This window comes from Actinoplanes siamensis, from assembly GCF_016862395.1.
GTDB lineage: Bacteria > Actinomycetota > Actinomycetes > Mycobacteriales > Micromonosporaceae > Actinoplanes > Actinoplanes siamensis.
In genome coordinates, this window is sequence record NZ_BOMW01000056.1 from 1 (window position 1) to 89,870 (window position 89,870).

Below are 89,870 nucleotides of genomic sequence, written 5' to 3' on the forward strand. Positions count from 1 at the left end.
CCGGCTCCGCTCGACCCGCCGGCTCCGCTCGACCCGCCGGCTCCGCTCGACCCGCCGGCTCCGCTCGACCCGCCGGCTCCGCTCGACCCGCCGGCCGCGGGCGCCGCCGACGCCGTGGGACCCCCTGACGTCGCCGGTCCGGCCGGCTCCGGCACTTGCACCGGCCCCGCGAGCCCCGCCGGCCCGGCTTCTCCGGCCGCGCCGCCTCCCGGGGACGAGATCTCTCCGGGCGGGCCGGTGGCGGAGGCCGTCGTCCGCACGTTCCGCTCGCCGGCCGCGGAGACCGCCTTCATCGCGCACGCCCTGCGCGAGGCGCACCTGCTCTACGGCGTCCCGTGGTCCCGGATGGCAGTGGTGATGCGCTCGGCCACCCTCCAGCAGCCCTCGGTGCAGCGCGCCCTCACCGCCTCCGGTGTGCCCACCGTGATCCACGCCGAGGACCTGCCGCTGCACCTGCAGCCGGCGGTCGCGCCGTTCCTGCTGTTGCTGCGCTGCGCGCTGGACCCGGGGCTGCTCGACGAGGAGGCCGCGGTCGCGCTCCTGCACTCGCCGCTGGGCGGGGCCGACCCGCTGGCCGAGCGGCGGTTGCGCCAGGGCCTGCGGGCGCTCGCCGTGGCCGCCGGCGACCGGCGCCCGTCGGGGGAGCTGCTGGTCGACGCGGTCCGCGACCCGGCCGGGCTGGATCTGGTGGAGCGCCGCTGGGCCCGCCCGGCGCAGACCATCGCCCGCCTGCTCACCGTGGCCCGCGCCGCCGCGGCCGAGCCCGGCGTCTCGGCCGAGGAGGTGCTGTGGACGGTCTGGCGGGCCAGCGGCCTGGCCGACCGGTGGTACGCGTTGAGCACCGGCAACCTCCGGGTCACCGACCCGGCGCAGGCCGGCCGGGCCCGGCAGTGGCGTGCCGAGGCCGCCGACCGGGACCTGGACGCCATGGTGGTACTCTTCGACGCGGCCGCCCGCTTCGTCGACCGCCTGCCCGGCGCGGGCGTCGGTGTGTTCCTCGACCACGTGCTGGGTCAGGACCTGCCGGCCGACACGATCGCTCCGAGCGCCGATCGGGGCGAGGCGGTCCGCCTGCTCACCGCGCACGCCGCGAAGGGCCTGGAGTGGGACGTGGTGATCCTGGCCGGCGTGCAGGAGGGCCTCTGGCCCGACCTGCGCCTGCGCGGCAGCCTGCTCGGGTCGGAACGCCTGGTGGACGCGGTCGCCGGCCGCCCGGCCTCGGGCTCCGAGGCGGTGGTGGCCGAGACGTCCGCGCTGCTCGACGAGGAGCGCAGGCTCTTCTACGTCGCCGCCACCCGGGCCCGCCGCCGGCTGGTGGTGACCGCTGTCGCTTCGGCCGGTGCCGGCGGCGCGGCCGTCGAGGAGCAGCCCAGCCGCTTCCTCGCCGAGCTGGCCGCCGCCGGTCCGCGCCGGGATCCGGGCGCGGGCGACGATCCGTATGCGGATGTTCCGCCCCCGGACGAACCACCGGACCCGGACCCCTGGGATCCCGGCCCGCCCGGCGACGGCCCGGTCCCGCCGGATCCGGGTGCCGCGGGCGGTGCGTCCTTTCCGCCCGGCGACGCCCCGCTCCCGCCGGAGCCGGGTGCTTTTGGCGGTGTGGACGCGCTGCCCGGGGATGCCGTGGGCCGGTCCGGGACCGACGCTCTCGGCGGCGCGGAGTCCGCTGATCCGACCGAGGGCGACATTCTCGGAACGTCCGAACCGCGGCGTGGTGCTGCGCGCGAAGACGGCGAGGGGGACGGGGAGGAGGAGCACGACGTCGAGCTGGAGGTCGGCCGCGCGCCCCGGGCGTTGACGCTCACCTCACTGGTGGCCGAACTCCGTACCGTCGTGGTGTCCGCGGGCGAGACGCCCAGCCGCAGGCGCGCGGCGGCCGCCGAACTCGCCCGCCTCGCGGCCGCCGGAGTCCCCGGCGCCCATCCCGACGAGTGGTGGGGGCTGCGCCCGCTCTCCGACGACCGCCCGTTGGTCGACGACGGCGACCCGGTCAAGGTCACCCCCTCGGCGATGGAGAGCGCCCTCCGCTGCAGCCTCCGCTGGCTGCTGGAACGCCACGGCGGCGCGGCCCCGTCCGGCCCCGCCCAGGGCATCGGCAACCTGGTGCACGCCGCCGCGATGCTGGCCGAGGACGCGCACGCCGATCGGGAGAAGCTGGTGGAGTACGTCTCGGCCCGGTTCGACTCGATCGAGCTGGCCGCCCGCTGGATGGCCGGTCCGGAGCAGGAGCGTGCCCAGGCCATGGTCGACAAGCTGCTGCGCTGGCTGGCCGCGAACCCGCGGCGGCTGCTGGCGATCGAGCACGAGTTCACCGTCCGGCTGGAGGACGAGAACCGGCCGATCCAGCTCACCGGCCGGGTGGACCGGTTGGAGATCGACGAGGACGGCCGGCTCGTGGTGATCGACCTGAAGACCGGCAAGTCCACCGCCCTCTCCGCCGACGTGGCGGAGAACCCGCAGCTCGCCGGCTATCAGGCGGCTGTCGACGCGGGTGCCTTCGCGGACTACGGCACGGACAGCGGCGGCGCGGCCCTGGTGCAGCTCGGGCCGGGCAAGGAGGCCCGCGAGCAGATGCAGGTGCCGCTCACCGAGGCTACCGACCCGCAGTGGGCGTACGCCATGGTCCGCCGCACCGCCGAGACGATGGCCGCCGCCACGTTCTCCGCGGTGGCGAACAGCCGGTGCCGGGTCTGCCCGGTGCGCACCAGCTGCCCGGTCTCCGGAAAGGGCCGCCAGGTCGTGGAACCCCCGAAAGATCAGCGATGAGAGCCGACGCCGGTCCCCGTTACACCCCGGCCGAGCTGGCCCGGCTGCTCCGCCTCCCGCCGCCCACCGACGAGCAGGCGGCGATCGTCGCGCACCCGGTGAAACCGCTGCTCGTGGTCGCCGGCGCCGGCTCCGGCAAGACCGAGACGATGGCGTCCCGGGTGGTCTGGCTGGTCGCCAACGGGTACGCGCATCCGGGCGAGATCCTCGGCCTCACGTTCACCCGCAAGGCCGCCGGCGAGCTGGCCCACCGGGTCCGCACCCGGCTCGGCCAGTTGGCCCGGCGCCTGGGCGGCCGGGACGACGCGCTGACCGGCGAGGCGACCATCTCGACCTACCACTCCTACGCGGCCCGGGTGGTCACCGAGCACGGCCTGCGTGGCGGTTTCGAGCCCTCCGCCCGGCTGCTCACCGAGGCGGCTCGCTGGCAGATCGTGGATTCCCTGGTCCGGGCGTACACCGGGGAGATGACCGGCCTGAACCGCGCGCCGGGCACGGTCACCGACGACGTGCTGGCGCTCTCCGCCGAGCTCGCCGAGCACCTGAAGACCCCGGACGACCTGGCCGCCTGGACCGGCCGGTTCTTCGCCGACGTGCAGTCGTTTCCCGGCCGGATGTACTCCGACGTGGCCGAGATGCTGCGCCGGCAGCAGCACCGGCTCACCCTGCTGCCCCTGGTCCGCCTCTACGAGCGGCGCAAGCTCGACCTGGAGGCGATGGACTTCGGTGACCAGATGGCCCGCGCCGCGCTGGTCGCCCGGGACCACCCGGCGGTCGGCGCGATCGAGCGCGGACGGTACAAGGTGGTCCTGCTCGACGAATACCAGGACACCAGCCACGCCCAGGTGACGATGCTGAACAACCTGTTCGGCGGCGGCCACCCGGTCACCGCGGTGGGCGACCCGTGCCAGTCGATCTACGGCTGGCGGGGCGCGTCGGCCGGCACCCTGGAGCGTTTCCCCACCGAGTTCCCGGACGCCGAGGGCCGCCCGGCCTGGGTACACAGCCTCACCCGGAGCTGGCGCAACCGCCCGGAGATCCTGCAGGTGGCGAACGTGATCTCGGCGCCGCTGCGGGCCCGGGTGGGCGTGCTGCGGCCGGCCGAGCGGGTGGCCGAGGCGGTGGGCGGGCGGACCGTGGCGTGCGCGTTGCTGCCGACGTACGCCGACGAGGCGGGCTGGATCGCGGACTCGATGCTCACCACCTGGCGGATCGCCGCCGGGATGCCGCGGGCACTGCCCGAGGAGATCCCGCTCGACCGCCGCCCGACCAGCGCGGTGCTGGTCCGGGTGCGTAGCCAGATCCCGGTGATCGAGGAGGCGCTGCGGGCCCGCGGCCTGCCGGTCGAGGTGGTCGGCCTGGGCGGTCTGCTGGACACGCCCGAGGTCCGGGACGTGGTGTGCACGCTGCGGGTGCTCGCCGACCCGACCGATGGCGCGTCGCTGCTGCGGCTGCTCACCGGGGCGCGCTGGCGGATCGGCCCGCGGGACCTGGTCGCCCTGCACCGGCGTTCCCGGGCGATCGCGGCGACGCGGGTGACCGACAAGGAGGATCCGCTCGACGACGCCACCCTGATCGAGGCGATGGCCGACCTGGGCGCCCCGCACCAGTACTCGGTCGAGGGGTTCGCCCGGCTGTCCGCGTACAGCCGGGAGCTCGGCGCCCTCCGGCAGCGCCTGGACCAGCCGCTGCCCGACCTGCTCGCGGACATCGAGCGGACCATCGGCCTGGACGTCGAGGTGGCCGTCCGCGGCTGGGCGGCCGGTGACGCCGGGCTGGCCCGCGCCCACCTGGACGCGCTCGGCGAGGCCGCCACCCGCTACGTCAACGAGAACGAGACCGGCACGATCAGCGGCTTCCTGGCCTTCCTGGCCGCCGCCGAGGAGGAGGAGCGCGGGCTGGAGCCGGGCCAGGTGGACGTGGTGGAGGGGGCGGTGCAGATCCTCACCGCGCACGCCGCGAAGGGCCTGGAGTGGGACGTGGTCTCGGTGGCCGGCCTGTGCCGGGGCGTCTGGCCCGGCCTGGTCCGCGGCTCGGACCACTACCTGGGCGGCATCGGCGTGCTGCCGTTCCCGCTGCGCGGCGACGCGTCCGGCCTGCCCGCGCTGAACCTGGACGACGCGGTCGAGCAGAAGGACGTGAACGCCGCGCTGTCGGATTTCACCCGCGCCTGGCGGGAGCACGACGAGCGCGAGGAGCGCCGCCTGGCGTACGTCGCGATGACCCGCCCGCGCCGGCTGCTGCTCTGCTCCGGCTACTGGTGGGGCGACGGCGTGAAGCGCCCGCGCGGGCCGTCGGTCTTCCTCGAGGAGGCGCGCGCGACCTGCGCGGAGGGCGCCGGCGTGGTGACCGTCTGGACGCCGGAGCCGGCGCCCGGCGAGACCAACCCGAGCGACGAGGTGGTGTCTGTCGCCGAGTGGCCGGCCGACCCGCTCGGCCTGCGCCGCCCGGCGATGGCCGCGGCCGCCGACCTGATCCGCCGCATGATCGCCGACCCCGACGCGTCCGCGGCGGAGGCCTTCGCGGACCTCGCGGCCGCCGATCCGGAGATCGCGGCGCGCGCCGGGCTCGCCGCCGATCTCGCGGGCCTGGCCGCTTCCCCCGAGGATCCGGGTTCGCCCGATCCGGTCGCGCCCGGGTTGGCGTCGCTCGACCGGGCCTCTCTGGTGGCCGCGGCTTCCGCCGCCGACCGGGTCTCCGCGCGGGTCGACCCGGACGTCACCCGCTGGCGCCAGGAGGCGAAGCTGCTGCTCGCCGAGCGCCGGGAACGCACCCGCCGGGACGGCCCGATCGAGGTCGCCCTGCCCCCGCACCTCTCGGTCTCCCAACTGGTGGTCCTCCGCCGCGACCCGCAGGCCCTGGCCCGTTCGCTGCGTCGTCCGCTCCCGCAGCGCCCGGCCCCGCACGCCCGCCGCGGCACCGCCTTCCACGTCTGGCTGGAGCAGCGCTTCGGCGCGGCCCGGCTGATCGACATCGACGAGCTGCCCGGCGCGGCCGACGACAGCGCGGTCGCCGACGAGGAGCTGGCCGAGTTGCAGCAGGCGTTCCTGACCGGGGAGTGGGCCGACCGCACCCCGATCGACGTCGAGGTCCCGTTCGCCACCACGGTCGGCGGTGTGGTGCTCCGCGGCCGGATGGACGCGGTCTTCGCCGACCCGGGCGGCCGGTTCGACGTGATCGACTGGAAGACCGGCCGCCGGCCGTCCGGCGCCGAGGCCGAGGCGGCAGCGGTTCAGCTCTCCGCGTACCGGATCGCCTGGGCCACGCTGGCCGGAGTCCCGGTCACCCGGGTCCGGGCCGGCTTCCACTATGTCCGCGAACAGGTCACCGTCCGCCCGGCCGACCTGATGGACGTCGCCGCGCTGGCCGAGCTGATCACGGAGATCCCGAAGGAGGCCCGGTAGTGGCCGGCTGGTCCGCGCCGGCCGCGGCCAGCAGGTGGAGCAGGGCCGCGGCGTACGCCTCCTCCGCGGTCGCCGCCGGAAAGTCCACGATCTCCCCGAGCAGGTCGATCCGCACGCGACAGCCCGTCGCGTCCTGGCTCAGTGACCGGAAAGTCCCACCCAGCAACTCGCGCAGCTGATCCTCCCGCGGCAGCCAGATCGTCTCGTCGATCTCCACGTCGTCGAGCGCCCACTCGACCGTCCCGTTGAAACCGATGATCCGCCCCTCCGGCCGCTCGTGCACCTGTATCGACATGTTGCTGAGCACGAACAACTCGTCGTCGAGATCCCGGTCGGGGATCGCGAACCGGTCGCCGAGCCGCGGCTTCCAGACCAGCCCGGCGGCCTTGAGCTGCCATGCCATTTGCACGCCAAGCACTTTGCGGCCTCCCTGCCCGTGCTACGCTCGACCCGTTGTCAGTTTGGTTCCCAAGTACTCAGGAGCGCCTGTGGGGAAGTCTGCCCCAGGCGCTCTTTGTCGTAACCCGGGTTTCTCCGGTACGGGCGATCAGTACGGCGACACGAGACCCACAGAATGCGGGTCTTACCACCTCGTTTCCGTCCATGATGGGCGGGAACGATCGACCGTCGAGGAGACGAGCATGGTTACCGGCGTTGTGAAGTGGTTCAACGCGGACAAGGGCTTCGGGTTCATCACCCCGGACGACGGCGGCGCCGACGTCTTCGCCCACTTCTCCGCGATCCAGATGTCCGGCTACCGGGCCCTGGAGGAGAACCAGCGGGTTGAGTTCGAGGTGACCCAGGGCCAGAAGGGCCCGCAGGCCGCGAACATCCGCGCTCTCTGATCCAGGCCTGATCAGCGGCCGCCGTCCGGCGGCCGCGGACAGCGTGGAAAAAAAATCGGCGCCGTACCCGCACGGGTGCGGCGCCGATGTCGTTCCGGGCTTGCGTGCGGCGCTGACGCCGTTCCGGACCGGCGTGCGGCGCTGACGCCGTTCCGCGTTCGCTCGCGTGCGACGCGGATGCCGCTCGGGACCGTCACGCTCACGGGTGATCTCCACTGCGCCCGCCACGCCTGATGTGGGCCCTTCCCGATCCGGATGCTCCGCGCGGCCGGTCCGCGGCTGGCGGGTCCGGGCGGCTCCGGCCATACCAGAGCAATCTCGTGAAACGACCGCGATCAGCGGTGGGCCGTGAGGCAACGGCGGCCGGGAGTAGCGAGCCCGACCAGCGGTGGGCCGTGAGGCAACGGCGGCCGGGACAAAACGAACAGGCTCCGGGATTTCCCGGAGCCTGATCAGGATCGGTCAGACAGCGGCGGCGGGCTGGGGGAGCGGCGCCGTCCCGCCGAGGTGCGCCGGGAGCCACCAGCGGTCCTGGTCGTTCGCCGGCTTCTCCGGGTATGCCCGCTGGACCGCGTCGAGCAGCGAGCTCAACCGCTGCTTCAGCGCCGCGGTGACGGCCTCGGCCGACGCGCCCTCGGGCAGGTGCACGGCCTCGCCGATCTTGATGAGGACCGGCACGTGCCGCTTGGTGAGCTCCTTCCTCCGCCCCTTGGTCCACAGGCGGTGCGGGCCCCAGACGGCCATCGGGATCAGCGGGACCCGGGCCTCCTGCGCCATCCGCGCGGCGCCGGTTTTCAGCGCCTTGACGGTGAACGACTCGCTGATCGTCGCCTCCGGGAAGACGCCGACGATCTCACCACGCTCCAGGGCATCGGTGGCCTCGCGGAACGCCGCGGTGCCGGCCTTGCGGTCGACCGGGATGTGCCGCATGCCGCGCATCAGCGGGCCGCTCACCTTGTGGTCGAAGACCTGCTTCTTCGCCATGAAGCGGACCAGCCGTCTGGCCGGCTGGGCGCCGAGGCCGCAGAAGATGAAGTCGAGGTAACTCGAATGGTTGCTGGCCAGGACCGCGCCGCCAGTGCTCGGGATGTGCTCGCCGCCCTCGACCTCGATCTTGAGGTCGAGGGCGCGGAACATCGTCTTGGCCAGGGCGACGACCGGGGGATACACGAGTTCCATGGCAGCACGGTAGCGGACATTTCTGGGAATCGACTGGGTCGGGCGGCTTTTCCACAGGTGCGTTTCGGTGGTTGACGGGCTGGTGGTGTTCACTGGTGGGCATGTCCGAGTCGCACCCGTACGAGCGCGTCCGGTCGCGGCCGGGCGGGGCGTGGTCGTCGGGCACGGTGACCGGCCCGCCCCCGCCGCCCCCGCCCCCGCCCCCGCCGCCGCCCGCCGGGCCGACCGGGCCGGAGCAGCGCCGCCGGCAGCTGATGATCTTTGGTGGCGTCGCCGGGTTGATCCTGGCCGGTGGCCTGATCGTGCTGCTGGTCGTGCTCTTCGGCAGTGAGGGCAACCCGTTCCGGGACCGGGAGTCCGCGCCGTCCGACGTCCGGCCGCCGCTGGCCCAGGCCTGCCCGGCGCCGAGCGAGTCGCCCGGCGCCGCGGCCACGAAGACGCCGCCGTCCCCGCCCGCCGTCACCGGCGACCGGACCGTTGACGAGAAGGCAGGCATCTCCTACAAGAAGTACGGCGCGCCCTGGCTCACCTGGGACACGATCTGGCGGGCCGGCACGCTGAAGGTGCCGTACCAGGTCGGCCAGCACTTCGTGACCGAGACCTACAGCGGCGGGGAGTACCACGCCTCGATCCTGTCCGCGGCGGTCCCGGCGGCCGACAACGACGCGGTCACGCTGGATCTGGAGTGTGTCGGGCGGCAGGTCTCGGCGGACGTCCGCGCCGGCTACTACCCGCAGCCCAACACGCTGGACCCGATCCGCGACGAGCTGACCACGCTGGGCGGGCGGCCGGCCTGGGTGAGCGAGTTCCGGCTGCACTTCCGAGCGGCCGGCCTGTCCGCCACCGACGAGCTTTCGGCGGTGGCGGTCATCGACGTCGGCAAGCCTGCGGCGGCCGTTCTCTACGTGTCCATCCCGGGCACGCACAAGCAGTTGGACTACGTGATCGACGACGTGCTGCGGTCGGTCCGGGCGCTCTAGGCCCCGGTCCAGCCGTCCGCGCCGGGGGCCGGCGCGCTGCCGGATGCCGGGCCGGGGGCCGGACTGGGCCGAGGGGCGGCCGGTGGCCTCGGACGAGGTGGCCGCGGGCTGCCCGGCCAGTCCGTCCGACCACGGCCCCGGACGCTCGGAACCGGCCGGGGCCACCACGCCCCCGATCAGGTGCCGGTCAGGCCCCAGCGCTTGCGCAGCGCGTTGTCCGCCGCGTTGAACAGCTGGTCGATCAGGATGCCGATGACCAGCACGACCAGGATGTAGCTGATCACCAGCGGGGTGTCCGAGAGATCCCTGGCGTTCTGCATCCGGACGCCCACGGAGACCGTGCCGGGCACGATGACCAGCAGTTCACCGGCCATCAGGCTGCGCCAGGAGAACGCCCAGCCCTGCTTGAGCCCGGAGACGAAGGACGGCAGCGAGGCCGGCAGGATCAGATGCCGGTACCGGTCCAGCCCCTTCATGCCCATCACCTGGCCCACCCGCAGCCAGGTCCGGGGCACGTAGTCGATGCCGCTGATCAGGCCGTTCGCCACGGACGGCGCGGCACCGATGACGACCACGAACATGATCGCCTGCTCGCCGAGCTGGAACAGCAGGATGGCCAGCGGGAACCACATGATCGACGGCATCGTCTGCAGGCCGGTGATCAGCGAGCCGATCGCGGCCCGCAGCGGCGCGAAGCGGGACACCGCCGCGCCGACGACCGTGCCGATCGCCACGGCCAGCGCGAAACCGGTGATCGCCCGGGTCATGGTCAGCCGTACGCCGTCCCAGAAGTCCGGTGTGGTGACCAGGTCCTTGAGCGTGGTGAAGACATCGAGAGGGGAGGGGAAGACGTACGCCGGCTTCCACTCGGCCAGGTAGACCAGCTCCCACAGGGCCACCACGATGGCGATCGCCAGCAGTTTCGGCCAGGCGCTGTGCCAGATGCGCAGGCCGAGCTGCCCCTTCTCCCTCTTCGGGGCGAGCTCGAGAGCGTCCAGGCCGCTGACCTCGTCCGGGTTCAGCGTCTTGATCTTCTGTGGCTCCGGGCCCAGGCCCGCCGTCTCGGGGGCGAATGCGCCCTCGAGACCGGCGCGGGCGCCCGCGTACTTCATCGGTGCGGGAGGTTCAGTTGGCATGGCGGGCGACCTCCGCGCGGAGCCGGTCGGTGATCTCGCCCGCCTGGGCGGAGACCTCGGGGGAATCGATGCGCCGCGGGCGCTCGTGGCCGATCGTGAAGTCCTCGATCACCCGGCCGGGCCGGCTGCTCAGCAGGACGACCCGGTCGCCGAGGCGGACCGCCTCGCGCACGTTGTGGGTCACGAACAGGACGGTCAGGTTCTGCTCGCGCCAGATCCGCTCCAGCTCGTCGTGCAGGATGTCCCGGGTCATCGCGTCGAGCGCGCCGAACGGCTCGTCCATCAGCAGCACGTCGGCGTTCTGGGCGAGCGCCCGGGCCAGCGCGACGCGCTGCCGCATGCCGCCGGAGAGCTCGTGCGGCCGCTTGTCGGCGAAGCCGCCGAGCCGGACCACCTCCAGCAGCTCGGCGGCGCGCTTGGGGCGCTCCGCCTTGCCGATGCCCTGCAGCCGCAGCGGCAGCTCGACGTTGCCGGAGACGGAGAGCCAGGGGAAGAGGGCGGCCTCCTGGAACATCAGCGCGACCTTGCGGCCGCCGGTGTCCAGAGTGCCGCCGCTGATCCGGTCCAGCCCGGCGACCAGCGAGAGCAGCGTGCTCTTGCCGCAGCCGGAGGCGCCCAGCAGGCAGACGAACTCGCCCCGCTGGACGTCGAGGGAGACCCGGTCGAGGGCGAGCAGAGCGTTGCTCCCCGACCCGTACGTCTTGGAGACGTTCTCGATGTGTACGACCGATTCGGTACGGACGCCGGTGGTTTCGAGGATGCTCATGTTCTGACTCGCCCTCCTGTCGATTCCGTCAGGATGCCGCCGCGGCGTCGCTGACCGTCGGCTGACCGTCGGCCTTGAGCAGCTCGTTCAGCGGACCGAGGTGGTAGATGCCCTTGAGGTCCACCTTCTTGAGCAGGCCGACCTCCTCCGCGTGCTGCGCGCTGGTGTACAGCGACGACGCGATCGGATCGTTGGTGAACTTCAGGTTCTTGAACGCGGCCGTCAGGATGTCCTCCTTGAGGGCCTTGCCGGTCAGCGCCTCGATCTGGGCGTTGGCCGCCTTCTGCGCGTCGGCGTTGTTGTCGTTGATGTACTTGACCGCCGCGATGTGGCCCTTGAGGAGCTTCTTCACCGTCCCCGGGTACTCCTTCAGGAACTTCTGGCTGACGATCAGGTGGGTGGTGACGAACTGCTGGTTCGGCCACAGGGTCGCCTCGTCGACCAGCAGCTTGCCCTTGGACTCCAGCAGCATCTTGCTCAGGCTGGGCTCGGGCACCCAGGCGCCGTCGATCGCGCCCTGGGCGAACGCCTGCACCGCTGTCGCGTTCTCCTGCGGCAGGATGGAGACGTCGCCGCCGCCGTTGGTGTCGGCGTTCAGGCCGTTCTGCTTGAGCCAGGCGCGCAGCGCGACGTCCTGGGTGTTGCCCAGCTGCGGGGTGGCGATCTTCTTGCCCTTGAGGTCCGCCGGGCCGGCGATGGTGTCCTTGACGACCAGGCCGGCGCCGCCGGAGGTGCTGCCGGCGATGACCTTCAGCGCCTGGCCGTTGGACTTGACCCAGCCGTTGATCGCCGGGTTCGGGCCGATGTAGGTGGCGTCGATCGCGCCGGAGAGCAGCGCCTCCAGCGCGGCCGGGCCGGCGTTGAAGGTCTGGGTCTGCAGCTCGGTGCCGGTGAGGGCGTCCTTGAAGAGGTTCTTGCTCACGCCGACCAGGGCCGGGGCGTGGGTGATGTTCGGGAAGTAGCCGAGCTTGAGGGTCGTCGCCTCGGCGTCCGCGCCGGCGGTGGTGCCGGCCTTCTTGTTGCCGTCGTCGTCGGATCCGCAGGCGGCCAGAGCAGTCGTGGCCGCGACGGCGGCCGTGGCAAGGGCGAGCGCACGAAGGGCGCGGGAGCTCATGCTCACAACTCCTAGTTCGTCTTTATTGAGGTGGTGGAGAGTTCGGCCAGGGTCCGGTGGTCGACCACGCCCTCGATGGCCGCTTCGACGGCGATCCACACGTCGTGCAGCGCGATCGCGGCTCCGTGATAGGTCGCGGTGGCGGTCGGCAGCCCGCGGACCGTGGTGAGCGCCCCGCCGACGGCGCGCACGACGTCGCCGACGGTGATCTCCTCGGCCGGGCGGGCCAGGGCGTACCCGCCGTCCACCCCGCGGTGGCTGTGCAGCAGCCCGGCGCGGCGCAGATCGAGCAGGATGCCCTGCAGGAAGCTGAGCGGGATGTCCTGCGCGGCCGCCAGCCCGGCGGCCTTGACCAGACGTGGGTGGGCCGCGGTGACGGCGAGCATGGCGCGGACGGCGTAGTCCGTGCGTGCCGAGACGTACACGGCGGAGCCCCCTCCCGGTGGATCAATCTTCGCTTAATCTATCTGTTGCATGGGAATAGTGGAGCAGATGGGTTTCATGCGTCAAGCGCCCGGCCGCATGACGGGACTCCGGCCGGGCCGCCACACGTAGTCCCGCGGGTGGTCACGCAGCGCGCTAATGTCACCTGGTGGCGTCCAGAATCCAGATTCCCGCGACGAAATATCCGGTCGAGCGGTTCACCCTCGCCAACGGTCTGCGCGTGGTCCTCTCCCCGGACCGCAGCGCCCCGGTCGTCGGGGTGTCCGTCGTCTACGACGTCGGCATCCGCAGCGAGCCCGAGGGCCGCACCGGCTTCGCCCACCTCTTCGAGCACCTGATGTTCCAGGGCTCGGCCAACCTGGAGAAGCTGGCTCACTTCCGGCACGTGCAGGGCGCCGGCGGCAGCTTCAACGGGTCGACCCACCTGGACTACACCGACTACTTCGAGGCGCTCCCGTCCGGCGCTCTGGAACGGGCGCTCTTCCTCGAGGCCGACCGGATGTGCGGCCCCCGCCTGACCGAGGAGAACCTGCGCAACCAGGTCGACGTGGTCAAGGAGGAGATCCGGGTGAACGTGCTGAACCGGCCGTACGGCGGGTTCCCCTGGCTGAAGCTGCCACCGGTGATGTTCGAGACGTTCCCCAACGCGCACGACGGCTACGGCTCCTTCGCCGACCTGGAGAGCGCCACCGTCGCCGACGCGCAGGGCTTCTTCGACAAGTACTACGCCTGCGGCAACGCGGTCCTCTCGGTCGCCGGCGACTTCGACGTGGCACAGGCCACCGCGATGATCGAGCGCCACTTCGGCGACGTGCCGGCCCGGCCCGCCCCGGTGCTGCCCGCCTTCGACGAGCCGGACCTCGACGGTGAGCGCCGCGAGTCGTACACGGATCGCATCGCCCCGCTGCCGGCGGTCGCCGCCGGTTACCGCGTGCCCGACCCGATCGCGGCCTTCGACGCCTACCTGCCGTTCTCGGTGCTCGCCGAGGTGCTCACCGACGGCGACGCGTCCCGCTTGGTCGAGCGCCTGGTGCAGCGCGACCGCACGGTCACCAACGTCGGCGGCTACCTCGGTTTCATGGGCGACGAGTACCAGGTGCGCAACCCGACCGCCCTGCTGCTGCAGGCGCACATGCCGCCCGGCGGCGACGCCACCAAGGTGCTGCGCACCGTCGACGAGGAGCTGGACCGCTTGGCCGCCGACGGCCTGCGGCCCGGCGAACTGGAGCGCACCCAGGCCCGCATGGCCGCCCGCCTGCTGCAGGGCACCGACGAGGTGCTCGGGCGGGCGCTGCCGATGGCCGTGCTGGAGCTGCAGCGCGGCCGTCCGGAACTGCTCAACGACCTGCCACGGCTGATCAGTGAGGTCACCGCGGAGCAGATCGTCACCGCCGCCGCCACCCTGCGGCCCGAGCGCCGGGCCGCCGTCGAAGTTCTTCCTGGAGCCGGAGCATGACCGCGACCCTTCCGGACCTGATTCCGGACACCGAGCTGACCCTGCCGCCGCAGGCCGAGCGCAAGCTGCCGAACGGGCTGACCGTGATCGCGATCCGCCGCGCCGCGGTGCCGCTGGTCGAGGTGCGGCTGCGCATCCCGTTCGGCCGCGCCCCACTGGCCCCGGCGACCCTGCTGTCCCAGGCGCTGTTCACCGGCACCGGTTCGATGACGATGCTGGACATCGCCGCCGAGCTGCAGGCGGTCGGCGGCGGCCTGGCCGCCGGGCTGGACCCGGACCGGCTGCAGATCAGCGGCAACGCGCTGGCCGCCGGGCTGGGCCGCACGCTGGAGATCCTGGCCGGCGTGCTGACCGGCGCGGCCTATCCCGGCGAGGAGGTGGCCACCGAGCGGGAGCGCCTGGTCGACAACATCCAGGTAGCCCTCAGCCAGCCCGCCCACCTGGCCCGGGTCGCGCTGCTCCGGCGGATGTTCGCGGACCACCCCTACGCGGTGCAGACCCCCTCGCCCGAGCAGGTCCGCGCGGTCGAGCCGGAGGCGCTGCGCGAGCTGCACGCCGAACGGGTCCGCCCGGACGGCTCGATCCTGGTCCTGGTCGGCGACATCGACCCGGAGCAGGCCATCGACGTCGCGGAGAAGATGCTCGGCGGCTGGAGCGGCACCGCCCGGGACGGCGAGATCCCGCCCGCCCCGGCGCTGCGGCCCGGCCCGCTGCTGCTGGTCGACCGGCCCGGCTCGGTGCAGTCCTCGCTGCGGATCGCGCTGCCCGCGCTGCCCCGCACCGATCCCGGCTACGCCGCGCTCACCCTGGCCAACCTGGTCTTCGGCGGTTACTTCTCGTCCCGCTGGGTGGAGAACATCCGCGAGGACAAGGGCTACACCTACGGCTCGCACTCGGTGGTCGAGCACTTCGTGGCCGGGTCCTCGCTGCTCGCCGCGGCTGACGTGGCCACCGAGGTGACCGGGCCGTCGCTGCTCGAGACAACGTACGAGCTGGGCCGCATCGCCAGCCTCCCGCCCGGCGAGGAGGAACTGGAGCAGGCCCGGCGGTACGCGCTGGGCACGCTGCGCCTGGGCATGTCCACCCAGTCCGGGCTGGCCGGACTGGCCACCGTCTACGCCGGCTTCGGCCTGCGCCTCGGCCACCTGCGCGATCATTCGGCCGCCCTCGCCTCGGCCACCCGCGAGCAGGTCGCCGCCGTCGCGGCGACGCATCTCGCGCCGTCCCGCGCGGTGACCGTGGTCCTCGGCGACGCCGAGAAGATCGAGGCCCAACTCGCCGCCCTTACCGTGGTGGAGCGTAGCGAGCAGTGACCGAGCAACTTCCTCCGGCTGAGCGGCCGTCGCCGGCCGCGCGGCCTTCCCAGGGTGAGCGGTCTTCGCCGGGTGAGGGGTCTTCGCCGGGAGTGCAGCCTTCGCCTGGTGAACAGCCTGAGCAGCCCGACCTGGGTGAGCAGCCCGGGACGCCGCCGCTCGCCCGGACCACCCTGGACCGCGCCGCGGAACACCGCAAGGACGAGGCCTGGCTGGCCGAGGCCTGGACCCGCGGCCGGGTCCTGGTGGTGGACCTGTCCAAGGGCGGCCGCGCCCTGGTCACCGACCGCCCCGACGGCGGTGTCGCGCTGCTGCTGATCCCCGCCGCCGACGCGCCGGACGCGGAACGCTGGTTCCTCGGCATCGACACCGACGGCACTCCGCTCTGGACCATGGACACCACCCCGCCGGCCGCCGTGGACGCGCGGGCGGTCACCCTGCGGGAAATCGGGCACCTGCTCGACGACCGCGACGCGGGGCTGTTCACGGCCGCCGCCGCGCTGGCCAACTGGCACGCCAGCCACAAGTTCTCGCCGCGCTCCGGCAAGCCGACGGTCGCCGTGGAGGCGGGCTGGGCGCGCGCGGATCCCGATGGCGAGCTGATGTGGCCGCGTACCGACCCGGCGATGATCGTGGTGGTGCACGACGGCGTGGCCGGCCCGGCCGGTCGCTGCCTGCTCGGCCACAATTCGGGATGGGGCCGCGGCGCCGACGGGCTGACCCGCTTCTCCTGCCTGGCCGGTTACGTGGAGCCGGGCGAGTCCGCCGAGGCCGCGGTGATCCGCGAGGTGCGCGAGGAGGTGGGGATCAAGATCCAGAGCTTGCGGTACGAGGGCAGCCAGTCCTGGCCGTACCCGGGCTCCCTCATGCTCGGCTTCCTGGCCACCGCCGACCCGTCGCAACCGTTGCGCCTGGATCCCGAGGAGATCGACGAGGCGCACTGGTTCTCCCGGGAGGACATCGCCAAGATGATCGCCGGCGGCTTCGTGCACCCCGGCTCGGGTGTCCCGATGAGCCTGCCGATGCGTTCCTCGATCGCGTTCTACCTGATCGAGAAATGGCTCAACGCGAGTGCCGGAGATCACGTTTAGACGTCTGATCAGAGAATTCCTCAACGAGGAGGCAACCTGGGCACGGTCCTGGTGCGTCATTCTTACAAAGACGAGAGGGGATCCGATGACCCAGGTGGAAGCGCCGGCGTGGACGCCGATGTCCGCGGAGGAGCGGGAGGCGTTCGACCGCGATGGTTACATCGTCGTGCCGTCGGTGCTGAGTGAGGGCGAGATCGAGGCCGGCCGCGCCGCGATTCTGGGGTATTACGAGAAGGCCAAGGCCGAGGGCAAGCTGAGCGCGACCGGCGCCCTGCACCAGCTCTCGCCGATCGCCTACGTGCCCGAGCTGGCCTTCCTGCTCGACCACCCCAAGGCTTTCAAGTACATCTGGTCGCTGCTCGGGTGGAACATCCATGTGTACCACTCGCACATCGACGTGCACCCCCAGCTGCACGAGAAGCAGAAGGAATGGTGGCACTGGCACCAGGACGGCGGCCGGCAGAACCGGGAGATCGAGACCGACCCGCGGCCGATGCTGTCGGTGAAGCTGGCGTACTGGTTCTCCGACGTCAGCGAGACCGGCCGGGGCAACTTCACCGTCCTGCCGGGCAGCCACAAGACCAACTGGCTGCCCGGCCCGCCGAGCCGTGGCGTCCCGTGGCCGCAGCCCGAGGGCGCCGTCCAGATCACCGCGAACGCGGGTGACCTGGTCGTGTTCGACCGCCGTATCTGGCACGCCCGGTCGGACAACTACTCCGACATCACCCGTGTCGGCGCCTTCTTCGGCTACACCCCGCGCTGGATCGCCATCCGCGACGAGAACGCCGGGCTGCCGAACCGGCCGGAGTGGGCGAACCTGAACGAGGTGCAGAAGCAGCTGCTCGGCGCGTTCGGCAACGGCGACGGGGACCACCAGTGGGGCCACTACCCGGAGAGCACGCCGCTCTACGGCGCGCTCAAGGAGCGGGGCCTGCTGGACTCCAGCATCCCGGCGCTCATCCCGTGACGTTCTGAAGACGAGAAAAGGGCCGCCCGTGAGGACGGCCCTTTCTCGTCGCGCGGCTCGCGGATCAGGCGGCGAGCTCCGCCAGGTGCTGCTTCACCTGCACGATCGACGGGTTGGTCAGCGCCGAACCATCGTCGAACCTGAGAGTGGGCACGGTCTGATTTCCGCCGTTCACGCTGCGCACGAAGGCGGCCGAGGCCTCGTCCTGCTCGATGTCGATCACGTCGTAGGCGATGCCCTCCCGGTCGAGCTGCGACTTGAGGCGGTGGCAGTACCCACACCAGGACGTCGAATACATGGTCAGCATCGGGCAGGCTCCTTCGGATCCGGGTCACACGGCACTACGCCGTCCCGCACAACGCCCGGCGGGGGTGTCATGATTCCCTACCGTGCGGACTGAAGCGGTGCTGGCCGGGCTCGACCCCGAGCAGCGGACGGCGGTGACGGCGCCGGCCGGTCCGGTCTGCATCCTGGCCGGCGCCGGCACCGGCAAGACCCGGGCGATCACCCATCGGATCGCGCACCGGACGCTCTCCGGCGAGATCAACCCGCGGCACGTGCTCGCGGTCACGTTCACCGCCCGGGCCGCCGCCGAGATGCGCGCCCGGCTCACCGCGCTCGGCGCCGGCGGCGTGCAGGCCCGGACGTTCCACGCGGCGGCTCTGCGCCAGGTGCGCTACTTCGCCGCCCGCCTGCTCGACGGCCGTGGCATGCCGGAACTGATGGAGAGCAAGGTCCGGGTGGTCGGCCTGGCCGCCGCCCGCGCCGGGGTGCGCGCCGACCGTGCCGTGGCCCGCGACCTGGCCGGCGAGATCGAGTGGGCCAAATCCTCCCTCGTCGAGCCCGGTGAGTACGCCGTCGCCGCCGCCAAGGCGCTGCGTGAGCCCCCGTTCGAGCCGGCCCGGGTGGCTGAGGTGTTCGCGGCGTACGAGTCGCTCAAACGCCGCCAGGGCGTGATCGACTTCGAGGACCTGCTGCGCGCCGCGGTCTGGGGCATCGAGGAGCACCCGGACGTCGCCGATCAGATCAGGGCGCAGTACCGGCACTTCGTCGTCGACGAGTACCAGGACGTCAACCCGCTGCAGCAGCGGTTGCTGGAGGCCTGGCTGGGCGGCCGCGACGACCTCACCGTGGTCGGCGACGCCAGCCAGACGATCTACTCGTTCACCGGCGCCACCTCGTCGTACCTGATCGACTTCCCGCGCCGGTGGCGGGGCGCCACTGTGGTCCGGCTGGTCCGCGACTACCGCTCCACCCCACAGGTGGTCGGGCTGGCCAACGCGGTGATCCGGCAGGCCCGCGGGACCGAGGCGAGACTGCGCCTGGAGCTGGTGGGCCAGCGGCCACCCGGTCCGGAGCCGGAGCTGAAGATCTTCCCGGACGAGCCGGGGGAGGCCAACGCGGTGGCGCGGCGGTGCCGGGAGCTCATCGCGGCCGGCACGCCGGCCAGCGAGATCGCGATCCTGTTCCGTACGAACGCGCAGTCCGAGGCGTACGAGGAGGCGCTGGCCGAGGCGCAGGTGCCGTACGTGGTCCGCGGCGCCGAACGGTTCTTCGAGCGCGCCGAGGTACGGCAGGCCATGGTCGCCCTGCGCGCCGCGGTGCGGTCCATCCCGGGCGAGACCCCGCTGCGCCAGGCGGTCGTCGAGGGTCTCGCGGCTACCGGCTGGAACCCGCACCAGCCCCCGCCCGGCGGCGCCGCCCGGGAACAGTGGGAGGCGCTCGCCGCGCTGGTCGCACTCGCCGAGGAGTACGCCGCGGAGCCGGAGATCCTGCCCATCGGGGAGGCCGGTCGGGTGCAGCGGGAGGTCACGCTGGCGGCGTTCAACGACGAGCTCGCCCGCCGCGCCGAGCAGCAGCACGCGCCGACCATGGCGGGCGTCACGCTGGCCTCGCTGCATTCGGCCAAGGGCCTGGAGTGGGACGCCGTGTTCCTGGTCGGGCTCGCCGACGGCACGCTGCCCACGACGTACGCCAAGACCGCCGAGCAGTTGGAGGAGGAGCGCCGGCTCCTCTACGTCGGGGTGACCCGGGCCCGGCAGTTGCTCTGGCTGTCCTTCGGGCAGTCCCGGGCGCCGGGCGGCCGGGCCCGGCGGCCGTGCCGGTTCCTGCCGCATCTGGAGCGGTCCGGCGCCGGCCCGGCGCAGCCGACCGGCGACCGGAGTCGGAAAACCGACCGCCGCCCGCCGAAGATCTCTTCCTGCCGGATCTGCGGGGCCACCCTGCTGGCCGGCGCGGACCGGAAACTGGGCCGCTGTCCGACCTGTCCGTCGGATGTGGACGAGGACCTTTTCCAGCGGCTCCAGGACTGGCGGGCGAGCACCGCAGCAGAGCTGAAAGTCCCTGCGTACGTGGTGTTCACCGACGCCACTCTGGTGGCCGTGGCGGAACGCCGCCCGACCGACCCGGCCCAGCTGCTGGCGATCGCCGGGATCGGCCCGCGCAAGCTTGGCCAGTACGGCGACGCGGTCTTCGCCTTGGTGGGCGGTGCGAGCGTCGATGAGCTTGGCCGAAAAAACTTTGAAAACTAGTCCGTTAATTCGTTTGCCCTCCGCTGTAGGGCAGGCATAGCCTCAGGACACACCTTGCCGGGGAGCTCTTCCGGGCGAGATCGAACTACTAGTGCAGGTTATGGAGGAGGTGGCACCAATGAGGATCAACACCATGCCGATGCGTCCGTTGCGCCCGTCGATGCTGCCGTCTGCTGCCTGCGCTCCGTCCGTTCTGCTGCCCGCCGCCGCTCCGTCGGCGCTGCTGGCCGTTGAGCGGGTTCTGGTTCCGCAGGCGCACCAGGTCGTCAGCCAGCACCAGGCCGAGCTGGGCGAATGGGCTGTCGAGCGGGTGCTCGTCGGCGGAATGAACGGCACCAATGGCACCACTGGGTTCAAGGGCAGCGACTCCATCTCCAGCAAGCGCTACACGGATGGCGACGGCGCCCCGCCTCGAGGAAGGCCGGTCTGAAAGACCAGACCTCCGGCTCACCTCGAGGCCGCGGAACCCGTAACCGGGATCCGCGGCCTTAATTTTTTGCCGGCTCACCAAGCCGGTGCACCACCCGGAACACGATCCAGAAGATCGAGAGAAGAGAGAGGTGACCGGGCTTTATGAGTCTGGCGCTGGCCCCGATCGACATCACCGTCGACATCGAGGCGAACCTGCCCTGCCGGAAGTTCGACCCGGACCTGTGGTTCTCCGACTCCCCGGCTCAGCTGGAGCTGGCCAAGTCGCTCTGCGGGGACTGCCCGCTGCGCGTCGAGTGCCTGGCCGGCGCGGTGGAGCGGGCCGAGCCCTGGGGCGTCTGGGGTGGCGAGATCTTCGAGCGCGGGGCCGTGGTTCCGCGCAAGCGGCCGCGGGGCCGTCCCCGTAAGGCCGACGTCGCTCGCGACGCCGAGCTGGCCGTCGAGGTCGAGGAGCGGCTCGCCGCGAACGGTCTCGACTCCCGCAACAGCGTTCGGCTGGCGGCCTGACATGACCGCTTCGACCCGTCCGCGTAGTACCGAGAACCGAAAGCCGAGCACCGAAACCGTGCGTTCGAATGGAGCCACCAAAGTGAGACTCATCCAAGAAGCGTTATCCCGGGCTCGAATGCGTCAGCCTCAGAGTGACCGTGCACCTGAGGCTTACCGATCCGCCCGCCGTGTCGCCATGGAGGCCCGCAAACGGGCCGCCCGCGAACTCGGCGTCGGCGGGTACTGATCCCGCAATCGCGCTGTCCGGCGAGGAGAAACAGCCCGTCCGCTTCGGTGGACGGGCTGTTTCGCTGCCTGGCCGGTTCGGGTCGCCGCGGATTCTTTCAAGCAGCTCGCCGTGACTCTTGAGCCGCTCACCGGGACTTCGGACAGCTCATCGGGACTTCCGGGCAGATCATCGAGGAATTCGAACCGCTCACCGGGCGCGGAAGCCGGACACGGGAATCGCGTGAAAAGCCGGAAAGGTGGCGTGGCCACCAGCCGATAAAGACTCCCCGGAGCCCCGCCGGCGATTTCCGATTTCGTTTCCGGCTGTTTCCTCCGCGCATCGCTCTGGCCGCTGTGGACGGGCGCGCGGCGCTTCTGTGTCACGAAACCGGGGCGAACCCCGGGAGCCACTTCTCCAGGATCTCCCGGTACCCCGCCTCGGCCTCCAGCTGGCAGAGCACGCCGATCGAGCCCAGCGTGACTCGATGAATCATCAGGTACGACGGCGGGAGGTTCAGTTTGCGGCCCAGCTGGTACGCGGGCGACCGGGGGTTGGCGATGCGGGTGGCCTCGCCGCGCAGCCAGGACCTGGTGAAGCGGAACCGCTCCACCGCCACCGGCTCGATCATCGGCCGCAGGAAGGAGAGCACCGCCTCGGCGTCGATCGGCTCGTCCGGCCTGATGAAGCCCTCGTCGCGCAGCCCGTCGGCGACGCCCTCGGCGTCCCCGTCCAGGGCCAGCCGGACCAGCCGGCCGATCGGCTCGGGGTGGCCCTCCGGGAGCCGCGCCACCGCGCCGAAGTCGATCACGCCGAGCCGCCCGTCCGGCAGGATCCGGTAGTTGCCCGGGTGCGGGTCGGCGTGCAGCAGCCCGGCCCGGCCGGGTGCGGAGAAGTGCAGCGTCGCCATCAGCCGGCCGGCCTCGTCACGCTCCTCGGTGCTGCCGTCGGCGATCACCGAGGACAGCGGGGTGCCCTCGACCCACTCGGTGACCAGCACGCGCGGCGCGGAGGCCAGCACCCGCGGCACGAAGATGTCGGCGTCGCCCTGGTAGGCGGCGGCGAACGCGTGCTGGGTCTGCGCCTCCATCTCGTAGTCCAGCTCCTCGACGACGCGCTCGTGCAACTCGGCGAGCAGCGGCTTGACGTCGATCCCAGGCTGGATGATCTTGAACATCCCGGCCAGCCGGGAAAGCTGTTTGAGATCGGAGACCAGTGCCTCGCCGGCCCCCGGATACTGCACCTTGACCGCGACCGGCAGCAGCTTCGGCTTGCTGTTCCTGCGGGCCGGCGGCAGCTTCCAGACCGCCCGGTGCACCTGGCCGATGCTGGCCGCGGCGGCCGGGCTGTCGTCGAACTCGGCGAAGCCGTCCCGCCAGTCCGGCCCGAGCTGCTCGGCGAGCGCCTTGTGCACGCTGGCCACCGGCATCGGCGGCGCGGCCTCCTGCAGCTTGGTCAGAGCCTGCCGATACGGCCCGGCCAGCTCGTCGGGCAGGGCGGCCTCGAACACCGAGAGCGCCTGGCCGAACTTCATCGCCCCGCCCTTGAGCTGGCCCAGCACGCTGAACAGCTGCTCGGCGGTGCGCTGCTGGATGTCCGCGGAAATGACGTCGGCGGCGATCCCGACCGCCCGCTTGCCGAGACCCAGCGCGGTACGGCCGGCGAACCCCAGGGGCAGCGCGGCCAGCTTGGCTGTCCGCGAAGCCGCGCGGCGCGGTATGTCGGTCACCAGATCATTGTGACCGACACCCGGCCCGTACTCGGCCTGTCGAACCCGGGTTTGCCAGGTTATGCGACAAAAGTTCGATTAAGGATCCACACTTCCTCCACACTTCGGCATGATCATCCGAGTTCTGGAGCCCGGGAGCGCCGTCCGTCCAGCGGTGCCTCAGAGATCGCCGCCCCGCGGCTCCGGAGCGCCGTCCCGTCCGGCGCCTGCGCGGGTGTGAGCGGCTTGGCGCGCCGGAGCGCCGTCCGTCCAGCGGTGCCTCAGAGATCGCCGCCCCGCGGCTCCGGAGCGCCGTCCCCTCCGGTGGCCGCGTGAGTTCCTGCCGCTTGACGCGCCGGAGCGCCGTCCCGTCCGGCGGCTGACCGGGCATGGGTGGCCCGGCGCCCGCGACGATGGCAGGTGCAGACCGGATGAGGCGGCCAACTGCGCCGCCGGATCCGCCCCGGCGAGCTGATCTCCACCGCCGCCCCCAGGGTCTCCGGCGTCCCGCCGTCCAGGAACGTGAGCACCTCCGCCACCACGAACCCGGTGGCCGCCAGCACCGTCGCCACCGCGCACGGCTCGGCCACGTCCGGCCCCGGCGGCCCCTCGGCGCCCGGCCAGTCCGGATCGCGCTCCCGGCGGTGCAGGTCCTGGCAGTTCAGGCAGGGCCCGCCGGCCGACGGCACGAGCGGCCCGATCACCGCCACCCCGTCGCGGATCCGCACCGCGAGATGCGGCTGCCGACGCCCGGCATGCGCCGCCGCCACCAGGGCCGCGGGCTGCTCGTGGGCGAGCTGGACCACCAGGTTGACCGGCGCTCGGCGGACGTCGTGCACCGCCGTCCCGGGCACGGACCGGTGCACCGCGGCCGCCACCGCGGCCCGCAGCGGGCTGCCGAGATCGCCGGCCCGCAGCGCGCTGCCGGCCAGGTGGCCCGGCCCCACCACCCCGGACAGGTCCGGGAAGACGTGCCCCACGCCGGCCTCGGCGAGCGCCACCGCGACGCTCGAACCGAGCCGCCCGCGCCCGGCCAGCACCACCCGGGCGGCTCGGCGGCGCCGCAGCACCCGGGCCGGGGAGGGGTGGGGGAGGTCGCCCGGCGCCGGGCCGCCGAGGGCGAGCGCCGCGGCCTCGGCGGCCAGCCGCCGTCGCTCCACGCTGGGCAGCCCGGCCGGGAGCAGGGCCGCCGAGGGCAGCACCAGCCCGGCCCGATGCAGCAGATCGACGAGTTGCCGAGCCTCTTCCGGAGCCACTCCCAGCTCCGCCGCGTGCACCAGCACCTGCCGCTCGGCGAGATTGCCGTCCAGCAGATCGAGCACCCGGGCCAGGCGTGGATCGGGCAACTCCACCCGCACCGCCCGGGCCGGGTCCAGCCCGATCTGCAACTCCACTGGCCCGCGCCAGACCCGGGCCAGCCCCGGGATCAGGGTCGGCCGGGGCAGCGGGTTGCGGGGCGGAAGAGTCATGAGTGACAGGTTGTCACTGCGAGGCTGCGGAGCGAGTTCGTTATCCACAGCCGGCCACGCCGTCCCGCAGGGTTATCCACAAGTCGGAGCGAGTTATCCACAGGTGGGTGCACTGCCCCCGGATAACTCAACGTGGGTCTGTGGCCATGGTTACGGCCGGCCGGGGAGGGCGACCGGCGCGGCCGCCTCCCCGGAGGCGCGCGCGGCTACTTGGCCTTGCCCAGGATCCGGTTCATGGTCGTGCCGCAGACCGGGCACTTTCCCTTGGCCATGTTCATGCCGGTCTTCGAGACCTCCACGTTCCCCTGGAAGTCACGCTTCTCCTTGCACTTGACGCAGTAGCCGTTGTATGTGGTGGTGTCGGCCACGGTTCCTCCTCGTTCGTGTCGTCGGCCGCTGGGCCCCGTGCCTGTTCGCGGCGACGGGCGCGAACCTCTCTGCGGCTCTGGGCCGCCATGTGGCCCTCTTCCGGGGCGTGGACTTACCCAGGTCAGGACGGTTCCATGTCAGCGCGGCGTCGGCGGTGTCACCGACGACGTGAGTGTGCCGGGAGGAAGTGCCCTTTTCGTACAGATTTGCCGGGACACGCCGGGAACTGCCCTCACAACGGCACGAAAGGGATGTGGGCCCCGAGTAGCCCACTGAGTCGAAGATGGTCTAGGTTGACGACTGTCTCAGATGTTGCTGCTGGGGAAATTTTTTTCGGGTATATGCGGACGAACTGGCCGTATTCCGTGACAGTCATTCGGCGTACTCTTGCGGTGACCAGGGGCTCGCGGATTAGCGTCTCAACGTGAACCCGAATCTGGGCCGCGCGAGCCGGTAATGGCCCGCGCGCGCAAGCCTGTCGTGGAAGTGCGGCGCAGCCAGCGCCGGCGCAGGACGGTGTCCGCGTACCGCGACGGGGAGCGCGTGGTCGTGCTCATCCCCGACCGGTTCTCGCGCGCCGAGGAGACCGAGTGGGTCGAGCGCATGCTGGCCCGGCTGGCCGCCCGCGAGGAACGCCTCCGGTGCACCGACACCGAGCTGCTCAACCGGGCCCGCCGGCTCACCGCCCGCTTCCTGGCCGACCACGCCGATCTGGTCGCCCCGGCGAGCGTGCGCTGGGTGACCAACCAGAACGGCCGCTGGGGCTCGTGCACACCCGACGACGCCACCATCCGGATCTCCCACCGGATCCAGGAGATGCCGGACTGGGTGATCGACTACGTGCTCCTGCACGAGCTCGCCCACCTGGTCGTCCCCAGCCACAACGCGCGCTTCTGGGAACTGGTCAACCGCTTCCCGAAAGCCGAGCGCGCCCGCGGCTACCTGGAGGGGGTCGCCGCGGCCGGCTCCCTCGTGATGGCCGAATAGCGGCTGCTTGTCATGGTTGTCCCAGCGCCGCTGGACAACCATGACCACCAGCCGGGACTCGCGGGCCTGCCCGGGTTGCCGCCGGGTCGCGGACGCGCTGAGTAGGGTGCTCGTGTGACGCGGCGTGTGGTGGTGGCGATGCTGGTGCCGGTGCCGTGGAGCCCGCCGGGCGTCGATCTGGCGGCCTGGCGCACCGCCCTCGCCGAGGACGTGGTCGACCTGCTCGCCCGCCTGGCCCAGGCCGAGGCGGCGATCGCCACCACCCCCGAGGACCGGGCCCTGGCCGAGGAGATCGTCTGGCCGGGCATGCGGATCTACGAGATCCCCCGGGCCACGGTGCTGCCCGTACTGGCGGCGGCGACCGGCGACGGCTTCGATCAGGCGGCCGTGATCGCGGCGGACGCCCCGGACGTACCGGGAATGATCCTGGGGAAGCTGCTGCGGCCGCTGGAGAGCAAGGCGGTCGCGGTCGCGCCGGGAGGACCCGGCGGCGGCCTGCTCGGCGTCGCCACCAGCCTGCCGGCGCCGGACTGGTTGGCCGATCACGATCTGGACACCGCGTCCGCGCAACTGCTGCGCAAGCCAGCCCCGGCACCCGGCGAGGTCACCTCGACCCCGCCCTGGCGCCGCCTGCGCGGCCCGGCGGACCTGGCCACGCTGGACGTCGCCCTGGAGGGCTGGGACAACACCCGAGCCCTCCTGGGCGGCTGACCGCCGCGCGTTACTTCCGCGGCTCGTCGGGGCCCGGCTCCGGGTTGCCCTCCAGCCCCTCCAGTTCGCTGATGTCCCAGTCCGACTGGCTGCGGGCGAAGACCTCCGGGTTGGCGAAGTCCTCGTCGGTGGGCAGTAGATCGGGGTGGTCCCACAGGCCGTCGCGACCCTGGATGCCTCGCTGCTCGGTCACCGCGGTCCACAGCGCGCCGGCCTCACGCAGCCGCCGCGGCCGCAGCTCCAGCCCGACCAGGGCGGCGAACGTCTGCTCGGCCGGCCCACCTGCGGCCCGGCGGCGGCGGAACGCCTCGCCCAGCGCGGCCACCGACGGCAGCCGGTCGCCGGCCGCGTCGTCGACCACCTGGCCGACCCAGCCCTCGACGAGGGCGAGCGCCGTCTCGAGGCGGGCCAGGCTGGCCTTCTGCTGCGGGGTGTCCTCCGGTGTGAAGATCCCTTCCAGCGCCATGGCCTGCATCGACTCCGGGTCGGTCGGGTCGACGCGGCTCATCGCCTCCTCGATCGCCTCCCGGTTCACCGTGATGCCTGTGGCGTAGGTCTCGACGGCGCTCAGCACGTGCGCCCGCAGCCACGGGACGTGCCCGAAGAGCCGCTGGTGAGCCGCCTCGCGCAGGGCCACGTACAGCCGGACCTGGTCCTCGGGCAGCTCCAGGCCCTCGCCGTACGCCTTGATGTTGGCCGGGATGAGCGCGGCCGTGCCGGCCGGGCCGAGCGGGAGGCCGATGTCGCCGGCCGAGAGCACCTCGGCCGCGAGCTGGCCGAAGGCCTGGCCGAGCTGGCCGCCGAAGAGCGCGCCGCCGAGCGTGGCGACCATCGACTGCATCGGGCCGAGCTGCGCCCGGGCCTCCTCGGGAACCAGGTCGCCCATGGCGCCCACCATGCGGCCGGCGATCGGCTCGCACAGCTTCTTCCAGACGTCGAGAGTGTTGTAGATCCACTCGTTGCGGTTCCAGGCGACCGCCTTGTGGATGCCGCTGGGGAGCGCGCAGACCGGGTCCAGCCAGAGATCGGCGAGGCGCAGCGCCTCCTCGACCTGGTGGCGCTCGTGCATGTTCACCGCCGGGTCACCGCTGGCCGAGAGCTGGCTGGCGGCGACCTGCCGGGCCAGGTCCCAGTTGACCGGGCCACTGCCGGGGGCGGCGAACATCTGCTGCAGCTGCGCCATGAACTGCTGCATCTGCTGCGGATCGGAGGGGTCGGGCGGCTGCGCGCCCGGCAGGGAGAAGCCGAACGGGATATCAGGCACGACCCCCACGGTACGCGCGAAACGCTCGTAGCGGACTGATGGCGGTGTCAGCTCAGAGAGAACTCAGACTGGGTGGGTAGTCTCACGCGCATGAGACGTCGCGGTGTCACCGTCGTTCTGGGCGCCCTGATAACCGCCCTGCTGGCCGCCGGTGTCATGATCTCCGACCTGCCGTACGTGGTGCTCACGCCCGGCCCGACGGTGAACACGCTGGGCTCCGCGCAGGGCACCGAGGTGATCCAGGTGACCGGGGCCAAGACCTCGTCGTCCGCCGGCGAGCTACGACTCACCACCGTGAACGTGCAGTCCAAGGTCGAGTTGGTGCAGGCCGTGCAGGGCTGGCTGAGCGGCCAGGACGCGGTGGTCCCGCGTGAGCTGATCTACCCGCCGGACCGCAGCGAGAAGCAGGTCCAGGAGCAGAACGCGCAGGAGTGGAAGCAGTCGCAGACCAGCGCCGAGACGGTGGCGCTGCGCGAGCTGGGCTACCCCGTGCAGACGTACGTGCGCAAGGTCACCTCCGGCGGCGCCGCGGTCGGCAAGCTCCGGGAGAACGACGTGGTCACCGCCATCGGCGGCACCCCGGTGACCGGGCCCACCCAGCTCACCGAGCTGGTCCGCAAGCAGCCCGCGGGCACCGCGCTGACGGTCGGCTACACCCGCGACGGCAAGGCCGGCACCGTGGTGATCACCACCAAGGCCGGCGACGACGAGAACAAGACGCCGCGGCTGGGCATCGAGATCGACACCAAGCAGCCGCACCCGTTCACCATCAAGATCGACCTGGACAAGATCGGCGGCCCGAGCGCCGGCCTGATGTTCACGCTCGGCATCATCGACAAGCTTCGCGACGAGGACCTGACCGGGGGCAAGGTCGTCGCCGGCACCGGCACCATCGACGACGACGGCAACGTGGGCCCGATCGGCGGCATCCCGCAGAAGCTGAACGGCGCCAAGAAGGCCGGGGCCAAGCTCTTCCTGGTCCCCAAGGACAACTGCGCGGAAGCGCTGCGCAACCCGGTGCCCGGCCTCCTGATGGCGAAGGTGGCCACCGTGGGGGACGCGCTCACCGCTCTCAAGACGTTCACGTCCGGGGGCACCCCGGTGCCGTGCTCGGCGTCATGACCGCCACCGGCCGTAACCGCACATGTTCTGCCGCGTATCGAAGCGGGATGGGACATCGTAAGGTGAACCACCGGCCCGACGAAGTGTGGAGCCAACGTTGGTAATGCGTAACAGTCCCCTACCGAGGATGAGCCGGCGCGGTCGCGTCACCGTCGGCGTCCTGGTCGGGGTCTTCATACTTTTCACGCTGCTCGGCTGGGGCATCGACGCGTACACGGACTATCTCTGGTTCTCCGAGGTCCAGTTCACCGAGGTCTTCTCCGGTGTCCTGCTCACCAAGCTGCTGCTGTTCCTGGCGATCGGCACGGTGATGGCCCTGGTCGTGGGCGCCAACCTCTATCTGGCCTACCGCCTGCGCCCGCTGCTGCGGCCGCACTCGGCGGAGCAGGCCACGCTGGAGCGGTACCGGATGGTTCTCGCGCCCCGGCTCGGTACCTGGATCACCGTGCTCAGCGTGATCATCGGCTTCTTCGCGGGCCTCTCCGCGCAGGGCCGGTGGAGCGACTGGATGCTGTTCCGCAACGGCGGGAATTTCGGCGCGACCGACCCGCAGTTCAACGTGGACATCGGGTTCTACATTTTTGACTACCCGCTGCTGCGCTACCTGCTCGGCGTCGCCTTCACCGCTGTGGTGCTCTCGGTGCTCGGCGCGCTCGCCGTGCACTACATCTTCGGCGGCGTGCGCCTGCAGGGCGTCGGCGACCGGATGACCACCGCCGCCCGGGCCCACCTGACCACCCTGGTCGCGGTGTTCGTGCTGCTCAAGGCGGTGGCCTACATCCTCGACAGGCGCGCTCTGCTGCTCGAGCAGCACGTCTCCCCGGGGCTGTACGGCGCCGGCTACACCGACGTCAACGCGTTGCTGCCGGCCAAGGAGATCCTGGCGTACATCTCGATCGTGGTCGCCGTGGCGATCATCGTCTTCTCCAACGCGGTGATGCGGAACCTGGTGTGGCCGGGTGTCTCGCTGGCGCTGCTGGCCGTCTCTGCCGTGGCGATCGGCGGCATCTACCCGCTCGCGGTGCAGAACTTCCAGGTCAAGCCGAGCCTGTTCGACAAGGAGAAGACCTACATCGACAGGTCGATCAAGGCCACCCGGGCGGCGTTCGACCTGAGCGACACCAAGGTCGGGGAGTACACGCCGACCAGCGGCAACCCACCGGCCGACCTGCCCTCCGACACGAGCGCGCAGAACGTCCGGATCATCGACCCGCAGCTGGTCTCGCAGGCCTTCACACAGTCGCAGCAGTCCCGCGGCTTCTACGACTTCGGCGAGAAGCTGGACGTCGACCGCTACACCGTCGACGGCAAGCTGCAGGACTACGTGGTCGGCGCCCGCGAGATCAACGACGACAAGCTCTCCTCGCAGCAGCGCAACTGGCTCAACCGGCACACCGTCTACACCCACGGGTACGGCCTGGTCGCCGCCCCGGCCAACGAGGTGTGCGGCGGCACCGGCCTGCCGTACTTCGTCTCCGGCTTCCTCGGCAAGAGCACCACCGCGAACGCGTGCTCCGCGCCGGAGGACGAGATCGAGGCGAAGCAGCCGCGGATCTACTACGGCGAGCAGTCCACCGAGTACGCGATCGTCGGCCAGTCCGACAAGTCGAAGAAGGTCGAGTTCGACCGCCCGCAGGAACAGAACGCCGACGCCTCGGTGAACTACACCTACGAGGGCAAGGGCGGTGTGGAGATCGGCTCGTTCTTCCGCCGGCTGGTGTTCGCGATCAAGAACACCGAGAGCAACTTCCTGCTCTCCGACGCGGTCAACAGCGACTCCCGGCTGATGTACATCCGCACCCCGCGCGAACGGGTGGAGAAGGTCGCGCCGTTCCTCACGATCGACGGCGACCCGTACCCGGCGGTGGTCGACGGCCGGATCGTGTGGATCCTCGACGGGTACACGACGGCGCAGACCTACCCGTACTCGCAGAAGATCAACCTGGCCACCGAGACCCGCGACGAGCTCACCGGAACCGGATCGTTCGCGCTGGCCCGCGACGACGTCAACTACATGCGCAACTCGGTCAAGGCGACCGTCGACGCGTACGACGGCACCGTCAAGCTCTACCAGTTCGACGACCAGGACCCGGTGCTCAAGGCATGGAACAAGGCGTTCGGCGGCGACCTGATCGTGCCGAAGGGCGACATCCCGGCCGAACTGGCCGCGCACTTCCGCTACCCGGCCGACATGTTCAAGGTGCAGCGCAACCTGCTCACCAAGTTCCACGTCACCAACCCGCAGACGTTCTTCAACGGTGACGACTTCTGGCAGGTGCCGAACGCGCCGGACGCCCCGCAGAGCGGGGTCAAGCAGCCGCCGTTCTACCTGAACGTGAAACTGCCCACCCAGGCCGACACCACGTTCCAGCTGACCGCCGGCGTGACCCCGGCCAACCGGGAGAACATGTCGGCGCTGATCTCCGGCTCGTACGACAAGGCCGGCGACCCGCAGCTGGAAGTGCTCGAACTACCCGACCAGACGGTGGTCCCCGGCCCGATCCAGGTCCACCGGCTCATGGTCAACAACGCGAGCATCTCGCAGGACCTCACCCTGCTCAGCCGCAACGGCCAGGCCACCGTGCTCTACGGCAACCTGATCTCGCTGCCGCTGAAGAACGACATCCTGTACGTCGAGCCGGTCTACGTGAAGAGCACCCAGGCCAACGCGCCGCCGCTGCTGCAGAAGGTGCTGATGTCCTACGGCGACGGCTCCAGGGTCGTCCTGAAGGACAACCTCACCGACGGACTGAAAGCTCTGGCCGAGCTGGGCAAGAGCGGCAACACGGGCAATACCGGGAACACCGGCACCACCCCGCCCGCGACTCAGCCCGGGACACAACCGTCCGCCCCGTCCACGCAGCTGCCCGGAAACCTGGCGGCCGCCGCGGCGGACGTGGACAAGGCCATCGAGAACCTTCGCGCGGCCCAGAAGAGCGGCAACTTCGCCGCGCAGGGCCAGGCGCTCCAGGCGCTCGACGAGGCGATGACCCGCTTCCAGCAGGTCCAGGGCGCCGCGGCGCCCAGCACCGCCCCGTCCGTCGCGCCCTCCGCGACCGCCGGCGGCTGACCCGCAGCGGACACCGGCTCCGGGGGCTGTTTTGCGGTTCCCGGAGCCGGTGCGCTAGTGTTAACGAGCCGACGCGGGGTGGAGCAGCTCGGTAGCTCGCTGGGCTCATAACCCAGAGGTCGCAGGTTCAAATCCTGTCCCCGCTACGAGTGGTAGGGGCCCATGTCCGCGGAAAGCGCGGATGTGGGCCCCTATTCGCATATCTGCTCAGGGGGCCGAGCCCCCTGAAACCCCGCGTTACGGTGGTTGGGCTTGGCGGGATCGTTGCGCTGGGTGGGTCTGGGTGGGTGTTGCGCTGAGTGGGTTTGGGGGCCGGTCGGGTCTGCGTGGGTGCCGGGTCGTGGGTGGTTTGCCGGCCGCGGTGATCGGTCACCAGGTCCACTTCTGCGAGGCGCTACGGCCGCACGTCTCGAGGCGGATGTCCGCTTTCGACGCGGGTGACGCCAGCGCCAGGCAGAGGCTGGTGTCGCCGGCCGGGTGGATCCGGTGGTCCGATCCGAACACCCAGGTCTGCGCTGCCGTCCGGTTGCAGGTGTAGGTCCAGATCCGCTGGCCCGCGACGAGATTGCCCTGCGGTACGTCGAGACAGTTGCCCAGCACCCGAATGGTCCGGTCGTCGGGAAGCCGGGTCAGGGCCTGCGCGCCCGTCCCGTTGCAGGCGTATCCCTGCAGGTAGGTGCGGATCGCCAGGGCGCCCTGCGGCACGTCGACGCACCACTGCGGGGCGCCCGGGAGGGCGGCCGTCCGTACTGGGCTCATCAGCGGCCGCGGGCCCGGGCCCACCTTGACGATCTTCGCGACCGACGGGACGCCTGCGGCGTCGACGAGGAACAGCAGGTAGTAGCCGGGCGGCGTGACGCCGCTGTTGGGCGGCCCGGTGACGGTCAGCGTCGTACCGGACCCGGTGAACTTGAGCGGGACGTACCGCTGCCCCTGGTCGATGCTGTGGGTGACGTCGGACAGGCCGACCAGCGCCACCTTCCGGACGCTGGCCGCCTGTGCCGAGGTGACCGGGAAGGTGGCGCCGATGCCGACGCTCGCCGGGGCCGCCGAGATCACCGGCCGCGGCGCCAGCTGTCCGCTTCCGTCCTTCTCGTAGAGGTACGGCGGAGAGAAGTACTCGATGTTCTTCTCCAGATATCCGGCGGTCGTGCAGACCCCGCAGATGCCGCCGCCCCCGGTCATCACCCGGCCGTCCGGCAGCAGCGACGCCGTCGAGTGGTACTGCCGGATCCGACCCGCGCCGGCGAGCACCGTCCACTTGCCGGTCACCGGGTCCCAGCGTTCCGCGCTCGTGGTGGCGTGCGCCAGGTCGATCAGCGGTGAGGCCGCCGCGCTGCTCATGCCGCCGGTGGCCAGCACCGAGCCGTCCGCGAGCAGTGTCGCGTTGAGCTGCCGCCGCCCGGTCGACAGGGAACCGGTCGCGGTGACCGACGGGAACGGGCCGGCGTTGCCGTCCACGACGACAGCGGTGCGGGTGGGGACCTTCGCGGCGCCACCCTCGGTGCGGTTGCCGCCGCCGACGACCAGTGACTTTCCGATGTCGTACGGGGAGAAGCTCCCGTAGTCCCGGAGAATGTCGTCGCGCGTGCCGGTCGCCGTGATCACGCCGTGGCCCGAGGTGTTGATCGTGTAGCCGGCCGGGTAGGGGCCGAAGAGCTGCAGCTGCGTGTCCGGGCGGGAACCGAGGAACGGGTAGATCCGCGCGCTGTACCGGGTGAAGCCGGAGAGCGCGCGCAGCCCGCCGTCGGCCTGGTAGACCTCGGTGGTCGCCGGGCCGCCGCCGACGATCACCGCCTCGCCGTTGGCGGTCTCCGCGACCGACGGATACCAGCGGGCGGCGGCCATGTCGGGCCCGCGGGTCCAGGTCTCGGTCTGCCAGTGGAAGACATGGGTCCACACCGTTCCGTCGAGGTCCGCATCGGCATTTCCGCCGGCCACCAGAATGTCGCCGTCCGGCAGATGCGCGAAGCCCGCGCAGAAGATGTTCGCGCCCCGCAGATCGACGCGTTTGTAGGTATTTCCGGCCGGATTCCAGACCATCGCCCGGGTAAAATCATGATCCGGGTACGATTCCGCCGCGTTGTCGCCGACCGAATCCCAGATCAGCACCTTTCCGTTCGGCAGCACCGCCTGGAACACGGGCACCACAGGGGTGCCGAAAACCGCGCTCCAGGCGCCGGCTCTGCCCGGGTCGGCCGCCGCCGATCCCGCGGTACGGGGTGTGCCCGGCCGTAGTCCGGTCCTGCGCTCGATCCTCGCCGCGGCCTCGGCGGTCTGCTTCTCGATCGTCGAGATCGGGGTCCCGACCAGGTCCTGCGTCATGTGCTCACGCAGGTGGTCGTGCCCGTCCTCCCCGTTTTCCGCCCGGCTCGGAGCGCCCGTGGCATTCGCGCCGAAAAGAAACAGGAGAAAAACCATTCCGGAGAGCAGCAGTCCATGACGCAGGCGCACGCGATGAGTCCTTCCGCCAAAGTCCGGCGGCGGACGAGCCTCCCGTTCCGGCGCCGCCTGTCTCACCCATCAAGTTGCCTCACCATAACTCCCGTTAAGGCGTTGTTCAATGTGTTGTCATGATTTTGCAGTGGCGTCACGGACGGTGACCGCTGCGCGATAAATGCGACGGCAAATGATCGTCCGGGTCGGCCGATCGGGCGGGTCGGTGCCGGGCTCGGATCGCTCGCGGCCGGAACCGGTCCCGAGCCGTCGCCGGCTGACCCGCACACGGCGGGGCCCGGCCGCCCGTGCGCAACCCGGCCGCCCGTGCGCGGTTCGGTGGTTCTTTCGCGGCCCTGTCGCCTACGCGCGGCCCTGTCGCCTGCGCGGCCCGGTCGCCGCGCGGCCCCTCGAAGGGCGGGTGACCTGCGGATAGAGGACGACACCCGACCCGGTTGCGGACCCTCCCGGGTGGCGAGCTAAGCTTTCTCTACCGACGCGGGGTGGAGCAGCTCGGTAGCTCGCTGGGCTCATAACCCAGAGGTCGCAGGTTCAAATCCTGTCCCCGCTACAAAGAAAGAGGTCCTTCGCTCAGCCGGGCGGAGGACCTCTTCGCATGCGCCTCGCATGAGTTTCCACCGATAGCCCGTGAGGCGGGGAATCGGGGCGTAGCGACCCGCCCGTCGTCGAGGGTTCGCATCCTCGTCCCGGCGATGCTGCCGTTGTCAGTACAGGCCGACGTCCGCCATCCGGGCGCCCGGAAGGTGTGGATGGGCAATGGCTGCCACCCACGCCGCACGAACGCGGAGCCGGCTCCGTCGCCGAGTCACCCGGGCATTAGCGTCGACCCATGTCCGACGAACGTGTGTTCCTCGCCGGCGCGTCCGGCGTCCTCGGCCAACGGCTGATCCCGCTGCTCACCGAAGCCGGCTACGTGGTCGGCGGCATGACCCGCTCGGCAGGCAAGGCGGGGCTGCTGCGGGACCTGGGCGCCGAGCCGATCGTGGTGGATGTCTACGACCTGGAGGCGCTGGTCCGGGCGGTCCGGGATTTCGCCCCGGACGTGATCCTGAACGAGCTCACCGACCTGCCCGACGACGCGGCCGACATCGGGGCGTACACCGCGCGCAACGCCCGGATCCGTACCGAGGGGAACCGGAATCTGATCGAGGCGGCCCGGCGTGGCGGGTCGCCGCGGATCCTGGCGCAGACCGTGGCCTGGCAGCTGACCGAGGGGCCGGGCGCGCGGGCGGTCGCCGAGCTGGAGCGCTCGGTTCTCGCGGAGGGCGGGGTGGTGCTCAGCTACGGGCAGTTCTACGGCCCAGGGACGTACTACGAGGACACGATCCCGGCCGAGCCGCGGATCCGGATCGACCGTGCCGCCGCGCGGACGGTCGAGCTGCTCGGCGCGCCGTCCGGCGTGGTGGTGATCACCGACTGACCGCGTCCAGGGCGCGCAGCACCTGGGACAGCGCCGCCGGATGGTGCAGGATGCCGAGGTGGCCGACCACCGCCCGGCGTGCGTGGTCCTGGAGCACCACCTGTTCCGCCCCGGGGACCGCGGTCAGTGACGCGGTGTACGGCGTCACCATCTGGTCGTAGCGCGTGACGACGGTGGTGAACCGGACCTCCGGGGCCGGCGGCGCGCCGTTGATCGCGGCGAGCACGGCCGAGCCGGGCAGTTGCTCCCGCCAGGTCGGGATCTTCGCGTCCAGCCAGCGCCGCAGGTTCGCGGGCAGCCGGTGCGGGTGCCGGAGCAGGCCGTGCAGCGTGGTGCCGCCGTAGGTGGGCGCCAGCCCGACCAGCGACCGGACGGCGCCCGCCGCGGGCTCGCCGGGCAGGCAGCTGACCAGGTAGCGGGCGATCACCGCGCCCCAGGAGTGCCCCACCACGTCGACCCGGCCGGCTCCGGTGGCGGCCCGGACCTCGTCGACGAACGCGGCCAGTTCCAGCGCGTGCCGGTGGGTGGCGCTGACGTCCGGGCCGGGGCGGGCCCGCCGCCAGTCGAACGGGTAGGCGTCCCGGCCGTGGTTGGCCAGCAGCGGCGCGAGCGTGAACCAGTCGCACGAGGAGCGCCCGTTGGTGCCGTGGACCAGAATCACCGGGACGGAGGAGACGGCGGTTCCGGGTTCCGGGCGGCGGGCGCCGGGTGGCAGTCCCCGCGGGTGTGCTGCGCTGTGCCGCAGCGCCGCGCGCCGGCTGTAGTGCACGGGAATTTCGATGATCACTCCCGGTCGTCGCTGATATTCGTACCGCAAAAATGATCTTATCCGAGAAGTATTGCCCAATGGGAATTGACCGGAGCGGCTATTCTCCGCTCCGATGATGAACAAGAACGCGGCCAACAGCGTGCAATCCGGGTCAATCGGCCATAATCCTCCCCTGTGGCCTGAACCGACCAAGACCGAACGCATGCCACGGCTCGCCACCCTCGACGCGCTGCGGCTGATCGCCGCGCTCGCCGTGGCGGCGTTCCATCTGACCGTCTCGTGGCGGATCGACGGGCGCAACGAGCCGGAGTACTTCCTGCCCCATCTGACCCATGTGACCGTCTACGGTTTTCTCGGCGTCGAGGTGTTCTTCCTGATCAGCGGTTTCGTGATCGGGATGAGCAGTTGGAACCGCGGCCTCGGCGAGTTCTTCACGTCCCGGGTCAGCCGGCTTTACCCGGCGTACTGGATCTGCATCCTGATCACCGCGACCGTGGTCACGCTGGCGCCGATCGCCGGCGGTGTGCCGGTCGCCGGGACGCCGGGGCTGCGTGAGATCGCAGTGAACCTGACCATGCTGCAGGAGCCGCTCGGCGTCGGCTCGATCGACACCGTCTACTGGACGCTCTTCGTCGAGCTGCGGTTCTACCTGCTCTTCGCGGCGCTGGCGGCGTTCGGGCTGACCTACCGGCGGGTCGTGCTGTTCTGCGCGATCTGGATGACCGTAGCGGCGATCGGGCCGATGATCGGCAGCCGGGCCGTCCAGGTGCTGGCCATCCCCGAGTACGCTCCGTACTTCATCGCCGGGGTGGCGGCGTTCCTGATCCACCGCTTCGGCAGATCGCCGCTGCTCTTCGGTATCGTTGGTTTCTCCTGGCTGGTTAGTGTCCAGCGGGTCTCGGACCGGGTCGGCACGGTGCAGCCCGGTTTCCACGTGCCGGTCTGGCCGGGCGTGCTGATCGTCACCCTGGGTTATGCGGCAGTGTTGATCATCGCGTTGGGCTGGACCGACCGGATCCGCTGGCGCTGGCTGACCACCGCCGGCGCCCTCACCTACCCCTTCTACCTGCTGCACCAGCGCCTGGGGTACACCTTCATCCGGCACACCTACGAGGCCACCCGGCTGCCCGCCTGGGCTCTGGTGCTCGGCGCCGTGCTGTCGATCCTGGGCCTGTCCTGGCTGGTGTACCGGCTGGTGGAGAAGCCGCTCGCCGGCTGGCTGCGGTCCGGGCTGCGCAAGTCGTTCGCCGACCTGCGCTCGGCGTCCGCGCTGGACGCGATCCGGGCCGGGGCCGGGCCGCGCGGCCCGGAGGTGCCGCGGCAGGTCCGGGAGGGCCGGTTGGTACGGTCCGCCGGGGCCCGGGAAGAGAGATGAGAGAAGTGAGCGAACGTACGGAGAACGCGCGCCTGGCGGCCGACTGCACCCGGTGTGCGGCCCTCTGCTGCGTGGCCCCCGCCTTCGCGAAGTCGTCGGACTTCGCCGTCGACAAGCCGGCCGGGCAGGCGTGCCGGAATCTGGGCGACGACTTCCGCTGCCGGATCCACGAGGAACTGCCCGAGCGCGGCTTCCGCGGCTGTGTGGTGTTCGACTGCTTCGGGGCCGGGCAGCGGCTCACCCAGGAGACGTTCGGCGGGCGGGACTGGCGGAGCAGCCCGGAACTCGCCGGGGCGATGTTCGCCACGTTGCCGGTGCTGCGCCAGCTCCACGAACTGCTCTGGCTGCTCACCGAGGCGCTGACGCTGGACGAGGCCCGGCGGCTGCATCCGAAGCTGCGGGCGGCCGCGGAACAGATCGACGCGGTGGCCGGGGGATCGGCGGACGACCTGCGGGGACTGGACGTGGAGACGTACCGCCAACGGGTTGTGCCGTTGTTGCGACGCGCCAGCGAGCTGGCCCGGGCCGGCGCCGGCGGCCGCCGCCCGGACCACGGCGGAGCCAACCTCATCGGCCGCCGGTTCCGTGGCGCCGATCTGCGCGGAGCCAGCTTCCGCGGCGCGCTGCTGATCGGCGCCGACCTGCGCGGCGCGGACCTGCGGCGGGCCGACTTCACCGGCGCGGACCTGCGTGGCGCCGATCTGCGCGGGGCCGACCTGACCGGGGCGCTGTTCCTGAGCAGATCACAGCTGCGCGCCGCAGTGACCGACGCCGATCACCCCTAAGCTGGTCCGATGCGGCATGTGTCGGGTCTGGTGTGGCTGTTGACAGTTGTCGGGATCATCGCTCTGCTGCTCTTCGACTTCTTCGTGCACGTGCGCCGCGCCCATGTGCCCGGCCTGCGCGAGGCGGCACTGTGGACGTCGATCTACGTGTCGATCGCCATCCTGTTCGGGGTCGGGATCTGGCTCTTCGGTGGCTCCACCATGGGCGCCGAGTACTTCGCGGGATACGTCACCGAGGAGGCGCTCTCGGTCGACAATCTCTTCGTTTTCCTGCTGCTGCTCGGCAGCTTCAAGGTGCCCCGGGCGGACCAGCAGAAGGTGCTGCTGGTCGGGATCGCGGTGTCGCTGGTGGCGCGGACCGCGTTCATCTTCCTGGGCGCCGCGCTGATCAACTCGTTCGCCTGGATTTTCTACCTGTTCGGCCTGATCCTGCTGTTCACCGCGGGCAACCTGGTGCGCGGCACGGGGGAGGCCGAGGAGGAGTCGCCGGACAACATCGTGATCCGGCTGGCCCGGCGGGTGCTGCGGACCTCGGACACCTACGACGGCGACAAGCTGGTGACCTACCGCGACGGCCACCGGGTGCTGACCCCGATGCTGCTGGTCATGGTCGCGATCGGGGGCACCGACATCCTCTTCGCGCTGGACTCGATCCCGGCCATCTTCGGGCTCACCCAGAACGTCTACCTGGTCTTCACCGCGACCGCGTTCTCGCTGCTCGGCCTGCGCCAGCTGTACTTCCTGATCGACGGCCTGCTGGACCGCCTGGTGTACCTGTCCCACGGGTTGTCCGCGATCCTCGCGCTGATCGGCGTGAAGCTGATCCTGCACGCCATGCACCAGAACAACGTGCCGTTCATCAACGACGGCGAGCACATCGGCGTCCAGGAGATCCCCACCCTGGCCTCGCTCGCGATCATCGTGGGGGTGCTGCTGGTCACCGTGGTGGCGTCGTTGCTCAGCCCCCGCGGCCGGGCGCGGACCTACACGGCCGTGGCCCGGCGGCGGGCCACCGAGTTCCTGGAGGTCGAGAAGGACCCGCGGTACTGCGACGAGGTGTACCACAAGCTGCTCGACGCCGAGGCGGGCCTGCGCGCCCTGCCGGAGCGCCACCGGGAGCGGGTCCGGGCCCAGGGCGAGCTGATGGAGCTGCTCAACCGCGCGCACCGGGTGCACGAGGAACGGGTGGCGGCCGGCAGCTGCTTCGCGCGGCCGGAGCCGTCAGCGACCTGACCGCGGGTGGTTCCCCCAGGGGCGGCGGCCGGGACGCGAGCCGCCTCCTCACGGCCGCGGCCCGGACCGCGGGTCACCTCCCCGGTGGCCGCGGCCGGAAGGGTCAGCGGCGGGCCTGCGGGTCGTCGGACTGCCGGTTGAGGTAGGCCCCGAGATTGGTGGTCTGCCCCTGGTAGCGGTGGAAGCCCTCCTCCTCGGCGGCGCCGGAGAGCAGGCTGGCCACCCGGGCGGCCAGGCTGGAGGCGCGGGACGCCAGGTCCGGCTCGGCGAACCGGGAGTCCTGCTCGGCGCGCAGGGCCTGCTCGGCGCGGACCGCGTCGGCGGCGATGCCGGGCCGGTCGCCGTAACCCCGGGGACCGGAGGTGGGCATCGCGGAGGTCGGCACGGCGGAAGTGGGCATCGCGGAGACCGGGGCCGGGTCGTACGCCGGCTCCTGATAGACGGGCTCCTGGTAGGCCGGCTCCTCGTGGACCGGCTCGTCGTAGGCCGGCTCCGGGGCGGGCACCGGGACGGAGCCGAGCAGCGTCACGGTCTGCCCCTCGCCGCCCTGGTAGTTGCTGAACTCCGGGCCGATCACCAGGCGGGACAGCATCCGCGCGTGTGCCGGGGCGACCCCGATCTCTGTCGCGTTCTCCACCCGGAACCGGGCGATGGCCTGGCGCAGCACGTTCGCCAGGCGGTCCGCGTCGCCGACCGTGGCCAGGTCGCCGCCGGCGAAGACCAGGGCCGGGAAGCTGCCCTCCGGACCGTTGCAGACCAGCTGGATCTGGGTGACCGTGGCGTTCCGGCCGATCTCCCGGTTGCCTGGCTGCACCCGCAGATGCTGCGGCCACAGCCAGAACAACTCTCCGCTACTGAGCGTAGCGTCCTTGGCATGCGCATAGCGAACCCGCCGGTCGGTCACGAGGACCTCGGCCTCCTCCGGCAGGGTCCACCGCGGCAACGAGGACGCCTCGTCGAACGCGTACTCGGCCACGGCGCAGCGTCCGCGCCAGAGCACCCGCTCGCCGCTGTCCAGGGGTCCGAGGTCGGTGCCCGGAGCGGACAGGAAGTGCTGGTGGAACATGGTTGCCTTCCCCGTTCACGCCGCGATCTGGAAAACACGGCCGCAACGATTACAGCCGTCCGGTCCCAGTGTTGCCAGTCACCCGACGCGAATCACAGTGGAAGTTCGAAAAGTGACACCGGACAGTGGCGCCGAATGAACCATCGGCCTACCCGGTGACTACTTTCCGTTACTCCGGTGGCCGAAGAGTCCGGCCGGCGGGAGTGGGGAGCCGACCGCGGCGGCGTCCGGAACCGGCGCCGCCCCGGCCGCGAATCGATCGAGGTCGGTCTCGACCCGCCCCGGGAACCAGTCGCCGGCGGCCCGGCGGGTCAGCTCGGCCACCGGCGGCGGGGTACGGCCGGCGAGCACCACCAGGTTGCCGAAGCGCCGGCCGCGCAGCACCGCGGCATCGGCGACCAGGCACGCCTCGGGCAGCACCGAGCGGATCGTGGCGACCTGGGCGCGGGCGTGCTTGAGGGGCGGGCCGTCGGCGATGTTCGCGATCATCCATCCGGCCGGGTCGAGCACCCGGGCCACCTGCCGGGCGAACTCGACAGAGGCCAGGTGGGCCGGGGTGCGCGCGCCGGCGAAGACGTCCAGCACGATCACGTCGTACCCCGCGTCGCGCATGCCCTCGACGGCCTCGCGCGCGTCGCCCACCCGGACCCGGATGTTGGCCTGCGCGGGCAGCGGGAGCTCGCGGCGGACCATCTCCACCAGCGGCCCGTCGATCTCCACCACCCGTTGCGTGGAGCCCGGCCGGGTCGCGGCCAGATAGCGGGGCAGGGTCAGCCCGCCGCCGCCCAGATGCAGCGCGCGCAGCGGCCGGCGCGGCTGCGCCACCAGGTCGATCGCCGCGGCGATCCGCCGCACGTACTCGAACTGCAGGTACGTCGGGTCGGCCAGATCCACGTGCGACTGCGGGGCGCCGTCCAGCAGCAGAGTGAACGCGGTGTCCCGGTCCGGGTCGGGAACCAGTTCCGCGACGCCCGAGGCGACCGTCTCCGTACGCCGTCGCGACGCCCTGCGCTGTGCCATGCGTCGATTGTCCCGGGAGCAGTCGGGGAGCACCGCGCAGGGAACCCGACAGTGGCGGGGGGAACTTCCGACGTTTGATTCGTGACGGTTGACGAGCAGACTTCGAACGTCCGTGCGGCTGTCGAACCGGCCGTCGTGATCATGGACGATCCCGCGGTGGCCGGGTTGCTGCCCGCCGACCCGCTGCTGCACCTGCTGCGCCGGGCCACCTTCGGCCCGAGCCCGTCCGCCATCGCGGAGATCCGCAGGCTGGGCGCGAACGCCTGGCTGGACCGGCAGCTCAACCCGGCCTCGATCGCCGACCCGGTGGCCGACAGGCTGGTCGCCCGGCTGCCGCTGTGCGGGCTGAGCATCTCCGAGATCCGCGCCAAGGTGGCCGCCGGGCAGCTCAAGCGGTACGCCTGGGAGCCGATGTGGCAGCTCAGCTTCGTCACGCCGGTCCGGATGATCTGGAGCGAGCGGCAGCTCTTCGAGGTGATGGTCGACTTCTGGTCCAACCACCTGAACGTGACCTGCCCGTTCGGCGACGTCTGGGACAGCCGTACCGACTACGACCGCAACGTGATCCGCAAGTACGCCCTGGGCACCTTCGCCGACCTGCTCAAGGCGTCGGCGCGGCACCCGGCGATGCTCAGCTACCTGGACAACCGGTACTCCACCCGGCTGGCGCCGAACGAGAACTACGGCCGCGAGCTGCTGGAGCTGCACACCGTCGGGCTCGGCTACACCGAGGCGGACGTGAAGGACGCGGCGAAGCTGCTCACCGGGCTGACCGTGAACAGCGCCACCGGGCAGTACCGGTACGACGCCGCCAACCACGCGGTCGGCCCGGTCAGGATCCTCACGTTCGCGCACGCCAACGCGACCACCACCGGCGGCGAGGGAGCGGCGCTGGCGCTCCTCGACCATCTGGCGGTCCACCCGTCCACCGCCCGCCGGATCGTCTCCAAGCTGTGCGTCCGGTTCGTCGCCGACGAGCCGCCCGCCACCCTGGTCACCAAGCTGGTCAAGGTCTACCTGGACAACCGGTCGGCGATCGTGCCGGTGCTGCGGGCGCTGTTCACCTCGCCCGAGTTCGCCGCCTCGGTGGGGGCCAAGACCCGCACACCGCTGGAGGATCTGGCGGCCACCGTCCGGATCCTCGGCTACGGGCCGCCGGCCAGCGGCACCAAGTCGTACGACAGCCTCTACTGGATGGCCCGCAACGCCGGCCAGGCGCCGCTGTTCTGGGGGCCGCCGAACGGCTACCCGGACGTGGCCGCGGCCTGGGCGTCGCCGTCCGGCCTGCTGGTGCGCTGGAACTTCCACCTGTCGCTGGCGGCCGGCTACTGGCCCGCCGACCTGGCCAAGCCGGCCGACCTGATGACCGGGATGATCGGCGCCCGGCCGGCCACCTACGGCGCGCTCATCGACGCGACGGCCAAACGCCTCCTCGGGGTGACGCTGGGCGCCGCGCAGACCGCGGCGCTCGCCGCCTTCTACGGCAAGACACCCACGTCGCAACTGAAGCCCAACGATCCCGCGGTGGGCTGGATGTACCCGTACCTGATGACGATGCTGCTGAACTCCCCGAACTTCGCCCTGAGGTGAGCGCTGACGTGACTGTGACCTGTGGATGTGACGAACAGCGCCGGGTGACCGTGTCCCGGCGGAAACTGCTCGCCGCCGGGGCGGCCGGCGCCTTCGCCGGGCTGGTCGGCTCGCAGCTCGACACCCAGCTGGCGTTCGCGGCCGACCCGTCGTACTCCGGGGACGTGCTGGTGCTGCTCTCGCTGCGGGGCGGGTTCGACGGGCTGTCCGCGGTGGTGCCGGCCGGTGATCCGGGGTACTACGCCGCCCGGCCTACGATCGGGGTGCCGAAGTCGCAGCTGATCGGCGGTGGGACGTTCTTCGGGCTGCACCCGGCGCTGGCGCCGCTGCTGCCGTACTGGACCTCCGGCAAACTGGCCGCGGTGCAGGCGGTCGGGCAGCCGGCCCCGAACCGGTCGCACTTCTCCGCGATGGAGGAGCTGGAGCGGGCCGCGCCGGGGACCTCGGTGCGCACCGGCTGGCTCAACCGGATGCTCGGCTCACTGAAGTCGGCCGACCCGTTCGGCGCGGTCGCGATGGGTACCGCGCGCCCGGCCCGGGTGCTCGACGGCCCGGCGCCGCACCTCGGCTTCACCTCGATCAACGGTCTCGCGCTGAGCGGGGACGACGCGGCCAAGCCGCTCTCCGCCACGATGGCCGCGCTCTACCGCGGCGCCCCGGCCCGGCTGGCGCATACCGCGCAGCAGCTGACCGGCGCGCTGGACCGGGCCAAGGCGCTGCGCGCGGCCGGGTACACGCCGGCCAACGGCGCGTCGTACCCGGCCACCGACCTGGGCGCGGCGCTGCGCGACGTGGCCCGGCTGATCAAGACGGACGCCCGCCTGATGACCGCCACCGTCGACTCCGGCGACTGGGACATGCACGAGAACCTGGGTCCGGCAGAGCCGGGCCGTCGGATGCACGACCAGCTGGCCCGGCTGGCCGCCGCGATCGCCGCGTTCGCCACCGACCTCGGCCCGGACGGGTTGCGCCGGGTCACGCTGATCACGATCAGCGAGTTCGGCCGGCGGGTCGCGCAGAACGGTTCCGGCGGGCTCGACCACGGGTACGGCAACATGATGTTCGTGCTCGGCGGCGGCGTCCGCGGCGGCAAGGTCTACGGCGCCTGGCCCGGCCTGGGCGCCGGCCAGCTCCGCGACGGCGACCTGGCGGTGACGACGGACTACCGCGCGGTGATCGGCGAGATCCTCCGGGCCCGCTGCCGGGTGGGCGACCTGAGCTCGGTCTTCCCGGGGGTCACGGCGTCTTCGCTGGGCCTGGTGGCCGCTCGCTGAAAACGGTCTTTATTTCATAAAAACCCGATACGGCGCGAGGTAGCTGTTTCACACTGTCAGCGATATTCCGATGTACGGAGGTGACGGTGACCAGCAACCTGTTGGCCGAGCTCATCGGGGGACAGCGGCGCCCGCCCGGCCCGCCGCCCGCCTTGCGCATGCCGGCGATCCTGCACGCGGCCAAGCACCGGGCCGGGCCACCGCTGAAGATCCGCCGGCACACGTCGGACGAGGGGTCGCCGTTCTGGCGGTGGGACTGCGACAACTGCGGGGAGTACGGCGGCGGGCGGCACCACCCGGACGCCGTCACCCGGGCGATGCGTCACTGCCGGGAGCATCCGGATCACCGGTCGTCCCTGCTCCCGCCGGCCGGCTGCCGCCAGCCGGACACCTACCTGCCCCTGCACCCCATGCTGTACGCGGTGGACGACGACCCGCCCCCGGCTCCGCTCGACACCTGACCCCGCCGACCCGGTCACGAAGACGGCCCGGGGTTCCCCGATCGGGAAACCCCGGGCCGCAGGCCTGCGCGGGAGCTACGGCTGGGTGTCGCCGGCGCCGGTGCGCTTCTGCGCCTCGTCGACGCCCCGGTCCACCTGGCTGGAGTACTTGTTGCCGGTCCGCTGGTCGACCTGGTCGCCGGCCTTCTCCAGGCCCTGGTCCACCTGCTCGTCGTGCTTGTCGGCGAAGTCCTTCGCCTTGTCGAGGAAGCTCATCGCGGGGTCCCCTTCACTCGTCTCTTCACTGTCTCGGTGTTCCGTTTACCCAGAATTTCGGCGACCCTGCGGAAGATCGGGTCAGTTACCACTTCCGGTAGCGAGGCGCGGAGCGGAATTCGCCAGTTCGGGTACTCGTCGAAGGTGCCGGGCAGGTTCGGCTGGCGCCGTTCCAGCAGCACGTCGTAGAGGGACGCGGTGACCAGCCGGCACGGGGTGCGGGCGAGGAACTCGTGCATGGCCAGCACCACCTCCGCCGGCTGCTCCGCGGAATCGGCGGGCAGCAGGCCCTCCTGGCGGAGTAGCTCCAGCAGCGCGGCCTTGTCCGCCTTCCAGGTCGCCCACTCCTGCTCGACGGTGCCGGCCAGCTGGTCCAGCTCGGCCCGGACCTCGACCTGCTCGCCGGCCAGAAAGCCGGCGGCGGTGGGCAGATCGTGGGTGGAGATGCTGGCCAGGGCGTTACGGCGGTAGTCGGCGGCGGGCCGGAACTCACCGGTGTCCCAGTCCCGGGTGAACCAGAGCACCGACGAGCCGAGCATGTTCATCCGCTCCAGCGTCTCGGTCATCTCCGGCAGCACGGTGCCGAGATCCTCGCCGATCACCACCGCGCCGGCGCGCTCGGCCTCCAGGGCCAGGATGCCGAGCATCGCCTCCGGGTCGTAGTGGACGTAGGTGCCCTCGGCCGGACCCATGCCCGGCGGCACCCACCACAGGCGCCACAGCCCGGCCACGTGGTCGACGCGGAGCCCGTCGGCGTGGCGGAAGATCCGGCGCAGCATGTCCCGGTACGCCGCGTACCCGGTCTCGATCAGCGTGTCCGGGCGCCAGGCGGCCAGTCCCCAGTCCTGGCCGAGCTGGTTGAACGCGTCCGGAGGGGCGCCCGCCCGCACGCCGGGCGCCAGGACGTCCTGCAGCAGCCAGCCGTCGGCGCCGGTGGGGTCGATGCCGACGGCGAGGTCGTGCACGATGCCGACGGGCATGCCGGCGGCGGCCTCCCGGGCCGCGTCCAGCTGCCTCTCGACCAGTTGCTGGACCCAGGCGTGGAAGGCGATCCGCTCGCTCCGGTAGGCGCGGACCGCCGGGGAGTGCGGATGGCGTAGCTCGGCGGGCCAGCGCTGCCAGTTCGGGCCGTGCTCCTCGGCGAGCGCGCAGAACCGCGCGAAATCCGCCAGCCCCGGGTCCGCCTCCAGGTCGACCGGCTCGGCCAGTGGCCAGAGCAGCTCCAGGGCGGCGAGTTTGGCGTCCCAGACGGCGGTGTAGTCGATCAGTTCGCCGCTCTCCGGCTTGAGCGCGTCGATCGCGGCCCGCACCGAGTCGTCGGCCCGGCCGTACTCCGCGGTGTCGGCGATCCGCAGGTAGAGCGGATTCGCGAACCGGCGACTGGACGGCGAGTACGGCGAGGCCGGCACCGGCGACACCGGAGTGACCGCGTGCAGCGGGTTGAGCAGCACCAGCCCCGCGTCCCCGGACTGCTCCACGAACGACCGCAGATCCCCGAGATCCCCCATCCCCCAGGACCCGGCCGAGTGCAGGGAGTAGAGCTGCAGCATCCAGCCCCAGGTCTCCGGTGGCTTGGGCAGCCGCTCCGGAACGACGACGAGCGTCGTGGACTCACCCAGCCGATGCCAGCCCAGGGGCAGATCCTCCAGAATCTCGACGGTACGGCGGGAGCCGTCCTCCAACGTCAGCTCGGTCGGCGCGGGCAGTTCCCGGCGCTGCCCGGCGCGCAGCACGATCGTCCCGGGCAGCCGCCCCTCGTCGTCCCGGCCGCGCGCCTCGGCCAGCGCCGCCTCGATCGCCGCGGGCGTGCCGGCGTCCACCCCGAGCAGGCCGAGCACCCCGATCACCGACTCCGGTGCGACCTCGGTGCGGCGGCGCTGGAAGTTCTCGTACCAGGTGGCCACCCCGTGTGCCGCGGCCAAGGCCTCGAGCTTCGCGTCCATGCTGCCCCTCTCGTCGCCTACCGCCTCATACCCGTGATCATCGGTGCTTACGCCGAGTCGCATCCGTTGCTTGGATGGGTCAGCATGGGGCACATGGCTGACGTGGTGAAGTGGTGGTCGCGGCTGACCGCGGCGCTGACCGGAGCGGTGCTGGCGCTGGTGGTGCCGGCGCACGCCTGGGCGGCGAGCAACGGGGTGGCCGACGTGGCGATCGAGGCGGCGAAACGCCGTACCCGGGGTGGACGCGGTTTCGGGTTCCTCTTCGGCGGAGCGTTGTGCTGCCTGTTCGTGGTGGCGGCGATCGTCCTCGTGGTCGTGTTGATTTCGCGGAACCGCAAGCGGCGCCGCTGATTTCCGTCCTAGCTTGTGCAGATGCGGACGAGTGACAGGCGATCGCTGGCCCTGGGCGGCGGGATCGCCGCGCTGCTCTGCATCCCGCCGGCGATCTCGGTGGCCGCCAACGCGTCCGCCGACGTGCTGCTCACCACGGGCCGCCCGGCGCTCGCCTCGTCGACGCTGAGCGTGGCGTGGCTGGCCTCGGCGGCTGTGGACCACAGCACCGGCACCCGGTGGGCCAGCGGCGTGACCGCCGGCACCGAATGGCTGCGGGTCGACCTGGGTGCCGCGCAGGACGTGACCCGGGTGCGGCTGCACTGGGCGGCGGCGTACGCCAAGGCGTACCGGGTGCAGCTCTCCGACGACGGGGCGACGTGGCGGGACGCGTACCGGACCGCGAACGGCACCGGCGGGGTGGACGATCTGCGCGGCCTGACCGCGTCCGGGCGGTACCTGCGGGTACTGGCCACCCAGCGGGCCACCCCCGACGGTTACTCGCTGCGGGACGTGCGGGCGTACGGGCCGGGGCCGGCCGCCCGGGTCACCGAGTCCGGCCGGGTCGTCGGCGCGGGCGTGCCCGCGGCGGCCGCGGGACTGACCGCGAAGGTCAAGAAGGAGACCGCTTTCCAGCTGGTGTCCAGCGCGGAGAACTCGACGCTGAACTGGCGCGGCGAGTACGGATACCTGGAGGACCTGGGCGACGGCCGGGGCTACACCGGCGGGATCATCGGGTTCTGCTCGGGCACCAGCGACATGCTCGCGGTGGTCACCGACTACACCCGGCGCAAGCTGGCCAATCCGCTGGCCCGGTACCTTCCGGCGCTGCGCGCGGTGGACGGCACCGACTCGCACGAGGGGCTGGACCCGGGCTTCCCGGCGGCCTGGCGGGCGGCCGCCCGGGACCCGGTCTTCCAGCGGGTCCAGCGGGACGCCCGGGACCGGATGTACTTCACGCCGGCGGTGCGGCTCGCCGGCGCGGACGGGCTGCGGGCGCTGGGGCAGTTCGCTTACTACGACGCGGCCGTGATGCACGGCGTCTCCGGGCTCCGGACCATCCGCGAGCAGGCGGTCCGGGCCCGTAGGACACCGGCACAGGGCGGGGACGAGATCGCCTACCTGGGCGCCTTCCTGGACGCCCGGGACGCCGAGATGCGGCGGGAGGCGGCGCACAGCGACACCACCCGGGTCGACACCGCGCAGCGGGTCTTCCTCAGAGCCAGCAATCTCGACCTGGTCCCGCCGCTGACCTGGCAGGTCTACGGCGACCGGTACACGATCAAATCCTGACCAGCCGCACCGCGCCCGTCGACGGCAAGGTCACCGAAGACGATGCGACCGGATTGCGCCCGTCGATGTCGGGGGTGCCGAGAACAGGTGCGAAGCGTCGCCGTTCCCGGTGCCCCCGACATCGACTCGAAGGGGCGCGATCCCCGCCGGGCGGAGCGAGGCCGTCAGGCCCGGCTCCACTTCTGGTTGGCCGCTCCGGTGCAGTCCCAGAGCTGCAGCTGGGCGCCGTTCGCGCCGTTGTTGTCCTTGATGTCCACGCACCGGTTCGCCGACACGTTGACCAGGTCGCCGGCGGACGACAGGGTGAACCGCTGAACCGGGTTGCCGTTGCAGGTGACCAGCTGGATCGGGGTGCCGTTGGTGAGCGCCCCACCGGCCGGGTCCATGCACTTGCCCATCGCGCGCAGCGTGCCGTCGCCGTTGGCGGCCCAGCTCTGGGCGGCCGAGCCGTTGCAGTCGTACGTCTGCAGGCGGGCGCCGTCGACCGGGTTCGCGCCCGGGATGTCGACGCAGCGGCCGTTCAGCTTGCTCTTCAGCGCGTTGCCACTGGCCGGCGGCGGGGTGGTGCTGGTGCCGCTGACGTGCACGTAGTCGATCAGCATCTTGCTCTCGGCGGGCAGGCTCGCCGGGTTGCCCTGACCGAAGTTACCGCCGACGGCCAGGTTCAGGATGATGAAGAACGGGTGCTCGAACACCCAGTTGACGTTGCCCTTGGCGGCCCGCAGCGAGTCCGGGGTGGCCCGGAAGTACTCCTGGCCGTCCACGGTCCAGACGATCAGGTTGGGCGACCAGTCCACCGCGTAGTTGTGGAAGGCCTGGTACCACGGCGAGCCGGCGACCAGCTGACCGCCGAACGAGCTGCCGCCGGAGTAGCCGGGGCCGTGCAGGGTGCCGAACAGCCGGTTGGGGTCGCGGCCGACGACCTCCATGATGTCGATCTCGCCGTCGGTCGGCCAGTTGCCGCCGCCGAGCATCCAGAAGGCCGGCCAGAGACCGGAGCCGTTGGGCACCTGGATGCGCGCCTCGATGTGGCCGTACTGCTGGGTGAACTTGCCGGCGGTCTGGATCCGGCCGGAGGTGAACTGGCAGGTGCCGTTCCAGCAGTCGTTGTGCCCGCCGCTGCCCTTGCGGGCCGTGATGACCAGGTGCCCCTGGCCGTCCATCGCGACGTTGCTGGTGCCGCTGGTGTAGTACTGCAGCTCCTGGTTGCCGAAGCCGCTGCCGCCGGTGTCGAAGTTCCACCGGGACGTGTCGACGCCGGTACCGGCCGCGCCGTTGAAGTCTTCGTTCCAGGTGACCGCGGCGACCGCGGCGTCCGCGTTGTCGTTGCGTGACGCCATGAACATCGATGACGCGAGTGTCGTCGCGACCACCGCCGCGCCGAGCAGGACCCGTAACTTGCGCATCTGGGGAAACCTCCGGGGGGAGAGGGTGCCGTTACTCCAAACAGTCTTTAGAGACAGACTGTCGCAGGTCAATGGAGACGGGTTCCGGAACCCCGGATAACAGAGAACCGCTCAAATTTTTTGGAAGAGCGCCGGCACCAGGCCCGGCTGCCAGCCCGGAAGCGCGGTGTGCACCTGCAGCACCCGGTACGTCGAGCCACGGTAGGAGACCCGGGAGCCCACCTGGTACGTGGTGAACGCCTTCCACGCCGGCGCCGGCGCGACGGTGAGCCGGACCGTGACGGCTACCGAGTCGACCAGCAGCGCGTCCGAGTAGCGGCCGCCGCCGCCCGGGTTCAGCGCCAGCCGGAACGGCTGCCCCACGGTGGCCGGGGTCAGCCGCAGCACCTGCTGGCCGTCGACCGACCAGACGAACGACGTCCGGGTCCAGTCGACGGCGTAGGTGTGGAAGTCCCGGACGCTGGTGGTGCCGGCGCCGAGCGCCTCGAACCGCCCGGGCACCGTGCCGCCGTCGGCGGTGAGCACGCCGAGCAGCTTCCAGGCCGGGCCGGCGTCCCCGGCGCGGATCCGGGCCGACACGTGCCCGCTGGACTGGCTGAACGTCGTCACGGTGCGCAGCGTGGAGTCCAGGACGAGGTTGCCGTCGCCGTCCTGCCAGGTGTCCCAGGAGCCGCCGGACCACTTGGCGGGGTCCACGCCGGCGCCCCGGGCTCCGTCGAAGCCGTCGCCGAAGACCGTTCTGCTGACCGTCTCGGCGTGCGCGACGCCGGACGCGGTCAGCCCGGCCAGCACGACCGCGGCCGCCACCAGCGGCCGCGGCCACCGCGCACCGTGACCCATCGCATCAACCCCCACCTCGGTCCCGCGCACAGACTCTGCCCGGGACCGGGTGGTGACGGCAAGGCCGGAGCCGAGAATCCACCGGCCGGGGCCCGGGTTCAGTCGTACTCCGGGGCGCTCGTCTCGTGCATCGCGAGCTCCTCGGCGCTCGCGCCGCCGCCGGCCGCGCCCGCGTCCCACGCCACGCTGTCCGGCTCCTCGTCGAAGCCCGAGCCGCCGTCCGGCGCGACCAGCCGGCCGACCCGGGCCGGATCGTCCTCGTCGAGCTGGCCGTCGTCGTAGAGCGAGACCGGGGAATCCGGGTCCGAGGTCGGGCTCTCGCCCCACACGTCCCGGTCGAATCGCTCCCGGCCCGAGTCGTCGACCGTCTCGTCGATCGGGTCGCGGCGGGACGTGTCCTCGTCCTCGGCGCCGAAGTCCGGCTCCTCCTGGCGCAGCCGCCGGTCGAGCGACTCGCCCTGGCGCTGCTCCTCGGCCGTGTCGCCGAACCGGTTCGACCCGCCCGGGCCGGTGCCGGCCAGCGCCGCCGGGTCCTGGCCGTCAGCCCATCGGCCGCTGTCCACCTCGTCGTACGCGGTGGAGTCGTCGTCGGCGGTGTCCGGCAGGCCGGAGGCCTCCGGATCGCTCACCTCGGTGGGGTAGTCGTTGTCTCGCATGTGCGCTATCTACCCGCGCGCCGGGCAGGTCATACGTTGATCCGTTCCGGGGTCAGAAGTGCCCAGACGACCTTGCCGCCGGGCAGCGCCAGCCCGCCCCAGCGGTGCGCCACCGAGTCGATCAGGAGAAGACCGCGGCCGCCGTACGCCGTGGGCGCGACCGGCCCGGAGAACCGCGGCAGCACCGACGACTCGTCGCGTACCGCCACGCTGAGCGTCGTGCCGTGCCGGCCCAGCAGCACGCACATCGGCGTGCGGGCGTGCGCCACCACGTTGTTGACCATCTCGGTCGCCACGATGCACGCGTCACCGGCCAGCTCGGCCATCGACCAGCGCAGGCAGGCCTCGGTGATCCGCTCCCGCACCTCGCGGGCCGCGCCGACCACCGGGTCCAGTTCCAGGCGCACCCGCAGACCGTCACGGGGAGGGCCGAGCGCGGCGTACGCGGCGTCCGGGTCGGCCTGGACCAGCCAGCCGGTCGACTGCCAGGGTGTGTCGCCGGCCCCGCCGCAGAGCACCAGCCGGGCGGCCGGCCAGTACCGGGTCTCGTCGGACACCGCACGCAGCGTGCCCAGCGCGTCGTCGTGCGGCACGCGTAGGCCGGAGACGTCCACCACGACGGCTTGCGGCTGGCCGGCGAGCACGTCGATCAGCGTGGAGCGGACCTGTCCGGCGGTTTCGGCGTCGAGCACCCCGGTCAGCCGGACCAGGGGATGGCTCTGGCCCCGGTCCACCAGGTGACGAACCTCGCTCGGCATGATCGCTCCATTGTGCATGACGTGTCCCCTTCGCGCATTTCGGCGAGCAGCGGACCAGGCCCGGCGCCAACCGGACATTTACCCACGACGCGGGTGCCTGGGATGTACCCCGTGCGGGTGCGATCAACCGCGAGGCGTCAGAGCGGTCAGGACGCTCTCGTGCAACAGGCCATTGGTGGCGATCACCGAGGACTTGTCCGCGCAGGTCCGGCCGTCCAGGTCGGTGACCTTGCCGCCGGCCTCGGTGATGATCGGGATCAGCGCGGCCATGTCCCAGAGCGACAGCTCCGGCTCGGCCATCGCGTCCAGCGCGCCCTCGGCCATCAGCATGTAGCCGTAGAAGTCGCCGTAGGCGCGGCTGCGCCAGACGCCGAGCAGGACGTCCAGCAGCTGCGGCAGCCGGCCGTTCTCCTGCCAGCCGGTCAGGCTGGCGTAGCAGAAGCTCGCGTCGGCGAGCCGCCGGACCCGGGAGACCTCGATCCGGGTGGCGGCGTGCTGGTGCCTGCCGGCGAACGCGCCCAGGCCGCGCCCGGCCCACCAGCGCCGGCCCAGCGCCGGAGCGGAGACCAGCCCGACCACCGGGGTGTCGCCCTCCATCAGCGCGATCAGAGTGGCCCAGATCGGCACGCCGCGGACATAGTTCTTGGTGCCGTCGATGGGGTCGATCACCCAGTGCCGGGTGCCCGGCCCGGCCGCCGCCTCCGATCGCCCGAACTCCTCGCCGAGCACGCCGTCGCGCGGCCGGGCGCGGGCCAGCGTGGCGCGGATCGCCTTCTCCACCGCGGTGTCCGCGTCGGACACCGGGGTGAGGTCGGGCTTCGCCTCGACCTTCAGGTCGAGCGAGCGGAACCGGGCCATCGAGATGGCGTCGGCCGAGTCGGCGAGCAGATGGGCAAGAGCGAGATCGTCCGCATATCCGGCCATGGAAGAGACCTTACTGAGTTCGATTGCCTCGCTTCGCTCGGCGGCATCGCGCCCTTGTCGGAGGCGGGCGCGATGCGTCGTGGTTCTGTGCCGCGCGGGTCAGGGGGATCGTGGTGGTTGTGGTGCCGCGTGGTCAGGGTCTTGACGCGTGGTGGGGTCAGGCGGTCAGGCCGGTGTCCGGCTGTTGGTCTCGGGGCTCGAGGTCTCCGGCGCGTGAGGCGAGAAGCCGGCGGTACGACTCCAGGCGCCGCCGGTCGGCCTGCCCGGCCGCCACCCACGCCTCCAGCGTGCAGTCCACGTCGGCGGCGGTGTGCCCGCAGTTCGGCTGGTCTTCCAGGGTGCCCTCGACCAGGTCGGGAAAACCGTGCAGCAGGCTCTCGGCGCTGACGTGGGCCAGGCCGAAGCTCCGGATGCCCGGGGTGTCGACGATCCACCCGGGGTTCCGGCGGGACCCGCCGGCCGGGGGCAGGCGCAGCGCCACCGCGCTGGTCGAGGTGTGCCGCCCCTTGCCCACCGCGCTGACCGCCCCGACCGCCCGCAACGCGTCCGGCACCAGGCGGTTGACAAGCGTCGACTTGCCGACCCCGGAGTGACCCACCAGCACCGAGATCCGGCCGGCCAGCCGTTCCCGCAGCTCCGCCAGGTCACTGCCCGGGCGGACCAGCACGTACGGCAGGTCCAGCTCGGCGTAGTAGTCCAGCACCCGCTCGGGCCCGGCCAGGTCGGCCTTGGTCAGGCAGAGCAGCGGCTCGATGTCCGCGTCGTACGCCGCGACCAGGCACCGGTCGATGAACCCGGTGCGCGGCGGGGGGTCGCTCAGCGCGCTGACGATCACCAGCTGGTCCGCGTTCGCCACCACCACCCGTTCCAGCCGGCCCTCCGGCGTGGTGTCGTCGTCGTCCGCGGTGCGCCGCAGCACCGAGGTGCGCTCGGCGATCCGGACGATCCGGGCCAGCGACCCGGTGTCGCCGGACACGTCACCGACCAGCGCCACCCGGTCGCCCACCACCACCGATTTGCGGCCCAGCTCCCGGGCCCGCATCGCGGTGATCACCTCGGGCTCGCCGGCGGCGTCCTCGCGGACACAGCCGTACCGCCCGCGGTCCACGGTGATCACCAGCGCGTCCACCGCGTCGTCGTGTCTGGGGCGCGTGCGGGTGCGCGGCCGGGACGACCGCCCCGGCCGGACCCGGACGTCGTCCTCGTCGTACTCCCGCTTACGCCCTGGCAGCTTCAGCTCCTTGCCGCGAGTCCCGCCCAGAGTTCCGGGAACTCGGGCAACGTCTTCGACGTACAACCTACGTCGGTGAGCCGGACGCCCGGGACGGAGAGTCCGACCACCGCGGCGGCGTGCGCCATCCGGTGGTCCGCGTACGTCTCGAAGGAGGCCCCGCGCAGCGGCCGCGGCTCGATCCGCAGCCCGTCCCGGAACTCGGTGACCCCGGCGCCGAGCTTGGTCAGCTCGGCGGCGAGCGCGGCGATCCGGTCCGTCTCGTGGCCGCGGATGTGCTCGACCCCGCGCAGCTCGGACGGCCCGTCGGCGAGCGCCGCGAGCGCTGCCAGCACCGGTGTCATCTCGCTCACCTCGGACAGGTCGGCGGTGACCCCGCGCAGCGTCCCGGTGCCGCGCACGGTGAGGCCGCCGGCCGGGCGGGTCACCTCGGCGCCGAACGCGGTGAGCAGCTCGGCCAGCCGCTCGACCGGCTGCCAGCTCGCGGCCGGCCAGCCGGCCAGGGTGACCGCGCCGCCGGTGACCATCGCGGCGGCGAAGAACGGCAGCGCGCCGGAGAGGTCCGGCTCGATGGTCCAGGTGCGGCCGCGCAGCGGGCCGGGCTCGACCACCCAGACGTCCGGCACGCTCTCGTCGACCACCGCGCCGGCCGCGCGCAGCATGTGCGTGGTCATCCGCAGGTGCGGGGCGGACGGCACCGGCGGGCCCGCGTGCCGCAGCGTCAGGCCCTTGCTGAACCGGGCCGCGGAGAGCAGCAGGCCGGAGACGAACTGGCTGGAGCCGGACGCGTCGACCACCGCCTCGCCGCCCTCGACCTGGCCGGCGCCGTGCACGGTGAGCGGCAGCCCGCCGGTCGGCGACGCCTCCACGCGCACCCCGAGCGAGCGCAGCGCGTCCAGGATCGGCCCCATCGGGCGCTTGCGGGCGTGCGGGTCGCCGTCGAACTCGACGGTGCCCTCGGCCAGCCCGGCGACCGGCGGCAGGAAGCGCATGATGGTGCCGGCCAGGCCGACGTCCACCCGGGCCGGGCCGCGCAGCGGGCCGGGCTCGACCAGCCAGCGGTCGCCGGCCGAGGTGTCCACGGCGACGCCGAGCGCGCGCAGGCCGGCCGACATCAGCGTGGTGTCCCGCGCCTCGAGCGGCGCCTCGATCACCGAGGACCCGTCGGCCAGCGCGGCCAGAATCAGGGCCCGGGCGGTCATCGACTTGGAGCCGGGCAGCCGCACGGTGGTGGTGACCGGGCCGGTGGCGGACGGGGCGAGCCAGGGACGGAGTTCAGCAGCCATGGCCGCCATTCTGCCGGTGCGTGCCGGCATTTCCGCGGCGCATTCCCGGCTCCCGGGACATGCGCAGCGGATTCCGGAGCCGGGCGCCTTCCGGCACCGGCTTTTCCTCGGTGTTTTGTGCCCCCTGCCACAGTTTCCGTTGGCGTACGCTGCTCCCCATGTGCGGGCGGTACGCGACCACGCGGAGCAACGCGGATCTCAGCCAGTTCTTCGAAGCGGCCGACGTGACCGGGGAACTGTCGCCGAGCTGGAACGTCGCGCCCACCAATCCGGTCCCGCTGATCCGCGAGTCGGCCACGCACGCCGCCCGGGTGCTGGACTCCGCGCGCTGGGGCCTGGTCCCGCCGTGGGCCGCCGACCTGCGCCAGGGCTCCCGGATGATCAACGCGCGGGCCGAGACGGTCGCCGCGTCCCGGGCCTTCGCGCCGTCCTTCGCCCGCCGCCGGTGCCTGGTCCCCGCGGACGGCTGGTACGAGTGGGTCCGCGCCGGCAAGCAGAAACAGGCGTACTACATGACCTCGGCGGACGGCTCCCCGCTGGCGTTCGCCGGGATCTGGTCGGCCTGGGGCCCGGAGTCCGTGCTGACCTGTGGTGTGATCACCACCGCGGCGCTCGGCGGGCTGGCCCGGGTGCACGAGCGGATGCCGTTGATCCTGCCGCCGGACCGGTGGGCCGGATGGCTCGCCGGCGGGGGCGACCCGGAGCCGTTGCTGCGCCCGATGAGCGTCGCGGAATTGGACGCGATCGAGGTGCGTCCGGTGGGGCCCGCGGTCGGCAATGTGCGCAACAACGGGCCGGAGTTGCTGAGCCCGCCGGCCGAGGTAACACTTTTCTGAACTCCGGAAGATCAACGATGGTCTTTGTCGGAGTATGCGCGGATTCGGCATCGACAACTTTGTTTCAAGATAGATCAACCCCTTGTTCTGATCTTGTACGGTGCGGTACAAACCAGCGCCGGAGTGGTGCCGGTCCGCAAGGTGCGGAGCGGCCGCCACAGCAGTTCCGGTCCCACGGGGGAGGTGGGCTGATGACACGAGCACGCATGCCGCGTCCGCACGAGGTGGCCATCGCGCGACGCGACCCGCGGCTGCTCGACGCGATTGCGGGACGCCGGACGGACGAGGCCTGGCGGACCCGGGGAGCTTGCCGGACCGTCGACCCGGAGACGTTCTTCCCGGCACCGAACGAGCCGTCGGCAAGCGCTGTCGCCCTCTGCGGCACGTGCCCGGTGCAGGGCCCATGTCTGGCCTGGGCGCTGCAGGTGGGCGACTGTCACGGCGTCTGGGGCGGCACCACGCCACGCGAACGGCGGGCCATGCTGGTGGCCTGGCGCGAGCGCGTCCGGCCGGACGGCGGGCCGGTCGAGGACGACACCACGGACGAGGAGGACCGCCGCTTCCTGGCGCTGGAGCCGGTGAGCCGCTGATAGAAACGGAGCCTGTGACCAGCTCCGAGAAAATCGTCGAGACCCCGCGCGGGCCGGCCCGGGTCCGGGTGACCGACCCGGCCGGGCCCTCGCGAGGTCAGTTGTTCCTGGGCCACGGGGCCGGTGGCGGCGTGGACGCGCCGGACCTGGTCGCGGTGCACGACGCCGCGGTGGCCGCCGGGGTGCGGGTGGTGCTGGTGACCCAGCCCTACCGGGTGGCCGGGCGGCGGGCGCCGGCCCCGGCCGGGCAGCTCGACGAGGCGTGGACCGCCGTCGTGCGCGCCGAGGCCGTACCCGATCGGCCCCTGATCCTCGGCGGGCGGTCCAGCGGAGCGCGCGTCGCGTCGCGGACCGCCCCCCACCTCGGCGCCGCGGGTGTGCTGGCCCTGGCCTTCCCGCTGCACCCGCCGGGCCGGCCGGAGAAGACCCGGGCGGCCGAGCTGCCGGCTCAGATCCCGACGCTGGTGCTCAACGGCGACCGGGACCCGTTCGGCGTGCCCGAGGCCGGCGGCGCCGTCGAGGTGATCGTCCGGCCCGGCGCCGTGCACGATCTGAAGAAGGACCCGCCGGGCACCGCCGCGCTCGTGATCGACTGGCTCCGGCGACATGGCTGGACGGCGGAATTCTGAGCACGCCCACGGCGTTGTGATCCCCGGATGGTTTTCCTTGGAAGGGGTGTCTGTAGTGCGTGCTTTGGAGCACGAGCGCCGGGAGAAGACCCGGGTCCGGGAGCTCCTGGACTCCCCGGCGTGGCCCGCCGTGGAGCCGGCGGCCCCTGCCACGCCGGTGAGCGTGAGCACACCGGTTTTCGAGAGCGTGACGGGGGCACTACCCGTATCCTCGGCGGGGCGGTCGAGGGGGGAGTCCAGGGTGGCCCAGAAAGAGCGGACCGACGAGCGTCGGCAACGCTTCGAGCGCGACGCGCTGCCGTTCGTGGATCAGTTGTACGCTGCCGGCCTGCGGATGACCCGTAACCCGGCCGACGCCGAGGACCTGGTGCAGGAGACGTTCCTCAAGGCGTACTCCGCGTTCCACCAGTTCGAGGCGGGCACCAACCTCAAGGCCTGGCTGTACCGGATCCTGACGAACACCTACATCAACTCCTACCGGCGCAAGCAGCGGCAGCCCGTCCAGGCGCCGACCGAGGAGATCACGGACTGGCAGCTGGCCTCCAGCGAGTCGCACACCTCGTCGGGTCTGCGCTCCGCGGAGACCGAGGCGCTCGACCGCCTGCCGGACAGTGACATCAAGCAAGCGCTGCAGTCCCTGCCGGAGGACTTCCGGTTGGCCGTCTACCTCGCCGATGTCGAGGGTTTCTCGTACAAGGAGATCGCCGACATCATGGGCACGCCCATCGGCACCGTCATGTCCCGCCTGCACCGCGGGCGGCGCAACCTGCGCAATCTGCTCGAGGGGTACGCCGCCGAGCGCGGCATCACCAGGACCGCGTCCGAGCCGCAGGAGGCGTGACCAGATGTCGAGCCCGGACAACGAGGAACACGAGACCGACTGCAGCGTGGTGCTCGACGAGGTCTACCTCTACCTCGATCTCGAGTGCAGCGAGGATCGCCGCCACCTGATCCAGAAGCACCTGGACGAGTGCTCCGGCTGCCTGCGGGAGTTCGGCATCGAACACGAGGTGAAGGCGCTGGTCGGCCGCTGCTGCGGGGACGAGCGGGCGCCGTCCGAGCTGCGTGAGCGGCTCCGCTACAAACTGGACCAGCTGGAGATCCAGGTCGAGACCCGGGAATACCTGCCCTGACCACTCGCGCGAGGACCCCGGCAGCACGAGCTGCCGGGGTCCTCGTGTGTGTTTCACCGCGACCACAGCGCACTTCGCCCGCTGGTGCCGAGGGCGCCGAAAACGGCTGGGCGTAGCCGTGGTCGTTCTCGGAGCCCTCGGCACCAGCGCGAAGGGCGAAGTGCCCGCCGAGCGAAGCTCGGCGAAATTCAGCTGTTGGGGCGCTTGCCGTGGTTCGCGCCGCTCTTCTTCCGGGCCTTCTTCTTCCGAGCCTTCTTGGCCATGAGGGCCTCCTTTCGCACGCTTCTGCTCAGCCGCCGATCGTAGTCGGCGCGTCCCGTGGGCCGGGACTCGCCCGCGCATGATCCGTGTTTTGATGGTCTTCCCTACGAGGGAGTGACAGGAGGGCGATCAAAGCATGTCCGAGGAGATCCGGGCCGAGATGGTGGCCAACGTGTGGAAAGTCGTGGCCGGCGTCGGCGACACCGTCGCGGAGGGCGACACGCTGGTGATCCTGGAGTCCATGAAGATGGAGATCCCGGTGCTGGCCGAGGCTGGCGGCACGGTCGGCGAGCTGGCCGTGAACGAGGGCGACGTCGTTCAGGAAGGCGACCTGATCGCCGTCATCGACTGACGCTCACTTCCGGAGCCAGCGCAGCAGGTAGGACCGGCCGCGCTGGCGAGGGACGACCGGCACCCGGACGGTGGCCGCGGCCAGCTCCCGGGTGGACCGGTCCAGCTCCGGCGTGACCAGCGCCAGCTCGGCGACCGCCCGGACGTGCGGCCCGCCGGCCACCTCGGCGAACCGCCCGGCCACCACGGCCGCCACGTCCGCCCGCGCCCCGGGGTCCACCCAGGCGTAGGTGATCAGCGCGAACAGCGCCGCCTGGGTGACCCGGTCGATGTCGCCGTCGAGGAGTCCCAGCAGCAGCTTGCGCCGGCCGGAGTCCAGCCACGGCTCCTCCGAGCCGTGGTGCAGCAGACCCAGGCAGGCCCAGACCTCCGCGCCGCCGGGGCGCCCGGCGCCGGTCACCGTCGGGTGGCCCAGCAGCGCCAGCAGCTCCCACGGCTCGACCAGCACCAGGCCGAGCGCGCGGTCGTAGGCCGCCGGCGGGTGCGGCCAGTCCGCCGAGGCTACCCGCAGCAGCCGGTCCACCGCGTCCGCGGACGGCTCCGCGTTCACCGTCGGCCGGCTGGCCGGCAGCCGGGACAACCCGGCCGGCAGCCCGCTCAGCCAGGCCGCGTCCCGGCAGCACTCGTCCAGGTCGGTGTGCTCGTGGGTGTCATCCGGGTGGTCCCGGACGAAGTCGGCGAGCCCGACCAGGTGCGCCACGTCGCCGTCGGCCCGGAACCGCAGCCGATGGGCGGTGTGCACCACGCAGTCGTACCGCGGGTCGCGTTCCAGCGCCCGGTCGGTCCAGCGCAGCGCCTCCTGGAGCCGGCCCAGGTCGGCGAGGGTGGCCGCGACGTCGGCGTAGACCGAGAGGTCGTCCGGGTCGTACATGACCGCGCGGCGCAGCGCGGCCAGCGCCTCCGGGATCCGGCCGGCGCTGCGGTACGCGTACCCCAGCCAGATCTCGCCCAGCTTGGACGGGCGTGACCGCTGGCCCCGCACCGCCCAGTCGATCGCCAGGCGCGGCTCGCCGAGCCGGCGGGCCAGCGCGGACCCGGCGCCGAGCAGCATGGCGTGCTCGCCGTGCGCGGCCACGGTGTGCCGGACCACTGTCAGGTAGGGGCGCAGCGGGGTGGCGGCCGATCTCGGCGCCGGATCGCCTACCGCGGTGCAGAGCCGCATCACCGTGCGCGCCAGCGTGTCCGGGTCGATCCGCGCGCCGAGCACCGGGTCGCTGACCCACGGCACGCCGGCCCAGTCGACGCCGGGCGTGTGGCCGCTGGCCGCGGCGAGCAGCGGCAGCCCGTCCTCCGGGCGACCGGCCGCGGCGAGCAGGTGCGCGTGCGCCGCCACCCGGCCGGCCGGGGCGTAGGGCTCCAGCGGGAACAGGTCGAGGGCGTCGTCCGCGCGCGCCGCCAATCGGCTGAGCAACTCGTGGATCTCCGGCAGGGTGGGTGCGTGGTGCAGCGCCCCGGCCAGGTGGCGGGCGGCCTGGTCCATCTCGCCGCGGTCGAGAGCGGCGCGGGCGAGGGTGAGGTCGTGCCGGACCTGGGGATGGGCATCCACGAGTGAAGACAGTACGGGCAGCGGCGCGATCTGTCAGTCCGCGCGTTTGCGCAGTAGTGCGCGAAAGATTGACGTACTAAGCTATTTCTTGCAAGACTGCGCATCGATCGCGCGAGAACTGCTCATCTGGGGAGGATGACGTGACGGAGCGAGGCCACGGGATGGCAGCGGACATCGCGGAACAACCGGAGGGTTTCGCCCGCCTCCTGGAGGGCCCGCACGCGACAGCGATCGCCGAGGTCGCGGCGGAGGTGGCGGCCCGCCGGCCGCGCAACGTGGTCTTCGTCGGCCGCGGCACCTCCGACCACGCCGCGCTCTACGGCGCCTACCTCACCGAGATCCGCCTGGGTCTGCCGGTGGCCAGCGCCTCGCCGAGCGCCATCACCCTCTACGGCGCCCGCCCCGATTTCACCGGCTCACTGGTCGTCGGGGTCAGCCAGAGCGGCGGCTCGCCCGACCTGACCGGGGTGCTCTCCGCGGCTCGGGAGAACGGCGCGCTCACCCTCGCGGTCACCAACAACCCGGAGTCGCCGCTGGCCCGGGCCGCCGAGCTGTCGGTGGACGTGGCGGCCGGGCACGAGCGGGCGGTCGCCGCGACCAAGTCGTACACCGCCGAGCTGCTCGCGTTGCTGCTGCTGGTCGAGGGCATCCGGGCCGGCGGCGGGCGGCTGCCCGAGGCGGAACGGGCCGCGCTGGCCGAGCTGCCGCGGCTGGCCGCCACCGCGCTGGCCGACCGGAACGCCGAGGAGGTGGCGCAGCGCTACCGGTTCGCGCCGCACATGGTGACGACCGGCCGGGGGTATGCGTATCCCACCGCCCGAGAGGCCGCGCTCAAGCTGATGGAGACGTCGTACGTGCCGACGCTCGCGTTCTCCGGCGCCGACCTGCTGCACGGTCCGCTCGCGATGACGGACGTCGACGTGCCGGTGATCGCGGTGGTGGGGGACGGCCCCGGCGGCAGGTCGATGGAGGACGTGCTCACCCGGCTCGGCGAGCGCAAGGCCGACGTGCTGACCGTCGGCCCGCGGGGCAGGCTGGCCGTGCCCGCCGTGGACGAGCGGCACAGCCCGCTGCTGGACATCCTGCCGCTGCAGAAGCTCGCGCTCGCGCTGGCGCTGGCCCGCGGCGAGGACCCGGACGCCCCGCGCGGCCTGAAGAAGGTGACCAGCACTCTCTAGGCGAAACATACCCGTGGCAGGCTTGGACCCGTGTCCACCCTGCGCGATCTCGTCGAGGAACACACCAGCCTCGGTTCCGCCGACATCGACCGCCTGCACCGCCTCGCCGGTGACTGGCAGCTGCTCTCCGATCTCTCCTTCGCCGATCTGCTCCTCTGGGTGCCGGTCAAGGGGGAGCAGCCGCGCCAGTTCCTCTGCGTGGCGCAGGTACGCCCGACCACGGCGCCCACCGCCTACCAGGACGACCAGGTCGGCAAGATCTTCGGCGGTCCCGAGGTGGCACACCTGGACGTGGCCTTCACCCAGGAGCGGATCTGGCGGGAGGGCGACCCGGTGTGGTACGGCGACACCCCGGCCCGCCACGAGGCGATCCCGGTGCGGCGCCGCGACGAGCACGACCACGAGGAGGGCTACAGCGAGGTGATCGCGGTGATCGGCCGCGACACCAACCTGAGCACCGCCCGCACCCCCAGCCAGCTGGAGCTGAACTACCTGACCACCGCCGACGACCTGGCCCAGATGGTCGCCGACGGCACGTTCCCGCCGGTCCGGCAGCCCGGGGAGATGACCACCTCGGCCCCCCGGGTCGGCGACGGCCTGATCCGGCTGGACGCCTCCGGCAAGGTCACCTACGCCAGCCCGAACGCGCAGTCGGCGTACCGGCGGCTCGGCTTCAGCGCGCACCTGGTCGGCGAGGAGCTGGCCGGTCTCTCCAGCCGGCTGGCCGCCGACCCGCTGGAGGGCAACGACGTCGCCGAGCGGATCCGGTCAGCGCTGCGCGGCGAGTTCCCGCCCCGGATGGAGTTCGAGGCCCGGGGCGCCACCGTCCTGACCCGCTCGCTGCCGCTGCTGCCGGCCGGCGTCCCGATCGGCGCGCTGGTGCTGGTCCGCGACGTGACCGAGGTGCGCCGCCGGGACCGCGCGCTGATGACCAAGGACGCCACCATCCGGGAGATCCACCACCGGGTGAAGAACAACCTGCAGACCGTGGCCGCTCTGCTGCGCCTGCAGGCCCGCCGGGTGGACGCGCCGGAGGCCCGGATGGCGCTGGAGGAGTCGGTGCGCCGGGTGGCCTCGATCGCGCTGGTCCACGAGACGCTCTCGATGTCCAGCGACGAGGCGGTGGAGTTCGACGGGATCGTGGACCGGGTGGCCACGGCCGCGACCGAGGTGGCCTCCACCGGCTTCGCGGTGCGCATGCGGCGCGAGGGGACGTTCGGCATACTGCCCGCGGAGATCGCCACGTCGCTGGTGATGGTGCTGAACGAGCTGCTGATCAACGCGGTCGAGCACGGCTTCCCCGAGGCGGACGACGACGAGGCGCCCGCGCCGCCGCCGGTGTCCCTGACGCCGGGCGGGCCGGCGATGCCCGCGGCGCCGTCCGCGGAGGTGGTCGTGTCCGCGCATCGGTTCCGCAAGCAGCTGCACGTCACGGTGGCCGACAACGGGCAGGGGCTGCCGGAGGGGTTCCGCCCGGACGCCGGTGGCCGTCTCGGCCTGCAGATCGTCCGCGCGCTGGCCACCGGCGAACTGCGCGGCAGCATCGAACTGCGCAACCGGGCCGGCGGCGGGACCGAGGCGGTGCTGGTCGTCCCGCTCGGCAAGCGCTGACGCCGGCGCCCCGGACCGAAGATCAGGCCCGGCTGGTTTTTGGGGCTCTCTCCGGGCTGCCGGGGCGCCTCTCGGCGCCGGCCGGGGTGGCTCGGGCCGGGCGGTGGACGGGTTGATCAACATCGATGGTCGGGTGTCTCCCACCTGCGCTGTAACGGATTCGTAACGGTGGTAGGAGAACTCCGCCAAGTGCCGTGGACCACACTCCCGGATTCTGGACCTCACTGGCCCACATTCGGATTGCGTGAGAGGCTTACCGGCATGACCGCTGCAATCGACCGCCGCTTCGTGGCCCGCCGCCACGTCGACTACGGGCGTGTCTTCAGCGCGATGTGTCCGGCTTCCTGACGCCGCCCCAAAGAGATTCGGGCGCGGATGACAAGCCGGCCCCTCCCCGACGCTGATGTCGCGGAGCCTCTCGATGGCCGCGATTGTCCTCCGGTGCCCACGAAACCCGGAGGAACGCCGCCATGGCGCCCAGCAACACTCCCGCGACGCCGACCGCACGCCCCCGTAAGGCGCGCGGCGAGGGTCAGTGGGCGCTCGGACACCGCGAGCCGCTCAACCCGAACGAGCGCAGCAAGAAGGACGACAACCCGCTCAACGTCCGGACCCGCATCGAGAACATCTACGCCCACGGCGGCTTCTCGTCGATCGACCCGGCCGACCTGCGCGGCCGGTTCCGCTGGTGGGGGCTCTACACGCAGCGCAAGGCCGGGATCGACGGCGGCCGCACCGCGGTGCTGGAGCCGGAGGAGCTCGAGGACGAGTACTTCATGCTCCGCGTGCGCATCGACGGCGGCGCGCTGAACCTGGCCCAGCTGCGCACCATCGCCCAGATCTCCACCGAGTTCGCCCGGGACAGCGCCGACATCACCGACCGGCAGAACATCCAGCTGCACTGGGTGCGCATCGAGGACGTGCCGGAGATCTGGCGCCGGCTGGAGGCGGTCGGCCTGCAGACCACCGAGGCGTGCGGCGACTGCCCGCGCGTCGTGCTGGGCAGCCCGGTCGCCGGCATCTCGGTCGACGAGGTGATCGACGGGACACCGGCCATCGACGAGATCGTCGAGCGGTACATCGGCGACCCGGCGTACTCGAACCTGCCGCGCAAGTTCAAGACGCAGATCTCCTGGCTGGCCGACGGGCCGTACCAGGTGAACGACGTCTCGTTCGTCGGCGTGGTGCACCCCGATCACGGCCCCGGCTTCGACCTCTGGGTCGGCGGCGGCCTGTCCACCAACCCGCGGCTGGCCGAGCGCCTCGGCATCTGGGTGCCGCTGGCCGAGATCCCCGAGGTCTGGGCCGGTGTGGTAAGCATCTTCCGGGACTACGGCTACCGCCGGCTGCGGCACCGCGCCCGCCTGAAGTTCCTGCTGGCCGACTGGGGCGTGGAGAAGTTCCGCGAGGTCCTGGAGAAGGAGTACCTGGGCCGCGCGCTGGTCGACGGGCCGGCGCCGGACCTGCCGGAGAAGCCGATCGACCACATCGGCGTGCACAAGCAGCGCGACGGGAAGAACTACGTCGGCGCCGCGCCGGTGGTCGGCCGCTCGTCCGGCACGCAGCTGAGCCGCCTGGCGGAGATCGCCGAGCGGCACGGGTCGGACCGGGTGCGGCTCACGGCGTACCAGAAACTGCTCGTCCTCGACATCGCCGACGACCGCGTCGAATCACTGATCACCGATCTCCGGGAGATCGGGTTGGAAGCCCGTCCCTCCAGCTGGCGGCGCGGCACCATGGCCTGCACCGGCATCGAGTTCTGCAAGCTGGCCATCGTCGAGACCAAGGCGCGCGGCGAGGAGCTCGTCGCCCGGCTCGAGGAGCGGCTGAAGGACTTCGACGCGGACATCTCGGTGCACCTCAACGGCTGCCCGAACGCGTGCGCCCGCACCCAGGTCGCCGACATCGGGCTCAAGGGCCAGTTGGTGATGAACTCGCACGGCGAGCAGGTGGAGGGTTTCCAGATCCACCTCGGCGGCGCGCTCGGCATGGCCAAGGGGGAGACCGCCGGCTTCGGCCGCAAGCTGCGCGGCCTGAAGGCCACTGCCGAGGAGCTTCCGGAGTACGTGGAACGTGTCGCCCGCAACTACCTGGCCGGTCGTTCCGACGGCGAGACGTTCGCCAACTGGGTGATGCGCGCGGACGAGGGGCTCCTGAAGTGAGCGACGCCCGGTCCGCCCCGCTCTACTGCCCCTACTGCGGTGAAGAGGACCTCCGCCCCAACGAGTCCTCGCACGGCGCCTGGGAGTGCCACTCCTGCGCCCGCGTCTTTTCGGTCAAGTTCATCGGGTTGTTGTCCAAGGGAGCTACCAAATGAGCATCCTCAACGCCACCGGCCTGGGCCTGATCAACCTGGGCGCGCCCAGCGCCCCCGCCGACCCCGCTCGGCGCGGCCCCGAGGAGCTGCGGGAGCTGGCCCTCGCGGCCGCCCGCGACCTCGAGGGCAGCTCGGCCGAGGAGATCGCCGCGTGGGCGACGGGCGCCTTCGGCGAGCGGTTCTGTGTCACCAGTTCGATGGCCGACGCCGTGGTCGCGCACCTCTTCTCCCGTGTCGCGCCCGGGGTGGACGTGGTCTTCCTCGACACCGGTCTGCACTTCCCGGAGACCCTGAAGATCCGCGACACGGTCGCCCGCACGATGAACGTGAACGTGCGCTCGATCCGCCCGCGGATGACGGTCGGCCAGCAGGACGGGGAGTACGGTCCGCGGCTGTTCGCCCGTAACCCGGACGAGTGCTGCTTCATGCGCAAGGTGGAGCCGCTGGAGCGGGCCCTGGCCGACTACGACGCCTGGGCCACCGGCCTGCGCCGCGACGAGTCGCCGACCCGCGCCAACACGCCGGTCGTCGCCTTCGACGCGAAGAAGGGCAAGGTCAAGGTCAACCCGATCGCGGCCTGGACGCAGGCCGACGTGGACCGCTACATCAGCCGGTGGAACGTGCCGGTGAACGAGCTGTTCAAGAAGGGGTACGGGTCGATCGGCTGCTGGCCGTGCACCCGGCGGACGAAGGCCGGGGAGGACCCGCGGGCCGGCCGGTGGGCGATGTTCGAGAAGACCGAATGCGGTCTGCACGTCTGACTCCGGCCTCTCCGGCTCCGCTCACGCCAGGTCCGCTGTCGCAGGCGTCGCGGCCGGCCGTGGTTCTCGTGGCGCACGGCAGCCGCGACCCGAGGGCGGCCGAGTCCACCGAGGCGCTGGCCCGGGCGGTGCGCCGGGCCCGCCCCGAATGGCTGGTCCGCGCCGCTTATCTGGATCATGCCGGCCCGCGCCCGCTGGAGGTGCTGGAGGCGCTCGGCGCGCGCCGGGCGGTGCTGGTGCCGTTGCTGCTGACCGAGGCGTACCACGGACGGGTGGATCTGCCCGCGGTCGTGGCCGCCGCGGCCGATCTGCCGGTCGAGGTGTCCCTGGCCGAGGTTCTGGGTCCCCGGCCGGTGGCCTCGGGACTTGCCACGCCGGGTTCCGGTCCCGTCGGGGCGGGCTCGGCCGGTCCTGGGCATGCCGGGGCGGCGCCGGGGCAGGCCGGGCGGGTCGGTCCGGCACGGCTGCGGATGCCGCGGTTGCTGCTGGAGGCGCTCGTGCGGCGCCTCCCGGGCCCGCGTCTCGTGGTGCCGCTTCCTGCGGGATCGTCTGCCGGCGAACCGCATGCTGTCGGAGCGCGTGGCGGGGAACCGCTTCCTGCGGGGACGCGTGTCGCGGAGCGACGCTCCGCGGTAGCGGGCTTCGATGCCGTGGTGCTGGCCGCCGCGGGAACCCGTGACGCCACCGCCCGCGCAACGATCGAGCACGCCGCCGCCGCGCTGGGCGCGCGTCTCGGCGTTCCGGCGACGGTGTCCTACTCCTCAGGCGTCGGACCGCGAGCCGGAGAAGCGGTGCACGCCCTGCAAGCCGCCGGCGCCCGGGAAGTCGCGGTATCGGGTTATTTCCTGGCGCCAGGACTGCTCTACGATCTCGCGGCCGATTCCGCACGCGAGGCCGGGGCGGTCTTCGTGGCCCCGCCCCTGGGGGATGCCCCGGAGCTCGTCGGCCTGATCAGTTCCCGGGTAGCGGCCGCCGGCGTCCGGATGCCAGCCGCCGCCTGAGCCTGCGGCTGCCGTCCGGGTGTCTGAACCGCCCCTGACGCACCCCTGAGTGCCAGCCGGACCCCGCGGCTGGGCCGGCTCAGCGGCCGCTGGCGGCTGATTACTGCCCCGGCCGGGCATCGACCCGGGTGAGCCCAACTCCGTGCCACGCAGTGGATCTCCCGCGCGGCAGAGTGGATCTCCGCGATGTTTTAACTCAAAGTAACGATCACTCTGCGCTATGCGACCATCGGAGTCCCGATTGGAGGGTCTACAACGGAGTGTGCCGGAGGCGCGACAGAAACCGATCAGCGCCCAATTTCGAGATCATTTCAGGACTGCGGGCAAACGTACCGTGATCGAATTGGCGCGCAGTGGAATGGAAGCGCAGAGTGAGTGGCCCGAAACAGCAAGACGCCCCGGTGCCGTCCGGCCCGGGGCGTAAATGCTGTGCGGGGGATTGAATCAGGCGGTGGGAGCGGAGACCCGAAGGCCGCCACGACGCTTGACCGCGCGCCGCTCGTCCTCGCTCATTCCGCCCCAAACGCCGGCGTCCTGGCCGGACTCGAGTGCCCACTGGAGGCAAGACTCGGTCACAGGGCACCGCCGGCACACGGCCTTGGCCTGCTCGACCTGCAGGAGCGCGGGGCCGGACGTCCCGATGGGGAAGAACAGCTCCGGGTCCTCGTCGCGGCAGATCGCATCGTGGCGCCAGTCCATGGCGGCAAACTCCTTGTTTCGGATGGGGTAATGAAAACAGTGCTGTTTACCTATATGCATGCGCCCGAAGTGCCGACGGGTTGTGCCCGTAGACTCACCGGAGCGTCAGCAAGCCTTTGTGTTTGGTACCCGTTCTGCGCTTCTGGATTAGGAACGCGCACAAGCAGCTACCGGTTACTTCTTATCGCTTGTGAATGCTTTCACGAACTCCCGCGATGTCAAGGGTAGCGCTGGAAGTTTCTTCCAGCGGGTGAGCTGGCTCACGCACCCTTATGTCCGGTTCTGCTGCTCTTGCCAGAGCCGGTTGACGAACGCTGCCATCAATGTAGTACGGTCCCGCCCACTTCGCCGACCTTTTGCCCGAGTTTTTGTAACGGATCGTAAGCACGACCGACAAGACGTACCCAGCAGTCAGCAGATCACACGCAGCGCTGACGGGACGGACACGAAGTGCACCTTCTGCCGCTCCCCGAGGTAGTCGCCGTCCAGCTGGAACGGCTGGGGCCGGGACGAGACCACGGTGAACTCGGCAAGGTCGTGCAGGCGAACTACTTGTTTACCGTGTGGATCGCCGGAGCGCCACGCGAGTTGTGTCACGGTCCTCGTGGTTGCGGAAATCCTCAGGTCGCGCAGGGCGAACACGTCGAGCCCGAGATCGAACGAGGCGTCCGGATTCGGGTCCACCGGCCGGTCCCCCGCGTACGTCCAGGGGGCGGTGTTCTGCACGATCACCGTGCCCAGCCCGGTCTCCCCGGCCTCGCCCGGAATCTCCATGGTCATCGGCGGATCGGACCGATCGAACCCGGACAGCAACTGGCCGGCCATCGAACGCACGTAGAGCCCCGGCGTCGACGTCCGGCCGCGCAGCCGCGCCTGCTCCACCCGGCGGATCACCGCGGCGTCCAGGCCGAGTCCGCCAGTGAAGGTGAAGTAACGATCATCGGCGCGACCGAGACCGATCACCCGGTGCCGTCCGTCGCGCAGTCCGTCCAGGATCACGCTGGTCCCGTCCACCCAGCCGCGCGGCAGGCCGAGCGCGCGGGCGAACACGTTGGTGGAACCGCCCGGGACCACCGCCAGGGCCGGCAACCGGTACGCCGACGGCCCGGCCAGCCCGGCGAGTGCCCCGGGCGCGGTCATCAGCCCGTTCACCGCCTCGTTGACGGTGCCGTCGCCGCCCAGCGTGACCACCACGTCGACGCCGCTCTCGGCGGCCGCCCGGGCCAGTGAGGTGGCGTGCCCCCGCCGCTCGGTGTAGCGCACGGTCAGGTCGGCGGCACTCTCCAGCGCCCGGACCAAAACGTCGCGGCTTCGCTCGGTGGTCGCCGTCGCCCGGGGGTTGACCACCAGCAACGCACGCATGGGCGGCACCTTACCCGGCGGATCCGGATCCGGCTGTCGGTATGGTGCAGCAGTGACCGGTGAGAAATCCGTGACGAACGCGGCGGCGTCCCTCGACTGGGCGGTCCGGTCGCTCTACCTGCAGAGCGTGGGGCTCGCGGGGCTCACGGCGTACCTGATGATCCTTGATCTGACCAGCGGCGGAGTCGACGCCGGCGTGGCGATCTCGCTCACCGTGATGGCGGCCCTGGCTGCCGGCGCGGTTTTTCTGGTCGCCCGCGCCCTCGGGCGGCGCAAGGTCCGAGCCCGCGGCCCGGCCGTCGTAGTCCAGCTGTTCTTGCTGGCCACGGGCGGTTTTCTGGTCCAGGTGGGGCCGCTCTGGCTGGGCGTCGTGCTGCTGATTTTCGCCGCGGTCACAGCTGTTCTGGTGCTCCTGCCGGCAAGTGGTCGAGCGTTGGGTGTCGATTAACGGCTCCCACGTGGGCACCTTGGGCATAACCTGGATGAGTGACCGGCTCAACGGTGCGCCCGCCCGCCTATCAGCAGCTTGCGGACGAGTTGCGGGCGGAGATTACGTCAGGACGACTTCAGCCCGGCGAGAGGCTGCCGCCGGAACCTGAGCTGTGCGTCAAGATCGGCGTCAGCCGCAGCACGGTGCGTGAGGCGTTGCGCCTGCTCGCCAGCCAGCATCTGATAGTCACGACCCGTGGGGTGACCGGCGGGAGCTTCGTGGCGCATCCGGATGCCGGGCAGTTGGCCGAGGGCCTCTCCACCGGGTTCTCCCTGCTCGCGCACTCGGCCGGGGTCGGCCTCGCCGACCTGCTCGAGTTGCGCCGCGCGCTGGAGGTGCCAGCCGCCGGGCTGGCCGCTACCCGGCGTTCGGAGGCCCACCTCACCGAGTTGCGTGGCTCGATGTTCGATCCGTCGGCCGACGACCTCGAGACCATGCTCGGGGCGCACTCGGTCTTCCATCGGCTGATCGCCAAGGCCACCGGCAACCCGCTCTTCGAGCTGGTCGGCCGTCCGGTCTACCAGGCGTCGTACGGCGAGGAGGTGGTCGCCGAACTGCCGCCGGACTACTGGCATCGGATCGACGCGGACCACCGGGAGCTGGTAGACCACCTGGTGGCCCGGGATGCCGAGGGGGCGACCCGCACGGCGACGCGGCACCTCGACTACATCGCGGCGGCGGCTAGTACTCCGTCCGGCGGGTGAGCAGGCGGATCGTCGCATACTGACCGTTGGCCTCCGCCGAGGCCGACGTGGTCAGCGCGGTCAGCACCTTCCACGCGAAGGACGACTCGGAGGGCAGCCGCGCCCCGCGCACGGTGGCGACGGTCACCTCGACGGTGAGCGCGTCGTCGGTGACCGCGAACCGGCACTCCAGCTCGGCGCCGCGGATGGCGATCGCCAGCAGCATGGCGCACGCCTCGTCGACGGCGATCCGCAGGTCCTCGATCTCGTCGAGGGCGAAGTGCAGCCGGGCGGCGAGGCCGGCGGTGGCCGTCCGGAGCACGCCGAGGTATCCACCGTCGGCGGGAACCGTCAGGAGAACGACGTCGTCCCCGGCTTCCGGCTCCGTCTGGGTCAGCTGCGTCACGCGCCACCTCCTCCTGTCGGTGGAGACTCTAACCGGTTGCTGTCAGTTACCGCAGAGGCCGGCGCATCCTCACGGAGGCGCCGGCCCGGGGTCGTACTCAGGCCTGCTTGGTCTCCCAGAAGATCTTGGAGATCTCTTCGATCTTGCCGAGCAGCTGGTCGGCGACGGCGACGTCCACCGAGCCCTTGGCGCCGGAGGCGCCGGCCAGCTTGGTGGCCTCGTTGAAGAGCTGGTGCAGCTGCGGGTACTTCTCGAAGTGCGGGCCCTTGAAGTAGTCGGTCCACAGCACCCAGAGGTGGTGCTTGACCAGCTCGGCGCGCTGCTCCTTGATCAGGATCGCCCGGGTGCGGAACTCGGGGTCCGTGTTCGCCGCGTACTTCTCGGCGATGGCCTTGATCGACTCGGCCTCGATCCGGGCCTGAGCCGGGTCGTAGACGCCGCACGGCAGGTCGCAGTGCGCGCTGACCACAGTGCGCGGCATCAGGAAACGCGGAAGTCGCATCAGGACTCCTCCATAGAGTTTGCGATGATCCGGGCTTGACACTACCCCTTACATCCCGGGGATAACGCGACGGAGGCTTGATGCCTTGAGGTGGCACTTACCACTGTTCGCCGTATTGGTGCACGGTCCGTCCATGGTGCCGGCACTACGTCACGGCGACGCCCTGATCGCCCGGCGCGGCGCCCGGGTAAGGACCGGTGACGTCGTCGTCGCGCGCTTCCGTTCCCGACCGGACCTGCTCGTCGTTAAACGGGCGGTGCGGGAACAGGACGGTGGCTGGTGGCTGGAGGGTGACAACGAGTTCGTGCGGGACGACTCACGGTCCTACGGGGTGGCGGATGTCATCGGGCGCGTGTTGTTCCGCTACTACCCCGGCCCAGGGCGGTTAAGTTAGTCTCCAGTATCCCCAGCGCACACCCGCGCTGTGGTCGCTTTCCCGGGTGACCCCCGCATCGCACCGCCCCCTGGCGCATACTCGCGACCAGGTTGTGTCAGGTGCCACGAATCAATGTCGATGCCGTGTGGAGTTCACCGTGTCATTCTTCAGTTTCGAGCTCGATCCCGCCCTCGCCGCCGATCCGGTCTTCGACCTGCACCGGCAGGGCAAGATGACGATGAGCGCGACGGTTCCCCTGACCAGCCGGGACGACCTGTCCCTGGCGTACACCCCGGGTGTCGCCCGGGTCTGTGAGGCGATCGCCGAGGACGAGTCGCTCTACCCCGACTACACCTGGACCTCGAACACGGTCGCCGTCGTCACCGACGGCTCCGCCGTGCTCGGGCTGGGCAACATCGGGCCCAAGGCCGCGATGCCCGTCATGGAGGGCAAGTCGGTGCTGTTCAAGCAGTTCGGCGGGGTCGACTCGATCCCGATCTGTCTGGACACGCAGGACGTCGAGGGCATCATCGCGGCGGTCAAGGCGATGGCGCCGTCGTTCGGCGGGATCAACCTCGAGGACATCAGCGCCCCGCGCTGCTTCGAGATCGAGCGCCGGCTCGACGCCGAACTGGACATCCCCGTCTTCCACGACGACCAGCACGGCACCGCGGTCGTCACGCTCGCCGCGCTGCGCAACGCCGCCACCCTGCTCGGCCGCCCCCTCGCCGGGCTGCGCGTGGTGATCAGCGGCGCCGGCGCGGCCGGCATCGCGATCACCAAGACCCTGATCGCCGCCGGCGTCCAGGGCGCCAACGTGATCGTCTGCGACTCCCGCGGCATCATCCACGCCGATCGCGGCGACCTCACCGCGATCAAGGCGGAGCTGGCGGCCACCACCAACATCTCCGGCCGCACCGGTGGCGTCACCGAGGCGCTGATCGGCGCGGACGTGCTGGTCGGCGTCTCCGGCGGCAGCATCGACGAGGAGGCCCTGGCCGGGATGGCCCCGGGCGCGATCATCTTCGCGCTGGCCAACCCCACCCCGGAGGTCCCGCCGGCGACCGCCCACAAGTACGCCGCGATCGTCGCCACCGGCCGCAGCGACTTCCCCAACCAGATCAACAACGTCCTGGCGTTCCCCGGCATCTTCCGCGGCGCGCTGGACGTCCGGGCCACCACGATCACCGACGCGATGAAGGTCGCCGCGGCCGACGCCATCGCGTCGATCGTCGCCGACGACCTGCGCCCGGAGGCGATCGTCCCGTCGCCGCTCGACCCCCGGGTCGCTCCGGCGGTGGCCGCCGCGGTCGCCGCCGCGGCGATCCGCGACGGCGTCGCCCGCCGGAGCTCGGCGCCCGCGCCGGCTGTCTCCCGGCAGCTTGCCTGACCCGCGCTTCTCCGGTTTCCGGCGCGCCGCTTCACCGTTGGTGGGGCGGCGCGCTGCTTTCTCCCGGCTGCGGCCACTCGATGTCCGCTTTCGAGTGTTTCTGTACGCCGTGAGCCCTCCCTCGCCACGGCCCGTTCCCCCCGCGCGGTCTCTCGTCGCGGCGTGCTCCACCGCGTGCCGTCGGTGCCGCTACCATCTCGTCCGCGGGCCTCGGCGGGTCTAGGGTCGGATCATGCGCGCCGCCTATGCCTCCTCGCTCCAGCCCGACGTGCCGCTGAGCGGCCTCACCGTCGGCGACCTGCCCTTCTCCGCCCCGGACGGCTGGGTCCCGGTCGAGGTCCGGGCCAGCTCGCTCAACCAGCACGACATCTGGTCCCTGCGCGGCGTGGGACTCCCCGCCGACCGCCTCCCGATGATCCTGGGCTGCGACGCCGCCGGGGTCACCCCGGACGGCGATCCGGTCCTGGTCCACCCGGTGGTGCTGGACCCAGCCGACCCGCGCGGATACTCCCTGCTCTCCGAACGCCACCCCGGCACGCTCGCCGACCAGGTCGCCGCCCCGCCGGAGAACCTGATCCCGATTCCCGCCGGGGTGACCTTCGCCGAGGCGGCGTGCCTGCCCACGGCCTGGCTCACGGCGTACCACATGCTGGTCACCCGGGGCCGCGCCGCCGAGGCCGGCGCGGTCCTGGTCCAGGGCGCCGGCGGAGGGGTCGCCACGGCCGCGGTCGCGATCGGCGTGGCTCTCGGCAAGCGGGTCTACGCCACCAGCCGCGACCAGTGGAAACGTGACCGCGTGGCGGAGCTCGGCGCGGTGGCCGTCGAGCCCGGCGCCCGCCTGCCGGAACGCGTCGACGTGGTGATCGAGTCGGTGGGTGAGCCGACGTTCTCGCACTCGCTGAAGTGCGCCGCCCCGGGCGCCCGGATCGTCGTCTGCGGCGCCACCGGTGGTCATCTGGCCCAGGTCGACCTGCGCCGGGTCTTCGCCATGCAGCTGGAGATCCTCGGAAGCAGCATGGGCACCCCGCACGAACTGGCCGAGCTCCTCGAGATGTGCGCCGCCGGCAGGATCCGCCCGGTGATCGACTCGACGTTCCCGTTCACCGCCGTCGCGGACGCCTTCACCCGCCTGAACTCGGGAGACGTCTTCGGCAAGGTGGTCATCGAACACTGACCCCGCGAGACACCCCCACCACCGGCCGGCGCGGGTTCGGCTGGCCGCCACAGGTGTCTCGGCCGTTGTGAGGGAACCCTGGGCGCCGGCCGGCGGCATGGGGCTGGCAGTGGGGCGCCCCTGACGACCGACCGGGGGCTGGAGCCGGCGGTGGTGGACGGCGCAGGGGGATGTTGGACGGTGGTCGCACAAGCTGTCCGCCGCGAGGGCGTCGTCTTGGCGGAAGCGTGCGCCGCTTGGCTAGGGTCGGGCGCATGTCTGACAACAGCGTCGACCCGAGTGGCAACACCGAGGCGTTCCGGGCGTTCACCCGTGAGCCGCAGGACGCGGCGTCGTCCAGGACGCCCTACGTGATCGGTGGCGTGGTGGCCGCCGTCGTCGTGATCGCCCTGATCGCCTGGCTGGCCCTCTGAAACGACTCCACAGAACGTCGCCCGGCCGCTCCGGCGGCGTCGCCGGCCCGGCCGGGCAACGCCGAACGAGCAGCGTCGGCCCCGCTCGGGCTCCGGCCATCTCGGCGGATTGTCGGTGGTGCAGGCGGCCATGAGCCGGGCGCTGGGCTGTGGATGGCGCAGGCGCCCGCGAGCAGGCCGCTGCGTCGTGATCGGTACGGGCGGCCGCGAGCAGGGTGTGGGTGGTCCAGGCAGCGCGAGCGGGGCGCTGCGGTTGCGGGTGGGCCGGGCCGCCGCGAACGCGTCTGCGGTTCGGGTCAGGTCGTCAGTGCGAGGGCCCGCCGGCACTCGTGGGCGATCTCCAGTTCCTCCTCGGTGGGAACGACACACACTGTCACCGGGGCGCCGTCGGGCGAGATGATCAGGGCGTTGGCCCGGTTGCGGTCCTCGTCGACGGTGATGCCGAGCGCGGACAGGCCGGCCAGGGCCGCCGCCCGCACGTCTGGCGAGTTCTCGCCGACCCCGGCGGTGAAGGTGATCGCGTCGACGCGGCCCAGCAGGGCGAGGTAGGCGCCGGTGTACTCCTTCAGGCGCCGGACGTAGATCTCGAAGGCCAGGGCCGCCTGCCCGTCACCCTCCGCCCGGCGCCGCAGCACCTCGCGCATGTCGTTGACGCCGGTCAGGCCGGCGAGACCGCCGTGCCGGGTCAGCGACTCCTCGATCTCGTCCAACGCCAGACCGGCCACCCGGTGCAGGTAGAACACCAGGCTCGGGTCGATGTCGCCGGACCGGGTGCCCATCACCAGGCCGCTGAGCGGCGTCATCCCCATCGAGGTCGCCTCGCACCGGCCCCCGCGCACCGCCGCGGCGCTGGCGCCGTTGCCCAGGTGCAGGGTGATCACGTTGGTCTCGGCCGGCGGCTTGCCGAGGATCCGGGCGGTTTCCCGGGACACGTACGAATGGGACGTGCCGTGAAAACCGTACCGTCGCAGCCCCCACCGCTCGGCCAGTTCGTGGTCGACGGCCCAGAGAAGCCCTTCCGGCGGAATCGTCGAGTGGAACGCGGTGTCGAAGACGGCCACCTGCGGCACGTCGGGCAGCAGCTTGCGGGCCACCCGGATGCCGGTCAGCGCGCCCGGGTTGTGCAGCGGCGCCAGCGGGATCAACTCCTCGACGGCGGCCACCACCTCGTCGGTGATCACGGTCGACGAGGTGAACCGGTCGCCGCCGTGCACCACCCGGTGCCCGACCGCGGCCAGATCGCTCAGGTCGAGCCGGTCCATCAGGTCGCGCAGCGCCGACAGGTGGTCGCCCGCGTCGCCGCCGTCCTCGCCGATCCGCTGGATCAGGCCCTTGGCCCGCACGTCGGCACCGTCGAACAGCTTGTACCGCACCGAGGAGGAGCCGCAGTTGAGCACCAGCACCCGGGTCATTTCGCTCCCGCCTGGATCGCCGTGATCGCCACGGTGTTGATGATGTCCTTGACCGTCGCGCCGCGCGACAGATCGTTGACCGGGCGGCGCAGGCCCTGCATGACCGGGCCGACCGCGACCGCGTTCGCCGAGCGCTGGACGGCCTTGTACGTGTTGTTGCCGGTGTTCAGATCCGGGAAGACGAACACCGTGGCCTGGCCGGCCACCGCGCTCCCGGGCAGTTTGGCGGCTGCCACCGCGGGGTCGACGGCCGCGTCGTACTGGATCGGGCCTTCGACAGGCAGGTCCGGGCGGCGTTCCCGGACCAGCGCGGTGGCCGCCGCGACCTTCTCCACGTCGGCGCCCGCGCCGGATCTGCCTGTCGAGTAGGACAGCATCGCGACCCGCGGCTCGATGCCGAACGCCGCAGCGGTGCCGGCCGAGGAGAGCGCGATGTCGGCGAGCTGGGCGGCGTCCGGGTCGGGGTTGACCGCGCAGTCGCCGTAGACCAGCACCCGGTCGGCGAGCAGCATGAAGAACACGCTGGAGGCCACGGACACGCCGGGCACGGTCTTGATGATCTCGAAGGCGGGCCGGATGGTGGCCGCCGTGGTGTGCACCGAGCCGGAGACCATGCCGTCGGCGTGCCCGGTCGAGACCATCATGGTGCCGAAGTAGTTGACGTCGCGGACCACGTCGTACGCCAGATCGAGCGTCACCGCCCGGCCCTTGCGCAGCTCCGCGTACCGCGCGGCGAAGTCGTCCCGCCAGGGGCTGGTGGCCGGGTCGATCAGCCGGGCGTCGCCGATCTCCACGCCGAGCTCCCGGGCCCGCCGGTGGATCTCGGCCGGGTCGCCGAGCAGGGTCAGGTCGGCCACCCCGCGGCGCAGCAGGGTCTCCGCGGCGCGCAGGATCCGCTCCTCGGTGCCCTCCGGGAGCACCAGGTGGCGGCGGTCGGCACGGGCCCGGTCGATCAGGTCGTTCTCGAACATCAGCGGGGTGACCCGGGCCGAGCGGGCCACGTCGAGCACCTTGGAGAGCTCCGCCGTGTCCACGTTCGCCTCGAAGACACCGAGCGCGGCCTCCACCTTGCGCGGGTTGCTCAGGTGCGCCTGGACACGGTCGGAGAGGGCGATGGTGTGGAAGCTGTCGCCCTTGGCGATCAGGATCGCGAGGCCGGTGTTGAGCCGCTCGATCACCCGCACGACGCGTGGGTCGGGCGGCTCGCCGAGGGTCAGCACCAGGCCGGCCAGGGTGACCGTGCCGGCGGCGTGCGCGGCGCTGGCGGCCACCAGCAGGTCGCCCCGGTCACCCGGGGTGATCATCAGGGCGCCGTCGGTCAGATGCTCCAGGACGGTGGGCACGTGCGCGGCGCCGACCACGTAGTCGAGCACGTCGCGGTCGAGCGCGCCGGGGTTGCCGGAGAGGACCGTGGCGTCGAGCGCGTCGGCCACCTCGCCCACGGTGGGCGCCGCGATCACGGCCACCTCGGGAATCGCCCAGAAGGGAACCGGAAGGCCGGGCGCCGGTCCGCCCGCGATCGCCGCCGGCACCCGGTTGGCGATCACCGCGGCCACCGTCGCACCCAGGTCGGCGAGCGTGTGATAGGCACTGCGGGCCGCCGCCGCCAGCGCCTCCGCGCTCCGCCCGGCCCCACTCACCACCGGTACCACCACGCTGCCGAACTCGGTTGCCAGCCGGGCGTTGAAGGCCAGCTCACGGGGCAGTTCGTCGCGGCTCTCGGCGGCCTTGTCGGCGAAGTCGCTGCCGATGATCACGACCGAGGTGCTGCGCCGCTCGACGGCGCGATAACGCTCGACGATCCGCCCGATCAGCTCCTCGCGACGCCCGTCGGCGATCAGCGCCGACGCCTCGGCCATGGTGACCCCGAACGACTCCGCCAGGGGCACCGGGCCGTGATAACGGTCGCGGAGAGTGGCCAGCAACGGATCCCGGTCGACAGCCGACACCAGCGGCCGGAACACCGACACTCCGGCGACCTGCCGGGACAGCAGCTCGACGATTCCCAGGGCGACCGTGCCCTTGCCGACACCCGGGCCCAAGCCCGCTACATAGACACTGCGCGCCACGACCTCAACCTACCGGCCGATCGTGACCGCCGCCGGGTCGAAAGTCCCGCCTGTGGAGAACGTTGGTCCTGTGGCGGGAGGAGGTAGTACCCCGGCGTGGTTACTCCTCGTCCTCGTCGTCGCGGGCGAGCCAGGTGGCCAGGCGCTCGATCGGCGTCTCGAACTCCGGGTTCAGGTCGACGAAGGTGCGCAGCTGCTCGCCGAGCCACTCCAGGGTGACGGTCTCCTCGCCGCGCCGCTGGACCAGCTCCTCGATGCCCCGATCGGTGAAGTACATGCTCAGATCGTAGAAGGGGGCGCCCCGCCGTGGCGGAGCGCCCCCTTTTCGCCCACTACGTCACGGGCGCGGCAGCGACGCCTCGATCAGCGCCTGCTGCTCGGCCTCGTGCATCTTGGCCGAACCCACAGCCGGAGCGGCCGCCGCCGGGCGGGAGATCCGCCGCAGCCGCACGCCCTCCAGGTGCTCCAGCAGGTTGAGCGCGACGAACGACCAGGCGCCCTGGTTGGCCGGCTCCTCCTGGACCCAGGCGAAGTCCTCGGCGTTCGGGTACTGCGCCAGGACGGCCTTGAGCTCCTCGACGGGCAGCGGGTAGATCTGCTCCATCCGGATGATCGCGGTGTCGGTGATGCCACGGTCCGCCCGGGCCTGGAACAGGTCGTAGTACACCTTGCCGGAGCAGAACAGCACCCGCTTCACCGAGCCGGCGTCCAGCGGCTGGCCGTTGACCCCGGCGTCGCCGAGGACCGGCTGGAACGTGCCCTGGGTGAAGTCGGCGACCGACGACACCGCGAGCTTGTGGCGCAGCAGCGACTTCGGCGAGAAGACCACCAGCGGCTTGCGCTTGCTGGACAGCGCCTGCCGGCGCAGCAGGTGGAAGTAGTTCGCCGGGGTGGTCGGGTTCGCCACCCGCATGTTGTCCTGCGCGCAGAGCTGCAGGAACCGCTCCGGGCGGCCGGACGAGTGGTCCGGGCCCTGGCCCTCCATGCCGTGCGGGAGCAGCAGCACCAGCGACGACTGCTGGCCCCACTTCACCTCGCCGGAGGAGAGGAACTCGTCGACGATCGACTGGGCGCCGTTGACGAAGTCACCGAACTGGGCCTCCCAGAGGACCAGCGCGTCCGGGTTCTCCACCGAGTAGCCGTACTCGAAGCCCATCGCGGCGTACTCGGAGAGCAGCGAGTCGTGCACGAAGAACCGCGCGGAGCCGGTGGCCAGCGACGCGATCGGCAGGAAGTCCTTGCCGGTCTTCGAGTCGACGATCGAGGCGTGCCGCGAGGTGAACGTGCCACGGCGCGAGTCCTGCCCGGCGAGCCGGACGGTGACACCCTGGGCGAGCAGCGAACCGAACGCGATCAGCTCGCCGAAGCCCCAGTCGATGCCGCCGTCGGTGGACATCTTGGCCCGCCGGTCGAGCAGCTGCTGGACCCGCTTGTGCGGGGTGAAGCCCTCGGGCAGCTCGATGTGCGCCTGGCCGACCGCGCGCACCGCCTCCGCGGTGACCGCCGTGTCGACCCGCGGCTCCGGCTCCTCGGCGATGATGTGCGGCCGCGGCGGGCTGCCGGCCGCGTCCCGGGTGGCCTTGAAGACCTCCTCGAGGCGGGCCTGGTAGTCGCGCAGCTGCTCCTCCGCGTCCTGCACGGTGATGTCGCCGCGGCCGATCAGCTCCTCGGTGTAGAGCTTGCGGACGCTGCGCTTGGTGTCGATGATCTGGTACATCCGCGGGTTGGTCATCGACGGGTCGTCGCCCTCGTTGTGACCGCGGCGGCGGTAGCAGATCATGTCGATCACGACATCCTTGTTGAACGTCTGCCGGTACTCGAAGGCGAGCTTGGCGACTCGCACCACGGCTTCCGGGTCGTCCCCGTTGACGTGGAAGATCGGGGCCTCGACCATCCGGGCGACGTCTGTCGAGTACATCGTGGAGCGGCTGTACTCGGGGGCGGTGGTGAAACCGACCTGGTTGTTCACGATCACGTGGATCGTGCCACCGGTGCGGTACCCGCGCAGCTGGGAGAGGTTCAGCGTCTCGGCGACCACGCCCTGGCCGGCGAACGCGGCGTCGCCGTGCACCAGCACCGGCAGCACCGTGTAGCCGTGCAGGCCCAGGTCCAGGCGGTCCTGCTTGGCCCGGACGATGCCCTCCAGGACCGGGTCGACGGCCTCCAGGTGGGACGGGTTGGCGACGACGCTGACCGTGGTCGAGTGCTGCCCGTCCGGCGTCGTGTACTTCCCGGTCTGGCCCAGGTGGTACTTCACGTCGCCGGAGCCGTGCGCCGACTTCGGGTCCATCCAGCCTTCGAACTCGTTGAACAGCTTCTCGTACGGCTTGCCGACGATGTTGGTGAGCACGTTCAGCCGGCCACGGTGGGCCATGCCGATCACCATCTCGTCCAGCCCGGTCTCGGCGGACGCCTGCAGCACCGAGTCCAGCAGCGGGATCAGCGACTCCCCGCCCTCCAGCGAGAACCGCTTCTGCCCGACGTACTTCGTCTGCAGGAACGTCTCGAAGGCCTCCGCGCGGTTCAGCCGGAGCAGGATGTGCTTCTGCTCGTCGGTGTCCGGCTTCGCGTACTTGACCTCGATGCGCTCCTGGACCCAGCGGCGCTCCTCCGGGTCCTGGATGTGCATGTACTCGATGCCGATCCGGCGGCAGTAGCTGTCCCGCAGCACGCCGAGCACGTCGCGCAGCTTCATCTTCTCCTTGCCGGCGAAGCCGCCGACCGGGAAGGAGCGGTCCAGGTCCCACAGGGTCAGGCCGTGCTGGAGCACGTCCAGGTCGGGGTGCTTGCGGATGGTGAACTCGAGCGGGTCGGTGTCGGCCATCAGGTGGCCGCGCACCCGGTACGCGTGGATCAGCTCGATCACCCGCGCGGCCTTGTCGATCTGGCCCTCGGAGGTGTGCGCGACGTCGCGCACCCAGCGGACCGGCTCGTACGGGATCCGCAGCGCCGTGAAGATCTCGTCGTAGAACTCGTGCCCGCCGAGCAGCAGCTCGTGCATCACCTTGAGGAACTCGCCGGACTGCGCGCCCTGGATCACCCGGTGGTCGTAGGTGCTGGTCAGCGTGGTGACCTTGGACACGCCGTGGTCGGTGAGGGTCTCGTCGCTCATGCCGGCGTAGGGCGCCGGGTACTCCAGCGCGCCGACGCCGATGATCGCGCTCTGCCCGTTCATCAGCCGCGGGATGGAGTGCACCGTGCCGATGCCGCCCGGGTTGGTCAGCGAGATCGTCGTGCCGGCGTAGTCGTCCATGGTCAGCTCGTTGCGGCGGGCGCGCCGGACGACGTCCTCGTACGCCTGCCAGAACTGCCGGAAGTCGAGCTGCTCGCAGTTCTTGATGGACGGCACCACCAGGGTGCGCGACCCGTCCTTCTTGGCCAGGTCGATAGCGATGCCGAGGTTGACGTGCTCCGGCTGCACCAGGGTGGGCTTGCCGTCGACCTCGGCGTAGCTGTTGTTCATCTCCGGGTGCGCGACGACCGCGCGGACCAGCGCCCAGCCGATCAGGTGGGTGAAGCTGACCTTGCCGCCGCGGCCACGGGAGAGGTGGTTGTTGATGACGATGCGGTTGTCGATCATCAGCTTCGCCGGCACCGCGCGCACCGAGGTGGCGGTCGGGACCTGGAGCGAGGCCTCCATGTTCTGCACGATCTTGGCGGCCACCCCGCGCAGCACCGTGGTCTTCGCGCCGGCCGGGGCGGCGCTGGCCGCCGTGGGCCTGGGCGCGGTCTTCTCCACCGGGGCCTTCGCCGGCTCCGGCTTCTTGGCCGGGGCGGGCGGGGTCACCGGTTTGGCCGGCGCGGTGGCGGCGGGCGCGTCGGTGCCCGCCTTGGCGGCGGTCTTGGTGGCGTTCGCCGCGGTCGCCTCGTCGGGCGTCACGATCGAGCCCGCGGCGGTCGCCGGCTTGTAGTCCGCGAAGAAATCGTGCCAGGCAGGGTCGACGCTGGTCGGATCGGCCAGGTATCGCTGATACATCTCGTCGACGATCCACTCGTTGGGACCGAAATCCGCGAGTGGATTGTCCTGCGAAGTCTGCTGCGTCGACACTGCCGCGTTCGCCTCTTTCACCGTGTTTGTCATCACGTGACGTCTCCGTCACGCGGGACGGGCTAGGATCCGGTAACCAGGCTACGCCGTGCGCGAGCGCGCTCCTCCCGGACGTCCGCTCTGTGACGGCATACTCCGATCTCGGGTGACGAGGATCTCAGCCTGTCGTGATCCAGGTCGCCCGCGCGATCGCCAGCCGTCGCCCGTCCGGGCCGTGCACCGCGGAGTCGACGAGCGCCTTCCGCCCGGACAGCTCGGCCACCGCCCCGGTGACGACGCACCTGGCGCCCGGCTCCGGCAGTTCGTCGATCGCCACCGCGATCCGGCCCAGCACGTAGGGCCGCCCCTCGCGGATCGCCGTCCACCCGCCCGGGCAGTCCAGCGCCGCCCAGATCAGCGGGACGCCGACCTCCGCCGGCACCGTCCACGGCGCGGCGGTCCGCCCGTCCGGCAGCCGGCCGGGGAAGATCCGCAGACCGTCGGGGCGCTCGGGTCCACACACGAAACAGGTGGGGAAGGGGTGCCCGGTGAAACCGGGGTAGTCCTTCGAGGCGGCGACCGCGGTCTCCCACGGGACCGGACCGACCCCGGGGCCGGCGTCGCCCGGCTCCAGCGAGGCGATCAGCGTGCGGTCGTCGTACACACCGTTGTCCTTGATCTCCAGGTCGGTCTCCAGCGGCGGCGGCCGCCGCAGGGTCACCTGGCCGGCGCCGGAGGCGGCCGCGAAGACCCCCGCGCACCAACCGCCGTTGCCGGTGCCCGGAGGGCCGTTGAATCGTGCCGGGATACGCATCCCACGACCATCGCACAAGCCGTTCACCAGCCGGACACGCGGCGCCACCTGACGCGACACTCCATCGGCAGTTGTCACCCTTACACAGATCACATGGCAGTTCTGATGACAGCCGCCGCACCCACCGGGACCAGCGGCTACACGCTTCTCATCGCGGACGACGCGGCTCAGGTGACGGCCGCACAGCGACTGCGTCACGACGTCTTCGCCGGCGAGCTCGGGGCGACCCTCACGACCACGGCCGAGGGCCTCGACGCGGACCGGCTCGACGAGTTCTGCGACCACCTGATCGTGCGCGACGACGCGACCGGCGAGGTGGTCGGCACCTACCGGATGCTCCCGCCGCGCGCCGCCGAGCTGGCCGGCCGGCGGTACGCCGACACCGAGTTCGACCTGCGCCCGCTGCGCCCGCTGCGCGACCAGCTGGTGGAGATCGGCCGCTCCTGTGTGCACCCGGACCACCGGACCGGCGCCGTGATGAACCTGATGTGGAGCGGCATCGCCCGCTACCTGCACCTGAACGACCTGCGCTGGCTCGGCGGCTGCGCGTCGGTGCCGCTCGCCGACGGTGGCGGCGCCGCGGCCGGCGTGCGCCGGCGGGTCAACGACAAGCACCTGGCCCCGCCGGCGCTGCGGATCCGCCCGCACATCCCGTGGACGCCCCCGCCCGGCCTGGACGCCGACCCCAAGGTGGCGGTGCCGCCGCTGCTCAAGGGCTACCTGCGGCTGGGCAGCTGGGTCTGCGGCGAGCCGGCCTTCGACCCGGACTTCGGCTGCGCCGACTTCTACGTGCTGTTCTCGATGGACCGGCTGGACCCACGGTACCGCCGGCACTTCCTGGGCGCGGACCGGTGAGCGGCCTCTGGCAGCCCGCCTCGGGCTGCGGGGACCGGTGCCGGCCGGGCGACGGGCCGCGCGCCTCCGGCTGGACCGCCGGTTCCCGGCTGGCGGGGATGGCGCTGGTGCTGCTGGCCGGCCTGCCGCCGGTGGCGCTGCTGCGCGGCGCCGCGATCCGCTGGCTGGCCCGCGGCCTGCTCGCGGTCCTCGGGGTGCGGCTGGTCCGGCGCGGCCCCGCGCCGCGCCCGGGCAGCCTGCTGGTCGCCAACCACGTCTCCTGGTTGGACATCCTGGCGCTGATCGCGGTCGCTCCGGTGCGCCTGGTGGCCAAGCACGACGTGCGGGCCTGGCCGGGGATCGGCGCCACGGCCGGCCGCAGCGGCACCATCTTCATCGACCGGACCAGGCCGCGGACGCTGCCGGGGACGGTGGGCGAGGTGGCTGCCGCGCTGCGCGCCGGGCGGTCGGTCGCGGTCTTCCCGGAGGGTACGACGTTCTGCGGCGCCGAGCACGGCCGGTTCCGCCCCGCGCTGTTCCAGGCGGCGGTCGACGCGGGCGCCCCGGTGGTGCCCACCTCGATCGTGTACGACACCGCCGAGGCCGCGTTCATCGGCGACGACACCCTGCTCGACTCGCTGCGGCGGGTGGCCCGGGTGCGCCGGCTGACGGTCACGGTGATCACCGCGCCGGCTCTGCGGCCGGCGCCCGGCGCGGACCGCCGGGCGCTGGCCCGGGCGGCGCAGCGCAGCCTCGGTGGCCACGGGTACCGTCTGGCGGCGTGAGCCGGGAAACCGGATCACTCCTCACAGAAAATTTCCAGCAAGTCTGCAGCAGGGGTGCAGGGGGCAGGGAAAGAATGGCCACATGGCCGTTCAGACCCAGCCCAAGCAGAGCGAGGCGAAGTTGCTCGTCGTCGAGGACGACGCGAACATTCTCGAGCTGCTCTCCGCCAGCCTGCGCTTCGCCGGGTTCGACGTGACCACGGCGACCAGCGGCAGCGCCGCGGTCAGCGCGGCCCGCAGCGCGGCGCCCGACCTGGTGGTGCTCGACGTGATGCTCCCCGACCTCGACGGTTTCGAGGTGATCCGCCTGATGCGCGAGGGCGGGCAGCGCACCCCCGTGGTGTTCCTGACCGCCCGCGACGGCACCGACGACAAGATCCGTGGGCTCACCCTGGGCGGCGACGACTACGTCACCAAGCCGTTCAGCCTGGAGGAGCTCACCGCCCGGATCCGGGCGGTGCTGCGCCGCACCACGGCCGGCGAGGAGCAGCCGTCCCGGCTGGTCTTCGCCGATCTGGAACTCGACGAGGAGACCCACGAGGTCTACCGGGCGGGCAGCCGGGTGCAGCTGTCGCCCACCGAGTTCAAGCTCCTGCGCTACCTGATGCTGAACGCGAACCGGGTGCTGTCCAAGGCGCAGATCCTCGACCACGTGTGGAAGTACGACTTCCGCGGTGACGACAACATCGTCGAGTCGTACATCTCCTACCTGCGGCGGAAGGTGGACAACGTGCAGCCGCGCCTGATCCATACCCTCCGCGGGGTGGGTTACGTGCTGCGCAAACCAGCCGTGTAGGGCACGCCGATGCCTATCGCCGAGCGGGTTCGCGTCACGCTCCCGCCGCAGGCCAGCCTGCGCAAGGTCTCGCTGCGCACCAAGCTCGTCGCCTCGGTGCTGGTGCTGGTTTTCGCCGCGCTCACCCTGATCAGCTCGGCCAGCACGATCGCCCTGCACACGTACATGGTGGGTCGCCTGGACGCGCAGCTGAAGACCGTCTCCGAGGACCTGGGCCTGCTGATCGACGCGAACTACCAGGTCTACATGCCGATGGACTGGATGATCGCCTACACCTCGGTCAGTGGCACCGGTGAGAAGGTGAAGGGCCGGAACATGACGGTTGACGACCTCCCGCCGCTGGCCCGGGGCCTGGAGGCGGTCGAGGCGCGCACCGACAAGCCGTACACGACCCGTTCGGAGAACGGCAAGTACATGTGGCGGGTCCTGGTCGAGCGCGACGACCGGGGCAACGTGATCCACGTCGCCCAGCGGATGACCGGTGTGGACGCCGTCATCGCCCGGCTGATCTGGGTGGACGTGCTGGTCGGCGTCGGCGTGCTGCTGGCCCTGGCGATCGTCGGCGCGGCGCTGGTCCGGCAGAGCCTGATCCCGCTGCTGCAGATCGAGCGGACCGCCGGCCGGATCGCGGCCGGCGACTACAGCCAGCGCGTTCCCGACCCGGAGGTGGACGGCGGCGAGCCGACCACCGAGCTGGGCCGGCTCTCCACCGCGCTGAACGCGATGCTCGCTCAGATCGAGATGGCCTTCCACGCCCGCGCCGCGTCCGAGCAGCAGGCCAAGGCGGCGGCCGAGGCCGCGCAGCTCTCGGAGAGCCGGGCGGTGCGCTCGGAGGAGAAGATGCGGCAGTTCGTCGCGGACGCCTCGCACGAGCTGCGGACGCCGCTGACCACCATCCGCGGCTTCGCCGAGCTTTACCGCCAGGGCGCCGTCTCGGACCCCGGCGCGGTGGCCCGGCTGGTCCGGCGGATCGAGGACGAGGCCGCCCGGATGGGTCTGCTCGTCGAGGACCTGCTGCTGCTGGCCCGGCTGGACCGGGAGCGCCCGCTCAACCTGGCGCCGGTGGAGCTGCCGGTGCTGGCGATGGACGCGGTGCAGGCGGCCCGGGCGACGGCCCCGGACCGCACGATCGAGTTGGACGTCCGGGACGATCACGAGCGGCTGGTGGCGTACGGCGACGACGCCCGCCTGCGCCAGGTGATCGGCAACCTGATGACCAACGCGCTGGTGCACACGCCGGCCGACGCCAGGATCACCCTCCGGCTCTACGCCGGTGCGGGGGACCAGGCGGTGGTCGAGGTGTCCGACACCGGCCCGGGGCTCAGCGAGGAGCAACGGTCCCGCGTGTTCGAGCGGTTCTACCGCGCGGACGGGGCACGGACCAGGAACACTGAGCGGGAGGCCACCGGCACCGGCCTCGGGCTGGCCATCGTGGCAGCTCTCGTACGGTCCCACAACGGCACCGTCGACGTGCTCGGCGAGCCGGGTCAGGGAGCGACGTTCCGGGTCACCCTACCGACCATGAATGCGGATAAAGGGTTCACAGAAAACATCCAGGACTAGCACAGTTCGGTACGAGTCGCACGGGGCAGAGTAAAGAACATGAACGAGAACGAGACCAACCCGCGGCCCGCGGACGCCGGCGCTGAGCACAGCAGCACGGAGCGGGTGGAGTCTGAGCAGCCGACTGCCGCGCAGCCGCCGGCCGCCCCGCAGTACGCCGCTCACCAGTCCGCGGCGCCCACCTCGGCGCAGCCCACCGCGCCGCAGCAACCTCACAACCCGTGGGCCCAGCCCACCGCCCACCAGCAGGCCGCCCCGCAGCCGCCGCAGCCGGGTCAGACACCGCAGTCGCCGTGGCAGCAGCCGCAGGCGCCGGTCTCCGGTTACCCGGGCTACGGGCAGCAGCCCGGCTACGGGCACTACGGCCAGCCGCCCGGCTACCACGGCTGGCAGCAGCCGAACAGCACGCAGACGCAGACCGAGGGCGGCTGGCAGCAGACCACCAACCCGGAGGGCGTCGTCCCGGTCTGGGCCCAGCCCGTGGGCAACGAGCCGCCGCGCAACGGGCGCGGCCGCAAGTTCGTCCTCGCCGGCGCGGCCGCCGTGCTGATCGCGCTGCTCTCCGGCGGGGTCGGCGCCGCCACCGCAGTGGCCCTGAACGACGACGGCACCCCGGCCTCGGTCAAGTCCGGCAACACGGCGGTCAGCCGGGTGGTGGACCGCTCGTCGCTGGCCCAGATCGCCGCCGCGGTGCAGGACAGCGTCGTCTCGATCACCACCCAGACGGGTGAGGGCTCCGGCGTGGTGCTCAGCGCCGACGGCTACATCGTCACCAACAACCACGTGGTGGCGACCGCCAACGGCGGCAGCGTGAACATCATCTTCGCGGACGGCAAGAAGGCCACCGCCACGATCGTCGGCACCGACCCGCGTACCGACCTGGCGGTGGTCAAGGCGACAGGCGTCTCCGGCCTCAAGGCCGCCACCTTCGGCGACAGCTCGCAGATGCAGGTCGGCGACACCGTGCTCGCGCTCGGCAGCCCGCTCGGCCTGGAGGGTTCGGTCACCGCCGGCATCATCAGCGCCAAGGACCGCACCATCGAGTCCAGCAGCGAGGACGGACGGCAGGGCCAGGGCCAGGGTCAGGACCCCTTCGGCGGCCAGCCCCAGCAGCAACAGCAGTCCGGCGGCACCACGATGACCGGTCTGCTGCAGACCGACGCCCCGATCAACCCGGGCAACTCCGGCGGCGCGCTGGTCAACGTGAACGGCGAGGTGATCGGCATCAATTCGGCGATCGCCACCTCGGGCTCCGGCTCCGGCAACATCGGCCTGGGCTTCGCGATCCCGAGCAACAAGGCGAAGACCGTCGCCGAGTCCCTGATGGCCGGCAAGAAGGTCAGCCACCCGGCGCTCGGCGTCAGCGTCACCACCGCGGAGAACGGCGGCGCCCTGGTCACCCAGGTGGTGTCGAACAGCGCCGCGGCCAAGGCCGGCATCCAGCAGGGTGACGTGATCACCAAGGTCGACGGCAAGGACATCAGCGAGTCCGACGACCTGGTGGCCGCGGTTCAGGCCGGCAGCGTGGGACAGAAGATGGCGATCACCTTCACCCGCAACGGCAGCGAGAAGCAGGTCACCGTGACCCTGCTCGAGTCGCAGTAGGGGGCGGGAGGACTACGGCGGGTGACGTGGCCAGGGGTGGGCACGTCA

The 89,870-nt window shown here is 71.7% G+C and carries 80 protein-coding genes, 2 tRNA genes and 1 pseudogene; 48 read left to right on the forward strand and 35 right to left on the reverse strand.

Translation table 11 applies throughout. The features are described from left to right. Together Asi03nite_RS26890 and Asi03nite_RS26895 are read left to right on the forward strand one after the other, a co-directional pair. On the forward strand, nt 1-2,766 hold a 2,766-nt coding region (locus tag Asi03nite_RS26890; RefSeq protein WP_239102950.1), incomplete at its 5' end, for an ATP-dependent DNA helicase. After that, a complete protein-coding gene (locus tag Asi03nite_RS26895; protein ID WP_203683260.1) occupies nt 2,763-6,170 on the forward strand; it encodes an ATP-dependent helicase in 3,408 nt (1,135 codons plus the stop codon). The genes Asi03nite_RS26890 and Asi03nite_RS26895, both read left to right, overlap by 4 nt. Here the strand turns inward: Asi03nite_RS26895 and Asi03nite_RS26900 are convergent. Continuing rightward, the gene (locus Asi03nite_RS26900; RefSeq protein WP_239102963.1) at nt 6,142-6,573 is read right to left on the reverse strand and encodes a pilus assembly protein CpaE; all 432 of its coding nucleotides are present in this window, start codon (nt 6,571-6,573) and stop codon (nt 6,142-6,144) included. The genes Asi03nite_RS26895 and Asi03nite_RS26900 overlap by 29 nt on opposite strands. A 238-nt stretch (nt 6,574-6,811) precedes the next feature. Here Asi03nite_RS26900 and cspE point away from each other — a divergent pair, with 238 nt between their 5' ends. Next, nucleotides 6,812-7,015 (forward strand): transcription antiterminator/RNA stability regulator CspE, encoded by a 204-nt coding sequence (gene cspE, locus Asi03nite_RS26905; protein ID WP_093619181.1) that lies wholly within the window; start codon nt 6,812-6,814, stop codon nt 7,013-7,015. Nucleotides 7,016-7,477: 462 nt separating this feature from the next. Here the strand turns inward: cspE and Asi03nite_RS26910 are convergent, their stop codons facing one another. Beyond that, a complete protein-coding gene (locus Asi03nite_RS26910) occupies nt 7,478-8,194 on the reverse strand; it encodes a lysophospholipid acyltransferase family protein (protein WP_203683262.1) in 717 nt (238 codons plus the stop codon). A gap of 101 nt (nt 8,195-8,295) precedes the next feature. Here Asi03nite_RS26910 and Asi03nite_RS26915 point away from each other — a divergent pair, with 101 nt between their 5' ends. Beyond that, nucleotides 8,296-9,174, forward strand: coding sequence for a hypothetical protein (locus Asi03nite_RS26915; protein WP_203683263.1), 879 nt, complete (start codon nt 8,296-8,298; stop codon nt 9,172-9,174). Nucleotides 9,175-9,350: 176 nt separating this feature from the next. Here Asi03nite_RS26915 and Asi03nite_RS26920 read toward each other — a convergent pair whose 3' ends face one another. From Asi03nite_RS26920 to Asi03nite_RS26935, 4 genes are read right to left on the reverse strand one after another with little or no spacing between them, the layout of a single operon-like run. After that, complete coding sequence (locus Asi03nite_RS26920; protein ID WP_203683264.1) at nt 9,351-10,310, reverse strand: ABC transporter permease; 960 nt, start codon at nt 10,308-10,310, stop codon at nt 9,351-9,353. After that, nucleotides 10,300-11,076 (reverse strand): ABC transporter ATP-binding protein, encoded by a 777-nt coding sequence (locus tag Asi03nite_RS26925; protein ID WP_203683265.1) that lies wholly within the window; start codon nt 11,074-11,076, stop codon nt 10,300-10,302. The genes Asi03nite_RS26920 and Asi03nite_RS26925 overlap by 11 nt, the downstream gene beginning before the upstream one ends. Before the next feature lie 28 nt (nt 11,077-11,104). Beyond that, entirely contained in the window at nt 11,105-12,190 is a 1,086-nt protein-coding gene (locus Asi03nite_RS26930; RefSeq protein WP_203683266.1) for an ABC transporter substrate-binding protein, read from the reverse strand. An 11-nt stretch (nt 12,191-12,201) separates the two neighbouring features. Next, nucleotides 12,202-12,615, reverse strand: a complete 414-nt coding sequence (locus Asi03nite_RS26935; protein WP_203683267.1) for an RrF2 family transcriptional regulator — start codon at nt 12,613-12,615, stop codon at nt 12,202-12,204. A 167-nt stretch (nt 12,616-12,782) separates the two neighbouring features. Between Asi03nite_RS26935 and Asi03nite_RS26940 the strand changes: the two genes are divergently transcribed. The 4 genes from Asi03nite_RS26940 (at nt 12,783) to Asi03nite_RS26955 (ending at nt 17,461) form a co-directional block, all read left to right on the forward strand. Further along, nucleotides 12,783-14,090 (forward strand): M16 family metallopeptidase, encoded by a 1,308-nt coding sequence (locus tag Asi03nite_RS26940; protein ID WP_203683268.1) that lies wholly within the window; start codon nt 12,783-12,785, stop codon nt 14,088-14,090. After that, nucleotides 14,087-15,403 (forward strand): M16 family metallopeptidase, encoded by a 1,317-nt coding sequence (locus Asi03nite_RS26945; protein WP_203683269.1) that lies wholly within the window; start codon nt 14,087-14,089, stop codon nt 15,401-15,403. The genes Asi03nite_RS26940 and Asi03nite_RS26945 overlap by 4 nt, the downstream gene beginning before the upstream one ends. Nucleotides 15,404-15,495: 92 nt before the next feature. Next, nucleotides 15,496-16,494, forward strand: coding sequence for an NAD(+) diphosphatase (nudC, locus tag Asi03nite_RS26950; RefSeq protein ID WP_239102951.1), 999 nt, complete (start codon nt 15,496-15,498; stop codon nt 16,492-16,494). Between the two features lie 85 nt (nt 16,495-16,579). Then, nucleotides 16,580-17,461, forward strand: coding sequence for a phytanoyl-CoA dioxygenase family protein (locus Asi03nite_RS26955; protein WP_203683270.1), 882 nt, complete (start codon nt 16,580-16,582; stop codon nt 17,459-17,461). Nucleotides 17,462-17,525: 64 nt separating this feature from the next. Here the strand turns inward: Asi03nite_RS26955 and Asi03nite_RS26960 are convergent, their stop codons facing one another. Continuing rightward, nucleotides 17,526-17,768, reverse strand: coding sequence for a mycoredoxin (locus Asi03nite_RS26960; protein WP_203683271.1), 243 nt, complete (start codon nt 17,766-17,768; stop codon nt 17,526-17,528). Nucleotides 17,769-17,850: 82 nt separating this feature from the next. Here Asi03nite_RS26960 and Asi03nite_RS26965 point away from each other — a divergent pair, with 82 nt between their 5' ends. The 3 genes from Asi03nite_RS26965 (at nt 17,851) to Asi03nite_RS26975 (ending at nt 20,928) form a co-directional block, all read left to right on the forward strand. Beyond that, entirely contained in the window at nt 17,851-19,992 is a 2,142-nt protein-coding gene (locus Asi03nite_RS26965) for an ATP-dependent DNA helicase UvrD2 (protein WP_203683272.1), read from the forward strand. A 118-nt stretch (nt 19,993-20,110) separates the two neighbouring features. Then, nucleotides 20,111-20,422: a hypothetical protein gene (locus Asi03nite_RS26970; protein WP_239102952.1), complete on the forward strand. Its 312-nt coding sequence runs from the start codon at nt 20,111-20,113 to the stop codon at nt 20,420-20,422. Nucleotides 20,423-20,565: 143 nt separating this feature from the next. After that, a complete protein-coding gene (locus tag Asi03nite_RS26975; protein ID WP_203683273.1) occupies nt 20,566-20,928 on the forward strand; it encodes a WhiB family transcriptional regulator in 363 nt (120 codons plus the stop codon). Between the two features lie 590 nt (nt 20,929-21,518). Here the strand turns inward: Asi03nite_RS26975 and Asi03nite_RS26980 are convergent. From Asi03nite_RS26980 to Asi03nite_RS26990, 3 genes are all read right to left on the reverse strand, one after another. Next, complete coding sequence (locus Asi03nite_RS26980; RefSeq protein ID WP_203683274.1) at nt 21,519-22,865, reverse strand: ABC1 kinase family protein; 1,347 nt, start codon at nt 22,863-22,865, stop codon at nt 21,519-21,521. Between the two features lie 260 nt (nt 22,866-23,125). Then, a complete protein-coding gene (locus Asi03nite_RS26985; RefSeq protein WP_239102953.1) occupies nt 23,126-24,313 on the reverse strand; it encodes a hypothetical protein in 1,188 nt (395 codons plus the stop codon). A gap of 206 nt (nt 24,314-24,519) precedes the next feature. After that, nucleotides 24,520-24,681, reverse strand: coding sequence for a DUF5679 domain-containing protein (locus tag Asi03nite_RS26990; protein WP_203683275.1), 162 nt, complete (start codon nt 24,679-24,681; stop codon nt 24,520-24,522). 457 nt (nt 24,682-25,138) lie between these two features. On the opposite strand from Asi03nite_RS26990, the gene Asi03nite_RS26995 reads away from it, so the two are divergent. Then, nucleotides 25,139-25,669 carry a M48 metallopeptidase family protein gene (locus Asi03nite_RS26995; RefSeq protein ID WP_203683276.1) on the forward strand — a complete coding sequence of 177 codons (531 nt, stop codon included), beginning with the start codon at nt 25,139-25,141 and terminating at the stop codon, nt 25,667-25,669. A 114-nt stretch (nt 25,670-25,783) separates the two neighbouring features. Beyond that, the gene (locus Asi03nite_RS27000) at nt 25,784-26,380 is read left to right on the forward strand and encodes a hypothetical protein (RefSeq protein ID WP_203683277.1); all 597 of its coding nucleotides are present in this window, start codon (nt 25,784-25,786) and stop codon (nt 26,378-26,380) included. Nucleotides 26,381-26,390: 10 nt separating this feature from the next. Here Asi03nite_RS27000 and Asi03nite_RS27005 read toward each other — a convergent pair whose 3' ends face one another. After that, nucleotides 26,391-27,575, reverse strand: a complete 1,185-nt coding sequence (locus tag Asi03nite_RS27005) for a zinc-dependent metalloprotease (protein ID WP_507762562.1) — start codon at nt 27,573-27,575, stop codon at nt 26,391-26,393. 159 nt (nt 27,576-27,734) lie between these two features. On the opposite strand from Asi03nite_RS27005, the gene Asi03nite_RS27010 reads away from it, so the two are divergent. The 3 genes from Asi03nite_RS27010 (at nt 27,735) to Asi03nite_RS27020 (ending at nt 31,982) form a co-directional block, all read left to right on the forward strand. Continuing rightward, nucleotides 27,735-28,766, forward strand: coding sequence for a YlbL family protein (locus Asi03nite_RS27010; protein WP_203683279.1), 1,032 nt, complete (start codon nt 27,735-27,737; stop codon nt 28,764-28,766). A 97-nt stretch (nt 28,767-28,863) separates the two neighbouring features. Further along, entirely contained in the window at nt 28,864-31,836 is a 2,973-nt protein-coding gene (locus tag Asi03nite_RS27015) for a UPF0182 family membrane protein (protein WP_203683280.1), read from the forward strand. A 72-nt stretch (nt 31,837-31,908) separates the two neighbouring features. Next, a tRNA-Met gene (locus Asi03nite_RS27020) sits at nt 31,909-31,982 on the forward strand. 223 nt (nt 31,983-32,205) lie between these two features. Here the strand turns inward: Asi03nite_RS27020 and Asi03nite_RS27025 are convergent. Continuing rightward, complete coding sequence (locus Asi03nite_RS27025; RefSeq protein ID WP_239102955.1) at nt 32,206-34,290, reverse strand: galactose oxidase-like domain-containing protein; 2,085 nt, start codon at nt 34,288-34,290, stop codon at nt 32,206-32,208. Between the two features lie 479 nt (nt 34,291-34,769). On the opposite strand from Asi03nite_RS27025, the gene Asi03nite_RS27030 reads away from it, so the two are divergent. After that, a tRNA-Met gene (locus tag Asi03nite_RS27030) sits at nt 34,770-34,843 on the forward strand. Between the two features lie 279 nt (nt 34,844-35,122). Next, a complete protein-coding gene (locus tag Asi03nite_RS27035) occupies nt 35,123-35,713 on the forward strand; it encodes an NAD-dependent epimerase/dehydratase family protein (RefSeq protein WP_203683281.1) in 591 nt (196 codons plus the stop codon). Here the strand turns inward: Asi03nite_RS27035 and Asi03nite_RS27040 are convergent. Beyond that, complete coding sequence (locus tag Asi03nite_RS27040) at nt 35,703-36,500, reverse strand: alpha/beta fold hydrolase (protein ID WP_203683282.1); 798 nt, start codon at nt 36,498-36,500, stop codon at nt 35,703-35,705. The genes Asi03nite_RS27035 and Asi03nite_RS27040 overlap by 11 nt on opposite strands. Nucleotides 36,501-36,684: 184 nt before the next feature. Between Asi03nite_RS27040 and Asi03nite_RS27045 the strand changes: the two genes are divergently transcribed. The 3 genes and pseudogenes from Asi03nite_RS27045 to Asi03nite_RS27055 form a co-directional block, all read left to right on the forward strand. Beyond that, nucleotides 36,685-37,857, forward strand: a complete 1,173-nt coding sequence (locus Asi03nite_RS27045; RefSeq protein WP_239102956.1) for an acyltransferase family protein — start codon at nt 36,685-36,687, stop codon at nt 37,855-37,857. Between the two features lie 5 nt (nt 37,858-37,862). Beyond that, complete coding sequence (locus tag Asi03nite_RS27050; RefSeq protein WP_239102957.1) at nt 37,863-38,642, forward strand: pentapeptide repeat-containing protein; 780 nt, start codon at nt 37,863-37,865, stop codon at nt 38,640-38,642. 9 nt (nt 38,643-38,651) lie between these two features. Further along, nucleotides 38,652-39,626, forward strand: a pseudogene (locus Asi03nite_RS27055) (TerC family protein); the annotation flags it as partial. 352 nt (nt 39,627-39,978) lie between these two features. Here Asi03nite_RS27055 and Asi03nite_RS27060 read toward each other — a convergent pair. Both Asi03nite_RS27060 and Asi03nite_RS27065 read right to left on the reverse strand, forming a co-directional pair. Next, nucleotides 39,979-40,941: a translation initiation factor 2 gene (locus tag Asi03nite_RS27060; RefSeq protein ID WP_203683286.1), complete on the reverse strand. Its 963-nt coding sequence runs from the start codon at nt 40,939-40,941 to the stop codon at nt 39,979-39,981. A 159-nt stretch (nt 40,942-41,100) separates the two neighbouring features. Then, nucleotides 41,101-41,961: a spermidine synthase gene (locus Asi03nite_RS27065; protein ID WP_203683287.1), complete on the reverse strand. Its 861-nt coding sequence runs from the start codon at nt 41,959-41,961 to the stop codon at nt 41,101-41,103. 81 nt (nt 41,962-42,042) lie between these two features. Here Asi03nite_RS27065 and Asi03nite_RS27070 point away from each other — a divergent pair, with 81 nt between their 5' ends. From Asi03nite_RS27070 to Asi03nite_RS27080, 3 genes are all read left to right on the forward strand, one after another. Further along, nucleotides 42,043-43,551, forward strand: a complete 1,509-nt coding sequence (locus Asi03nite_RS27070) for a DUF1800 domain-containing protein (protein ID WP_239102958.1) — start codon at nt 42,043-42,045, stop codon at nt 43,549-43,551. 8 nt (nt 43,552-43,559) lie between these two features. Further along, nucleotides 43,560-44,825 carry a DUF1501 domain-containing protein gene (locus Asi03nite_RS27075; protein ID WP_239102959.1) on the forward strand — a complete coding sequence of 422 codons (1,266 nt, stop codon included), beginning with the start codon at nt 43,560-43,562 and terminating at the stop codon, nt 44,823-44,825. Nucleotides 44,826-44,911: 86 nt separating this feature from the next. After that, entirely contained in the window at nt 44,912-45,286 is a 375-nt protein-coding gene (locus Asi03nite_RS27080; RefSeq protein ID WP_203683288.1) for a hypothetical protein, read from the forward strand. A gap of 75 nt (nt 45,287-45,361) precedes the next feature. On the opposite strand, the gene Asi03nite_RS27085 is transcribed toward Asi03nite_RS27080, so the two are convergent. Both Asi03nite_RS27085 and malQ read right to left on the reverse strand, forming a co-directional pair. Next, the gene (locus tag Asi03nite_RS27085; RefSeq protein ID WP_203683289.1) at nt 45,362-45,541 is read right to left on the reverse strand and encodes an antitoxin; all 180 of its coding nucleotides are present in this window, start codon (nt 45,539-45,541) and stop codon (nt 45,362-45,364) included. After that, on the reverse strand, nt 45,538-47,484 hold the full coding sequence (gene malQ / locus Asi03nite_RS27090; RefSeq protein ID WP_203683290.1) for a 4-alpha-glucanotransferase: 1,947 nt from the start codon (nt 47,482-47,484) through the stop codon (nt 45,538-45,540). The genes Asi03nite_RS27085 and malQ overlap by 4 nt, the downstream gene beginning before the upstream one ends. 93 nt (nt 47,485-47,577) lie before the next feature. Between malQ and Asi03nite_RS27095 the strand changes: the two genes are divergently transcribed. Further along, nucleotides 47,578-47,835, forward strand: a complete 258-nt coding sequence (locus tag Asi03nite_RS27095) for a hypothetical protein (RefSeq protein WP_203683291.1) — start codon at nt 47,578-47,580, stop codon at nt 47,833-47,835. 21 nt (nt 47,836-47,856) lie between these two features. Further along, nucleotides 47,857-49,107, forward strand: coding sequence for a chitosanase (locus Asi03nite_RS38605; protein WP_203683292.1), 1,251 nt, complete (start codon nt 47,857-47,859; stop codon nt 49,105-49,107). 164 nt (nt 49,108-49,271) lie between these two features. Here Asi03nite_RS38605 and Asi03nite_RS27105 read toward each other — a convergent pair whose 3' ends face one another. The 7 genes from Asi03nite_RS27105 to aroA form a co-directional block, all read right to left on the reverse strand. Then, a complete protein-coding gene (locus tag Asi03nite_RS27105; RefSeq protein WP_203683293.1) occupies nt 49,272-50,513 on the reverse strand; it encodes a glycoside hydrolase family 16 protein in 1,242 nt (413 codons plus the stop codon). Between the two features lie 111 nt (nt 50,514-50,624). Then, entirely contained in the window at nt 50,625-51,353 is a 729-nt protein-coding gene (locus tag Asi03nite_RS27110; protein ID WP_203683294.1) for a carbohydrate-binding protein, read from the reverse strand. A 98-nt stretch (nt 51,354-51,451) separates the two neighbouring features. Beyond that, on the reverse strand, nt 51,452-52,009 hold the full coding sequence (locus Asi03nite_RS27115; RefSeq protein ID WP_203683295.1) for a DUF5709 domain-containing protein: 558 nt from the start codon (nt 52,007-52,009) through the stop codon (nt 51,452-51,454). A 29-nt stretch (nt 52,010-52,038) separates the two neighbouring features. Further along, nucleotides 52,039-52,767, reverse strand: a complete 729-nt coding sequence (locus tag Asi03nite_RS27120) for an ATP-binding protein (RefSeq protein ID WP_239102960.1) — start codon at nt 52,765-52,767, stop codon at nt 52,039-52,041. A gap of 123 nt (nt 52,768-52,890) precedes the next feature. Continuing rightward, nucleotides 52,891-53,691 (reverse strand): histidinol-phosphatase, encoded by an 801-nt coding sequence (gene hisN, locus Asi03nite_RS27125; protein WP_203683297.1) that lies wholly within the window; start codon nt 53,689-53,691, stop codon nt 52,891-52,893. Between the two features lie 157 nt (nt 53,692-53,848). After that, complete coding sequence (gene rsgA / locus Asi03nite_RS27130) at nt 53,849-54,922, reverse strand: ribosome small subunit-dependent GTPase A (protein ID WP_203683330.1); 1,074 nt, start codon at nt 54,920-54,922, stop codon at nt 53,849-53,851. Between the two features lie 2 nt (nt 54,923-54,924). Next, a complete protein-coding gene (gene aroA, locus Asi03nite_RS27135; protein WP_203683298.1) occupies nt 54,925-56,217 on the reverse strand; it encodes a 3-phosphoshikimate 1-carboxyvinyltransferase in 1,293 nt (430 codons plus the stop codon). Between the two features lie 149 nt (nt 56,218-56,366). On the opposite strand from aroA, the gene Asi03nite_RS27140 reads away from it, so the two are divergent. The 5 genes from Asi03nite_RS27140 to rsrA all read left to right on the forward strand — a co-directional run bounded on the left by Asi03nite_RS27140 (nt 56,367) and on the right by rsrA (nt 59,396). Continuing rightward, nucleotides 56,367-57,044 (forward strand): SOS response-associated peptidase, encoded by a 678-nt coding sequence (locus tag Asi03nite_RS27140; protein WP_203683299.1) that lies wholly within the window; start codon nt 56,367-56,369, stop codon nt 57,042-57,044. A 191-nt stretch (nt 57,045-57,235) separates the two neighbouring features. Then, nucleotides 57,236-57,634 (forward strand): WhiB family transcriptional regulator, encoded by a 399-nt coding sequence (locus tag Asi03nite_RS27145; RefSeq protein WP_203683300.1) that lies wholly within the window; start codon nt 57,236-57,238, stop codon nt 57,632-57,634. 14 nt (nt 57,635-57,648) lie between these two features. Then, nucleotides 57,649-58,263 (forward strand): alpha/beta hydrolase family protein, encoded by a 615-nt coding sequence (locus Asi03nite_RS27150; protein ID WP_203683301.1) that lies wholly within the window; start codon nt 57,649-57,651, stop codon nt 58,261-58,263. After that, nucleotides 58,241-59,104, forward strand: coding sequence for a sigma-70 family RNA polymerase sigma factor (locus Asi03nite_RS27155; protein ID WP_373872171.1), 864 nt, complete (start codon nt 58,241-58,243; stop codon nt 59,102-59,104). Before Asi03nite_RS27150 ends, Asi03nite_RS27155 begins: the two co-directional genes overlap by 23 nt. A gap of 4 nt (nt 59,105-59,108) precedes the next feature. Further along, nucleotides 59,109-59,396 (forward strand): mycothiol system anti-sigma-R factor, encoded by a 288-nt coding sequence (gene rsrA / locus Asi03nite_RS27160; protein WP_203683303.1) that lies wholly within the window; start codon nt 59,109-59,111, stop codon nt 59,394-59,396. A 188-nt stretch (nt 59,397-59,584) separates the two neighbouring features. Here rsrA and Asi03nite_RS38970 read toward each other — a convergent pair whose 3' ends face one another. Next, nucleotides 59,585-59,659, reverse strand: a complete 75-nt coding sequence (locus Asi03nite_RS38970; RefSeq protein WP_369700219.1) for a 50S ribosomal protein bL37 — start codon at nt 59,657-59,659, stop codon at nt 59,585-59,587. Between the two features lie 134 nt (nt 59,660-59,793). Here Asi03nite_RS38970 and Asi03nite_RS27165 point away from each other — a divergent pair, with 134 nt between their 5' ends. Next, nucleotides 59,794-60,009: a biotin/lipoyl-binding carrier protein gene (locus Asi03nite_RS27165; protein WP_203683304.1), complete on the forward strand. Its 216-nt coding sequence runs from the start codon at nt 59,794-59,796 to the stop codon at nt 60,007-60,009. Nucleotides 60,010-60,012: 3 nt separating this feature from the next. Here Asi03nite_RS27165 and Asi03nite_RS27170 read toward each other — a convergent pair whose 3' ends face one another. After that, on the reverse strand, nt 60,013-61,554 hold the full coding sequence (locus tag Asi03nite_RS27170; protein WP_203683305.1) for a tetratricopeptide repeat protein: 1,542 nt from the start codon (nt 61,552-61,554) through the stop codon (nt 60,013-60,015). A gap of 161 nt (nt 61,555-61,715) precedes the next feature. Between Asi03nite_RS27170 and Asi03nite_RS27175 the strand changes: the two genes are divergently transcribed. The 5 genes from Asi03nite_RS27175 (at nt 61,716) to Asi03nite_RS27195 (ending at nt 68,422) form a co-directional block, all read left to right on the forward strand. Next, on the forward strand, nt 61,716-62,732 hold the full coding sequence (locus Asi03nite_RS27175; protein ID WP_203683331.1) for an SIS domain-containing protein: 1,017 nt from the start codon (nt 61,716-61,718) through the stop codon (nt 62,730-62,732). Nucleotides 62,733-62,762: 30 nt separating this feature from the next. Then, nucleotides 62,763-64,343: a sensor histidine kinase gene (locus Asi03nite_RS27180; RefSeq protein WP_203683306.1), complete on the forward strand. Its 1,581-nt coding sequence runs from the start codon at nt 62,763-62,765 to the stop codon at nt 64,341-64,343. A 470-nt stretch (nt 64,344-64,813) separates the two neighbouring features. Next, nucleotides 64,814-66,505, forward strand: a complete 1,692-nt coding sequence (locus tag Asi03nite_RS27185; protein ID WP_203683307.1) for a nitrite/sulfite reductase — start codon at nt 64,814-64,816, stop codon at nt 66,503-66,505. Between the two features lie 151 nt (nt 66,506-66,656). Beyond that, the gene (locus Asi03nite_RS27190) at nt 66,657-67,421 is read left to right on the forward strand and encodes a phosphoadenylyl-sulfate reductase (protein ID WP_203683308.1); all 765 of its coding nucleotides are present in this window, start codon (nt 66,657-66,659) and stop codon (nt 67,419-67,421) included. 68 nt (nt 67,422-67,489) lie between these two features. Continuing rightward, nucleotides 67,490-68,422 (forward strand): sirohydrochlorin chelatase, encoded by a 933-nt coding sequence (locus tag Asi03nite_RS27195; protein ID WP_239102962.1) that lies wholly within the window; start codon nt 67,490-67,492, stop codon nt 68,420-68,422. A 444-nt stretch (nt 68,423-68,866) separates the two neighbouring features. Here the strand turns inward: Asi03nite_RS27195 and Asi03nite_RS27200 are convergent, their stop codons facing one another. Both Asi03nite_RS27200 and Asi03nite_RS27205 read right to left on the reverse strand, forming a co-directional pair. Continuing rightward, the gene (locus Asi03nite_RS27200; RefSeq protein ID WP_067697263.1) at nt 68,867-69,121 is read right to left on the reverse strand and encodes a WhiB family transcriptional regulator; all 255 of its coding nucleotides are present in this window, start codon (nt 69,119-69,121) and stop codon (nt 68,867-68,869) included. A 411-nt stretch (nt 69,122-69,532) separates the two neighbouring features. Beyond that, complete coding sequence (locus Asi03nite_RS27205) at nt 69,533-70,483, reverse strand: diacylglycerol/lipid kinase family protein (RefSeq protein WP_203683310.1); 951 nt, start codon at nt 70,481-70,483, stop codon at nt 69,533-69,535. 70 nt (nt 70,484-70,553) lie between these two features. On the opposite strand from Asi03nite_RS27205, the gene Asi03nite_RS27210 reads away from it, so the two are divergent. Further along, nucleotides 70,554-70,931, forward strand: a complete 378-nt coding sequence (locus tag Asi03nite_RS27210) for a hypothetical protein (protein WP_203683311.1) — start codon at nt 70,554-70,556, stop codon at nt 70,929-70,931. 38 nt (nt 70,932-70,969) lie between these two features. Further along, nucleotides 70,970-71,677 carry a FadR/GntR family transcriptional regulator gene (locus Asi03nite_RS27215; protein ID WP_203683312.1) on the forward strand — a complete coding sequence of 236 codons (708 nt, stop codon included), beginning with the start codon at nt 70,970-70,972 and terminating at the stop codon, nt 71,675-71,677. Here Asi03nite_RS27215 and Asi03nite_RS27220 read toward each other — a convergent pair. Together Asi03nite_RS27220 and sodN are read right to left on the reverse strand one after the other, a co-directional pair. Further along, nucleotides 71,655-72,062 (reverse strand): ATP-binding protein, encoded by a 408-nt coding sequence (locus Asi03nite_RS27220; RefSeq protein WP_373872172.1) that lies wholly within the window; start codon nt 72,060-72,062, stop codon nt 71,655-71,657. The two genes, Asi03nite_RS27215 and Asi03nite_RS27220, sit on opposite strands and share 23 nt — an antisense overlap. A gap of 97 nt (nt 72,063-72,159) precedes the next feature. Continuing rightward, nucleotides 72,160-72,564, reverse strand: coding sequence for a superoxide dismutase, Ni (sodN, locus tag Asi03nite_RS27225; RefSeq protein WP_203683313.1), 405 nt, complete (start codon nt 72,562-72,564; stop codon nt 72,160-72,162). 85 nt (nt 72,565-72,649) lie between these two features. On the opposite strand from sodN, the gene Asi03nite_RS27230 reads away from it, so the two are divergent. The 4 genes from Asi03nite_RS27230 (at nt 72,650) to Asi03nite_RS27245 (ending at nt 75,917) form a co-directional block, all read left to right on the forward strand. After that, nucleotides 72,650-72,958 carry a S26 family signal peptidase gene (locus Asi03nite_RS27230; protein ID WP_275409500.1) on the forward strand — a complete coding sequence of 103 codons (309 nt, stop codon included), beginning with the start codon at nt 72,650-72,652 and terminating at the stop codon, nt 72,956-72,958. Between the two features lie 214 nt (nt 72,959-73,172). Beyond that, nucleotides 73,173-74,330, forward strand: a complete 1,158-nt coding sequence (locus Asi03nite_RS27235; RefSeq protein WP_203683333.1) for an NAD(P)-dependent malic enzyme — start codon at nt 73,173-73,175, stop codon at nt 74,328-74,330. Between the two features lie 232 nt (nt 74,331-74,562). Then, nucleotides 74,563-75,504: a zinc-binding dehydrogenase gene (locus Asi03nite_RS27240; RefSeq protein ID WP_203683315.1), complete on the forward strand. Its 942-nt coding sequence runs from the start codon at nt 74,563-74,565 to the stop codon at nt 75,502-75,504. A gap of 254 nt (nt 75,505-75,758) precedes the next feature. Next, nucleotides 75,759-75,917: a hypothetical protein gene (locus tag Asi03nite_RS27245; RefSeq protein ID WP_203683316.1), complete on the forward strand. Its 159-nt coding sequence runs from the start codon at nt 75,759-75,761 to the stop codon at nt 75,915-75,917. Nucleotides 75,918-76,213: 296 nt separating this feature from the next. Here the strand turns inward: Asi03nite_RS27245 and Asi03nite_RS27250 are convergent, their stop codons facing one another. From Asi03nite_RS27250 to Asi03nite_RS27270, 5 genes are all read right to left on the reverse strand, one after another. Next, nucleotides 76,214-77,329 carry an acetate/propionate family kinase gene (locus tag Asi03nite_RS27250; RefSeq protein ID WP_203683317.1) on the reverse strand — a complete coding sequence of 372 codons (1,116 nt, stop codon included), beginning with the start codon at nt 77,327-77,329 and terminating at the stop codon, nt 76,214-76,216. Further along, nucleotides 77,326-79,398 (reverse strand): phosphate acetyltransferase, encoded by a 2,073-nt coding sequence (gene pta, locus Asi03nite_RS27255; protein WP_203683318.1) that lies wholly within the window; start codon nt 79,396-79,398, stop codon nt 77,326-77,328. The genes Asi03nite_RS27250 and pta overlap by 4 nt, the downstream gene beginning before the upstream one ends. A 100-nt stretch (nt 79,399-79,498) precedes the next feature. Beyond that, on the reverse strand, nt 79,499-79,675 hold the full coding sequence (locus Asi03nite_RS27260; RefSeq protein ID WP_203683319.1) for a DUF6104 family protein: 177 nt from the start codon (nt 79,673-79,675) through the stop codon (nt 79,499-79,501). Nucleotides 79,676-79,735: 60 nt separating this feature from the next. After that, on the reverse strand, nt 79,736-83,479 hold the full coding sequence (locus Asi03nite_RS27265; RefSeq protein ID WP_444978649.1) for a multifunctional oxoglutarate decarboxylase/oxoglutarate dehydrogenase thiamine pyrophosphate-binding subunit/dihydrolipoyllysine-residue succinyltransferase subunit: 3,744 nt from the start codon (nt 83,477-83,479) through the stop codon (nt 79,736-79,738). A 124-nt stretch (nt 83,480-83,603) separates the two neighbouring features. Continuing rightward, complete coding sequence (locus Asi03nite_RS27270) at nt 83,604-84,239, reverse strand: hotdog fold domain-containing protein (protein WP_203683320.1); 636 nt, start codon at nt 84,237-84,239, stop codon at nt 83,604-83,606. 93 nt (nt 84,240-84,332) lie between these two features. On the opposite strand from Asi03nite_RS27270, the gene Asi03nite_RS27275 reads away from it, so the two are divergent. The 5 genes from Asi03nite_RS27275 (at nt 84,333) to Asi03nite_RS27295 (ending at nt 89,822) form a co-directional block, all read left to right on the forward strand. Next, entirely contained in the window at nt 84,333-85,094 is a 762-nt protein-coding gene (locus Asi03nite_RS27275; protein WP_203683321.1) for a GNAT family N-acetyltransferase, read from the forward strand. Beyond that, complete coding sequence (locus tag Asi03nite_RS27280) at nt 85,091-85,858, forward strand: lysophospholipid acyltransferase family protein (RefSeq protein ID WP_203683322.1); 768 nt, start codon at nt 85,091-85,093, stop codon at nt 85,856-85,858. The genes Asi03nite_RS27275 and Asi03nite_RS27280 overlap by 4 nt, the downstream gene beginning before the upstream one ends. A gap of 82 nt (nt 85,859-85,940) precedes the next feature. Continuing rightward, nucleotides 85,941-86,654: a response regulator transcription factor gene (locus Asi03nite_RS27285; protein ID WP_067697235.1), complete on the forward strand. Its 714-nt coding sequence runs from the start codon at nt 85,941-85,943 to the stop codon at nt 86,652-86,654. Between the two features lie 9 nt (nt 86,655-86,663). After that, nucleotides 86,664-88,217: a sensor histidine kinase gene (locus Asi03nite_RS27290; protein WP_203683323.1), complete on the forward strand. Its 1,554-nt coding sequence runs from the start codon at nt 86,664-86,666 to the stop codon at nt 88,215-88,217. Nucleotides 88,218-88,256: 39 nt separating this feature from the next. Further along, entirely contained in the window at nt 88,257-89,822 is a 1,566-nt protein-coding gene (locus Asi03nite_RS27295) for a S1C family serine protease (RefSeq protein ID WP_203683324.1), read from the forward strand. Nucleotides 89,823-89,870: the final 48 nt, after the last annotated feature.

What these genes read in the sequence shown, in the direction of transcription:
- Asi03nite_RS26895 (WP_203683260.1), top strand. Translation starts at nt 2,763, where the DNA reads ATGAGAGCCGACGCCGGTCCCCGTTACACCCCGGCCGAGCTGGCCCGG.
- Asi03nite_RS26900 (WP_239102963.1), bottom strand. Translation starts at nt 6,573, where the DNA reads ATGGCATGGCAGCTCAAGGCCGCCGGGCTGGTCTGGAAGCCGCGGCTC.
- cspE (WP_093619181.1), top strand. Translation starts at nt 6,812, where the DNA reads ATGGTTACCGGCGTTGTGAAGTGGTTCAACGCGGACAAGGGCTTCGGG.
- Asi03nite_RS26910 (WP_203683262.1), bottom strand. Translation starts at nt 8,194, where the DNA reads ATGGAACTCGTGTATCCCCCGGTCGTCGCCCTGGCCAAGACGATGTTC.
- Asi03nite_RS26915 (WP_203683263.1), top strand. Translation starts at nt 8,296, where the DNA reads ATGTCCGAGTCGCACCCGTACGAGCGCGTCCGGTCGCGGCCGGGCGGG.
- Asi03nite_RS26920 (WP_203683264.1), bottom strand. Translation starts at nt 10,310, where the DNA reads ATGCCAACTGAACCTCCCGCACCGATGAAGTACGCGGGCGCCCGCGCC.
- Asi03nite_RS26925 (WP_203683265.1), bottom strand. Translation starts at nt 11,076, where the DNA reads ATGAGCATCCTCGAAACCACCGGCGTCCGTACCGAATCGGTCGTACAC.
- Asi03nite_RS26930 (WP_203683266.1), bottom strand. Translation starts at nt 12,190, where the DNA reads ATGAGCTCCCGCGCCCTTCGTGCGCTCGCCCTTGCCACGGCCGCCGTC.
- Asi03nite_RS26945 (WP_203683269.1), top strand. Translation starts at nt 14,087, where the DNA reads ATGACCGCGACCCTTCCGGACCTGATTCCGGACACCGAGCTGACCCTG.
- Asi03nite_RS26955 (WP_203683270.1), top strand. Translation starts at nt 16,580, where the DNA reads ATGACCCAGGTGGAAGCGCCGGCGTGGACGCCGATGTCCGCGGAGGAG.
- Asi03nite_RS26960 (WP_203683271.1), bottom strand. Translation starts at nt 17,768, where the DNA reads ATGCTGACCATGTATTCGACGTCCTGGTGTGGGTACTGCCACCGCCTC.
- Asi03nite_RS26970 (WP_239102952.1), top strand. Translation starts at nt 20,111, where the DNA reads ATGAGGATCAACACCATGCCGATGCGTCCGTTGCGCCCGTCGATGCTG.
- Asi03nite_RS26975 (WP_203683273.1), top strand. Translation starts at nt 20,566, where the DNA reads ATGAGTCTGGCGCTGGCCCCGATCGACATCACCGTCGACATCGAGGCG.
- Asi03nite_RS26985 (WP_239102953.1), bottom strand. Translation starts at nt 24,313, where the DNA reads ATGACTCTTCCGCCCCGCAACCCGCTGCCCCGGCCGACCCTGATCCCG.
- Asi03nite_RS26995 (WP_203683276.1), top strand. Translation starts at nt 25,139, where the DNA reads ATGGCCCGCGCGCGCAAGCCTGTCGTGGAAGTGCGGCGCAGCCAGCGC.
- Asi03nite_RS27005 (WP_507762562.1), bottom strand. Translation starts at nt 27,575, where the DNA reads ATGCAGCAGTTCATGGCGCAGCTGCAGCAGATGTTCGCCGCCCCCGGC.
- Asi03nite_RS27010 (WP_203683279.1), top strand. Translation starts at nt 27,735, where the DNA reads ATGAGACGTCGCGGTGTCACCGTCGTTCTGGGCGCCCTGATAACCGCC.
- Asi03nite_RS27035 (WP_203683281.1), top strand. Translation starts at nt 35,123, where the DNA reads ATGTCCGACGAACGTGTGTTCCTCGCCGGCGCGTCCGGCGTCCTCGGC.
- Asi03nite_RS27045 (WP_239102956.1), top strand. Translation starts at nt 36,685, where the DNA reads ATGCCACGGCTCGCCACCCTCGACGCGCTGCGGCTGATCGCCGCGCTC.
- Asi03nite_RS27060 (WP_203683286.1), bottom strand. Translation starts at nt 40,941, where the DNA reads ATGTTCCACCAGCACTTCCTGTCCGCTCCGGGCACCGACCTCGGACCC.
- Asi03nite_RS27065 (WP_203683287.1), bottom strand. Translation starts at nt 41,961, where the DNA reads ATGGCACAGCGCAGGGCGTCGCGACGGCGTACGGAGACGGTCGCCTCG.
- Asi03nite_RS27085 (WP_203683289.1), bottom strand. Translation starts at nt 45,541, where the DNA reads ATGAGCTTCCTCGACAAGGCGAAGGACTTCGCCGACAAGCACGACGAG.
- malQ (WP_203683290.1), bottom strand. Translation starts at nt 47,484, where the DNA reads ATGGACGCGAAGCTCGAGGCCTTGGCCGCGGCACACGGGGTGGCCACC.
- Asi03nite_RS27095 (WP_203683291.1), top strand. Translation starts at nt 47,578, where the DNA reads ATGGCTGACGTGGTGAAGTGGTGGTCGCGGCTGACCGCGGCGCTGACC.
- Asi03nite_RS38605 (WP_203683292.1), top strand. Translation starts at nt 47,857, where the DNA reads ATGCGGACGAGTGACAGGCGATCGCTGGCCCTGGGCGGCGGGATCGCC.
- Asi03nite_RS27105 (WP_203683293.1), bottom strand. Translation starts at nt 50,513, where the DNA reads ATGCGCAAGTTACGGGTCCTGCTCGGCGCGGCGGTGGTCGCGACGACA.
- Asi03nite_RS27110 (WP_203683294.1), bottom strand. Translation starts at nt 51,353, where the DNA reads ATGGGTCACGGTGCGCGGTGGCCGCGGCCGCTGGTGGCGGCCGCGGTC.
- Asi03nite_RS27115 (WP_203683295.1), bottom strand. Translation starts at nt 52,009, where the DNA reads ATGCGAGACAACGACTACCCCACCGAGGTGAGCGATCCGGAGGCCTCC.
- Asi03nite_RS27120 (WP_239102960.1), bottom strand. Translation starts at nt 52,767, where the DNA reads ATGCCGAGCGAGGTTCGTCACCTGGTGGACCGGGGCCAGAGCCATCCC.
- hisN (WP_203683297.1), bottom strand. Translation starts at nt 53,691, where the DNA reads ATGGCCGGATATGCGGACGATCTCGCTCTTGCCCATCTGCTCGCCGAC.
- aroA (WP_203683298.1), bottom strand. Translation starts at nt 56,217, where the DNA reads ATGGCGGCCATGGCTGCTGAACTCCGTCCCTGGCTCGCCCCGTCCGCC.
- Asi03nite_RS27140 (WP_203683299.1), top strand. Translation starts at nt 56,367, where the DNA reads ATGTGCGGGCGGTACGCGACCACGCGGAGCAACGCGGATCTCAGCCAG.
- Asi03nite_RS27145 (WP_203683300.1), top strand. Translation starts at nt 57,236, where the DNA reads ATGACACGAGCACGCATGCCGCGTCCGCACGAGGTGGCCATCGCGCGA.
- Asi03nite_RS27155 (WP_373872171.1), top strand. Translation starts at nt 58,241, where the DNA reads ATGGCTGGACGGCGGAATTCTGAGCACGCCCACGGCGTTGTGATCCCC.
- rsrA (WP_203683303.1), top strand. Translation starts at nt 59,109, where the DNA reads ATGTCGAGCCCGGACAACGAGGAACACGAGACCGACTGCAGCGTGGTG.
- Asi03nite_RS27165 (WP_203683304.1), top strand. Translation starts at nt 59,794, where the DNA reads ATGTCCGAGGAGATCCGGGCCGAGATGGTGGCCAACGTGTGGAAAGTC.
- Asi03nite_RS27175 (WP_203683331.1), top strand. Translation starts at nt 61,716, where the DNA reads ATGGCAGCGGACATCGCGGAACAACCGGAGGGTTTCGCCCGCCTCCTG.
- Asi03nite_RS27185 (WP_203683307.1), top strand. Translation starts at nt 64,814, where the DNA reads ATGGCGCCCAGCAACACTCCCGCGACGCCGACCGCACGCCCCCGTAAG.
- Asi03nite_RS27190 (WP_203683308.1), top strand. Translation starts at nt 66,657, where the DNA reads ATGAGCATCCTCAACGCCACCGGCCTGGGCCTGATCAACCTGGGCGCG.
- Asi03nite_RS27200 (WP_067697263.1), bottom strand. Translation starts at nt 69,121, where the DNA reads ATGGACTGGCGCCACGATGCGATCTGCCGCGACGAGGACCCGGAGCTG.
- Asi03nite_RS27205 (WP_203683310.1), bottom strand. Translation starts at nt 70,483, where the DNA reads ATGCGTGCGTTGCTGGTGGTCAACCCCCGGGCGACGGCGACCACCGAG.
- sodN (WP_203683313.1), bottom strand. Translation starts at nt 72,564, where the DNA reads ATGCGACTTCCGCGTTTCCTGATGCCGCGCACTGTGGTCAGCGCGCAC.
- Asi03nite_RS27235 (WP_203683333.1), top strand. Translation starts at nt 73,173, where the DNA reads ATGACGATGAGCGCGACGGTTCCCCTGACCAGCCGGGACGACCTGTCC.
- Asi03nite_RS27240 (WP_203683315.1), top strand. Translation starts at nt 74,563, where the DNA reads ATGCGCGCCGCCTATGCCTCCTCGCTCCAGCCCGACGTGCCGCTGAGC.
- Asi03nite_RS27245 (WP_203683316.1), top strand. Translation starts at nt 75,759, where the DNA reads ATGTCTGACAACAGCGTCGACCCGAGTGGCAACACCGAGGCGTTCCGG.
- Asi03nite_RS27250 (WP_203683317.1), bottom strand. Translation starts at nt 77,329, where the DNA reads ATGACCCGGGTGCTGGTGCTCAACTGCGGCTCCTCCTCGGTGCGGTAC.
- Asi03nite_RS27260 (WP_203683319.1), bottom strand. Translation starts at nt 79,675, where the DNA reads ATGTACTTCACCGATCGGGGCATCGAGGAGCTGGTCCAGCGGCGCGGC.
- Asi03nite_RS27265 (WP_444978649.1), bottom strand. Translation starts at nt 83,479, where the DNA reads ATGACAAACACGGTGAAAGAGGCGAACGCGGCAGTGTCGACGCAGCAG.
- Asi03nite_RS27270 (WP_203683320.1), bottom strand. Translation starts at nt 84,239, where the DNA reads ATGCGTATCCCGGCACGATTCAACGGCCCTCCGGGCACCGGCAACGGC.
- Asi03nite_RS27275 (WP_203683321.1), top strand. Translation starts at nt 84,333, where the DNA reads ATGGCAGTTCTGATGACAGCCGCCGCACCCACCGGGACCAGCGGCTAC.
- Asi03nite_RS27285 (WP_067697235.1), top strand. Translation starts at nt 85,941, where the DNA reads ATGGCCGTTCAGACCCAGCCCAAGCAGAGCGAGGCGAAGTTGCTCGTC.
- Asi03nite_RS27290 (WP_203683323.1), top strand. Translation starts at nt 86,664, where the DNA reads ATGCCTATCGCCGAGCGGGTTCGCGTCACGCTCCCGCCGCAGGCCAGC.
- Asi03nite_RS27295 (WP_203683324.1), top strand. Translation starts at nt 88,257, where the DNA reads ATGAACGAGAACGAGACCAACCCGCGGCCCGCGGACGCCGGCGCTGAG.